Origin of the sequence: Pseudomonas sp. DTU12.1, from assembly GCF_009873475.1 — a bacterium.
Classification (GTDB): Bacteria; Pseudomonadota; Gammaproteobacteria; order Pseudomonadales; family Pseudomonadaceae; genus Aquipseudomonas; species Aquipseudomonas proteolytica.
In genome coordinates, this window is record NZ_CP045254.1 from 3,185,074 (window position 1) to 3,300,416 (window position 115,343).

Annotated in this window: 89 protein-coding genes, 2 pseudogenes and 2 riboswitches (2 of these 93 only partly in view); of the genes and pseudogenes, 49 read left to right on the forward strand and 42 right to left on the reverse strand. The window is 60.9% G+C overall.

All coding sequences use genetic code 11. The annotated features are described in order from the left end of the window. The 7 genes from GDV60_RS13795 to tpx all read right to left on the reverse strand — a co-directional run. On the reverse strand, positions 1 to 447 hold the 5' portion of the coding sequence (locus tag GDV60_RS13795; protein ID WP_029291594.1) for an SDR family oxidoreductase. 300 nt of this gene lie to the left of the window's left edge; only the first 447 of its 747 coding nucleotides appear in the window; it begins with the start codon at positions 445 to 447; its stop codon lies beyond the left edge, outside the window. Positions 448 to 534: 87 nt separating this feature from the next. Further along, on the reverse strand, positions 535 to 2,631 hold the full coding sequence (locus GDV60_RS13800) for a bifunctional diguanylate cyclase/phosphodiesterase (protein ID WP_092236802.1): 2,097 nt from the start codon (positions 2,629 to 2,631) through the stop codon (positions 535 to 537). 769 nt (positions 2,632 to 3,400) lie between these two features. Beyond that, positions 3,401 to 4,927, reverse strand: coding sequence for an efflux transporter outer membrane subunit (locus GDV60_RS13805; RefSeq protein ID WP_224791080.1), 1,527 nt, complete (start codon positions 4,925 to 4,927; stop codon positions 3,401 to 3,403). Beyond that, entirely contained in the window at positions 4,924 to 8,031 is a 3,108-nt protein-coding gene (locus GDV60_RS13810) for an efflux RND transporter permease subunit (protein ID WP_029291587.1), read from the reverse strand. The genes GDV60_RS13805 and GDV60_RS13810 overlap by 4 nt, the downstream gene beginning before the upstream one ends. Next, the gene (locus tag GDV60_RS13815; RefSeq protein ID WP_159907705.1) at positions 8,028 to 11,129 is read right to left on the reverse strand and encodes an MdtB/MuxB family multidrug efflux RND transporter permease subunit; all 3,102 of its coding nucleotides are present in this window, start codon (positions 11,127 to 11,129) and stop codon (positions 8,028 to 8,030) included. Before GDV60_RS13815 ends, GDV60_RS13810 begins: the two co-directional genes overlap by 4 nt. Further along, complete coding sequence (locus GDV60_RS13820) at positions 11,126 to 12,430, reverse strand: MdtA/MuxA family multidrug efflux RND transporter periplasmic adaptor subunit (protein WP_104912416.1); 1,305 nt, start codon at positions 12,428 to 12,430, stop codon at positions 11,126 to 11,128. The genes GDV60_RS13815 and GDV60_RS13820 overlap by 4 nt, the downstream gene beginning before the upstream one ends. Positions 12,431 to 12,663: 233 nt before the next feature. Beyond that, positions 12,664 to 13,164: a thiol peroxidase gene (gene tpx, locus GDV60_RS13825; protein ID WP_159907707.1), complete on the reverse strand. Its 501-nt coding sequence runs from the start codon at positions 13,162 to 13,164 to the stop codon at positions 12,664 to 12,666. Positions 13,165 to 13,332: 168 nt separating this feature from the next. Between tpx and GDV60_RS13830 the strand changes: the two genes are divergently transcribed. The 9 genes from GDV60_RS13830 to GDV60_RS13870 all read left to right on the forward strand — a co-directional run bounded on the left by GDV60_RS13830 (position 13,333) and on the right by GDV60_RS13870 (position 24,198). Then, the gene (locus GDV60_RS13830; protein WP_159907708.1) at positions 13,333 to 14,625 is read left to right on the forward strand and encodes a glycosyltransferase; all 1,293 of its coding nucleotides are present in this window, start codon (positions 13,333 to 13,335) and stop codon (positions 14,623 to 14,625) included. A 66-nt stretch (positions 14,626 to 14,691) separates the two neighbouring features. Beyond that, the gene (locus GDV60_RS13835; RefSeq protein ID WP_092237470.1) at positions 14,692 to 15,597 is read left to right on the forward strand and encodes an AraC family transcriptional regulator; all 906 of its coding nucleotides are present in this window, start codon (positions 14,692 to 14,694) and stop codon (positions 15,595 to 15,597) included. Positions 15,598 to 15,779: 182 nt separating this feature from the next. Next, on the forward strand, positions 15,780 to 17,090 hold the full coding sequence (locus tag GDV60_RS13840) for a sugar ABC transporter substrate-binding protein (RefSeq protein ID WP_092236816.1): 1,311 nt from the start codon (positions 15,780 to 15,782) through the stop codon (positions 17,088 to 17,090). A gap of 153 nt (positions 17,091 to 17,243) precedes the next feature. Beyond that, positions 17,244 to 18,155 carry a carbohydrate ABC transporter permease gene (locus tag GDV60_RS13845; RefSeq protein WP_029291571.1) on the forward strand — a complete coding sequence of 304 codons (912 nt, stop codon included), beginning with the start codon at positions 17,244 to 17,246 and terminating at the stop codon, positions 18,153 to 18,155. Positions 18,156 to 18,165: 10 nt separating this feature from the next. Beyond that, positions 18,166 to 18,996, forward strand: coding sequence for a carbohydrate ABC transporter permease (locus tag GDV60_RS13850; RefSeq protein ID WP_029291568.1), 831 nt, complete (start codon positions 18,166 to 18,168; stop codon positions 18,994 to 18,996). Positions 18,997 to 19,024: 28 nt separating this feature from the next. Then, a complete protein-coding gene (locus GDV60_RS13855) occupies positions 19,025 to 20,128 on the forward strand; it encodes an ABC transporter ATP-binding protein (RefSeq protein ID WP_154905969.1) in 1,104 nt (367 codons plus the stop codon). A gap of 16 nt (positions 20,129 to 20,144) precedes the next feature. Next, positions 20,145 to 21,626, forward strand: a complete 1,482-nt coding sequence (locus GDV60_RS13860; RefSeq protein WP_159907709.1) for a mannitol dehydrogenase family protein — start codon at positions 20,145 to 20,147, stop codon at positions 21,624 to 21,626. Positions 21,627 to 21,762: 136 nt separating this feature from the next. Next, positions 21,763 to 23,244 carry a xylulokinase gene (xylB, locus tag GDV60_RS13865; protein WP_092236827.1) on the forward strand — a complete coding sequence of 494 codons (1,482 nt, stop codon included), beginning with the start codon at positions 21,763 to 21,765 and terminating at the stop codon, positions 23,242 to 23,244. Positions 23,245 to 23,256: 12 nt separating this feature from the next. Continuing rightward, positions 23,257 to 24,198 carry a carbohydrate kinase gene (locus tag GDV60_RS13870; RefSeq protein ID WP_159907711.1) on the forward strand — a complete coding sequence of 314 codons (942 nt, stop codon included), beginning with the start codon at positions 23,257 to 23,259 and terminating at the stop codon, positions 24,196 to 24,198. 13 nt (positions 24,199 to 24,211) lie between these two features. Here GDV60_RS13870 and aqpZ read toward each other — a convergent pair whose 3' ends face one another. Further along, the gene (gene aqpZ / locus GDV60_RS13875) at positions 24,212 to 24,901 is read right to left on the reverse strand and encodes an aquaporin Z (protein ID WP_159907712.1); all 690 of its coding nucleotides are present in this window, start codon (positions 24,899 to 24,901) and stop codon (positions 24,212 to 24,214) included. A gap of 92 nt (positions 24,902 to 24,993) precedes the next feature. Here aqpZ and GDV60_RS13880 point away from each other — a divergent pair. After that, positions 24,994 to 25,176, forward strand: a pseudogene (locus GDV60_RS13880) (hypothetical protein); the annotation flags it as partial. On the opposite strand, the gene GDV60_RS13885 reads toward GDV60_RS13880, so the two are convergent. Beyond that, on the reverse strand, positions 25,177 to 25,434 hold the full coding sequence (locus GDV60_RS13885) for a DUF1652 domain-containing protein (protein WP_029291551.1): 258 nt from the start codon (positions 25,432 to 25,434) through the stop codon (positions 25,177 to 25,179). A 266-nt stretch (positions 25,435 to 25,700) separates the two neighbouring features. Between GDV60_RS13885 and eco the strand changes: the two genes are divergently transcribed. Then, entirely contained in the window at positions 25,701 to 26,183 is a 483-nt protein-coding gene (gene eco / locus GDV60_RS13890) for a serine protease inhibitor ecotin (protein WP_159907714.1), read from the forward strand. A gap of 130 nt (positions 26,184 to 26,313) precedes the next feature. Here the strand turns inward: eco and ilvA are convergent, their stop codons facing one another. Then, positions 26,314 to 27,330, reverse strand: a complete 1,017-nt coding sequence (ilvA, locus tag GDV60_RS13895) for a threonine ammonia-lyase, biosynthetic (RefSeq protein ID WP_159907716.1) — start codon at positions 27,328 to 27,330, stop codon at positions 26,314 to 26,316. A 250-nt stretch (positions 27,331 to 27,580) separates the two neighbouring features. Here ilvA and GDV60_RS13900 point away from each other — a divergent pair, with 250 nt between their 5' ends. Then, complete coding sequence (locus tag GDV60_RS13900) at positions 27,581 to 27,781, forward strand: ParD-like family protein (protein ID WP_029291544.1); 201 nt, start codon at positions 27,581 to 27,583, stop codon at positions 27,779 to 27,781. After that, on the forward strand, positions 27,781 to 28,536 hold the full coding sequence (map, locus tag GDV60_RS13905) for a type I methionyl aminopeptidase (RefSeq protein WP_159907719.1): 756 nt from the start codon (positions 27,781 to 27,783) through the stop codon (positions 28,534 to 28,536). The genes GDV60_RS13900 and map overlap by 1 nt, the downstream gene beginning before the upstream one ends. A gap of 220 nt (positions 28,537 to 28,756) precedes the next feature. Here the strand turns inward: map and GDV60_RS13910 are convergent, their stop codons facing one another. Beyond that, the gene (locus GDV60_RS13910; protein WP_092236837.1) at positions 28,757 to 30,343 is read right to left on the reverse strand and encodes a RimK family protein; all 1,587 of its coding nucleotides are present in this window, start codon (positions 30,341 to 30,343) and stop codon (positions 28,757 to 28,759) included. A gap of 92 nt (positions 30,344 to 30,435) precedes the next feature. Between GDV60_RS13910 and GDV60_RS13915 the strand changes: the two genes are divergently transcribed. Beyond that, positions 30,436 to 31,527 carry a GNAT family N-acetyltransferase/peptidase C39 family protein gene (locus tag GDV60_RS13915; RefSeq protein WP_104912426.1) on the forward strand — a complete coding sequence of 364 codons (1,092 nt, stop codon included), beginning with the start codon at positions 30,436 to 30,438 and terminating at the stop codon, positions 31,525 to 31,527. Here GDV60_RS13915 and sfnG read toward each other — a convergent pair. Next, positions 31,516 to 32,628, reverse strand: a complete 1,113-nt coding sequence (sfnG, locus tag GDV60_RS13920) for a dimethylsulfone monooxygenase SfnG (protein ID WP_159907721.1) — start codon at positions 32,626 to 32,628, stop codon at positions 31,516 to 31,518. The two genes, GDV60_RS13915 and sfnG, sit on opposite strands and share 12 nt — an antisense overlap. A 241-nt stretch (positions 32,629 to 32,869) precedes the next feature. Here sfnG and GDV60_RS13925 point away from each other — a divergent pair, with 241 nt between their 5' ends. Then, on the forward strand, positions 32,870 to 33,649 hold the full coding sequence (locus GDV60_RS13925; RefSeq protein ID WP_029291538.1) for a TSUP family transporter: 780 nt from the start codon (positions 32,870 to 32,872) through the stop codon (positions 33,647 to 33,649). Here GDV60_RS13925 and nudC read toward each other — a convergent pair. The 4 genes from nudC to GDV60_RS13945 all read right to left on the reverse strand — a co-directional run bounded on the left by nudC (position 33,617) and on the right by GDV60_RS13945 (position 37,579). Continuing rightward, entirely contained in the window at positions 33,617 to 34,450 is an 834-nt protein-coding gene (gene nudC / locus GDV60_RS13930; protein WP_104912427.1) for an NAD(+) diphosphatase, read from the reverse strand. The genes GDV60_RS13925 and nudC overlap by 33 nt on opposite strands. A gap of 6 nt (positions 34,451 to 34,456) precedes the next feature. After that, a complete protein-coding gene (locus GDV60_RS13935) occupies positions 34,457 to 35,269 on the reverse strand; it encodes a crotonase/enoyl-CoA hydratase family protein (RefSeq protein WP_159907724.1) in 813 nt (270 codons plus the stop codon). A 308-nt stretch (positions 35,270 to 35,577) separates the two neighbouring features. Further along, positions 35,578 to 36,873 (reverse strand): ATP-binding protein, encoded by a 1,296-nt coding sequence (locus GDV60_RS13940; RefSeq protein ID WP_029291532.1) that lies wholly within the window; start codon positions 36,871 to 36,873, stop codon positions 35,578 to 35,580. 4 nt (positions 36,874 to 36,877) lie between these two features. Beyond that, entirely contained in the window at positions 36,878 to 37,579 is a 702-nt protein-coding gene (locus GDV60_RS13945) for a response regulator transcription factor (RefSeq protein WP_029291530.1), read from the reverse strand. 303 nt (positions 37,580 to 37,882) lie between these two features. Here GDV60_RS13945 and GDV60_RS13950 point away from each other — a divergent pair, with 303 nt between their 5' ends. From GDV60_RS13950 to GDV60_RS13960, 3 genes are all read left to right on the forward strand, one after another. Continuing rightward, positions 37,883 to 39,040, forward strand: coding sequence for an efflux RND transporter periplasmic adaptor subunit (locus tag GDV60_RS13950; protein ID WP_159907727.1), 1,158 nt, complete (start codon positions 37,883 to 37,885; stop codon positions 39,038 to 39,040). Between the two features lie 18 nt (positions 39,041 to 39,058). Beyond that, the gene (locus GDV60_RS13955; RefSeq protein ID WP_154905977.1) at positions 39,059 to 42,151 is read left to right on the forward strand and encodes an efflux RND transporter permease subunit; all 3,093 of its coding nucleotides are present in this window, start codon (positions 39,059 to 39,061) and stop codon (positions 42,149 to 42,151) included. Between the two features lie 155 nt (positions 42,152 to 42,306). Next, positions 42,307 to 42,948: a DUF1345 domain-containing protein gene (locus GDV60_RS13960; RefSeq protein ID WP_070995286.1), complete on the forward strand. Its 642-nt coding sequence runs from the start codon at positions 42,307 to 42,309 to the stop codon at positions 42,946 to 42,948. 60 nt (positions 42,949 to 43,008) lie between these two features. Here GDV60_RS13960 and GDV60_RS13965 read toward each other — a convergent pair whose 3' ends face one another. Next, positions 43,009 to 45,162, reverse strand: a complete 2,154-nt coding sequence (locus tag GDV60_RS13965; RefSeq protein WP_256679301.1) for an autotransporter outer membrane beta-barrel domain-containing protein — start codon at positions 45,160 to 45,162, stop codon at positions 43,009 to 43,011. A 388-nt stretch (positions 45,163 to 45,550) separates the two neighbouring features. Between GDV60_RS13965 and GDV60_RS13970 the strand changes: the two are divergent. Continuing rightward, positions 45,551 to 46,844: pseudogene (locus GDV60_RS13970) on the forward strand (IS4 family transposase). A gap of 47 nt (positions 46,845 to 46,891) precedes the next feature. Here the strand turns inward: GDV60_RS13970 and GDV60_RS13975 are convergent. Together GDV60_RS13975 and GDV60_RS13980 are read right to left on the reverse strand one after the other, a co-directional pair. Then, entirely contained in the window at positions 46,892 to 48,889 is a 1,998-nt protein-coding gene (locus GDV60_RS13975) for a hypothetical protein (protein WP_159907731.1), read from the reverse strand. A 183-nt stretch (positions 48,890 to 49,072) separates the two neighbouring features. After that, the gene (locus tag GDV60_RS13980) at positions 49,073 to 51,058 is read right to left on the reverse strand and encodes a hypothetical protein (RefSeq protein ID WP_159907733.1); all 1,986 of its coding nucleotides are present in this window, start codon (positions 51,056 to 51,058) and stop codon (positions 49,073 to 49,075) included. A gap of 224 nt (positions 51,059 to 51,282) precedes the next feature. On the opposite strand from GDV60_RS13980, the gene GDV60_RS13985 reads away from it, so the two are divergent. From GDV60_RS13985 to GDV60_RS14005, 5 genes are all read left to right on the forward strand, one after another. Further along, positions 51,283 to 52,302, forward strand: a complete 1,020-nt coding sequence (locus GDV60_RS13985) for a LacI family DNA-binding transcriptional regulator (RefSeq protein WP_133715740.1) — start codon at positions 51,283 to 51,285, stop codon at positions 52,300 to 52,302. A 110-nt stretch (positions 52,303 to 52,412) separates the two neighbouring features. After that, positions 52,413 to 53,195, forward strand: coding sequence for a sugar phosphate isomerase/epimerase (locus GDV60_RS13990; protein WP_133715739.1), 783 nt, complete (start codon positions 52,413 to 52,415; stop codon positions 53,193 to 53,195). After that, positions 53,188 to 54,132: a sugar kinase gene (locus GDV60_RS13995; RefSeq protein WP_029291514.1), complete on the forward strand. Its 945-nt coding sequence runs from the start codon at positions 53,188 to 53,190 to the stop codon at positions 54,130 to 54,132. Before GDV60_RS13990 ends, GDV60_RS13995 begins: the two co-directional genes overlap by 8 nt. Positions 54,133 to 54,186: 54 nt before the next feature. Then, positions 54,187 to 55,485 carry an MFS transporter gene (locus GDV60_RS14000; protein ID WP_159907736.1) on the forward strand — a complete coding sequence of 433 codons (1,299 nt, stop codon included), beginning with the start codon at positions 54,187 to 54,189 and terminating at the stop codon, positions 55,483 to 55,485. Continuing rightward, positions 55,485 to 56,462 carry a D-glycerate dehydrogenase gene (locus tag GDV60_RS14005; protein WP_159907739.1) on the forward strand — a complete coding sequence of 326 codons (978 nt, stop codon included), beginning with the start codon at positions 55,485 to 55,487 and terminating at the stop codon, positions 56,460 to 56,462. The genes GDV60_RS14000 and GDV60_RS14005 overlap by 1 nt, the downstream gene beginning before the upstream one ends. Before the next feature lie 177 nt (positions 56,463 to 56,639). Here GDV60_RS14005 and GDV60_RS14010 read toward each other — a convergent pair whose 3' ends face one another. Then, on the reverse strand, positions 56,640 to 58,265 hold the full coding sequence (locus GDV60_RS14010) for a methyl-accepting chemotaxis protein (RefSeq protein ID WP_159907742.1): 1,626 nt from the start codon (positions 58,263 to 58,265) through the stop codon (positions 56,640 to 56,642). Between the two features lie 234 nt (positions 58,266 to 58,499). Here GDV60_RS14010 and GDV60_RS14015 point away from each other — a divergent pair, with 234 nt between their 5' ends. From GDV60_RS14015 to GDV60_RS14025, 3 genes are read left to right on the forward strand one after another with little or no spacing between them, the layout of a single operon-like run. After that, positions 58,500 to 59,927 carry a nucleobase:cation symporter-2 family protein gene (locus tag GDV60_RS14015; RefSeq protein WP_133715737.1) on the forward strand — a complete coding sequence of 476 codons (1,428 nt, stop codon included), beginning with the start codon at positions 58,500 to 58,502 and terminating at the stop codon, positions 59,925 to 59,927. An 8-nt stretch (positions 59,928 to 59,935) separates the two neighbouring features. Next, positions 59,936 to 60,403, forward strand: coding sequence for an LEA type 2 family protein (locus tag GDV60_RS14020; protein WP_029291501.1), 468 nt, complete (start codon positions 59,936 to 59,938; stop codon positions 60,401 to 60,403). Between the two features lie 5 nt (positions 60,404 to 60,408). Continuing rightward, positions 60,409 to 60,957: a GNAT family N-acetyltransferase gene (locus GDV60_RS14025; RefSeq protein WP_159907745.1), complete on the forward strand. Its 549-nt coding sequence runs from the start codon at positions 60,409 to 60,411 to the stop codon at positions 60,955 to 60,957. A 200-nt stretch (positions 60,958 to 61,157) separates the two neighbouring features. Here GDV60_RS14025 and GDV60_RS14030 read toward each other — a convergent pair whose 3' ends face one another. Further along, positions 61,158 to 61,409 (reverse strand): hypothetical protein, encoded by a 252-nt coding sequence (locus GDV60_RS14030; RefSeq protein WP_029291496.1) that lies wholly within the window; start codon positions 61,407 to 61,409, stop codon positions 61,158 to 61,160. Between the two features lie 164 nt (positions 61,410 to 61,573). Here GDV60_RS14030 and GDV60_RS14035 point away from each other — a divergent pair, with 164 nt between their 5' ends. Next, positions 61,574 to 61,894: a YqjD family protein gene (locus GDV60_RS14035; protein WP_070995271.1), complete on the forward strand. Its 321-nt coding sequence runs from the start codon at positions 61,574 to 61,576 to the stop codon at positions 61,892 to 61,894. Between the two features lie 39 nt (positions 61,895 to 61,933). Here GDV60_RS14035 and GDV60_RS14040 read toward each other — a convergent pair whose 3' ends face one another. Next, positions 61,934 to 62,965: an Ldh family oxidoreductase gene (locus GDV60_RS14040; RefSeq protein WP_159907747.1), complete on the reverse strand. Its 1,032-nt coding sequence runs from the start codon at positions 62,963 to 62,965 to the stop codon at positions 61,934 to 61,936. Positions 62,966 to 63,147: 182 nt separating this feature from the next. Between GDV60_RS14040 and GDV60_RS14045 the strand changes: the two genes are divergently transcribed. After that, positions 63,148 to 68,253 carry a dermonecrotic toxin domain-containing protein gene (locus GDV60_RS14045; RefSeq protein ID WP_159907749.1) on the forward strand — a complete coding sequence of 1,702 codons (5,106 nt, stop codon included), beginning with the start codon at positions 63,148 to 63,150 and terminating at the stop codon, positions 68,251 to 68,253. Positions 68,254 to 68,264: 11 nt separating this feature from the next. On the opposite strand, the gene GDV60_RS14050 is transcribed toward GDV60_RS14045, so the two are convergent. Continuing rightward, the gene (locus GDV60_RS14050; RefSeq protein ID WP_133715732.1) at positions 68,265 to 68,534 is read right to left on the reverse strand and encodes a PepSY domain-containing protein; all 270 of its coding nucleotides are present in this window, start codon (positions 68,532 to 68,534) and stop codon (positions 68,265 to 68,267) included. Between the two features lie 151 nt (positions 68,535 to 68,685). On the opposite strand from GDV60_RS14050, the gene GDV60_RS14055 reads away from it, so the two are divergent. From GDV60_RS14055 to GDV60_RS14085, 7 genes are all read left to right on the forward strand, one after another. After that, positions 68,686 to 69,684: a FecR family protein gene (locus GDV60_RS14055; RefSeq protein ID WP_159907752.1), complete on the forward strand. Its 999-nt coding sequence runs from the start codon at positions 68,686 to 68,688 to the stop codon at positions 69,682 to 69,684. 318 nt (positions 69,685 to 70,002) lie between these two features. After that, positions 70,003 to 70,461, forward strand: a complete 459-nt coding sequence (locus tag GDV60_RS14060) for a hypothetical protein (RefSeq protein ID WP_159907754.1) — start codon at positions 70,003 to 70,005, stop codon at positions 70,459 to 70,461. Then, positions 70,458 to 71,006, forward strand: a complete 549-nt coding sequence (locus GDV60_RS14065; protein ID WP_133715730.1) for an adhesin — start codon at positions 70,458 to 70,460, stop codon at positions 71,004 to 71,006. The genes GDV60_RS14060 and GDV60_RS14065 overlap by 4 nt, the downstream gene beginning before the upstream one ends. A gap of 67 nt (positions 71,007 to 71,073) precedes the next feature. After that, positions 71,074 to 71,829 carry a hypothetical protein gene (locus GDV60_RS14070; RefSeq protein WP_159907756.1) on the forward strand — a complete coding sequence of 252 codons (756 nt, stop codon included), beginning with the start codon at positions 71,074 to 71,076 and terminating at the stop codon, positions 71,827 to 71,829. Positions 71,830 to 71,888: 59 nt separating this feature from the next. Beyond that, the gene (locus GDV60_RS14075; RefSeq protein WP_029291480.1) at positions 71,889 to 72,569 is read left to right on the forward strand and encodes a C39 family peptidase; all 681 of its coding nucleotides are present in this window, start codon (positions 71,889 to 71,891) and stop codon (positions 72,567 to 72,569) included. Positions 72,570 to 72,606: 37 nt separating this feature from the next. Then, on the forward strand, positions 72,607 to 73,353 hold the full coding sequence (locus GDV60_RS14080) for a hypothetical protein (RefSeq protein WP_029291478.1): 747 nt from the start codon (positions 72,607 to 72,609) through the stop codon (positions 73,351 to 73,353). Positions 73,354 to 73,402: 49 nt separating this feature from the next. Beyond that, positions 73,403 to 74,695 carry an autotransporter outer membrane beta-barrel domain-containing protein gene (locus GDV60_RS14085; RefSeq protein ID WP_029291476.1) on the forward strand — a complete coding sequence of 431 codons (1,293 nt, stop codon included), beginning with the start codon at positions 73,403 to 73,405 and terminating at the stop codon, positions 74,693 to 74,695. Between the two features lie 75 nt (positions 74,696 to 74,770). On the opposite strand, the gene GDV60_RS14090 is transcribed toward GDV60_RS14085, so the two are convergent. Further along, positions 74,771 to 76,096: a sigma-54 dependent transcriptional regulator gene (locus tag GDV60_RS14090; protein WP_154905987.1), complete on the reverse strand. Its 1,326-nt coding sequence runs from the start codon at positions 76,094 to 76,096 to the stop codon at positions 74,771 to 74,773. A 340-nt stretch (positions 76,097 to 76,436) separates the two neighbouring features. Here GDV60_RS14090 and GDV60_RS14095 point away from each other — a divergent pair, with 340 nt between their 5' ends. Both GDV60_RS14095 and nhaB read left to right on the forward strand, forming a co-directional pair. Then, positions 76,437 to 76,703 carry a hypothetical protein gene (locus tag GDV60_RS14095; RefSeq protein ID WP_032861167.1) on the forward strand — a complete coding sequence of 89 codons (267 nt, stop codon included), beginning with the start codon at positions 76,437 to 76,439 and terminating at the stop codon, positions 76,701 to 76,703. A gap of 216 nt (positions 76,704 to 76,919) precedes the next feature. Beyond that, positions 76,920 to 78,422 carry a sodium/proton antiporter NhaB gene (gene nhaB, locus GDV60_RS14100; RefSeq protein WP_092236911.1) on the forward strand — a complete coding sequence of 501 codons (1,503 nt, stop codon included), beginning with the start codon at positions 76,920 to 76,922 and terminating at the stop codon, positions 78,420 to 78,422. Here nhaB and GDV60_RS14105 read toward each other — a convergent pair. The 3 genes from GDV60_RS14105 to gnd are packed head-to-tail and all read right to left on the reverse strand — an operon-like array spanning position 78,410 to position 81,731. Next, positions 78,410 to 79,234: an HAD family hydrolase gene (locus GDV60_RS14105; RefSeq protein WP_159907758.1), complete on the reverse strand. Its 825-nt coding sequence runs from the start codon at positions 79,232 to 79,234 to the stop codon at positions 78,410 to 78,412. The genes nhaB and GDV60_RS14105 overlap by 13 nt on opposite strands. Beyond that, positions 79,231 to 80,754: a glucose-6-phosphate dehydrogenase gene (gene zwf, locus GDV60_RS14110; protein ID WP_159907761.1), complete on the reverse strand. Its 1,524-nt coding sequence runs from the start codon at positions 80,752 to 80,754 to the stop codon at positions 79,231 to 79,233. Before zwf ends, GDV60_RS14105 begins: the two co-directional genes overlap by 4 nt. Continuing rightward, positions 80,751 to 81,731 (reverse strand): phosphogluconate dehydrogenase (NAD(+)-dependent, decarboxylating), encoded by a 981-nt coding sequence (gnd, locus tag GDV60_RS14115; protein WP_070995262.1) that lies wholly within the window; start codon positions 81,729 to 81,731, stop codon positions 80,751 to 80,753. Before gnd ends, zwf begins: the two co-directional genes overlap by 4 nt. 279 nt (positions 81,732 to 82,010) lie before the next feature. On the opposite strand from gnd, the gene GDV60_RS14120 reads away from it, so the two are divergent. From GDV60_RS14120 to GDV60_RS14130, 3 genes are all read left to right on the forward strand, one after another. Continuing rightward, positions 82,011 to 82,160 (forward strand): DUF6026 family protein, encoded by a 150-nt coding sequence (locus GDV60_RS14120; RefSeq protein WP_222936214.1) that lies wholly within the window; start codon positions 82,011 to 82,013, stop codon positions 82,158 to 82,160. Between the two features lie 155 nt (positions 82,161 to 82,315). After that, positions 82,316 to 84,061 (forward strand): phosphoethanolamine transferase CptA, encoded by a 1,746-nt coding sequence (locus GDV60_RS14125; RefSeq protein ID WP_029291462.1) that lies wholly within the window; start codon positions 82,316 to 82,318, stop codon positions 84,059 to 84,061. Positions 84,062 to 84,210: 149 nt separating this feature from the next. After that, a complete protein-coding gene (locus GDV60_RS14130; protein WP_029291460.1) occupies positions 84,211 to 84,432 on the forward strand; it encodes a hypothetical protein in 222 nt (73 codons plus the stop codon). Between the two features lie 98 nt (positions 84,433 to 84,530). Here the strand turns inward: GDV60_RS14130 and GDV60_RS14135 are convergent, their stop codons facing one another. The 8 genes from GDV60_RS14135 to GDV60_RS14170 form a co-directional block, all read right to left on the reverse strand. Next, complete coding sequence (locus GDV60_RS14135) at positions 84,531 to 85,022, reverse strand: GNAT family N-acetyltransferase (RefSeq protein ID WP_029291458.1); 492 nt, start codon at positions 85,020 to 85,022, stop codon at positions 84,531 to 84,533. A gap of 151 nt (positions 85,023 to 85,173) precedes the next feature. Then, the gene (gene zapE / locus GDV60_RS14140; protein ID WP_159907763.1) at positions 85,174 to 86,280 is read right to left on the reverse strand and encodes a cell division protein ZapE; all 1,107 of its coding nucleotides are present in this window, start codon (positions 86,278 to 86,280) and stop codon (positions 85,174 to 85,176) included. 220 nt (positions 86,281 to 86,500) lie between these two features. Next, positions 86,501 to 89,158, reverse strand: coding sequence for an aminopeptidase N (gene pepN, locus GDV60_RS14145; RefSeq protein ID WP_159907766.1), 2,658 nt, complete (start codon positions 89,156 to 89,158; stop codon positions 86,501 to 86,503). Positions 89,159 to 89,171: 13 nt separating this feature from the next. Beyond that, complete coding sequence (locus GDV60_RS14150; RefSeq protein ID WP_092236931.1) at positions 89,172 to 90,002, reverse strand: DUF2797 domain-containing protein; 831 nt, start codon at positions 90,000 to 90,002, stop codon at positions 89,172 to 89,174. Beyond that, on the reverse strand, positions 89,999 to 90,259 hold the full coding sequence (locus tag GDV60_RS14155; protein WP_029291449.1) for a YeaC family protein: 261 nt from the start codon (positions 90,257 to 90,259) through the stop codon (positions 89,999 to 90,001). Before GDV60_RS14155 ends, GDV60_RS14150 begins: the two co-directional genes overlap by 4 nt. A 30-nt stretch (positions 90,260 to 90,289) precedes the next feature. Beyond that, positions 90,290 to 91,159 (reverse strand): rhomboid family intramembrane serine protease, encoded by an 870-nt coding sequence (locus GDV60_RS14160; RefSeq protein ID WP_070995258.1) that lies wholly within the window; start codon positions 91,157 to 91,159, stop codon positions 90,290 to 90,292. Further along, complete coding sequence (locus GDV60_RS14165; RefSeq protein WP_175581895.1) at positions 91,156 to 92,130, reverse strand: metallophosphoesterase; 975 nt, start codon at positions 92,128 to 92,130, stop codon at positions 91,156 to 91,158. The genes GDV60_RS14160 and GDV60_RS14165 overlap by 4 nt, the downstream gene beginning before the upstream one ends. Continuing rightward, positions 92,127 to 93,017 carry an NAD(+) kinase gene (locus GDV60_RS14170; protein ID WP_010210870.1) on the reverse strand — a complete coding sequence of 297 codons (891 nt, stop codon included), beginning with the start codon at positions 93,015 to 93,017 and terminating at the stop codon, positions 92,127 to 92,129. The genes GDV60_RS14165 and GDV60_RS14170 overlap by 4 nt, the downstream gene beginning before the upstream one ends. A gap of 155 nt (positions 93,018 to 93,172) precedes the next feature. Here GDV60_RS14170 and GDV60_RS14175 point away from each other — a divergent pair, with 155 nt between their 5' ends. Then, positions 93,173 to 94,120: a DUF1853 family protein gene (locus GDV60_RS14175; RefSeq protein ID WP_159907769.1), complete on the forward strand. Its 948-nt coding sequence runs from the start codon at positions 93,173 to 93,175 to the stop codon at positions 94,118 to 94,120. Between the two features lie 280 nt (positions 94,121 to 94,400). On the opposite strand, the gene GDV60_RS14180 is transcribed toward GDV60_RS14175, so the two are convergent. The 4 genes from GDV60_RS14180 to cobW all read right to left on the reverse strand — a co-directional run bounded on the left by GDV60_RS14180 (position 94,401) and on the right by cobW (position 101,061). Beyond that, entirely contained in the window at positions 94,401 to 95,003 is a 603-nt protein-coding gene (locus GDV60_RS14180) for a VWA domain-containing protein (RefSeq protein ID WP_159907771.1), read from the reverse strand. Between the two features lie 53 nt (positions 95,004 to 95,056). Then, complete coding sequence (locus GDV60_RS14185; RefSeq protein WP_104912444.1) at positions 95,057 to 96,055, reverse strand: ATP-binding protein; 999 nt, start codon at positions 96,053 to 96,055, stop codon at positions 95,057 to 95,059. A gap of 179 nt (positions 96,056 to 96,234) precedes the next feature. After that, the gene (gene cobN / locus GDV60_RS14190; RefSeq protein WP_159907774.1) at positions 96,235 to 99,996 is read right to left on the reverse strand and encodes a cobaltochelatase subunit CobN; all 3,762 of its coding nucleotides are present in this window, start codon (positions 99,994 to 99,996) and stop codon (positions 96,235 to 96,237) included. Positions 99,997 to 99,999: 3 nt separating this feature from the next. Beyond that, entirely contained in the window at positions 100,000 to 101,061 is a 1,062-nt protein-coding gene (gene cobW / locus GDV60_RS14195) for a cobalamin biosynthesis protein CobW (RefSeq protein ID WP_029291434.1), read from the reverse strand. 92 nt (positions 101,062 to 101,153) lie between these two features. Next, positions 101,154 to 101,356: riboswitch (cobalamin riboswitch) on the reverse strand. A 221-nt stretch (positions 101,357 to 101,577) separates the two neighbouring features. On the opposite strand from cobW, the gene GDV60_RS26570 reads away from it, so the two are divergent. From GDV60_RS26570 to cobM, 6 genes are all read left to right on the forward strand, one after another. Then, positions 101,578 to 102,042 carry a hypothetical protein gene (locus tag GDV60_RS26570; RefSeq protein ID WP_169870892.1) on the forward strand — a complete coding sequence of 155 codons (465 nt, stop codon included), beginning with the start codon at positions 101,578 to 101,580 and terminating at the stop codon, positions 102,040 to 102,042. A gap of 478 nt (positions 102,043 to 102,520) precedes the next feature. Further along, positions 102,521 to 103,636, forward strand: coding sequence for a hypothetical protein (locus GDV60_RS26575; RefSeq protein WP_178121304.1), 1,116 nt, complete (start codon positions 102,521 to 102,523; stop codon positions 103,634 to 103,636). A gap of 182 nt (positions 103,637 to 103,818) precedes the next feature. Next, a riboswitch (cobalamin riboswitch) is annotated at positions 103,819 to 104,022 on the forward strand. A 96-nt stretch (positions 104,023 to 104,118) separates the two neighbouring features. Further along, positions 104,119 to 104,307: a CbtB-domain containing protein gene (locus GDV60_RS14210; RefSeq protein ID WP_027606475.1), complete on the forward strand. Its 189-nt coding sequence runs from the start codon at positions 104,119 to 104,121 to the stop codon at positions 104,305 to 104,307. 11 nt (positions 104,308 to 104,318) lie between these two features. Continuing rightward, positions 104,319 to 105,020, forward strand: coding sequence for a CbtA family protein (locus GDV60_RS14215; protein WP_104912446.1), 702 nt, complete (start codon positions 104,319 to 104,321; stop codon positions 105,018 to 105,020). Next, entirely contained in the window at positions 105,017 to 105,409 is a 393-nt protein-coding gene (locus tag GDV60_RS14220) for a cobalamin biosynthesis protein (RefSeq protein ID WP_029291422.1), read from the forward strand. The genes GDV60_RS14215 and GDV60_RS14220 overlap by 4 nt, the downstream gene beginning before the upstream one ends. A gap of 69 nt (positions 105,410 to 105,478) precedes the next feature. Further along, positions 105,479 to 106,225, forward strand: a complete 747-nt coding sequence (cobM, locus tag GDV60_RS14225) for a precorrin-4 C(11)-methyltransferase (RefSeq protein ID WP_092236955.1) — start codon at positions 105,479 to 105,481, stop codon at positions 106,223 to 106,225. Between the two features lie 443 nt (positions 106,226 to 106,668). On the opposite strand, the gene nfuA is transcribed toward cobM, so the two are convergent. Together nfuA and GDV60_RS14235 are read right to left on the reverse strand one after the other, a co-directional pair. Then, positions 106,669 to 107,253 (reverse strand): Fe-S biogenesis protein NfuA, encoded by a 585-nt coding sequence (gene nfuA / locus GDV60_RS14230; protein WP_003190728.1) that lies wholly within the window; start codon positions 107,251 to 107,253, stop codon positions 106,669 to 106,671. Between the two features lie 86 nt (positions 107,254 to 107,339). Further along, positions 107,340 to 109,631 (reverse strand): fatty acid cis/trans isomerase, encoded by a 2,292-nt coding sequence (locus GDV60_RS14235; RefSeq protein WP_159907776.1) that lies wholly within the window; start codon positions 109,629 to 109,631, stop codon positions 107,340 to 107,342. 165 nt (positions 109,632 to 109,796) lie between these two features. On the opposite strand from GDV60_RS14235, the gene metH reads away from it, so the two are divergent. Further along, the gene (gene metH, locus GDV60_RS14240) at positions 109,797 to 113,507 is read left to right on the forward strand and encodes a methionine synthase (protein ID WP_159907778.1); all 3,711 of its coding nucleotides are present in this window, start codon (positions 109,797 to 109,799) and stop codon (positions 113,505 to 113,507) included. 1,415 nt (positions 113,508 to 114,922) lie between these two features. Here the strand turns inward: metH and GDV60_RS14245 are convergent. Beyond that, positions 114,923 to 115,343 carry the final stretch of an NEL-type E3 ubiquitin ligase domain-containing protein gene (locus GDV60_RS14245; protein ID WP_159907781.1) on the reverse strand. 6,689 nt of this gene lie beyond the right edge of the window, so only the last 421 of its 7,110 coding nucleotides appear in the window; the start codon falls outside the window, past its right edge — the gene reads right to left on this strand; the stop codon is at positions 114,923 to 114,925.

Sequence of the window (115,343 nt, forward strand, 5' to 3'; positions counted from 1 at the left end):
GCCCAGGCGTGCCGCCACCGAGGACACATTGACGATGCTACCGCCCTGCCCGCCGTGCTTGGGCGACATTCGCAGCAATGCATGCTTGGCGCACAGGATCGGGCCCAGCACGTTGGTCTTGAGGATTTTCAGGATGCGGAACTCGGACATTTCGTCGACCCGCGACTTGTGGCCGACAGTGCCGGCGTTGTTCACCAGCGCGGTGACGCGACCCAATTCGGTGTCGACACGGTTGAACAGGCTGATCACTTCGTCTTCGATGCTCACGTCGGCGCGCACCGCGATGGCCTGGGCGCCGAGTGCGCGGACCTGCTCCAGCACACGCAGGGCGGCTTCTTCGTCAGACTGGAAATTGATGCAGATGCGATAGCCCTGCCGGGCCGCCAGCAAGGCCGTGGCGGCCCCGATCCCACGACTGCCACCGGTAATGATGACGACTTTGTCCATGTGTACTGACTCCCCATTCAACCCAGGCTGTTGGATCCAAGAATACCTGTGCCTGCCAGGTTTTGCATGGACCGGGGTCAATTGATCTCAGGGTTGGGTAAACGGCGGCCGGGTCAGTTGTTCCTTGGCCACGATGGCGCTCATAAATGTATCCGGCGGCAGCGGGTGGCCCAGGTGATAGCCTTGCAACGAGTCACAGCCCAGACGCGTGAGGAAATCCTGCTGCATGTCGGTTTCCACCCCTTCGGCGACGATGCGCAGGCCGAGGGCCTGGCCCAGGGCGACAATCGCCGAGACGATGGCGGCATCGTCACTGTCATGCTCCAGGTCCCGTACAAAACCGCGGTCGATCTTCAGCTCGTTGGCCGGCAGGCGCTTGAGGTACATCAGGCTGGAATAACCGGTGCCAAAGTCGTCGATTGACAGGTCAACGCCCATTTCCGAGAGTTTCTGCAACACCGTCATGCTGGCATCGGCATCGCTCATGGCGGTGGTTTCGGTGATTTCCAGGGTCAGGCTGTTGGCCGGCAACTGGTGACGCTGCAGGGCGTTGGCCACACTGGTGACCAGCCCGGCATGGCAGAACTGCAAGGCCGACAGGTTGACCGCGATGCGCCAGTCCCGATACCCCTGGGCAAACCACACTTGCATTTGCCGGCACGCTTCGTTGAGCACCCAGTCGCCGATGGCAATGATCACCCCAGTCTTTTCCGCCAGCTCGATAAACTTGTCCGGCAGCAACAAGCCATGTTGTGGATGCTCCCAGCGCAACAGCGCCTCGGCGCCGACAGCGCGGCCACTGAGGGCGTCGAACTTGGGTTGGTAGTACAGGCGCAACTGCTGTTGGTCCACCGCATTGCGCAAATCCTGCAACAGTTGCAGTTGCCGGCGCGCGTTGGTGTTCATCGATACATCAAAAAAGCTGTAGCCGTTCTTGCCCATGCTCTTGGCGTGATACATCGCCGCATCGGCATTCATCAACAGTTCCTGGGGCGTTGCTCCGTTGCCGGGGAACAGGGCGATACCGACGCTCGCGGAAATATTCAGGTCATGCTCCGCTACTCGGAATGACTGGTTGATTAGGCCTACCTGGCGCTCGGCCAGGCGCAGGGCATCGTCGGGCTGGCTCAATTGCACCAGCAACACGAACTCATCGCCACCGATCCGGGCCAGGGTGTCCTGGCTGCGCAGATCTTCACGCAGGCGCAGGCCCACTTCGCGTAGCAATTGGTCACCCATATGATGGCCAAAGGCATCGTTGACGGGTTTGAAGCCGTCCAGGTCGATAAACATCAGGGCAAAACAGCCGCCCTGCTCCGCCACCAACTGCATAGCCTGCTGAATGCGATCGGCCAACAGCGTACGGTTTGGCAAGCCGGTGAGCGTGTCGTGCAAGGCCAAGTGGGTGAGTTCCTGGTTGGCCAGGGACAGGGAATCGGCCAGCACGGCGGTACGGGCTTCCAGGCGCGCGTCAAGCAACGAGGTCAACAGCGCAATGGCCAGCACCGCCAGGGTGGTCACCAGTACCAGGTTATCCAGGCCGCTGCCGCTCAGGCCATCCACCGACGCCCCGCAAAAGCTGCCATCGGCAAAACGGGCAGCGGCCATGCCGGTGTAATGCATGCCGACGATGGCCACGCCCATCACCACCGCTGCCCCACCCCGCGCCAGGCGTACATAGGGGGTATTGCGCCGCAGGTTGAAGGCAATCCACAGGGCGGCGGCCGAAGCACCGACGGCGATCAGCAGCGAGGCAGCGAACAAGGTGGGGTCGTAGTCGATCCCCGGGGTCATGCGCATGGCGGCCATGCCGGTGTAGTGCATGGCGCTGATGCCGGCGCCCATGATCAAGGCGCCAAAGCCCAGCTGCCAGGCCGGCAAGCGCGGTTGATTGACCAGCCAGAGGGCAAAGCCGCTGGAGAGCATGGCGATCAGCAGCGACAGCGCGGTAATGCCAATGTCGTACCCCAGGGTGATGGGCAGGCTAAACGCCAACATCCCGATAAAATGCATCGACCATACGCCACAGCCCATGGCCAGTGCCCCGCCGGCCATCCACAGGTACACCGCCCGCCCCTTGGCCGTGGCAATGCGGCCGGTCAAGTCAAGGGCGGTATAGGAAGCGAGGATCGCCACCAGTAGGGAAATCAGGACCAGTGCGGGGGAATAACTGCCGGTAAGCATGGGGCTTCTCTAGGGATGACAGTGCGAGCGGCATCCATGCCGGGAAAGGCCGAGGATTGTAGCGAGAATAATTCTTGTATAGGTGAAATATTGTCACAAGGCCATCACCTGAAATCGCCCTTTGACGAACAGCCTTCCCTGTGGCGAGCGGGCTTGTCGGAACGCCGCATCGCCCGCGCTGGGTGGCGAAGCCGCCCCAATAGCCTCACCCAGCTCCGCCAGATACACCGAGGGGGATGGTTTTGGGGTGGCTTTGCCACCCAACGGGACTAGCCCCCTCGCCACAGGGGGGGTGTGGCCTGGAGTTTGCTGCGCACGCTGAGTTTTTGTGGCGAGCGGGCTTGCCCCGCGCTGGGTGGCGAAGCCGCCCCAATGGCCTCACCCAACTGCTGTCAGATAGACCGAGGGGGATGGTTTTGGGGTGGCTTTGCCACCCAACGGGGGACTAGCCCCCTCGCCACAGGGGGGGGTGGCCTGGAGTTTGCTGCGCACGCTGAGTTTTTGTGGCGAGCGGGCTTGCCCCGCGCTGGGTGGCGAAGCCGCCCCAATGGCCTCACCCAACTGCTGTCAGATAGACCGAGGGGGATGGTTTTGGGGTGGCTTTGCCACCCAACGGGGGACTAGCCCCCTCGCCACAGGGGGGGGTGGCCTGGAGTTTGCTGCGCACGCTGAGTTTTTGTGGCGAGCGGGCTTGTCGGAACGCCGCATCGCCCGCGCTGGGTGGCGAAGCCGCCCCAATGGCCTCGCCAACTGCTGTCAGAGATACCGACTACTCTTCGCGTGGCTGCATCTGACCGTCCCATCCGCCGCCCAATGCGGCGATCAGTTGCACACTGGCGACCAGCCGGGTTTGTAGCAAGGTCAGCACGGTGCGTTCGTTGCTCAATGCCGTGGCCTGCACGTTAACCACGTCCAGGTAGGCGATCAGGCCCGCCTTGTACTGGTTCTGGGTCAGGCGCAGGGATTCGCGGGCAGATGCCAGGGCTTCGTTGCTCACACCCGCCTCGTCTTCCAGGACCTTGAGCTGGACCATGTAGTTTTCCACCTCGCGGAAACCGTCGAGCACAGTCTGGCGGTACTTGGCCACGGTTTCGTCGTAGGACGCTTCGGCGCGGTCAACTTCCGCCGAGCGTTGCCCGCCGTCGAACAGGGTCATCGCCAGTTTCGGCCCCACCGACCAGAAACGGTTGGGCAGGCTGATCCAGTCGGCGTAGGTGCTGCTGGAATAACCACCAGCCAGGCTTAGGGTCAGGTCGGGGTAGTAGGCGGTTTTCGCCACGCCAATATTGGCATTGGCGGCGATCACCGCCCGTTCGGCCGAGGCGATGTCTGGCCGGCGCTCCAGCAATTGTGATGGCAGGTTGGCAGGGATCTGCGGCAAGGCGGGAATATCCTTGCTCACCGCCAGGTTGAAGGTGGCCGGGGCTTCGCCGATCAGTACGGCGATGGCGTTTTCCAGCTGTGCGCGCTGCCAGATCAGGTCGATCATGCTGGCCTGGGTGCTTTTGAGCTGGGTCTGGGCCTGGGCCACGGCGTCTTTGCCGGAGACACCGGCGCGATACTGGTTTTCAGTCATTTGCAGCGAGCGCTGGTAGGTCTCGACGGTGCTTTGCAGCAAGCGTGTCTGTTCGTCCATGACCCGCAGTTGCAGGTAGTTCTGCACCAACTCCGACTGCTGGCTCAAGCGCATGGCGGCCAGGTCTGCGGCGCTGGCTTGCTCGCTGGCGTTGCTGGCTTCCAGGCCACGGCGCAACTTGCCCCAGATATCCGCTTCCCAACTGACACCCAGCTGGGTGTTGAGGGTGTCGCGGATACCGCTGCTGGAGCTGCTCAGGCTTGCATTGCTGCTACCGGTGCCCTGGCTGGCGCGGGTTTTACCGGCGCTCAGGTCGACCGTGGGGAAAAAGGCGCCACGGGAACTGCGCGCAGTGGCCTGGGCCTGACGGTAGCGGGCTTCGGCCTGGGCCACGGTCTGGTTGGCGTTGTTGAGCTTGTCCACCAGGTTGTTGAGTTGCTGGTCGCCATACAACTCCCACCAGGCGCCACGGGCCAAGGCATCGCTGGGCGCCGCCTGGCGCCAGCCCTGGGCTTCTTTGTACTGCGCCGGCTCAGCCACTTGCGGGCGCTGGTAATCGGGGCCGATGGCGCAAGCGCTGAGCAATACGGCGCAAAACACGGTAGGCGCGAGCTTGCTCGCGAAAAACCTGAGGCCCCGGCGGTGAGTCAGGTGCCCCGCGTCATGGTTGGCGTTTTTCGCTGGCAAGCCAGCGCCTACAGGGAGGTGCGTTGCGGTCATAACGGAGTGTCCAGGGCAGCGTCGGTACGCACCCCGCGCCAACCGTTGAAACGGTGGCGCAGGCGGTCGAGATAGAGGTAAACCACCGGGGTGGTGTAAAGGGTCAGGATCTGGCTGAACACCAGCCCGCCGATAATCGTCAGGCCCAGGGGCTGGCGCATTTCCGCGCCTTCGGCGGTACTCAGCAGCAACGGCAAGGCACCGAGGATTGCCGCCAGGGTGGTCATCAGGATCGGTCGCAAGCGCAGCAGGCAGGCGCTGCGAATCGATTCCAGGGGCTGCATGCCTTCCTTGCGCTCCAGTTGCAGCGCCAGGTCGATCATCAGGATCGCGTTTTTCTTCACCACGCCGATCAGCAGGAACAGGCCCAGCAACGAGATCAGGCTGAACTCGCCGCCCAGCACGTAGATCGACAACAGCGCACCAACCCCGGCCGACGGCAAGGTCGAAAGGATGGTCAGCGGGTGGATGTAGCTCTCATACAAAATCCCCAGCACCAGATACACCGCCACCAACGCGCCGAGAATCATGAACGGCTGGCTTTTCTGAGTGGCGGCAAAGGCATCGGCGGTGCCCGCCATCTTGGCGATGACGTCTTCGGGCAAGCCGACCTTGGCAATCGCCCGCTCGATAGCGGCCGTGCCCTGCTCCACCGTGACCCCGGGGGCCATGTCGAAGGCAATGTCTTCGGAAGCGAACTGCCCTTCGTGGCTGACACGGTCGTCGGCCAGGCTGTTTTCGTAGTGGGCGATGGTCGACAGCGGGATCCGCGCGCCATCGGCGGTAATCACTTGCACCTGATTGAGGGTGATCGGGTCCTGGGCGTATTTTGGATTGACCTCCATCACCACCCGGTACTGGTTGAGGCTGTCATAGATGGTGGAAATCTGCCGCTGGCTGTAGGCGTTGTTCAGCACCGAGGTGACCATGTTCATGTCGACGCCCAGGCGCTTGGCCTGATCGCGGTCGACAATCAACGTCACCTGCTGCGCGCCACGGCCTTCGCGGGCGTCGATCGCGGTCAGTTCCGGCAGCTCACGCAGCGCGGCGACCACTTTCGGGTACCACAGGCGCAAGGCGGCCAGGTCGCCACTTTGCAGGATGTAGGAGTACTGCGAGGACGTCTGGTCGCGGCCGCCGCCAAATTGCAGGTCCTGGTCGGCCATCAGCATCAAGCGACCACCCGGTACCAGCGGCACTTCTTTACGCAGGCGCTCGATCACCGCCTGGGCCGACAGCTTGCGTTCCTTGATCGGCTTGAGCCGCACCAGCATCACCGCGTTGTTGGTGCCGTTGCTGCCACCGATAAAGCCGGCCACGCTCTCCACTGCGGGGTCTTGCAACACTGCTTTGCGGAAAATCTCCATCTTCGGCTGCATGACGCTAAATGACAGGCCGTCATCGCCGCGCACAAAACCGATCAGTTGCCCGGTGTCCTGTTGCGGCATAAAGGTTTTGGGGACCACCACATACAGCGCGATATTCACGCCAATGGTCACCAGCAGGCTGAGCAGGGTAAGGCGTTTGTGCCGCAGCACCCAGTCCAGGCTGCGGGCATAACCCGCCACCATATGGTCGTTGACCTTCTGGCTCCAGCGCTGCAAGCCGGTCTGCTGCCCTTTGACATGGGGCTTGAGCCAGCGCGCGCAGAGCATCGGCGTCAGGGTCAGGGAGACCACCAGCGAAACGATGATCGCCGCCGCCAGGGTGATGGAGAATTCACGGAACAGACTGGTGACAATCCCGCCCATAAACAGGATCGACAGGAACACCGCCACCAGCGAAACGTTCATCGACAGCAGGGTAAAGCCGACCTCCTTGGCCCCAAGATACGCCGCCTTCATCGGCGCGATACCGTCGTCGATATGCCGCGAGATGTTCTCCAGCACCACGATGGCATCGTCCACCACCAGGCCAGTGGCCAGGATCAGGGCCATCAGCGACAGGTTGTTCAGGGAAAACCCGTACAGGTACATGATCGCAAAGGTGCCCACCAGCGACACCGGCACCGCCAGGGTCGGGATCAGCGAGGCGCGGAAGTTGCCGAGGAACAGGTACACCACCAGGATCACCAGGGCCACGGCAATCAGCAGGGTCATTTCCGCCTCATGCAGGGTGGCGGTGATCACCGGCGAGCGGTCCATGGCCAGGTTGAGCTTGACGCTGGACGGCAGCACCGCCTGCAGCGCCGGCAACTGCGCCTTGATCTGCTTGACGGTCTCGATGATGTTGGCACCGGACTGGCGGTTGATCACCAGCAACACCGCCGAATCATTGTTGAAGAAACCACTGTTGTAGCGGTCCTCGACGCCATCGCTGATCTTCGCCACATCGCTCAGGCGCAACGCCGCGCCGTCCTGGTAGCGGATCAGCAGCGGCTCATAGTCCTTGGCCTTTTCCAACTGGTCGTTGGCCTGGATCTGCCAGTTACGCTCGCCGTCTTCCACCGAGCCCTTGGGCCGGCGCACGTTGGCATTGGCAATGGTGTCGCGCACTTCATCCAGGGACACGCCGTACTGGTCGAGAGCCTTGGGTTCGAGCTCGATGCGCACCGCCGGCAGGGAACTGCCGCCGATCTGCACTTCACCCACACCCGGTACCTGGGACAGGCTTTGGGAGAGGATGGTCGAGGCCAGGTCATACAACTGGCCCTTGGGCAACACGTCCGAGGTCAGCGACAGCACCATGATCGGCGCCTGGGACGGGTTGATCTTGCGGTAGGTGGGCATGCTGCGCATGCCGCTGGGCAACAGGTTGCGCGAGGCGTTGATCGCCGCCTGCACTTCCCGCGCCGCGCCGTTGATATCGCGGTCGGAGTCAAAGGCCAGGATCACCCGGGTCGAGCCCTGGCTGGACGAACTGCTCAGGGTGGTGACCCCGGCAATCGCGCCGAAGGAGCGCTCCAGGGGCGTAGCCACGGTAGACGCCATCACTTCCGGGCTGGCGCCAGGCAGGCTGGCGGAGACCACAATCACCGGGAAGTCGATCTGTGGCAGCGGCGACACCGGCAACAGGCTGAAACTGACACCGCCCAGCAACATGATCGCCAGGCTCAGCAGCATGGTGGCTACCGGCCGGCGAATAAAAGGTCCGGACAGGTTCATGGCTCAACCGGCTCCAGCGCTTCGGGGGTCTTGCGCCAGCGACGGCCCAGGCGGTCGAAGTACAGGTAGATCACCGGGGTAGTGAACAGCGTAAGGACCTGGCTCAACAGCAAGCCGCCGACCATCACCAGGCCCAGGGGCTGACGCAGTTCGGCGCCGGAGCCGGTGGCCAGCATCAGGGGCACCGCACCGAACAGCGCCGCCAGGGTGGTCATCAGAATTGGCCGGAAGCGCAGCAGCGCCGCCTGGTAGATCGCGGTCTGCGGGTCCAGGCCCTGGTTGCGTTCGGCGTCGAGGGCGAAGTCGATCATCATGATCGCGTTCTTCTTCACGATGCCGATCAGCAAGATGATGCCGATGATCGCGATCATCCCCAGGTCGTTGCCCGTGAGCAGCAGCGCCAACAGGGCCCCCACCGCTGCCGATGGCAGGGTCGAGAGAATGGTGATCGGGTGGATGTAGCTCTCGTACAACACGCCGAGCACGATGTACATGGTGACCACCGCCGCCAGGATCAGCAGCAAGGTGCTCGACAGCGAGGCCTCGAACGCCTGGGCGGCGCCCTGGAACTGGGTCTGCACGCCGACCGGCATGCCAATGTCCTTCTGCACCTGGTTGATCAGCTCCACACCTTTGCCCAGGGCCACGCCGGGTGCCAGGTTGAACGACATCATCACCGCCGGGAACTGGCCGATATGGGTAATCGCCAACTGGGCCTGGCGCTGCTCGATGCGGGCCAGGCTCGATAGGCGCACCTGGCCGCCGTCGGTGGTTTTCACATGGATCTGGTTCAGCGCATCCGGCCCCAGGGTTTCGCCGGACTGGGCCTGCAGCACTACGCGGTACTGGCTGGCCTGGGTGTAGATCGTGGAGATCTGCCGTTGGCCAAAGGCGTCATACAGGGCGTCGGTGATATTGGCCACCGACACGCCCAGGCGCGAGGCGGCATCGCGGTCGATCACCATGTACACCTGCAAGCCCTTGTCCTGCAGGTCGCTGGCGACATCGGTGAGTTCCGGATACTGGCTCAGGGCCTGTACCAGCTTGCCGCTCCACAGTGCCAACAGGTCCGCATCCGGGGAGGACATGCTGAACTGGTACTGGGTGCGACTGACGCGGTCTTCGATGGTCAGGTCCTGCACCGGCTGCATGAATAGGCGGATGCCCACCAGCTTGTCCAGCGTCGGCTGCAGGCGCGCAATCACCTCGACAGCGCTCAAGTCCCGCTCTTTATGGGGCTTGAGGTTGATCAGCAGGCGGCCAATGTTGAGGGTGGCGTTATCGCCATCTACCCCAATGTAGGACGACAGGCTTTCCACCGCCGGATCTTCGAGGATGATCTTCGCCAGTTCTTGCTGGCGCTGGCTCATGGCAGCAAAGGAAATCGACTGCGGCGCCTCGGAAATGCCCTGGATCACCCCGGTGTCCTGCACCGGGAAGAAGCCCTTGGGCACCACCAGGTACAGCACCACCGTCAGGCCCAGGGTGGCGATGGCCACCAGCAGGGTCAGCGGTTGGTGCTTGAGCACCCATTGCAGCTTGCGCCCGTAGGCAGCCACCAGCCAGTCGATCCAGGCGCCGCTGGCCTTGTAGAAACGGCCCTGTTCTTCTTCCTTGGGTTCGCGCTTGAGCAGGCGCGCGCACATCATCGGCGTCAGGGTCAGGGACACCACCAGGGAAATCAGGATCGCCACCGCCAGGGTGATGGCAAATTCGCGGAACAGCCGCCCGACCACATCGGCCATGAACAGCAGCGGGATCAATACCGCGATCAGCGACAGGGTCAGGGAAACCAGGGTGAAGCCGATCTGCTTGGCGCCCTTGAGCGCCGCGGCCATCGGTGTCTCGCCTTCCTCGATGTAACGGGAAATGTTCTCCAGCATCACGATGGCATCGTCCACCACGAACCCGGTGGCGATGGTCAGGGCCATCAGGGTCAGGTTGTTGATGGAGAAACCGGCCAGGTACATCACGCCAAAGGTGCCGATCAGGGACAACGGCACGGCAATCGACGGGATGATGGTGGCGCTGAAGCGACGCAGGAACAGGAACGTCACCATTACCACCAGGGCAATGGCGATCAGCAATTCATGCTGCACATCGGTGACCGAGGCGCGAATGGTCTGGGTGCGGTCGGTGAGCACCGTCACGTCGAGGCCCGCGGGCAGGTTGTCGGTGATGCTGGGCAGCAGCGCCTTGATCCGGTCCACCACCTCGATCACGTTGGCGCCCGGCTGGCGCTGGATATTGAGCAGCACCGCCTGGTTTTCATTGGCCCAGGCAGCAAGGCGTTCGTTCTCGGCGCCATCGACGATCTGCGCGACGTCCTTGAGGCGCAGCGGCGCACCGTTGCTATAGGCCAGGATCAGTTCGGCGTACTGCTCGGGGGATACCAACTGGTCGTTGGCGTCGAGCATCGACACCCGGGTCGGGCCGTCGAAGTTACCCTTGGGCTGGTTGACGTTGGAGGCGGCGATCAGGCTGCGCACGTCCGCCAGGTTCAAGCCGTTGGCGGCCAGGGCCTCGGGGTTGACCTTGATCCGCACCGCCTGGCGCTGACCGCCGGCGATGCTGACCATGCCCACACCGCTGATCTGCGCGATTTTTTGCGCCATGCGCGTATCGACCAGGTCATTGAGCTTGGGCAACAACATGGTCTTGGAAGTGATGGCCAGGGTCAGCACCGGGGTATCGGCCGGGTTGACCTTGTTGTACACCGGGGGCGCCGGCAGGTCCGAAGGCAGCAGGTTGCTGGCCGCGTTGATTGCCGCCTGCACCTGTTGCTCGGCGACGTCCATGTTGACGTCGAGGTTGAAGCGCAGGGTCAACACCGAGGCCCCACCGGAACTGGTCGAGGCCATCTGCGTCAGGCCGGGCATTTGCCCGAACTGGCGCTCCAGGGGCGCAGTGACCGCGCTGGTCATCACGTCCGGGCTGGCGCCGGGGTACAGGGTCATGACGCGGATGGTCGGGTAATCCACCTGGGGCAAGGCTGACACCGGCATCAAGCGATAGGCGATCAGGCCAGCCAGGACAATGGCCAGCATGCTCAGGGTGGTGGCGACGGGCCTGAGGATGAACAGCCGTGACAGGTTCATGCGCCGGCCTTTTGCGCCTTGCCGGCATCCGCCGCCGGGCTGCTTTCGCCTTGTGCCGCGGGCTTGCCCTGCAAATGTTCAGTGGGGGTGGTGGGCACCTGGTTGCTGTCGTTGACCACTTCGACGTCGGTGCCGTCCTTCAAGCGATCGGTGCCTTCGAGTACCACGCGATCGCCGGCAGCCAGGCCTTCCTTGACCACGGTGTTCTGGCCATCGGTATCACCAATGACCAGGGTACGGATCTTGACCTTCTTGTCAGCGTCCAGGGCATAGACAAAGGTGCCGTTGGTGCCGAACTGGATCGCCGCCGATGGCACCAACACCACGTTTTTCAGGGTGTCGGCCAACAGGCGCACGTTGACGAACTGATTGGGGAACAGCACCTGGTCCTGGTTATCGAAACGGGCCTTGAATTTCAGGGTGCCGGTGGCGACATCGATCTGGTTGTCCAGGCTCTGCAATACGCCGGTGGCCTGTAGCTGCAGATCGCCACGGTCCCAGGCCTGCACCGGCAGCTTGTTGCCGGTACGGTAGCGGGCCAGCACGGTTTGCAGGCTGTTCTCCGGCAAGGTGAAGGCCACGCTGATCGGTTGGGTCTGGGTGATGATTGCCAGGGCGGTGGTGTCGTTGGCCGCCACCAGGTTGCCGACGTCCAGTTGGCGCAGGCCGACACGGCCGGAGATCGGCGCGCGGATCTGGGTGAATTCAAGGTTGAGCTTGGCGTCATCCACCGCACCCTGGTTGGTCTTGACCGTACCCTGGTATTGCAGGACCAGCGCGGCGGCGGTGTCCAGGGTCTGCTTGGCGATACTGTCTTGTTCATACAGGCCGCGATAACGCTCAAGGTCAACCTGGGCGTTTTTCAGTTGGGCCTGGTTTTGCAAAAGCGTGCCCTGGGCCTGGAGCAAGGCGTTCTGGTAGCTGCGCGGGTCGATTTGCGCCAGCAGGTCGCCGGCCTTGACCATCTGCCCTTCTTCAAAGGCGATCTTCACCAGCTCTCCCCCAACCCGGCTGCGCACATTGATGGTGTTCAGCGCCGTCACAGTGCCAAGCGCCTTGTAGTACACCGGGAAGTCCCCGGTGACCGCAGGTGCAACACGCACGGGCACCGCAGCGCCGGAGCCGCCGAAGCCGGGACGCATCATCCCCGTCTTGCTGGTCCTGGCTGCCGGGGCCTCTTTCTGGGCGGAGCCTGCCGGCCAGAACTTCCAGCACAGGCCGGCAATCACCAACAGGACAAGCAAGCCAAACAGCCAGCGGCGGGAACTACGGGGAGACGATTGCATGGATTGATCAACCATTGGATGCGAGGGCTTCTTCTTTGGGAGGCTGAAAGATAAGCACTGGGGCGCGTTTAGAAAAGCGCCTTTACCGGCTATTTACCTTCGGGCTTACAAACATTTACTTTTCGAGGTGAAACATCAGCAATTTGGGCTAAACCGCTGAAGCACAAATGAAAACGGCCTGGACTAGGCCAGGCCGCAAGCATGCATCATACGTGTTACTGCAAAGCGACAGTAACGGGCTGGAACAATTACTTCAGTACAGCCAGGGCCGCTTCGTAGTTTGGTTCTTCGGCAATCTCGCCAACCAGTTCGCTGTGCAGCACTTTGTTGTTTTCATCCAGAACCACCACGGCGCGGGCGGTGAGGGCCTTGAGGGCGCCATCGGCAATCGATACACCGTAGTCAACGGCAAAGTCGGCGCTGCGGAAATCCGACAGGCTCTTCACGTTTTCCAGGCCTTCGGCACCGCAGAAGCGAGCCTGGGCGAATGGCAGGTCGGAGGAGATGCACAGTACAACGGTGTTGTTCAGGTCGTTGGCCTGGGCGTTGAACTTGCGCACCGAAGTCGCGCAGGTCGGGGTGTCAACGCTTGGGAAGATGTTCAGTACTTTGCGCTTGCCGGCGAAAGTCGCCAGGGTGACGTCCGACAGATCGCCTGCGGTCAGGGAAAAGTCGAGGGCCTGGGTGCCAACTTGCGGCAACTCGCCTTCAACCTGGACCGGGTTGCCTTTGAGAGTGACTTGAGCCATTAACGGAATCCTTATGCTGGGTTAGATGAAACGAATTCGAGAGGCAGAAGTTAACCACAAAGTGCGATTGACACCTATGGCCGAACACAAAATGTCATGACTGCGCCCGGGCCGGGCGGCTGTGGTTTAATTGCGCCGCTTTTGCCCTGCCCTTGAAGGAATTCATCGTTGAACAATCAGCCTGCCACCCGCGTCCTGGTCATTGGTTATGTCTGGCCGGAGCCCCGTTCCTCAGCTGCGGGCGGGCATATGATGCAGATCCTCGAGAGTTTTCTTGCTCAAGGCTGGGAAATAACCTTCAGCAGCCCGGCGGCCATCGGCGAGCACAAGGCCGACCTTGCCGCCCTGGGCATCCGCGAGTGCGCCATCGAGCTCAATAACAGCAGTTTCGACGAATTTATTCGGGAACTCGCCCCGGATATCGTGCTGTTCGACCGTTTCATGATGGAGGAGCAGTTCGGCTGGCGGGTCGAGAAGCACTGCCCGGACGCCTTGCGCGTACTGGAAACTGCAGATTTGCAGAGCCTGCGCGATGCCCGCCATCAGCGCCTCAAGGACCATCTCAAGAGCCAGCCTGACGCAGATGATTTCAGCCCGCTGTTCGCTCCCGCCCTGGATGAGGAATTCCAGTTGATGGCGCCAACCGACCTGGCCAAGCGCGAAATCGCAGCGATCTACCGCTGTGATATCAGCCTGATGATTTCCGACGTCGAGATCCAACTGCTCACCGAGCACTTCAAGGTGCCCCGCGCCCTGCTCCACTGGTGCCCGTTGATGATCGAGCAGCCCAGCGAAGCATTTGTGCCGTTTGAAGACCGTGCGCACTTCCTGAGTATCGGTAACTTCCGCCACGCCCCCAACTGGGATGCCGTGCTGTGGATGAAGAACAGTCTCTGGCCCCTGATCCGCCAGCAACTGCCGGGCGCCCAGTTGCATATCTACGGCGCCTACACTCCGCCCAAGGCCACCGCGCTGCATAACCCGGCCCAGGGCTTTCATGTGATGAACTGGGCCGAAGACGCACTGCAAGTCATGTCAGCCGCACGCATCTGCCTGGCCCCCTTGCGCTTCGGCGCCGGGATCAAGGGCAAGCTGGCGGACGGCATGCTCTGCGGTACACCCAGCATCACCACCCCAATCGGTGCCGAAGGCATGGCCGACGGGCAGCCTTGGCCCGGAGCGATCGCCCACAGCGCCAGCGCCCTGGCCGCCGCTGCCGTGGCACTGTACACCGACCCGCAAGCCTGGACCGCGGCCCAAGCCGCTGGCCGCGAACTGCTGGCCCGACGCTATGCCCCGCAACTGCACGGCCCGGCGCTGGTCGAGCGCCTGCAACTTTGCCGTGGCGAACTGGCGCAACATCGACGCAACAACTTCACCGGCAGCATGTTGCGCCACCATCTGCATAAAAGTACCCAGTACATGGCGCAGTGGATCGAGGCAAAAAACCGCACGCTCTAAATGCTGGCGAGGTGCTGCGCAACGGGGCATTATCGGTTGCGCGACCATAATAAAAGCGACGCCAGCATGACTCGAGCCGCGCGAATCACCGACCCCTCCTATGAACTGATGGACGACCACAATGGCCTGTCCATCATCTATCGCCAGCATGGTTTCCCCTGCCCGCTGGTGCGCTGGCATTTCCATAAGGAATACGAGCTGCACCTGATTATTGCCAGCTCCGGCAAAGTGTTTATCGGCGACTACATCGGCAACTTCTATCCAGAAAGCCTGTTCCTCACCGGGCCCAACCTGCCCCATAACTGGATCAGCCAGGTGGCCGAAGATGAGGTGGTGCCCAAGCGCGACATGCTGGTGAATTTTACCGACGAGTTGTTTGATAGCGCCGTCCCGGTCTTCAGTGAGCTCAAGGCCCTGGCGCCGTTGCTGGAACGGGCCAAGTACGGCATCGAGTTTCGCTGCAAGCACACCATCGCCCAGGCCATGAAGCTGATGCAGCAGATCGAAGAGGCGCGTGGCGTGGCGCGGCTCGGGCACTTTTTGATCCTGATGGAGGTGTTGAGTGCCTGCGAGGATTACCAGTTACTTTCCGGGGTGACCACCCCGCAGCTGGCCGATGAGCACAGCATCGACCGCACCAACCGCGCGGTGGACTATATCTTCGCCCATTACGGCCGGGAGTTGCCCCTGGAAGAAGTCGCCGACCACCTGGGGATGAAGCCGACGTACTTTTCCAGGGTGTTCAAGCAGGCGACCGGGCGCACTTTTATCGAATTCGTCAACCGGCTGCGCATCAGTAAATCCTGCGAACTGCTGGCCGATGGTGACAAGGCCGTCACCGACGTGTGCTTTGAATCGGGGTTCAACAATATCTCCAACTTCAACCGGCGCTTTCAGCAGCTCAAAGGCATGACCCCCTCCCATTATCGGCGCCTGGCGATGCAGCGCTTGACCGAACAGAACCTGGCCTGAGCCCGGGGCCGGGAAAAGGCCGCGCACATCAGTGCAAAAAAGTATCAGTGCAAGTGCGCTCAAGGATTTGTCACCGCGCCTTTAGAAGGCTGTAATCAACGCACACTCTTCCTGCAGCCATGGAAGACACAACAACAATAACTGTCCTTCTGTAGCCCCTGGGCGCAGAAACGGAGTGCGCGATGAATTTCCCAGCAAAAGCACTGCTTGCCTGTACCTGCATGACCCTCAGCGCCGTCAGCCTGGGCGCACAGACCCTGACCATTGCCACCGTCAACAACAGCGACATGATCCGCATGCAAAAGCTGTCGAAAACCTTCGAGGCCGAGCATCCGCAGATCAAGTTGAACTGGGTGGTACTGGAAGAAAACGTCCTGCGTCAACGCCTGACCACCGATATCGCCACCCAGGGCGGGCAGTTCGATGTGCTGACCATCGGCATGTACGAAGCCGCACTCTGGGGCGCCAAGGGCTGGCTGGAACCGATGAAGGATCTGCCGGCGTCCTACGACCTGGACGATGTGTTCCCTTCAGTGCGCGACGGCCTTTCCGTCAAGGGCACGCTGTACGCCCTGCCGTTCTATGCAGAAAGCTCCATCACTTACTACCGCACCGACCTGTTCAAGCAGGCCGGGTTGACCATGCCTGAGCATCCGACCTGGGTGCAGATTGGCGAGTTTGCCGAAAAACTCACCGACAAGAGCAAGGAACAATACGGCCTGTGCCTGCGCGGCAAGGCCGGCTGGGGCGAGAACATGGCGCTGATCGGCACCCTGGCCAACGGTTATGGCGCACGCTGGTTCGATGAAAAGTGGCAACCACAATTCAACGGGCCCGAGTGGAAGGATGCACTGAACTTCTACGTCGACAACATGAAAAAATCCGGCCCACCGGGTGCGTCCAGCAATGGTTTCAATGAAAACCTCGCGCTGTTCAACAGCGGCAAGTGCGCGATCTGGGTGGATGCCAGCGTCGCCGGCTCGTTTGTCACCGACAAGACCCAGAGCAAGGTCGCCGATCACGTCGGCTTCACCTTTGCCCCTCAGCAGGTCACCGACAAGGGCACCTCGTGGCTGTATTCCTGGTCTCTGGCGATCCCGGCCAGCTCCAAGGCCAAGGACGCGGCCAAGGTCTTCAGTGCCTGGGCCACCTCCAAGGAGTACGGCGCGCTGGTGGCCAAGACCGATGGTATCGCCAACGTGCCGCCAGGTACCCGCGCCTCGACCTACAGCGAGGAATATATGCAGGCCGCCCCTTTTGCCAAGGTGACGCTGGAGTCGTTGAAGGTTGCGGACCCGACCAAACCGACTCTCAAGCCGGTGCCGTATATCGGTATCCAGTTGGTGACCATTCCTGAGTTCCAGGCGATTGGCACCCAGGTGGGCAAGTTCTTTTCCGGCGCCCTGACCGGCCAGCAGACGGTGGACCAGGCCCTGGCTGCCGCGCAAACCACCACCGAGCGGGAAATGAAGCGCGCCGGCTATCCCAAATAACCCAGCCTCCCCCCGTAAATGTAGGAGCTGGCTTGCCTGCGATAGCGGTGTATCAGTCACCAAATATGTCGGCTGAACCACCGTTATCGCGAGCAAGCCCGCTCCCACCCTGACCGCGCTCCGACTCTCGCTCTGCAAACTGGGTTTGATCCTATGAATGTGCAAACCGCTGCTGCGGATAAACCGCGTAAAAACCGCCTGCTCAACCCCGGCTGGTTCCTCGTCAGCCCCTCGGTGGCCCTGTTGCTGCTGTGGATGATCGTGCCCCTGGGCATGACCCTGTACTTTTCGCTGATCCGCTACAACCTGCTTTACCCCGGCGAAAACCAATTCGTGGGCCTGGAGAACTTCACCTACTTCATCACCGATTCCGGCTTCCTGCCCGGCGCCACCAACACCCTGTTGCTTGTGGGCAGCGTGCTGTTGATCAGCGTGGTGCTGGGCGTGTTGATCAGTGCCTTGCTGGAGGCCAGCGAGTTTTTCGGTCGTGGGTTGGTGCGGGTGTTGTTGATCTCGCCGTTCTTCATCATGCCCACGGTGGGTGCGCTGATCTGGAAGAACCTGATTTTCCACCCGGTGTCCGGCGTGCTGGCGGCGGTGTGGAAGCTGTTTGGCGCGCAGCCGGTGGATTGGCTGGCGCACTACCCGCTGCTGTCGATCATCATCATTGTGTCCTGGCAATGGCTGCCCTTCGCCATCCTGATCCTGATGACCGCCATGCAGTCCCTGGACCAGGAACAGAAAGAAGCTGCGCGCCTGGACGGAGCCGGCCCGATTGCGATCTTCTGGCACCTGACCCTGCCGCACCTGGCCCGGCCTATCGCCGTGGTGGTAATGATCGAGACGATTTTCCTGCTCTCGGTGTTCGCCGAAATCTTCACCACCACCAACGGCGGCCCCGGCTACGCCTCGACCAACCTCGCCTACCTGATCTACAACCAGGCGCTGGTGCAGTTCGACGTGGGCATGGCTTCGGCCGGCGGCTTGATTGCCGTGGTCATTGCCAACATCGCGGCGATCATCCTGGTACGGATGCTCGGCAAAAACCTGACTGACAAGCCTTGAGGGCCGCGCCATGACGCTTCAACAATCCCGCCGCCTGCAAAGCCTGTTGCTCGGCACCCTGGCCTGGGCCATCGCGATCGTGATCTTCTTCCCGATCTTCTGGATGGTGCTCACCAGTTTCAAGACCGAAATCGACGCGTTTGCCACGCCGCCGCAGTTCATTTTCACGCCAACCCTTGAGAACTACCTGCACATCAACGAGCGCAGCAATTACGTAAGCTTCGCCTGGAACTCAGTGGTGATTTCCTTCAGCGCCACCGCCTTGTGCCTGCTGATTGCGGTGCCGGCGGCCTACTCCATGGCGTTCTACGAAACCCAGCGCACCAAGGGCACGCTGCTGTGGATGCTGTCGACCAAGATGCTGCCACCCGTGGGTGTGCTGATGCCCATCTACCTGCTGGCCAAGAGCATGGGCCTGCTGGATACGCGCATTGCGCTGATCATCATCTACACCCTGATCAACCTGCCGATTGTGGTGTGGATGGTTTACACCTACTTCAAGGACATTCCCAAGGACATCCTCGAAGCCGCGCGCCTGGATGGCGCCACCCTGTGGCAGGAAATGGTGCGGGTGCTGCTGCCCATCGCCAAGGGCGGCCTGGCTTCCACGGTGTTGCTGTCGCTGATCCTGTGCTGGAACGAAGCGTTCTGGTCGCTGAACCTGACCTCGTCGAATGCCGCGCCGCTGACCGCGTTGATCGCCTCCTACTCCAGCCCCGAAGGTTTGTTCTGGGCCAAATTGTCCGCCGTCTCGACCCTGGCCTGCGCGCCGATCCTGATCTTCGGTTGGATCAGCCAGAAGCAACTGGTGCGCGGCCTGTCCTTTGGCGCCGTGAAATAACGACCCTTATAAAAAATGGAGGCCCATCATGGCCAACCTGAAAATCAAGAATCTGCAAAAAGGCTTCGAAGGCTTCTCCATCATCAAGGGCATCGACCTGGAAGTGAACGACAAGGAATTCGTGGTCTTTGTCGGGCCTTCGGGCTGTGGCAAGTCCACCCTGCTGCGCCTGATTGCCGGCCTTGAGGAAGTCACCGAAGGCACCATCGAACTCGATGGCCGCGACATCACCGAAGTGACCCCGGCCAAGCGCGACCTGGCCATGGTGTTCCAGACCTATGCCCTGTACCCGCATATGAGCGTGCGCAAGAACATGTCGTTTGCCCTGGATCTGGCGGGCGTAGACAAGAAGATCGTCGACAGCAAAGTCAGTGAGGCTGCACGCATCCTGGAGCTGGGCCCGCTGCTGGAGCGCAAGCCCAAGCAGTTGTCTGGCGGCCAGCGTCAGCGGGTGGCCATCGGCCGGGCGATTGTGCGCAACCCGAAGATTTTCCTGTTCGACGAGCCGCTGTCCAACCTCGACGCCGCCCTGCGCGTGCAAATGCGCCTGGAACTGGCGCGCCTGCACAAAGAACTGCAAGCCACCATGATCTACGTGACCCACGATCAGGTCGAGGCCATGACCCTGGCCGACAAGGTGGTGGTGCTTAACAGTGGGCGCATCGAACAGGTCGGCTCCCCCCTGGAGCTGTATCACCAGCCGGCCAACCTGTTTGTCGCGGGTTTTCTGGGGACGCCGAAAATGGGCTTTCTCAAGGGCCAGGTTACGCGGGTCGAAGGCCAGGGCTGCGATGTGCAACTGGACGCTGGCACCCTGATCAGCCTGCCATTGAGCAGCGCCAGCTTGAGCGTGGGCAGCGCCGTGACCCTGGGCATCCGCCCCGAGCACCTGGAACTGGCCGCGCCGGGCGATACCACCCTCACCGTCACCGCCGACGTGGGCGAGCGCCTGGGCAGCGACACGTTCTGCCATGTGCTCACCGCCAGTGGCGAGCCGCTGACCATGCGGATCCGTGGCGATATGGCCAGCCAGTATGGCGAGACGCTGCAATTGCACCTGGACCCGGCGCACTGCCATCTATTCGACGCCGACGGCGTTGCGGTGGCCCGTCCACTGCGCGCTGCCGCCTGATTTCGCGAGAATTTTGATGAAACTCAATCAACACAATCTCACCCAGTTGGCGCCCGAAGTGCGCCTGCCCGCCTATGCCATTGCCGACACACGCCAAGGCATCGCCCATATCGGCGTCGGCGGTTTCCACCGCGCACACCAGGCGTATTACACCGACGCCCTGATGAACACCGGTGTCGGCCTGGACTGGAGCATTTGCGGCATCGGCCTGCGCGCCGAAGACCGCCAGGCGCGGGATGACCTGGCCGGCCAGGACTATCTGTTCACCTTGTATGAGCTGGGCGACACCGACGACACCCAAGTGCGGGTGATCGGCGCCATCAGCGATATGCTCCTGGCGCAGGACGGCGCCCAGGCCCTGATCGACAAACTGGCCAGCCCTGAAATTCGCATCGTGTCGCTGACCATCACCGAGGGCGGCTACTGCATCGACGACAGCAACGGTGAGTTCATGGCCCACTTGCCGCAGATCCAGCATGACCTGGCCCACCCTGCGGCGCCGCAGACCGTATTCGGTTTTATCTGCGCGGCCCTGAGCCAGCGCCGTGCTGCAGGCATTCGGGCCTTTACCGTGATGTCCTGCGATAACCTGCCGCACAACGGCGCCGTGACCCGCAAGGCGTTGCTGGCGTTCGCCGCGTTGCGCGATGCCGAACTGCATGACTGGATCCAGGCCAACGTGAGTTTCCCCAACGCCATGGTCGACCGCATCACGCCCATGACCAGTACCGCCCACCGCCTGCAACTGCATGATGAACACGGCATCGACGATGCCTGGCCGGTGGTGTGCGAACCTTTTGTGCAATGGGTACTGGAAGACAAGTTCGTCAACGGCCGGCCAGCCTGGGAGCAGGTGGGTGTGCAGTTCACCGACGACGTCACGCCCTATGAAGAAATGAAGATCGGCCTGCTCAACGGCAGCCACCTGGCCCTGACCTACCTGGGGTTCCTCAAGGGTTACCGGTTTGTCCACGAAACCATGAACGACCCGCTGTTTGTCGCATATATGCGCGCCTATATGGACCTGGACGTGACCCCCAACCTGGCGCCGGTGCCGGGCATCGATCTGAACCAGTACAAGCAGACCTTGGTGGAGCGCTTCTCCAACAAGGCGATTGCCGATCAACTGGAGCGGGTCTGTTCCGACGGTTCGTCGAAGTTTCCCAAGTTCACGGTACCGACCATCAACCGCCTGATTGCCGAGGGTCGCGACACCGAGCGAGCAGCGCTGGTGGTGGCGGCCTGGGCCTTGTACCTGCGAGGTGTGGACGAGAACGGCGTGCGCTACCGCATCCCCGACCCGCGTGCGGACTTCTGCCGGGCACTGGTGGTGGACGACGCTTGCGTCAGTCAGCGGCTGTTGAGTGTGGAAGAGATTTTTGGCCCGGCGATTCCCAACTCACCTGAGTTTGTGGCAGCGTTTGAGCGGTGTTTTGCCAGTTTGCGTGACAAAGGTGTCGCAGAGACCCTGAAGCACCTGCTCGCCAACCTTCACTGACACAACTTGAGCAAAATAATGTGGGAGCGGGCTTGCTCGCGAAAGCAGTGGGTCAGTTGATAAATGTTTGGCTGATACCCGCTTTCGCGAGCAAGCCCGCTCCCACATTTTGACCGCGTTCCATTGAGCGATAACTATGACCCGGCAATCTCTGTTCCTCGGCATCGACTGCGGTACCCAAGGCACCAAGGCCATCGTCCTCGACGCCGCCAGCGGCAAGGTGCTGGGCCTGGGCGCGGCTGCCCACTCTCTGATCAGCGGCGCCAATGGACGGCGCGAGCAGCACACTCAGGAGTGGCTGGACGCCTTTACCGAAGCCACCCACCGCGCCCTGCAACAAGCCGGCGTGGATGGCCAGGACATCCTCGGCATCGGGGTTTCCGGCCAGCAACACGGCCTGGTGCTGCTCGACGAGCACGGCCAGGTACTGCGCCCGGCCAAGCTGTGGTGTGACACCGAAACCAGCGCCGAAAACGCCCGTTTACTCGAGCACCTGGGCGGTGAAAGCGGCTCCCTGGAGCGGCTGGGCGTCGCGATTGCCCCGGGCTATACCGTGTCCAAGCTGCTATGGACCCTGGAACAACACCCGGATGTTTTCGCACGCATCGCCCATGTGCTGCTGCCCCACGATTACCTCAACTATTGGCTCACTGGCCGCGCCTGCGCCGAGTATGGCGACGCCTCGGGCACCGGTTATTTCAATGTGCGTACCCGCCAATGGGACCTTGCGTTGCTGCGGCACATCGATGCCAGCGGGCGCCTGGAGGCGGCTTTGCCCGCGTTGATCGAGGCCAACCAGCCCGTGGGCAACATTCTGCCGGCCATCGCCGAACGCCTGGGGATCAACCCCGGGGCCATGGTATCCAGTGGTGGCGGCGACAATATGATGGGCGCGATTGGCACCGGCAACATCGTGCCAGGGGTGTTTACCATGAGCCTTGGTTCGTCGGGCACCGTGTATGCGTTTGCCGATCAACCGACGGTCAGCGCCGAAGCTGCGGTGGCGACGTTCTGTTCTTCCAGCGGTGGCTGGCTGCCGCTGATCTGCACCATGAACCTGACCAATGCCACCGGGGTCATCCGCGAATTGTTCGAGCTGGACCTGGTAGCGTTCAACGCCCTGGTGGCCCAGGCCCCGATTGGCGCCGAGGGCGTCAGCATGCTGCCGTTCCTCAATGGCGAGCGCGTGCCCGCCCTGCCCCACGCCACCGGCAGCCTGCATGGCCTGACCATGACCAACCTGACCCGTGGCAACCTGTGCCGCGCAGTGGTCGAAGGCACCACCTTCGGCTTGCGCCAAGGCTTGGACCTGTTGCGCCAGACCGGCCTGCAAAGCCACAGTATCCGCCTGACCGGCGGCGGCTCGAAAAGCCCTGTGTGGCGGCAGATGGTCGCCGATATCATGGACACCGAAGTGGTGTGTACCGAACAAAGCGAAGCGGCGGCCCTGGGCGCGGCGATCCAGGCCGCGTGGTGCCAGTCTGGCGAAAGCCTGCAGGCGCTGTGTGCACGCTGCGTCAGCGTCGACCCGGCCAGCCGCACCCAGCCTGTCGCCGCCAGCGTCAGGGCTTATCAGCAGGCCTATGAACGTTACCAACAGCATGTGGCAACCCTTTAAGAGCGAATAACTATGTATCTGGTGTGTGGCGAAGCGCTGTTTGATTTTTTCAGCCTGGAGGATGCCAGCGCGCAGGCATCCCAAGTCAATTTCAAGGCGATTGCCGGCGGTTCGCCGTTTAACGTCGCCGTGGGCCTGCGCCGCCTGGGGATCGAAGCCGGGTTGTTCGCCGGGCTGTCCAGCGATTACCTGGGCCAGCGCCTGCGCCAGGTCCTCAAGGATGAAGGCGTGCACGCCGATTATTTGGTGGAGTTTGCCGCGCCGACCACCCTGGCGATGGTAGCCCTGGGGGCCAACGGTTCACCGCAGTACAGCTTTCGCGGCGCAGGCTGTGCCGATCGGCAGTTGCAGATCGAACATCTGCCGGTGCTCGATGGGCGCGTACGCGGTCTGCATTTCGGTTCGTTTTCCCTGGTGGTGCAGCCGGTCGCTGACAGCCTGTTGGCCCTGATCCGCCGGGAAAGCGGCAAGCGCTTGATCAGCCTTGATCCGAATGTGCGCCTGAACCCCGAGCCGGATATCGAACTGTGGCGCCGGCGCGTGGCTGAACTGGTGCACTATGCCGACCTGATCAAGGTCAGCGATGAAGACTTGCACCTGCTCTACCCCGGCCAGGCGCCGGAAAGCGTGTTGCAGGGTTGGCTACAGCACCGCTGCCAGTTGATTTTCCTGACCCGTGGCGGCGATGGTGCGAGCGTGTTCAGTCGCCAGCACGGCAACTGGTCGGCCCCGGCGGTCAAGGTGGTGATGGCCGATACGGTGGGCGCTGGCGACACCTTCCAGGCGGCCTTGATCGCCTGGCTCACCGAACAGCAGCTGGATTCGGTGGAAGGTGTGCAGGGCCTGGGACGCGAGCAGATTGACGGCATGCTCAAGTTCGCCATCCGTGCCGCCGCGCTGACCTGTGGCAAGACCGGGCCAGACCTGCCCTATCGCCACCAATTAAACGAATAAACCCCATGCGGTTTCACTTCGCCGTCACTCGTACGCCCCGGGCCACCCAGGCGCCGACGATGCCGCCAGCCAGCGGGGCCAACCAGAACAACCAGAGCTGCATCAGGTAATCGGTGCCGGCAAACAGCGCCGTTCCGGTACTGCGCGCCGGGTTGACCGAGGTGTTGGTGACGGGAATCGATACCAGGTGGATCAGGGTCAGCGTCAGGCCCACGGCAATTGGCGCAAACCCTGGCGCGGCGCCGGGTGTGGTGACCCGCATGACGATAAACACCAGGAAGAACGTTCCCACGCTCTCTACCACCAGGGCGGCCAACAGGCTGTACTGGCCCGGACTCAACGCGCCGTAGCCATTGGCAGCGAACTCACCGAGTTCAAAGCCTGGCCGGCCGCTGGCGATCAGCGCGAGAATCGCCGCCGCGACGGTCGCCCCGGCGATCTGGGCGATGATATAGGGCAACACATCCAGCCCCGGCATTCGTCCTCCCACCCACAGGCCGACTGTAATGGCCGGGTTGAAATGCGCGCCACTGATGCTGCCCACCGCGTAGGACATGGTCAGCACACTCAAGCCAAACGCCAGGGCTACCCCGGCAAAGCCAATGCCCATGCCGGGAAATGCGGCCGACAGAATGGCGCTGCCACAGCCGCCGAAGGTCAACCAGAAAGTGCCGAGAAACTCTGCTGCGATTTTTTGTTGCACGCCCTACCTCAGCCACTGGCGACAGATGTGGCCGGACAGTAGCAGCGCAAGCGGGCGGCGCCGTATCGGATTTGTCTGAGGCTTGCCACACGCCCCCATCCCCCACGCACAGCGCACTGGTTTCAGGGTTTATCGTCGGTTGCCTGGGGTTGGCGGGGCTGGGGATCGGCGAATGGCTCAATGGCCATGCCGGCCCAGGAATTTTGCTGGCCGTGGGCACAGAGTTGGCGTTGGGCCTGGGGTTTATCCAGGCCCGCAATCCTGCCGTACGCTGATCAGTACAGTCTCGCCCCCGCTCTGCGCGGAGCCGGGGCATGGGCATGCTTGAGGTCTTCACGCAACTCGGTGATCAAGTTGCAGATCGCTCGGCTGCTGTTGAGTTCGTGGGCCTGGATGCCAGTGAAGGTGACATCCGTACCGTCGTCATCGTAGATTTTGATGGTCAACGACGCATCCTGAGCCTTGATGCATTCACAACGCCTGGGCAGGAAGCTGCCTTCAATAAGGCCGCGTAATTCCAATTCAGAAAGCATGGCTGAAACTCTCCTTTTTTGAGACCGCCAATGAATTTTTATCGATACCGACAGTCTGACCGCCGCGTCAGGACGGTTGACTTCACGCTTGCCAACCCTGGCAGGCGCTTTAACTGCAAAGCCTACTCCTTGTGTCTGTAGGCGTAGGATCCTTTCCTCATAAGCACCAGCAACCCTTATATAAGTTGCTGCTGGTTTGCACGGCCGGACGTTGGCGTGCATCGTGGCAGCCGCTGTTTTATTGCCCCCAAAGATAAGGAAGTCCCATGACCTCTTCTGCTCTCACCCTCCTTTCGGTACTGGCCATGAGCGCGCTGGCCGCCCAGGCCAATGCCGCCAAACTTGAAGATATCGCGCCCTACCCCAAGGCCGACGCCGGGCATGTTCGCCAGGTCATCCACTTGCCGGCAAAGTCCCAGGAACAGGACTTCAAGGTCGAAATCCTCGCCGGCAAAACCCTGCTGGTGGACTGCAACCAGCAGCGCCTGGGCGGTGTGCTGGAAGAGAAAAACCTCGAAGGCTGGGGCTATCCTTTTTACCGCCTGGAGAAGGTCAGCGGCCCCATGAGCACGATGATGGCCTGCCCCGATGGCAAGACCCGCGAGGACTTTGTGCCGGTGGTCGGCGACGGTTTTGTGCTGCGTTACAACAGCAAGTTGCCCATCGTTGTATATGTTCCAAAAGATGTCGAAGTGCGTTACCGCATCTGGTCGGCATCGACCACGGTCGAGAAGGCTAGCGAGCAGTAACGCCTTCTGTGGCGAGCGGGCTTGCCCCGCGCTGGGCTGCGAAGCAGCCCCAATAAGCCGAATGCGCTCGCCTGGTTTGGGGCTGCTTCGCAGCCCAGCGCGGGGCAAGCCCGCTCGCCACAAGGGGGCGTCAGGCTTGTGCCGCCACCCGCTCTGCCACGTGGCGCAAACTATCGAAGTTGATATTGGCCCCGGAGTTGATCGCCACCAGCGTCTGGCCCTGGGCCCCGGTGCGTTGCACATAGCGGCGGATTCCGGCAACTGCCAGGGCGCCTGAAGGCTCGGTGATGGAGCGGGTATCGTCGTAGATCAGCTTGATCGCGCTGCACAGTTCATCGTTGCTGACGGTGATGACTTCATCGACATGCTGGCGGCAGATTTCAAAGCCGTAGGCGCCGATCTGTGCCACGGCGGTGCCGTCGGCAAAGCTGTCCACGCTGGGCAATATCACCCGCTCGCCGGCACGCAAGGCCGCCAGCAGGCAACTGGAGCCTTCGGGCTCCACGCCAATGACCCGCACCTCGGGGCGCAGATACTTGATGTATGCCGCGATGCCAGCGATCAACCCGCCACCGCCCACCGGTACGAAGATCGCGTCCAGTGCGCCTTGTTGCTGGCGCAGGATTTCCATGGCGACGGTGCCCTGTCCGGCGATGACGTCAGGATCATCAAAGGGCGACACAAAAGTGCCCCTCGACTGTTCGGCCAACTGCAACGCATGGGCCAGGGCGAACGGAAAACTGGCGCCGTGCAGCACCGCGTCGGCGCCCCGTGAGCGCACGCCCAGCACTTTCAATTCGGGGGTGGTACTGGGCATTACAATCGTCGCCTTGATCCCCAGTTCACGCGCCGCCAGGGCCACGCCCTGGGCATGGTTGCCGGCAGAGGCGGTGACTACACCGCAGCTTTTTTGCCCATCAGTAAGCTGCACCAGTTTGTTGTAGGCGCCGCGGATCTTAAAGGAAAACGTCGGCTGCAGGTCTTCGCGCTTGAGCAGGATCTGATTGCCGAGCAACGCCGATAGCGCCGGGGCCGGCTGCAACGGCGTGCGCACCGCCAGGTCGTAGACCGGCGCGGCGAGGATTTTCTTCACGTAATGCTCAAGCAAGCCATCGTCGAGCGTGGACTGCGGCAGTGGGCTACTCATGGGTGTCTCCTGGCGTTTGACAGAGCCCTGGAGACGGAAAAACAAAACCCGCCTCTAGGGCGGGTTTGGGTACAGCCGAACGCTATCCCGCCATATGAGGAATGGCGGTAATAATGCTTGGCTGGGAACGATAGGTTTGAAATGTCATGCAACGAAACTAACCGGCAGCCTATTACAAGTCAACTGCGGGGTTTACTTGCGATATACGAAACATATACGCTTTGTATATCCACCCTACACAGTGAAGCTCATGGGCATCGTCAAGATTACCGACCATTTGCACGAACAAGTCCGCTTGGCCAGCGCCACCATGGACCGCTCCATCAACGCCCAGGCAGAGTTCTGGATCAAGATCGGCCTGTTGGCCGAGCTCAACCCGCACCTGGCCTACAACGACCTGATCAACAAACTGTTGCTCGACAAACCCGACCTGATCCGGGGGCGCAGCTGATGATCAAGACCCCTGCACAGATTGCCGTGATGCGCGAAGCCGGGCGCCTGCTGGGCCAGGTATTCAGCATGCTCGACAGCCGAGTCGGCGCCGGCCAGAGCACCCTGGAACTGGATGCGGCGGTCGAGGCGTTTATCCGCAATGACCTGCGAGCCCGCCCCGCCAGCCTTGGGCAGTACGACTATCCGTTCAGCATCAACACCTCGATCAACGAAGTGGTGTGCCATGGCATGCCCAGTGCCAAGGATGTGTTGAAGGACGGCGACATCGTCAATATCGACATCACCCTGGAAAAAGGCGGGTTTATTGCCGACTCCAGCAAGATGTACATGATCGGCACCGTCGCACCCAAGGCCCGGCGCCTGGTGGAACAGACCTTCGAGGCGATGTGGGCCGGCATCCGCCAAGTCAGGCCCGGCGCCCGCCTGGGGGATATCGGTCATGCGATCCAGAGCCACGCCCAAGCCAATGGCTACAGCGTGGTGCGCGAGTATTGCGGCCACGGAATCGGCCGGGAGATGCACGAAGAACCGCAAATCCTGCACTTCGGCCGACCGGGCACCGGCTTGACCCTGCGCGAAGGCATGGTGTTCACCATCGAACCGATGCTCAACCAGGGCAGCGCCAAGGTGCGCAGCCTCAAGGATGGCTGGACCGTGGTGACTCGCGACAACAGCCTTTCAGCCCAGTGGGAACACACGGTGACCGTCACCGCTGATGGTTTTGAAGTGCTGACCCTGCAGGCGAACGCCTAAACCCCCAGCACTGGCGCCAATGCGGGGCCCTGTCACCCCGCTTTGCCGCAGCCCCTGGCAATCCGCCGCAGCCCCAGCAGCATTCCCAGCGCGTGCTCATCAACGGTGTTGCGTTCGCGAAGTCACTCACGCTCATCGCTGTCAGTGATTGTTGAACAGCAGGATCTCGGGATTTTCGCGCTCGGTGCGGCGCAGCGCGCCTCCCTGAGTTCGAAGCAGGTCACCAGACCTGGCCCTGGCGCTTGAGCTCCAGGCGGCGTACGAACTCTTCCAGCACCAGGGAGTACAGATCGTCCTGCAAGTAGGCGTCTTCAATTCCGGCATCCATATTCGGGTTGTCGTTGACCTCAATCACCACCACCTTGTCGCCGGACTGCTTCAAGTCCACGCCGTACAACCCATCGCCAATCAGGTTGGCGGTCTTGACGGCCAGTTCCACCACGGCCTTGGGGGCCTCGTGCACCGCCAGGGTCCGGCACTCGCCGTTGACGTCCTGACCGATGGCCTTGTGGTTGTAGATCTGCCAATGGCCCTTGGACATGAAGTACTGGCAGGCAAAGATCGGCTTGCGGTTGAGTACGCCAATGCGCCAGTCGTACTCGGTATAGAAAAATTCCTGGGCCAGCAGCAACACCGAATGTTCGAACAGCTCGGCCGTGGCGGCCAGCAACGCCTCCTGGCTTTCCACCTTGATCACTCCCCGGGAAAAACAGCCGTCGGGGATTTTCAGCACCAGGGGGAAGCCCAGTCGCTCGCCAACCCGTTCGAAGTCTTCCGGTCGCTCCTTGTACAGAATCTCGGTGGCGGGCATGCCCAACTGATGGCTCTTGAGCATATCCGTGAGGTAGACCTTATTGGTGCAGCGCAGGATCGATGCCGGATCGTCCATCACCACCAGCCCTTCACTCTCGGCTTTCTTGGCGAAACGATAGGTGTGGTTGTCGACACTGGTGGTCTCGCGGATCAACAACGCATCGTATTCAGCCAGCCGCGCGTAGTCCTTGCGTTCGATCAGCTCCACATCGATGCCCAGGCCCTTGCCCACCCGCACGAAATTTTCCAGGGCCTTGGCATTGGACGGTGGCAACTGCTCCTGGGGATCATGCAGGATCGCCAGGTCATAACGGGCCAGGCGCCGGGAGCGCGGTTGACGCCAGACCCTGCGGCTGAAGTTATCCAAGGCATGGGCGAATTGATCTTCCTGGTCATCACGCAACTTATGTAACACCCCGGACTTGATACCTTCGATATGCCAGCCGTTATTCTTGCGAAACTCAACTAATAAAATCGGACACGGAAAAGCTTCAAACAACTGGCGGGCCAGATCCTGCAACGGCTCAATATTGGTTCGACCAAAATAAAGTGTCAGGGTAAAACCTTCAGTATTACTGTAGAGGTGATGACTCAATGCTTTATCGAGGGTTTTATCCAGGTCATCCAGGGCCAGGCCATACAAGGATTTTTTCGTCAGTTCGCTGATGGTGCGCACCGATGGAATTACCTTGTGCCCCCGCGCCTCGGCCAACAGCGAGCAGTAGTAACCATGCCCCAGGTACTTGTAACTGCGGCACAGATTGATCACCTGCACCCGTTTGCCGGCCTCGTTCTGCCGGGGGTGCTCGAGGTATTCCTGGGCTGTGACAATATCTTCACTGGGGAAGTACGAGGCCCAGTCTTCCTTGCGTTCAACAATAATTACCACTTGGCTTGCACTCTTGGGCGGAGTGGAAAAATATCCGCCGGAGGTGATTGTCGCCGCGACAATTTGCTCGGATACTTCTCGCCAATGACTGTGTACCGCTGACATATTGATTGATCCGCTAGAGAACTTGACCTTTTCTATTAAGCACGATCTTTCAGAGAAGTCTCGTTTAGTTACGCAACTTTTACGGCGGTTATATGACTCTTTCTTTTCGCGTTGCAACCCTCGATGACTTGCCAGCATTGGTAGCCTTGGAACAGCACTGCTTCACCACAGACCGGCTGTCTTCGCGCAGTTTCCAGTGGATGATCAGTCGTGCCCATGCGCAGTTACTGGTGGCCGAAAACGCCGGACAATTGCTGGGCTATGCGCTGGTGCTGTTCCATCGCGGCACCTCGTTGGCGCGTCTGTATTCCCTGGCCATTGCCGCGCCTGCCCGGGGCATGGGCCTGGGCAAGCAATTGCTGGCGCGCATCGAAGCCTGCGCGGTGGCGCACGATTGTGCGTACCTGCGCCTTGAGGTGCGCACTGACAACCCAGGTGCCATCGCGCTGTATGAACGCAGTGGCTACCGACGCTTTGCCTTGATCAATGACTATTACGCCGACCATACCGACGCCCTGCGCCTGGAGAAACGCATCCTCCAGCACGCGGACGCCCGTGCCTTGAGCGTTCCTTACTACCAGCAGACCACCGATTTCACCTGCGGCGCCGCCTGCCTGCTAATGGCCATGGGCGCGCTGTTGCCTGGGCGAGAGTTTCTGCGCCGGGAGGAATTGCAGATCTGGCGTGAGGCAACCACCGTGTTCATGACCGCCGGCCACGGCGGCTGCAGCCCCCAGGGCCTGGCCCTGGCCGCCTGGCGCCGGGGTTTTCGCGTGCGCATGCAGGTCAACATCCGTGGGCCGCTGTTTCTCGATGGGGTGCGCGACCCGCATAAAAAAGAGGTCATGCGCCTGGTGCATGAGGGGTTCGAAGAGGAGTTGATCAACAGTGATGTACAACAGGTGTTTGGCGGCGCGCTGGACCTGGCCCAGGTCCTGGAGGACGGTGGCCAGCCGCTGGTGCTGATCAGCAGCTACCGGCTGACACGATCCAAGTCACCGCACTGGGTGATCGTGACCGACTGCGATAAGGAGTTTGTCTACCTGCATGATCCCGACGTGGATCATAGCCAGCATCGCCAGCCCATGGACTGCCAGCATTTGCCGGTCAGCCACGGGGAGTTCGAGCGGATGTGCCGCTTTGGTAACAACCAGCTACGGGCGGCGGTGGTGTTATACCGGTAACGCCACCGGCCTGGCGCTGCCGGTCGCGGCGGCCTTGGCTTCCAACTCGCGCACCAGGGGCAATACGCGCTGGCCGAAATACTCCACCTCCTCCTGGAAGTGCAGGAAGCCCGCCAGCACCAGGTCCACGCCCACGGCCTTGAGCGCAACGATACGCTCGGCAATCTGGCGGGGCGTGCCGATCAGGTTGGTCTTGAAGCCGTCGTTGTACTGCACCAGATCGGCGAAGCTGGACTTGGCCCAGTTGCCCTCGCCTTCGGGCGATGCCTTGCCTGCTTGTTTGGCGGCGTCACCAAAGGCGTTGACCGCTTCCGGGTCGGCCTTGTCGATGATCTCGGCCAATACTGCCTGGGCTTCTTGCTCGGTGTCGCGGGCGATCACAAACGCATTGACCCCGACTTTGACCGAATGGTTATTGGCCGCCGCCTTGGCGCGGATATCGTCGACCTGGGCCTTGATCCCCTCTGGTGTGTTGCCATTGGTGAAATACCAATCCGACACCCGCGCCGCCATATCCCGGGCCGCGCGGGAGCTGCCGCCCTGGAAAATCTCCGGGTGCGGTTGGCCCAGTGGCTTGGGCTTGAGGCTGTAATTGTTGAAACGGTAGAAATCGCCCTTGAAGGTGAAATCGTCCTGGGTCCAGATGCCTTTCAAGGCGCGGATGAACTCTTCAGAGCGGCGATAGCGCTCGTCGTGCTCCAGCCAGTGCTCGCCAATGGCTTGGAACTCGCCCTTGAACCAGCCGCTGACGATATTCACCGCCACCCGGCCATTGGTCAGTTGGTCGATGGTCGCCAGTTGCTTGGCCGCCAGTGCCGGCTGCCAGGGCCCCGGCAGGATCGCCGCGATCACCTTGAGTTTGCTGGTGGCAGCGAGCAACGCGTGGCTGAACGCTACGGACTCGTGCTGGTACTCGGCACCATAGCCTGCCGTGAAGCGGATTTGCGTCAAGGCGTACTCAAACCCCGCCTCCTCCGCCAGTTGGGCCAATTTGCGGTTGTAGTCGATGCCCCAGTCAGTGCGTTGTTCGACCTTGCTCACCACCAGGCCACCACTGACATTGGGCACCCAATAGGCGAATTTCACGGCTTGCTGAGTCATCGTTCGTTACCTCGCACACAGGGATGGTGCAGGGTCTGGAGCAGCAACCGTGCCAGCGTGGACAAAGCCCCGTGGCAGGCGCCTGCGACCGCTCCGAACCTGGACCGGCGAATGTTGCCCGGGCGGATGGTTTGTTGAATCACTGTTGCTGACACAACAGTCGCCGTAACAATCGGTTGTAGGTAAGCTAGCGGACTTTCGCGCAGCTCTTTCTGCGCCTCGCCGAAAATAAGTCGCCTCCATGCCTTTTGAACTCAGCGTTGACCTCACCACCCTGGCCATTCTCGCCGTGGTTGCCTTTATCGCCGGTTTTATCGATGCCATTGCCGGCGGCGGCGGTTTGCTCACCACCCCGGCCTTGCTCACTGCCGGCATGCCGCCCCATCTGGTGTTGGGCACCAACAAACTGAGTTCGACCTTCGGTTCGGCCACGGCCAGTTTTACCTTCTACCGGCGCAAGCTGTTCCACCCGCGCCAGTGGGTGCATGCCATCGTCGGCACGCTGGTGGGCGCGCTGGTCGGGGCCGTCGTCGCCCATTACCTGCCCGCCGAATGGCTGAACAAGATGCTGCCGGTGATCGTCTTCGCCTGTGGCATCTATCTACTGTTTGGCGGCACGCCCAAGGCGCCGCTGGACGCAGATGCGCCGATCAAGAAGAAATGGCAGTCGACCCAGGGTTTTGGCCTGGGCTTCTATGATGGCGTGGCCGGCCCGGGCACCGGCGCGTTCTGGACCGTCAGCACCCTGCTGATGTACCCCGTCGACCTGGTCAAGGCCAGCGGCGTGGCGCGCAGCATGAACTTCGTCAGTAACGCGGCGGCGCTGTCGGTGTTTATCTTCAATGGCTCGGTAGACTGGATTGTCGGCCTGAGCATGGGCCTGTCGGTGATGGTGGGCGCGTTCTTTGGCGCCCGCAGTGCCATCAGCGGTGGCGCCAAATTCATTCGCCCGGTGTTTATCACCGTGGTCCTCGGCCTGACTGTGCGCCTAGCCTGGCAGCACTGGTTCAGCGTGGCCTAAGCGGCGCGCCACATACAGGTCGATCAGGTAACGGGCAATCGAGCGCGACGCCGGCAGCGGTGGCAACTGGTGGATGTTGAACCACTGCGCATCCTCGATCTCGTCGGCCTGGGGCACGATCTCGCCCCCGGCATACTCGGCGTGGAAGCCCAGCATCATGGAGTGGGGAAACGGCCAGCACTGGCTGCCCACGTACTGAATGTTCTGCACCTCGACCTGCACTTCCTCGCGCACTTCGCGGATCAGGCAGTCTTCGGCAGACTCCCCCGGCTCGGCAAACCCGGCCAGGGTGCTGTAGACCCCGGTGACGAAACGCGGTGAACGGGCCAGCAGAATCTCATCGCCACGGGTGATCAGCACAATCATGCTCGGTGAGATGCGCGGGTAACTGCGCAGGTCGCAGGCCTGGCAGAACATCGCGCGCTCCCGGGGCACCTGCACCATCGCCTGGCCACAACTGCCGCAGAACCGGTGCTCGCGGGCCCAGGTACCGATTTGCGCGGCATAGCCCAGGACTTTGTACAAACGGTGGTCGCCCTGCAGCATAAAGGCCCGCAAGCCTTGCCAGCGGCAACCCGGCACATCGCCAGGGCTGTTCAGTTCCAGCAGATACACGGGCTCACCGTCCAGGTGGCCAATACCATGCTCGGCCAACACCGACAGGTCCTGGCGCTTGAGCCACTCCCTGGGGAACAGCGGCCCGTTGTCATCGAGTAAAAAACCTTCGCGACTACGGGCCACAGCCCAGCCGCCAGGGGCGTCGTTGTCCAGCAGCGTTGTGGTAATCCAGCCTGGGGTCATGTTCAGTCAATCCACGAATTCGGGTTTCTGCTTACTCATATGGGCCGCAATGGCCACGCGCAGGTCGTTGGATTGCAACATAGCAGCGTTCCAGGTGGCAACGTATTCCAGGCCATCGTTGATGCTGTGGTCACGCATGTAGCTGATCATGGCTTTGGTGCCGGTCACGGCAATCGGTGATTTGGCGGCGATTTGCGCAGCCAGCTCCATCACTCCGGCCAACAGGCTTTGGTGATCGGCAAAGGTGCGGTTGACCAGGCCGATGCTGCGCGCCTCTTCGGCGCCGAAGGTGCGACCGGTGTAAGCCAACTCCCGCAACATGCCGTCGCCGATGATGCGCGGCAGACGTTGCAGGGTGCCGACGTCGGCGGCCATGCCGATGTCGATTTCCTTGATCGAGAACTGCGCGTCGTCAGCGGCGTAGCGCATGTCACAGGCGCTGATCAGGTCGATTGCGCCGCCGATGCAGTAGCCCTGGATCGCCGCCAGCACCGGTTTGCGGCAGTTGTCGACGGCATTGAACGAGGCCTGCAGTTGCAGGATCTTGCGCCGCAGCAAGCGCGCATTGCGCCCAACATCCTTGCCAAACTCATTGGCCACCGAGGCCAGCATCATCAGGTCGATGCCCGAGGAAAAATGTTTGCCGGCACCACTCAGGACCACGGCACGCACCGCATCGGTGTCTTCGATCCATTGGAAAATCTCGATGATCTCGCTCCAGAACGCCGCATTCATGGCATTGATTTTTTCTGGGCGATTGATCTGCACATGGGCGACGTTGCCGTGGAGTTCGACGACAAAGGCTTGGTATTCGGACATGGCAGTGATCCTTGGCTGACGGCTGATAAGGGCCGAACTATAGCAAGGGTGCATCAGGGGCGGTAAGGCAGCGCATGTGCCAAAAGCAGGACTGGAGTAGAAGCTTTGAGTGGGCTTTCGTGGCGAGGGGGCTTGTCCCGGTGGGCTGCGTAGCAGCCCCAAAACCAACTACCTCGGTATACCTGGCAGAACGTGGTGAGGCTATTGGGGCGGCTTCGCCACCCAGCGCGGGGCAAGCCCGCTCGCCACAACAAACCCCTCTCCACAACAAGCGACCTTAGCCACAACAAGCCCTCTGGCCACACTATTCAGGTGGGCAGCCAAAGCCGTAGGCGCGCGCCGCCCAAGGGCGAGGCTTGGGCGGTGAGTGTGCCGCCCTGCGCCTCGACGGCCCGGCGGCTGATCGCCAGGCCCAGGCCGAAACCTCCGGTGGCGCGGTCGCGGCTTCGGTCCAGGCGGTAGAAAGGCTCGAAAATCCGCGCGCGCTGTTCTTCGGGGATGCCAATGCCGTCGTCATCCACCCAGATTTCGCAGCCCTTGGCGCAGACCTTGACGCCAATCTGGATCCGCCGTTCGCAATAACGCATGGCATTGCGCAGCAGGTTTTGCAGCGCACGGGCGGTAAGGCGCGGGTCGAGGGCAAAACGCTCCATGGCGCAGTCCAGCACCACATCAATCACGATCTCGGGGTTCTCCAGTTCCTCGTCGATGCTGCCCAGGATGCTGTCGATAAACTCATCCAACACCACGTCCACCCGCTCGGGCAGTTGCGCCGGGTTTTGCAGGCGGCTGTAGGACAGCAGTTCCAGCACCAGCTCATCCAGTTCGCGGATGTGCGCCACCAGGCCTTGCAGGCGTTCGCGGCTGGCGGCCGGCTGGTCCTCGGACAGCGCCAGGGCCAGGCCGAAGTCCAGGCGGGTCAACGGGGTGCGCAGTTCGTGGGAGACGGCATTGAGCAAGTCGCGCTGCTGATTGAGCAGGTGTTCGATGTCGTTGGCCATGGTGTCGAACACCGCCGCCAGGCTGCCGATGTTGGAGCTGGGGGGGATGTGCGTGCGCTCTTCCAGATGGCCGCGGCCCAGTTGCGCGGCGGTGGTCTTGAGGCGTTCCAGGTCGCGCCAATGCGGGCGCAGCCATATCAACAACCCGCCCAGCAACGCCGCGCCGATCAGCACGTTCATGCTCCAGTACAGCAGGTTCATGTCCAGCGGGTCGGGCGGGATGGTCAGTTTGACCGCCAACTGCTCATTGAGCGGCGAACTGATTTCTTCCATCCAGCCCCACTCCCCCAGGCGGATCACCGGTTTGCCCTGCTCCAGCAACCGCTCCTCATCTGGTGTATAGCGGGCGTCTTGGCGATGCATCAACTGCACCTTCAATGGCGCGAAGTCCCGCGACAACTGCTCGGTGACCTCGGACCAGCGCTCCACCGGCCGGCTGTGGTACTGGCGCACGATCAGGCTTTGCAAGCCCCGGGACTGCTCGATGTTGTAGTTCATGTAGCGGTTGTGGAAGACCTCGATGATGCCCATGGGGATCAGGTAGATCGCCGCGCTGTAGGTCACGATGGTCAGCAGGTAGAGACGGATCAGGACGCGGAACATGGTGTCAGCATTCCCACTCGGAACGGCTGAACAGGTAGCCCTTGCCCCACACCGTCTTGATCTTGCGGGCCTCGCCGGCATGGTCATCGAACTTGCGGCGCAGTTTGGAAATGGCCACGTCCACCGAGCGGTCGGTGCCGTTGAACTCGATGCCACGCAGGCGCTGCAGGATCTGGTCGCGGCTGAGTACTTCACCTGCATGCCGGGCCAGTACCACCAGCAGGTTGTATTCGCCGCTGGACAGCTCCACCACCTGGTCGCGCCAGGTCACGGAGCGCTCCGACAGGTCGATGCACAGGTTGCCCATCAGGATCTGGTCATTGGCCGCCTGTGGCTCGCTGAGGCTGCTGCGGCGCAGCAAGGTGCGCACCCGGGCCAGCAACACCCGTGGCTCGCACGGTTTAGTCACGTAGTCATCGGCGCCCATTTCCAGGCCCAGCACCTGGTCATGGCTGTCATCGCGGGCGGTCAGCATCAGGATCGGCAGGCCCGCCGAGTCGGCGCGCAGCAGGCGGCAGACTTGCAGGCCATCAAGGCCAGGCAGCATCAGGTCGAGGATGACCAGGTCCGGTGGATTGAGCCTGGCCCGTTCGCGCACATGGTCGCCACGGCTGAGCACATTGACGTGATAGCCATTGCGTTCAAGGTAACTGGCAATCAGCTCGGACAGCGCGGCGTCGTCTTCGACCAGGAGGATGTTGGGCATGGTGTTTCCAATTAATACGGTTTTTTGTCGTACACAAATCCAATGTGGGAGCGGGCTTGCCCGCGATGGCGGTGCATCAGTCGCGGATGTATCTACCGACACACCACTATCGCGGGCAAGCCCGCTCCCACATTAGATCGTCATTGATCAGAAGAGCTTGTTAGGATCCACAGCCGTGAAGGATATACGCACGTGCCCCGGCGTGCGCCGTACCTTACATTTCTTCACACACCGCCTACATAGCTTCACAGCACCGGGCCGGGGGCGCCCGTAGGATGCGCCAGTCAATATTGGGATAAGAGCATGTCAAAGAATCTGTTTGCGCCGTTTTGCCTGCTGGCACTGACGTTGGCCCTGGGGGCCTGTGGCAATTCTGCGGACGAAGCCCCGCAAATGCCCCTGGCCAAGGTACGGATTGAAACCCTTGAAGCCAAGCCCCTGTCCATCAGCAGTGAACTGAGCGGGCGGATTGCCGCGCCGCGCATTGCCGAGGTGCGCGCACGGGTCGCAGGCGTGGTCTTGCAGCGGGTGTTCAACGAAGGCCATGACGTGAAACAGGGCGACGTGCTGTTCCGTATCGACCCGGCGCCGTTCAAGGCTGACCTCGACAGCGCCCAGGCGAGCCTGCGCAAGGCCGAGGCCAATGCCTTCCAGGCGCGCCTGCAAGAGCAGCGCTATAGCCAGTTGGTCGAAGGCAATGCCATCAGCGCCCAGGACTACGACAACGCCCGCGCCGCCGCCCGGCAGACTGCCGCCGATGTCGCGGCCAACCAGGCCGCGGTGCAGCGCGCCAAGCTCAACCTCGGCTATGCCACGGTGACGGCGCCAATCTCCGGGCGTATCGGCCGCGCGCTGGTGACCGAAGGCGCCCTGGTGGGCCAGAACGAAGCCACGCCCATGGCATTGATCCAGCAATTGGACCCGATCCACGCGGACCTCACCCAGTCCACCCGCGAGCTCAATGACCTGCGCCGGGCTTTTCGCGCCGGGCATTTGAAGCAAGTGGGCCAGGACCAGGCCAAGGCCACGCTGATCCAGGATGACGGCAGCCTGTATCCGCTACCCGGCAAGTTGCTGTTCGCGGAGATTTCCGTGGCCCCCGGTACCGGGCAGATCATCCTGCGCAGCGAGTTCCCCAACCCGGACCTCGACCTGTTACCCGGCAGCTTTATCCGTGTGCGCCTGGAGCAGGCGGTCGACCAGCAAGGCCTGAGCGTGCCGCAGCGCGCAATCACCCGCGACAGCGCCGGTATCCCCATGGTGTTGCTGGTGGATGCCGAACAGAGCGTCAGCCAGCAACCGGTGGAGTTGGGCGCGGCGGTCAACGATCGCTGGGTGGTCAACAGCGGCCTGAAGGCTGGTGACCGCATCATCGTCGAAGGCCTGCAACATGCGCGCCCCGGTGAAAAAGTCGAAGTGGATGCCAGCCCCGAGCCTGTTGCCCAGGCAGCCGGCCAGTAATCAAAGGGATCAGAGACAATGCCGCAGTTCTTTATTGACCGCCCGATTTTCGCCTGGGTGGTCGCCCTGTTTATCCTGCTGGCGGGCGCCCTCGCCATCCCGCAGTTGCCGGTGGCGCAGTACCCCAACGTCGCACCACCGAAGGTGGAAATCTACGCGGTGTACCCGGGCGCTTCGGCCCAGACCCTGGACGAAAGCGTGGTCAGCCTGATCGAGCAGGAGCTCAACGGTGCCGACCACTTATTGTATTTCGAATCCCAGAGCAGCCTCGGCTCGGCCACTATCACCGCGACCTTCCAGCCAGGCACCAACCCGGAAATGGCCCAGGTCGATGTGCAGAACCGCCTCAAGGCCGTGGAGCCGCGCCTGCCGCAAGCCGTAACCCAGCAAGGCCTGCAGGTGGAGAAAGTGTCCGCCGGTTTCCTGCTGCTGGTGACCCTGACCTCCAGCGACGGCAAGCTCGACGACGTAGCGCTCAGCGATTACCTGGCGCGCAACGTGATGAACGAGCTCAAGCGCCTGGACGGCGTGGGCAAGGCCCAGTTGTATGGCGCCGAACGGGCGATGCGGATCTGGATCGACCCGCAGAAACTCATCGGTTTCAACCTGACCCCGGCCGACGTGAATGCCGCGATCACCGCGCAGAACGCCCAGGTTTCGGCGGGCAGCATTGGTGATTTGCCGGGTACCAACACCCAGGAAATCACCGCTTCGATCCTGGTCAAGGGCCAACTCTCCACACCGGCCGAGTTTGCCGACATTGTGCTCAAGGCCAACCCGGACGGCTCCACCGTGCGCATTGGCGATGTGGCGCGCGTCGAAATCGGCAGCCAGGAATACCAGTTCTCCACGCGTTTGAACGGCAAGCCATCTACCGCCGTCAGCGTGCAGCTGTCGCCGGGCGCCAATGCCTTGAGCACGGCGACCCTGGTGCGGGCGAAGATGGATGAGCTGTCGCGCTATTTCCCGGCCAATGTGGAGTACAAGATTCCTTACGACACCTCGCCGTTCGTCAAGGTCTCGATCACCAAAGTGATCTACACCCTGCTCGAGGCGATGGCGCTGGTGTTTGCCGTGATGTTCTTGTTCCTGCAGAACATCCGCTACACCCTGATCCCGACGCTGGTAGTGCCGATTGCCCTGATGGGCACCTTCGCTACCATGCTGTTGCTGGGGTTCTCGATCAACGTACTGACCATGTTTGGCATGGTGTTGGCCATCGGCATCCTGGTGGACGATGCAATCGTGGTGGTGGAGAACGTCGAGCGGATCATGGTGACCGAGGGCCTGTCGCCCAAGGAAGCCACGCGCAAGGCCATGGGCCAGATCACCGGGGCGATCATCGGGATTACCCTGGTGCTGGTGGCGGTATTCCTGCCGATGGCCTTTATGGCCGGCTCGGTGGGGGTGATCTACCAGCAGTTCTCGTTGTCGATGGCCACTTCTATCCTGTTCTCGGCGTTTCTCGCCCTGTCCTTGACCCCGGCCCTGTGCGCCACGTTGCTCAAGCCGATTGCCAAGGGCGAGCATCACACCAAGGGCGGGTTCTTCGGCTGGTTCAACCGCCGCTTCGAGCAACTGACCGACCGTTACGAAGGCTGGGTGGCCTATGCCCTCAAGCGCAGCGGCCGCTATTTGCTGATCTACCTGGTATTGCTGGTGGGCCTGGGCTATTTGTTCAGCCGCCTGCCCGCCTCGTTCCTGCCGGTGGAAGACCAGGGCTACACCATCACCGATATCCAGCTGCCACCGGGCGCGAGCAAGAACCGCACGGTGCAGGTGGCCGAGCAGATCGAGGCGCATAACGCCACCGAGCCAGGCGTCGGTGATACGACGATGATCATGGGCTTCAGCTTTTCCGGCTCGGGGCAGAACGCGGCGCTGGCGTTTACCACGCTCAAGGATTGGTCCGAGCGCAGCAGCGACGATTCGGCGGCCTCGATTGCCGACCGCGCCAACATGGCCTTCACCGAGCTCAAGGATGCGATGGCCTATGCCGTGCTGCCGCCGCCCGTGGACGGCCTGGGCACCTCCAGCGGCTTTGAGTTCCGTTTGCAGGACCGTGGCGGTGTGGGGCATGCGGCGTTGATGGCGGCGCGTACCGAGTTGCTGGCGGCGGCGGAAAAAAGTCCGATCCTGGCTAACGTGCGTGAAAGCGCCCTGGCAGAAGCACCGCAGGTGCAGCTTGAGGTAGACCGCAAACGCGCGAATGCCTTGGGCGTGTCGTTTGCCGATGTGGGCAATATCCTGTCCTCGGCCATTGGCTCGGCCTATATCAATGACTTCCCCAACCAGGGCCGCATGCAGCGGGTGGTGGTACAGGCCGAAGGTGACCAACGCAGCCAGGTCGAAGACCTGATGAAGATCCACGTGCGCAACGAGGCCGGGAAGATGGTGCCGTTGTCGGCGTTTGTCGAAGCTCGTTGGGTCCAGGGCCCGGCGCAATTGACCCGTTACAACGGCTACCCGGCCATCGCCATTTCCGGTGAGGCCTCACCGGGCCACAGCACCGGCGAGGCCATGGAGGAAATCCAGCGCCTGGTCAGCCAACTGCCGGCTGGCCTGGGCCAGGAATGGACCGGCTTGTCGCTGCAGGAACGTTTGTCGGGCTCGCAGGCGCCGCTGCTGCTGATGCTGTCGCTGCTGGTGGTGTTCCTGTGCCTGGCGGCGCTGTATGAAAGCTGGTCGATCCCCACCTCGGTGTTGTTGGTGGTGCCGTTGGGGGTATTGGGCGCGGTCATGGCGGTATCGCTGCGTGGCATGCCTAACGATGTGTTCTTCAAGGTCGGCTTGATCACGATTATCGGGCTGTCGGCGAAAAACGCGATTCTGATCATCGAGTTTGCCAAGGACCTGTATGACCAGGGTGAAGACCTGATCGAGGCGACGTTGAAGGCTGCACGCTTGCGTCTGCGACCGATCATCATGACCTCGCTGGCGTTTATCCTCGGCGTGGTGCCGTTGGCCATCGCCACCGGTGCCAGTTCAGCGAGCCAGCAGGCGATCGGTACCGGGGTGATCGGCGGGATGATCACCGCGACATTGGCGGTCGTGTTTGTGCCGGTGTTCTTCGTGGTGGTGATGAAACTGGTGCGCAAACGCAAAGATTGATAGCGCCACCCTGTAGGAGCCGGCTTGCCGGCGAAAAACCAGAGAGCGCTCCGGGGCATCAGGATAACCGCGTTATCTTTGATGATTTTCGCCGGCAAGCCGGCTCCTACAGGAATAGGCTATGGTTGCTCACCACACCTGCATTTGTGAGCACCATGCCCTTTCTCGCCCGAACCCACCCTCGCCTGTCCGCCGCCGCCGTCCTGGGCCTGGCAATCGGCATCCTCGCGCCCTTCGATTCGATCCTCACCAAAATCCTGATCGGCTGGAACGCCGGGGTCTGGACCTACCTGATACTGATGCTGCGCCTGACCATCAAGGCCAAGGCCGAAGACGTCAAGCGTATCGCTGAAATCGAGGACGAGAACGCCGGCCTGGTGCTGTTCATGGTGTGTATTGCCGCGATTGCCAGCCTGGCGACCATCGCCTTTGGCCTGGCCGGCAGTAAAGACCTGGGCACTGCCGAACGCCTGCTGCACTACGGCTTTACCGGGGTGACGGTGATTGGCTCGTGGTTGCTGATCGGGGTAATTTTCAGCGTGCATTACGCCCGCCTCTATTACACCTGGGAGGGCAAGGAGCCAGCGCTGCGTTTTGCCGAGGGACCGCTGACACCCAACTACTGGGACTTCCTGTACTTTTCTTTCACCATCGGCGTCGCCGTCCAGACCTCGGACGTGGGTGTCGCCACCCGCGCCATGCGCAAGGTGGTACTGGGGCAATCATTGATCGGGTTCCTGTTCAACACGGCGATCCTGGGCTTCTCGATCAATATTGCCGCCGGATTGTTCGGCTGACCCCCAACAACGCCCACAAAAAAAGGAAGCCGGAGCTTCCTTTTTTTGTGGGTGGGGGTCTTAGAAGTCGTAACGAATACCGAAGTTGACACCCCAAGGCTGATCGATCTTCTTGCCTGTGCTGGTTTCAAAGTCCGCGTGCACCTTGACGTTCTGCGACACCGACATGGCAACACCGGCGGCCAATTCAACCCGTGAACCCGACAGGTCATTGTTGAAGCTTTGATCGTTGATAAACACCTTGTTGCTCTGATCAAACTCATGGGCCACCGCAGTACGCAGGTAAGGCTGCAACACACCGCCACTTTCCAGCTGGATGTTCTTGCCCGCAGTCACACCCACTTTGCCGACCACGCTGCTGGAGCGATCACCTTTGGCCTTCAGGCCATTGGACAGCTCATAGCTCTGCGCCTGGGTGATCGTGGCGGACAACTGGCCATACGGTTCAACGAAGAAATCGTTATCCAGCTTGATGTGGCGACCGAACTCGGCCGACGCGCCCACGGCGTTTTGCGTGTAGTTGCCCTTGGCTTTTTTACCATCACTCATGGTCACATCGTTCTCAGTGTGCAAGCGGTTAAGCTTGGCTACACCATCGAAGTACAGACCACTTTCAGCGTCCAGCCAGGTGGCGTAACCACCCACGTAGTAGCTCTTGACCTCGCCACTGCTGCCTCGGGTCAGGCTCAGGTCCGAGGTACTGTGGCCGCCCATCACGCCGGCAATCCACTGACCATCACCACCGGGCAACGGCGCGTCGGCACCGATGGTAAAGCCCTTCTGGACCTGCTTGTAGCCCGCGCCGTTCTTGTTGCTTGCCACGTCGAATTTATTGCCGTAGCTGCGCATCCACAGGCCGTTGCCAGCGCCTTCGCTGAAGCGTAATTCGCCCATGCGCGTACGCAGGATGCTCATCTCGCCGTACAACACAGTCGGCGCGCTGTTGAACAGGGCGAGTACCGAGTGGGCGCTGGTGCTGGTGCCACGACGGGTCGGGTCGAGCAACCAGTCGGTGCCCTCCTGCTTCAAGCCATAGGCATAGGCGCCGACGTCCACGGTGTCACCCACCAGGGAAAAGTGCGCATCGCCGCCTTCGGTGTGCACAACCTTGATCGGCTCGCCACGGGCCATCTCCGAGCCGGTAGCGGCCAGCATCAGGCTGTGCTGCCCCTCAGCCTTGCCCTCGACGTTGAGGAAGTCGGTCTGGTGGGTGGCAAAGTCGGTGTGCATGATGAACGTGCCCTCGCCTTCCAGGCTCTTGACGTTCAATTGGTAGAACTCATCTTCCCCGCCGAAGTGCACGGCGCCGCCGCCCATCTTCAAGGCGTCGACCTGGCTGTCGCCCACCAGGACCCAGTGGGAGGCATCGTTCACGCTCAACTCGGCGACATTTTTCAACTGGCCGGTCAGCCAGGAGCCGTTGTTGAGCTGCACCTTGGCGCTGCTGCCATCCTCGACAACCACGTCGCCCACCAGGACGCTGCGGTCAACGTTCATGTTGGCGGTGGAGCCACCGGTGACTTCCAGGATGTTGCCGTTGCCGCCGGTCAAGGTCGAGCCATTGAGCACCTGAATATCCGCTTCGGTGGCACCGTACTCATCACCCTCGACCAACAGGGCTGCGCCGTTGCGACCTTCGACATGAGACCCGTCCAGCACCAGGTTGCTGGCATTCAATGTTGGCGATTCATACGATAGGCGCACGCCATTTTCGCCACCCGTGATTCGGCTCGCCGAGGCAGTGACATCACCGCCATAAAGCAATACACCGATACCATCTTCGTCAGTGGCAACAACATCTGAACCAACGAAGTTAATCTGGCTGAAAGAGGTGGTACGTGCGCCTTGCGTCGAGCCCTGTACAAGGCTGTTGAAAACGCTGACGCTGGACCCGTCACTGCCCATGAAGTTGCGTGCAGCGAGAATACCAACGCCATTGTTGTTAATAACGCTGCTGGCATTGACCTGCATCTGGCTGCCTTGCAGGTTGATCGCATATTGAGCGGAGCTTCTAGCCTCTACCGTGGCACCGTTCAGGTTGATCTGCGACCCCTGGCTGGCGTAGATATCCTGGGCCTTGGTACCCGCATTCAGCGTCAGGTTGCCAGCCGTTACTCTTGACTGTTTCAACTCGGCCCCGTTGGAGATCAGGTGCGCGTTGCTGTCAATGACCCAGTCGTCGATCCTGCTACCGGATTGAATGGTGCGCTCCATGCCAGGATGAAGGGTGGTAGTTGCGTGAGCCAGAAAGGAGCCCAGCATCAGGAAACTGGCAGTTGGCACCTGAAGAGCAATTACCAGAGGGTGTTTTTTAAAAATAGTGTTGATACTCAATGCATGTATACCCGTAAAGAACCTTCCCCGCAGGGAACGAATTGACCGGCACCACGTGAGATGGGTCCAAGCCATGAGGCGCGCAGGTTAGGTAAGTACGGAGTACAGGTATGTAGGATTTATCTTTAAGCATTGATCGAACAAATATTTGCTAACCGTAGAAAAAAAAGAGGAGCCAAGCTCCTAATGCCGATCAGTTAAGCCTTCTCGCTTGACCTTTGGCCGCAAGAAATCAAAATCCGATGCCTGTACTGGCATCGGATTTTTTATGCGTCTCGCTCGGGCACTGGAACTGACCCACAACATCGCCTCTACCCCCAACGCCATCGAGGGATTGGGTGCTTTGCTCGATCCTTCTCTGGTCGAACAGGCGCTTGAACAAGCTGGTGTGGCGACGCTGCGCAAGCGTCGTTTGCCTCTGGAAATGATGCTCTGGTGCGTGATCTCCATGGCGTTCTTCCGGCGCATGTCGGCCTGGGATGTGGTCAGTCGCATGAATATCATGTTGCCGGGTCAGCGCCCGTTGGTAGCGGCCAGTGCCGTAGCCCAGGCCCGTCAGAGATTGGGCAGCGAAGCTGTACGACAAGTCTTCGATTTGACCCAGAAAAGTTGGCATGAGGCAGCCGGTCACCCGACTTGGGCCGGTCTGCGTTTGTTGGGTGTCGATGGCGTTGTCTGGCGCACGCCCGATACGCCGGAAAATCGGGCGCGCTATGACTCCGCCAGCAACCAGCATGGCGACACCGGTTTTCCTCAGGTGCGCATGGTCTGCCAAATGGAGTTGACCAGCCACTTGCTGATTGGCAGTGCGTTTGAAGGCTACCGCAGCAACCCGATCACTCGCTGACGCTGTTTGATCGTGGTTTTTACTCGTTAGGTTTACTGCATCGGTGGCAGCAGGCAGGCGTCGAACGCCACTGGCTGATGCCGCTGAAAAAAGGCTCGCAGTACGAGGTGATCCAGCGTTTGGGGCGCCAGGATGCGATTGTTTTGCTGAGCACTTCGCCGCAGGCCCGCAAGCAATGGCCTGGGTTGCCGGAGCAGCTGACCGCGCGACTGCTGAGCAAAACCGCCAGGGCAAGGTGTGTCAGATTCTGACCTCAATGGCTGACCCACTGCGTTTTCCTTCCGACGAGATCGTTGATCTGTACAGCCAGCGCTGGGAAATCGAATTAGGCTTTCGGGAAATGAAGCAGACGCTGCTCAACAGCAACTATACGCTGCGCAGCAAGACACCCGAGATGATCGAGCAAGAGTTGTGGGGCGTGTTGTTGGGCTACAACTTGTTGCGCTATCAGATGGTGGAAATGAGTCGCCACTGTCCTGGCATTTACCCGTGCGAAATGAGCTTTACCGCGTGTACCTGGGCGATTCTTGGGTTTATCAACAGCGTCTCGGCCGACCGTTCCGGGAACATCCCCAAGTATTTGGCCGAGCTTCATGCTTCAGCGCCGCACTACGTTCTACCGCATCGACGTGAGGAGCGCGTTTATCCTCGGGCGATTCGGCTGAAATCACCGAAGTATCCGATCAAAAATAAAAATGCCAGTCAGCTTAACTGACTGGCATTAGGAGCCAAGCTCCTCTTTTTCCATTCACGGTCTAACGACTAAGGCCACGGCGAACCATCGCAGTAAGCTGGGCCCGGAATCACACCGCGTACCCAGTAGATCGCCTCCGCAGACGCCACGGGTGTTGGGATCCCAATGATACTGATCCTGTAGGAGATTTTTGCCGACCCCATAGAGAGGTTGTCTTGATTGATTGGTTTTACGTAGGTGCCATAAGGGCCCACCGGCACGTTGAAACCGACCTGCGTTTGCTGGAAGTTCAGCGGCCCGAACGCAAAGGTTCCTGTCGCGCCAGGAATAGGCACAGCACCATCGTCATCGCTGCAACCTACCCAATCCAGATTGACGATCATCCCTGGCTCAAAGTGCTCACTGGGCGGTACGAAGACCTGAAGGATACGGTTGGGTGCCGGTACTGCTCTACACCCGATTTCGCCAGGCACCACGCCGGGGATTTCGGGCAATGCGTCGACCACTTCAGGCGCCCGGAGCGAAATCACATTCGCAGTGACGTTAATCGTCTGGTTGGGCGATGAAGCCCGGTTGTGTGTTGACGCAAGGCGGATGTCATAGCGCAGTGGGATCAGGTTGTTGGAGTGCCTGCGGATGTAAGGCCACGCAAGGACCATAGGTATTTCATCACCAGGCATCGCGCCGACGTTGTTGACCGACACGCTATCGACCAGTTCGTTCATGTAATACAGGTCAATGTCAAATGGCTGCGCCGAGGGTAGCGGCATAGCGCTCCACAGGCGCACAACCACGTCGGCATCCATTTCTGCGTCGAGTTCATTGAGTTCGTTGGTCAACCCCGAACCTCGACCCGTCAATACGGGTAATGGCAAGTTGGGGTTTACCAGGTCCGGCTCCCAGGGATTGATCGGGCCGCCCACTTCCAACTCAAGTTCAATATCGGTCGGGGCTGGCACCCAGTGCAACACGCCGTGGCGGTCGACCGCATACTCCACCCGCAGATTAATCGCGCCGGTGCTGGTCCCGTACAGGGCAACGAGTGTTGGAAAGTCGATATGGACGTTAAAGGGTAACGGCGATCCACCCAGCGGGTAAGGGCCAATCTCGCGGACGCCATGGACACTCGTCAGACGCACACGAAACGCGTCTGCTGCGCGATCTGCATCGTAGCTAGGGATAATGACAAACATCCCTGAGGAGGCGGCGGTATCGGCCCGATCGATCAGGCGGTCACCTACCCCAATCAGCGAGATGGCATCCCTGACACCTGCCAGGCCAAGTGTAGGTGCAGGGTTCAGTGAAACCGTAATGGGCAACTCGAAGGAGGGTTCACTCCGATTGCCCGCAGCGTCCACGAGCCTGTACACCAGCTTTATGAGGCCATCCCCCAAGTCGGCAACGGCTTGGGGGAACCGCACTTGCATATCAGGGAATACGGGGCCTTCGGCGACGGGTTCTGCCGAGTCGCTGTTTTCCTTAAACAGCAACCACCGATCACCCGGCCTTGCACCTTCGGCCACATAGTCGGGTATACCGAACGGAATGCCGCCAGGGTTCGCGTCCAAATAGGGCTGGGTGATAGACCCCGGCCAACCTGCGGGGAGCGTCAACCGGCGCGGGCCGTCTGGAACGCTGTCATAAGGCGCGGTACGGTCGATGACCAGCGGCATTTGAAATGATCCAGAGTCGTTTCCCGAACTTTGAACGATACGGTAGCTGATGTGATGCGCGCCCTCGGTAAGAAATCTTCTAGCGATTCGTGCGGTGTAGTGCGTGGGAAAAGGAGCGGTAAAAAAAACGGGTTCACTGATGATCCGCCCGGACTGGAAATCCCCGACATCGTCCAAGTGAACATCCAAGGTATCCGCCCTGGCAGGTAGGGTGGGAGTGGGTACCCAAAGCGCAATCATTACCTCCAGAAAGTCTTGGTCAGCTACCGCTCTACTTATCAACCCAGGGTACGCTACAGGGTCTACCAGACCTGTAACTTCTGGAGCAGGCAAAACAATAGGAATGGCGGAAACACCCACGGATGTATTACTTGCTGCTGGATTTTTTTTCATGATTTTTACTCTTCAGTTAAGTGCCATGACATTTCATCAAGCGTGTTTGCGTCTGTAACAATTATTCCTTCGCATTCGAATTACTTACAAACTTAATACGGCAATTAGAGACAGTTTTTTCCCCGGCAGGTACTTGCCATAGCGCCTACTTTTGCACCGACTATGTTAAGTGCCGAAACCAGATCAACTATTGTCGTTGCATCCCTCTAGAGAACCATCACAAAAACCCGCATCGCCAGGCTGGCAAATCTTCCCGCTACCGGGAGACACCCGATCAATGCGCACCCGACCGACCACAGAGTCACCAATCAGCGCCCCACCGCGCCGGACAAAAAACTCAGCGGTGGCCGACGCAAAGTTACGCATAGGTTCTATCTTTGTTTCCCATGGCCAAACTCTGATACTCAAACCACTGGCTATATCATCGGCACTCAGTAAAACGGTTGAGTTAAAATCCGTGCCATCTATAGGATTTTCCCAAGCGTTACTTAAAAACCCTTGCCAGAAAAATTCAATTTCATCCCCAGGCAGATAACGTGAATCCGCAAGGATGAACCAATAGACACCATGACAGATCGAAGGCTTTGACTCACAAGTAAGGTAGCGTGCAGGGCCATGCAAAGTGTGCTCGATCAATGGCGCGTCAAACTTTACAAGTGGCGCAACATGAACATTAACTAGCGTTTCCGGCGAATGTTGTTCGTTGACGCCATTACTGGTGGTGTAATAAACCGGAATCCCAGGATCGTTGCCACCGCCGACAATCACGCTGCCTGAAACATCCGTGAATTGAACAGGCTGATCGGTTACATCACCCGCTTGCACAACATAATGAGCAACCGGGCCCACACCGTTCCAGTACAACTCAAGGCGCTCGCCGGGTTGTGGGTCTTGATACAACCTGACCCACACTTCAGCGCCCAATTCCCGATCACGAAAATCAAGTTCGTTATGTAAGCCCGATCCTTTGCCAAAGACATCGACCAAGGGCAATGTATCGTTGCGCAATGCTGGCGCATTGACATGGTCTTGTCCGGCGATCGTCAAGTTGACCCAAATAAATCTCAATGGCGATGGAAAAGGTGGCCGGCCTGGGCGATGTATTTCGTACTGGACCGGCACTTCCATAAGTGCCAATGGCGCGGTACCGCGTAGAACATCCCAAGGGATTTCCACTGCAAACGGAAAATGCGTGATTGGCTGGGGTGGGAGTACTCGGCGGCCATCCCAGATCATCACCACGCTGTCGCCCGGTGCAAAGCCGGTGTACTGGTTTTGAATCACGGCGGCAACACTCGCCCTGGCATCATCGCGTTTGATCAGAAAGTCGTTGTAAGCCGGGGGGCGAATTTCCGGTGGTAGCAAATTGACCGGGGAAGGCATCAGGTTGACCTGAAAGTTCATCGGCGCACTGAGAACAGTGAAATTTCCGGCTCGATCATAGAGGCGGTATTGCAGGTAGGCCGTACCGTTGGGCAACGTGCGGAAATCATCCGCAGGAATTCTGAGGATCAGCGGCTCACTGATCGTGGGAAACTCCTGAGTGCCTTTCTGAATCGAAGGAAACGGCGGGGTGTCATCATCCAGGTACCACCCTGCTAGGTCACCTTCAGCACGACCGATGTAGTTCGTTAATAGCACTTCGATAAAAGGGTGAGTCGCCAGTACCGCCTCGGTAATACCCGTCAGTTCTATCGACGGATCCACGAACTGTGCCTTGTCATCCGGGTGCTGAAACCTCGGTGGGTTATTGTCGACAGTGAGGGTGCGTGGCGCAGAAAAAATGCGAGTTCCATCTTCGGCTAGCACCTCGTAATACACCTCCACCACCGCGTCAATTTCTCGCATGAAATCCACTGGGATATACAGCGAATAAGGGAAATCGGCTGGATTCAAGGGGCCGGTAAATGACTGCGAACTCGCTTCGACATCAATGCCTTGAATTCTCCACCATAGTTTGAGGATATGGGTCCTTGTTGGTGACGGTCCTGGAACCCACTGAGGAATACGACACTCCAGGGGTTGCAGCGACACAGCCAGTGGAATCAAGCCTTGGGGATCGCTTGGGTCGACACCGACGATTTCGTCAAAATCGTCGAGCATCGTAATTTTTTTTACGGTGCGGGCCGTTGCAGTCGGTGCCAAGCCTGGTGTTTTCAGTCTGGACATGTGGCCTTCCCTCAGGGTGGTTTTGAAGGAATTAAACGCCGGAATCCCCCCTTCGGATACTGTCAGAACTAACAGGTAAGGCACTCCACTCGTCGGATTTCATCCTATGGCGCCTCTGCGATTTGCCTTCGCGGCCCTTGACTATCGAGCATGGCTAGTGTTTTCTGAAACCGGTTTCAGATAGATGCATGAACCGTTATCCAAAATAAGAAAGGCCCGCTACCGTGACTTCATTCTCTGCCGCCCAGCGCAACCGCGTGACCATGCTTGATGTAGCCAACCGTGCCGGTGTGTCCAAGGCCAGCGTGTCGCGTTTTATCGGCGATGACCGCGCCCTGCTCTCCGACACGATCGCCCTGCGTATCGAGCAGGCCATCGAGGAGTTGGGTTACCGCCCCAACCAGATGGCCCGCGGCCTCAAGCGTGGGCGCACGCGCCTGATCGGCATGCTGGTGGCCGATATCCGCAACCCCTATTCCATTGCCGTGATGCATGGTGTGGAAACCGCCTGCCGGCAACACGGCTACAGCCTGGTGGTGTGCAACACCGACCGCGATGACGAGCAGGAGCGCCAGCATCTGGAGGCCCTGCGGGCGTACAACATCGAAGGTTTGATCGTGAACACCCTGGGCCATCACCTTGAGCAACTGCTGGAGTTGCAGCGGGAAATGCCGCTGGTGCTGGTCGATCGCAAGGTCGAGGCCTTGCACAGCGATCTGGTGGGCCTGGACAACCCGCTGGCCGTGCGCATGGCCCTGGAGCACCTGGAACAACAGGGCTACCGGGATATTCTGCTGGTCAGCGAAGCCGCTGATGGCACCAGTTCGCGGGTTGAGCGCATGGAAAGCTTCCATGCCCAGATCAGTCGCCGCAACAGCCTGCATGCCGCCGTGCTGGAAATTAGCGATGATTTGACCAGCCGTTTGCAGGCATTCGTTGCCACCTGCGACACCGGCCCCAAAGCCCTGTTTTGTGCCAACGGCGTCGCCGCACTCGCCTGCACCAAAGCCCTTCGCCAATTGGGTTGCCGGTTGTTCGAGGACGTCGGGCTGATTGCCTTGGATGACCTGGACTGGTACCCGTTGGTAGGCAGCGGCATCACTGCCCTGGCCCAGCCCACCGAAGCGATTGGCGCCAGCGCGTTCGACTGTTTGCTCAAGCGTTTGCGCGGCGATACCTCGCCGCCCCGTGCCCTGGATTTTGCTCCGCAACTGATTCTTCGAGGCTCCACCCAACCCGTGTAGGAGTTGCTTGCCGATGAGGTGCCCGGCGTAAGGGCCTTATCGCCGGCAAGCCGGCTCCTGAAGGGTGTTTTTTTATTTACAAATGAAACCGGTTTCAGAGATCAATAACAATGCACAGATATCCCGTTTCCATCAGCCTCTCCAGCTACGGCGCCGACCTGGTTCGCCAGCGCGGCCAATTGAGTTTCGTCCAGGTGCTGGCCGCTGCCGGCGCCACGCGCATTGAATGGCGCGAAGAACTGCTCACCAGCGAACACCCCGGCGAGCTGGCCCAAGCCGCCGCTGAACAGGGCCTGGAGTGCGTGTTTTCCTCGCCCCTGGAGCTGTGGGTGGCCGGCCGCGCGCAAGCTAATGCACAGTTGTCCGCCACCCTCGACCGGGCCCAGGCCTTCGGTGCGCGCTGGTTGAAGGTTTCGCTCGGCTACTTCACCGACACCAACGACCTGCACAGCCTCAGCGCCCTGCTCCGCCGCCACCCGGTGCGCTTGCTGGTAGAGAACGACCAGACCCTGCACGGTGGGCGCATCGAGCCGATGCAACGCTTCTTCGATCAAGCCGAACGCTTGAGCGTCCCGGTGAAGATGACTTTCGATATCGGCAACTGGCACTGGCAGGACCAGTCCCCCCAGACCGCCGCGCGCCTGTTGGGGCGGTATGTCGATTACCTGCACTGCAAGGCGGTGGCACGTCGCGCCGACGGCAAGCTGGTGGCCCTGCCGCCGGGCGCCCCCGACCTGCATCTGTGGGAACAATTGCTGGGGCTGATGCCTCAAGGAATCAGCCGGGCAGTGGAATTCCCACTGCAAGGCGACGACCTGCTGGAGGTCACTGCCCAGCAAGTGGCCACCCTCAGCGTCCTTGGCCAACCGCGTGTGGAGAATGCCCATGTCTGAGATCGATATCCTGTCGTTTGGCGAGACCATGGCGATGTTCGTCGCCGAGCAAACCGGCGACCTGGCCCAGGTCGGCCAGTTTCACAAACGGATCGCCGGCGCCGACAGCAACGTCGCAATTGGCCTGTCGCGCCTGGGTTTCAATGTGGCCTGGTTGAGTCGGGTCGGTGATGACTCATTGGGGCGTTTCGTGGTGCAGACCCTCGAGCGCGAAGGCCTGGACTGCCGACATGTGACGGTCGACCCCGCGCACCCCACCGGTTTTCAGCTCAAGTCTCGGGAAGAGACCGGCGCCGATCCGCAGGTCGAGTACTTTCGCCGTGGTTCGGCGGCCAGCCACTTGTCCAGTGCCGTGATCACGCCTGCGCTGCTGCAAGCGCGGCACCTGCACGCCACCGGCATTGTGCCGGCGTTGTCGGACACCGCCGCCGAGCTGTCGCGCCAGTTGATGAGCCAGATGCGCGCCGCAGGCCGCAGCGTGTCCTTCGACCCCAACCTGCGCCCCTCGCTATGGCCCAGCGAGCAAAAAATGATCCGCGAAATCAACGCTCTGGCCCGCCTGGCCCATTGGGTGCTGCCGGGGTTGAGCGAAGGTCGTCTGCTGACCGGTTTCGAAGACCCTGCGGACATCGCCGCCTTCTACCTCGACCAGGGGGCCGAAGCCGTGGCGATCAAGCTCGGCGCCCACGGCGCCTACTACCGTAGCCATCTGGACCAGGGGTTTATCGCCGCCGTGCCGGTGACCAAGGTCGTGGATACCGTGGGGGCCGGTGATGGCTTTGCCGTGGGCATGATCAGCGCGCTCCTTGAAAACCTCAGCTTTGCCCAGGCAGTGCAGCGCGCCAACTGGATCGGCAGCCGCGCGGTTCAGAGCCGTGGCGATATGGAAGGCTTGCCCCTGCGCGCCGACCTGCCCGCCCTGCAAAAAGCCGGCTGACCCGAATACACCGTTACCTGTTGCCACAACTACAACAAGCTCAGGAGCAACCCCATGAATAACCTGAAACTCGCCACCCGCCGTTGGTGGTACATCATGCCCATCGTCTTCATTACCTACAGCCTGGCGTACCTGGACCGCGCCAACTACGGCTTTGCCGCCGCCTCCGGCATGGCCGAAGACTTGATGATTACCCCGGGCATGTCTTCACTGCTCGGTGCACTGTTTTTCCTTGGCTACTTTTTCTTCCAGGTGCCGGGCGCGATCTACGCCCAGCGGCGCAGCGTGAAGAAGCTGATCTTCGTCAGCCTGATCCTCTGGGGCGGCCTGGCCACGCTGACCGGCGTGGTGTCCAACGCCTATATGCTGATCGCCATCCGCTTTTTGCTCGGGGTGGTCGAGGCCGCGGTGATGCCGGCGATGCTGGTGTACCTGTGCCACTGGTTCACCCGTGCCGAACGCTCGCGCGCCAATACCTTCCTGATCCTTGGCAACCCGGTGACCATGTTGTGGATGTCGGTCGTGTCGGGTTACCTGGTTCAGCATTACAGCTGGCGCTGGATGTTTATCATCGAAGGCTTGCCGGCGGTGTTCTGGGCCTTTATCTGGTGGCGCCTGGCCGATGAGCGCCCAGCGGATGCCAAATGGCTGAGTGCCGGTGAGAAACACGACCTGGAAACCGCCCTGGCCGCCGAGCAGGTGGGTCTCAAGGCGGTGAAAAACTATGCCGAAGCCTTCCGCTCGCCCAAGGTCATCATCCTGGCGTTGCAGTTCTTTTGCTGGAGCATCGGCGTCTACGGCTTTGTGCTGTGGCTGCCTTCGATCCTCAAGGCGGGCCTGCAGATGGATATGGTCGAAGCCGGCTGGTTATCGGCGCTGCCTTACCTCGCGGCGGTGATTGCCATGCTGCTGGTGTCCTGGGGCTCGGACAAGCTGCAAAAACGTAAACGCTTTGTGTGGCCGCCGCTGCTGATCGCCTCCATCGCGTTCTACGGTTCCTACCTGCTGGGGGCCGAACACTTCTGGTGGTCGTACACCCTGCTGGTGATCGCCGGCGCGTGCATGTATGCGCCCTATGGGCCGTTTTTTGCCATCGTCCCGGAAATCCTCCCGGCCAACGTCGCCGGTGGGGCCATGGCCTTGATCAACAGCATGGGCGCGCTGGGCTCGTTTGGCGGCTCGTACCTGGTGGGCTACCTCAACAGCAGCACCGGCTCGCCGGGCGCGTCGTACCTGCTGATGAGCGGTGCGTTGCTGCTGTCGGTGGTGCTGACGATTTTCCTCAAGACCGGTGCACGTGAACCCTCCCCGACAGCACCGTTGCATTCCCTGGATTTGAAGGTAAGAACCTGATGAAAAAGCATGTCGTGTTGTACAAGAAACTCTCCGCGCCGCTGATGGCCCGCCTGCACGAAGCGGCCCAGGTCACGCTGATTGAAAACCTCGGCCCCACCGGCCTGGCACAATTGCGTGATGCCTTGCCCAGCGCCCACGGCTTGCTGGGCGCCAGCCTGCGCCTGGATGCGAACCTGCTGGACCTGGCACCGCAGCTGGAGGCGGTGGCCAGTGTTTCCGTGGGCGTTGATAACTACGACATCGACTACTTGACCCAGCGCGGCATCCTGCTCAGCAACACCCCTGATGTGCTCACCGAAACCACCGCCGACACCGGTTTTGCGCTGATCCTGGCCACCGCCCGACGCGTGGTGGAGTTGGCGAATATGGTGCGCGCCGGCAACTGGAACCAGAACATCGGCCCCCTGCACTTTGGCAGCGATGTGCACGGCAAGACCCTGGGCATCATTGGCATGGGGCGTATTGGCGAAGCGCTGGCACAGCGTGGGCACTTTGGCTTTGGCATGCCGGTGATCTACCATAGCCACTCGCCCAAGCCTGCGGTAGATCAGCGGTTTGACGCGCAATACCGCAGCTTGCCGGATCTGCTGCAGCAAGCCGATTTTGTTTGCCTGACATTACCGCTGACTGCCGAGACTCAGGGGTTGATCGGCGCCAAGGAGTTCGCGCTTATGGGGCCGGAGACGATTTTCATCAATATCTCCCGGGGCAAAGTGGTGGACGAAGCGGCACTGGTCGAAGCCCTGCAACAGCGTACGATTCGCGCTGCGGGTCTGGATGTGTTCGAGCGTGAGCCGTTGAATCACGACTCGCCGTTGCTGCGTTTGAGCAACGTGGTGGCGACCCCCCATATCGGCTCTGCGACTCACGAAACCCGCGAAGCCATGGCCAAATGTGCGGTGGACAACCTGCTGGCAGCACTGGCCGGCGAACGCCCGAAAAACCTGGTGAACACCAGCGCCTGGAACCAATGAGCCTGGCCTGATTGCTCAGAAGACTTGCCTGTGGTGAGAGGACTTGTCTGTGGCGAGCGGGCTTGCCCCGCGCTGGGCGGCAAAGCCGCCCCAATAGCCTCACCCTGTTCTGCCAGGTACACCAAGGTGGCTGGTTTTGGGGCAGCAGCCGCAGCCCCCCCCTTTCCACACCAATAGTTAGATCACGAAGCGTGCCACCATGGCATTCAAGTCCACCGCCAGGCGCGACAGTTCGTGGCTGGCGGCGCTGGTCTGGTTGGCACCGGCCGCCGATTGGGTGGCCAGGTCGCGGATGTTCACCAGGTTGCGGTCCACTTCCCGTGATACCTGGGCCTGCTCTTCAGAGGCGCTGGCGATCACCAGGTTGCGCTCGTTGATCAGGCTGATGGACTGGGTGATCTGCTCCAGTGCCACACCCGCCGCGCGGGCCATTTCCAAAGTGCTTTGGGTACGCTGGTTGCTCTGCTGCATGGATTGCACCGCTTCCCCCGTACCGTTCTGGATCCCGGCCACCATCTTCTCGATCTCTTGAGTCGACTGCTGGGTGCGATGGGCCAGGGCGCGCACTTCATCGGCCACTACGGCAAACCCACGCCCGGCTTCACCGGCGCGTGCGGCTTCGATGGCCGCGTTGAGGGCCAGCAGGTTGGTTTGCTCGGCAATCGCGCGAATCACGTCCAGTACCTTGCCAATATCACGGCCCTGGGTCGCCAGGCCTTCGATCAACACCGAGGTGTTCTGCACGTCCTGGGTCATGGTCTGGATCGCGCCCACGGTTTCCACCACACGGTCGCGCCCTTCCCGCGCGGCCTGGTTCGACTGGGTCGAGGCCTCGGAGGTCGACACCGCGTTGCGCGCCACTTCCTCTACGGCGGCGGTCATTTCATTGACCGCCGTGGCGGCCTGGTCGATTTCATTGTTCTGCTGCTGCAAGCCCTTGGAGGCTTCCTCGGTAACTGCGCTCAGCTCTTCGGCGGCCGAGGCCAATTGCGTAGCTGAGCCGGCGATGTGCTGGATGGTCTGGCGCAGGTTGTTCTGCATGGTCGCCAGGGCACCGATCAGGCGGGCCGGCTCGTCCTGGCCGTCGTCCTCGATGGCTTTGCTCAGGTCGCCACTGGAGATGGTCTCGGCGGCCGCCACGGCCTTGCGCAGGGGCGTTACGATGCTGCGGGTCAGCAGCCAGGCAAGCAATACGGTCATCAGCGCCGCGACCACCGACACCACGATGATCCCGCTGATCGCATCGCTATAGCTGCGCCCGGCGTCTTCGCCGGCCTGTTTGGCATCGGCGGCATTGATCGCAATCAACTGGTTCAGCTGTTCACCCATCCGATCGGTGCCGTCCTTGATCTGGCTGTTGATCAGGGCGCGCATCTCCTCGACTTTGTTCTGCTGGGACAGCGCAAGCATTTCGGCCTGGGCTTTGAGGTAGTTGTCGAGCGTGGCCGCAAAGGTCTTGTACAGCGCGGCTTCTTCGGCGCCGGCCGGCATCGCGGCATAACCTGCCTGGGCTTGGCGTGCCTTGTCGACCAGCACCCCGATGCGCGTTTGGGCATCTTGCAGGGCTGCCGGCTCACGATTGACCAAGATACGGAAGGACAGAATGCGCAGGCGCAACACGTTCTCGGTCATATTGGCCAGGTAGCCGACACTCGGCAGTTGGTTGGCGCCCATGTCCAACGCGGCCTGGCGAATCAGCGTCATGCGGTTGACGGCAAACACCCCTAGAACAATCACAAGCAACGCAATAAACGCAAAACCGAGAAACGCCCGAGGTGCGATATTCAAATTACGGAGGGACATAGGAAAGCTCTCAAGAAGGGATGGCTGCGAGCGTCCTTGCCGCGACACGGTCACTGTGCGTCAACGCACACAGGTGACTGTTCGGCGCCACTGTTGTAAGGGTTATGTGGGCCTATAAGGGATATCGGCAGGCTTGAGGCTTTTTGCACGGATCCGAGAAATATATTTTCACACTTTTGACAGCGGGCGCTTTCTGGCATCCTGCGCGTCCATTTTCTGACCCGAGCACGTATTTTGTCTGACGCTCAAGCCACCCGCCCCCGCTATAAATCGGACCTGATCTATGGTCTGGAAGACCGTCCGCACTTCACCGCGGCAATTTTTGCCGCCCTGCAGCACGTGCTCGCCAGCTTTGTTGGGATCATTACCCCGACCCTGATCGTCGGCGGCGTGCTGGGCCTGGAAAGCGAAGTGCCCTACCTGGTCAGCATGGCCCTGTTCGTCTCGGGCCTGGGCACGTTTGTCCAGGCGCGGCGCTTTGGTCCGGTGGGCTCGGGTTTGTTGTGCCTGCAAGGCACCAGCTTTTCGTTTATCAGCGTGATTCTAAGTGCCGGGTTCATGGTCAAGGCCCGGGGCGGCGGCACCGATGAGATCCTGTCGACGATCTTTGGCATCTGCTTCTTCGCAGCTTTTATCGAAGTGGTGCTCAGCCAGTTCATCGGAAAATTGCGCAAACTGATCACCCCGGTGGTTACCGGCACCATCATCACCTTGATGGGCCTGTCGTTGATCAAGGTCGCCGTCACTGACATGGCCGGCGGCTACGGCGCCGCCGACCTGGGTGCCGCCAGCAATATGGGGTTGGCCGCCCTGGTGTTGGTAACCATCGTGGTGCTCAACCGCTTCAATAACCCGTTCCTGCGTCTGGGCTCGATTGTCATCGGCCTGACCCTGGGGTTTGTCGTGGCCTGGTGGCTGGGCCGGGTTGACCTGGCGGCATTGCCCCAAGTGCCGCTGGTCAGCGTGCCGGTGCCGTTCAAGTACGGCTTTTCGTTTGATTGGGTGGCGTTTATCCCGGTAGCCGTGATCTTCCTGATTTCCCCGCTGGAGGCGGCCGGAGATCTGACAGCCAACTCGATGATTTCCCAGCAACCGGTCAAAGGCCCGCTGTACATCAAGCGCATCAAGTCTGGCCTGCTGGCTGATGGCCTGAACTCGGTAATGGCCGCCACCTTCAATAGCCTGCCGATGGTGACCTTCGCCCAGAACAACGGCGTGATCCAGTTGACCGGCGTGGCCAGCCGCTATGTGGCGTATTTCATTGCCGGCCTGCTGGTGCTGCTCGGTCTGTTCCCGATGATTGGCGCGGTCTTGCAATTGATGCCCAAGCCGGTGCTGGGTGGCGCGACCCTGATCATGTTCGGTACCGTGGCCGTGGCCGGGATCAAGATCCTCGCCGAGGCCGGGCTGCATCGACGCAATGTGCTGATCGTGGCCATTTCCCTGGGGATGGGCCTGGGTGTGGCGGCGGTGCCAGAAGTGCTGCGCGAGTTGCCCAAGGCCCTGCATAACATCTTCGAGTCGCCGATTACCGTCGGTGCATTCTGTGCGATCCTGCTGAACATCTTCCTGCCTGAAGAGTTCATAGAGTTGCAGGAAGATGAATTTGATCCGGAAGCCTCGACCCTCAAAGTGATGCAGGACCCGGCCCCGACGAAATAGGAACCCTTATGCGCAGATTGATCGGCCTGACCCTATCCCTGGTATTGCTCAGCCTGAGCGCCTGCGCCCTGTTCCCCGACCGTGACGCGCTGCATATCAATGTGGTGGGCATCGAACCGTTGCAAAGCCAGGACCTGGAAGTGCGGTTTGCGGTCAAGCTGCGGGTGCAGAACCCCAACGAAACAGCGATCGACTACAACGGCGTGGCCCTGGACCTGGAGGTCAATGGTCGGCCACTGGCGGCCGGGGTCAGCGATCAGCAGGGATCGATCCCGCGCTTTTCCGAGACGGTGCTGACAGTCCCGGTCAGCGTTTCGGCATTTTCCGTGCTGCGCCAGACCCTTGGCCTGAGCCAGACCCAGAGTTTGAACAACCTGCCCTATGTCCTGCGCGGCAAGCTGGCCGGTGGCTTGTTTGGCACCGTGCGCTTTGTTGATCGCGGGACGCTGGACCTGCCCACCACAGTGACGTGGTAAACAACATGGACACCTTGCCCACCCTGCACACCGAACGCCTGATCCTGCAACCGCTGACCCTGGACGACGCCGAGGGTATCCAGCAACAGTTTCCCCACTGGGAGGTGGTGCGTTACCTCAATGCGTTGGTGCCCTGGCCCTACCCGGCCGATGGCGCCCGCAGCTTCCTGGAGCAAATAGCCTTGCCGGCCATGGTCGAGGGGCGCGAGTGGCACTGGTCGATCCGCCTGCGCGAAGAGCCCGGGCAGTTGATCGGCAATGTGAGCCTGATGGATGAGCTGGATAACAACCGGGGCTTCTGGCTGGCCCCGCACTGGCAAGGTCAGGGGCTAATGAGCGAAGCCAGTGCGGCGGTGACCGAGTATTGGTTCAAGGTGCTCGAACGCCCACTGCTGCGGGTGCCCAAGGCCGCGCCGAACCTGGGGTCGCGCAGGATTTCGGAAAAAACCCGGATGCGCTTGATCCGCACGGAAGAAGGACGCTTCGTGGCGGGGGTATTTCCCAAGGAAATTTGGGAAATCACCCGCGAAGAATGGATGAAACAATCCCTGTAGGAGCGGGCTTGCCCGCGAGAGCCATAGGTATCTACACAACTTTGCCGCAACGCCTAGATCCAGGCAGATAGCGCAGTTGTGGCGAGCGGGCTTGCCACAGGAGAGTTCGTCAGTTTCTGAAAATTGTGTAGATACCTATGCCGCGATAGCGGTATACCAGCCAGCACATGTAGTGACTGAACTACCGCAATCGCCGGCCCCTACTTGGCCGCCATCAGTCGGTTGACTTCACTGCGCACCATGTTGGCAAACTCCGGTGGCGACATACCGTCCAACTCCGAGCGGACCCATTCAGCCCATTTGCCCTTGCGTTTGGAGCGCTCGCCAAACAGTCGGGCGCCCTCGCCTTTGGCCTTGCCCAGGTTGCTTTGCCACAAGTCGTACAGGCGCGACTTTTCATCTTCAAGCGCAGCGCGCTCGGCAAGGGGCTTGTTGGCCAGATTGAAGCTCATGTGGAATTACCTGCTGCACAAATAGGTGACATCTTACACTGTAGGTCGAAAGGTCCGAATTCGGATTTTATCCCGTGCTGAGAGTCAGCGAAAAAAACTGCAACTTTTAGCCCACTGCAAGACTCCATTGTTCACTGCCCACTTACCCCGCAAGGAGCTACTCAATGGCCCGTAAAACCGCCGCCCAAGCAGTCGAAGAGCAAATCAAGGACCAGGCGTTCAGCGAACTCCAGGCCCTGATCGAAGAATCGGACAAACTGCTCAAAAGCAGCGCGTCGCTGGTGGGAGAAGAAGGTGAAACCCTGCGCGAGCAGGTCGCGATCAAGCTCAAGCAGGCCCTGGACTCGGTGTCCAACGTGCGTGAGCGCAGCAAGCCGGTGGTCGATGCTACCGAAACCTACATCGGTGGCCACCCGTGGCAGACGGTGGCAATCTCGGCCGGTTTCGGCCTGGTCGTCGGCCTGTTGCTGGGCCGTCGCCACTGATAACGGTCATCACTGGCGCGGCGTCGTCCGCGCCAGTGTTCAGGCCTGGGCCAACGCCCGCAAGCGCTCCAACTCTTCACCGTCGATGATAATCCCCTCCTCCTCAGACCTGGCCCGCGCCCGATGACGGCGGTCGCCCGGCAAACGTCGTAACCCTGCTGCATGCATCTGGCGCACCAGTTCCTGGCTGCGTTCGGCAAAGCTCTGGACAGCGTTTTTGCTCGGGTCGATGACGATCAGCAACTGGCCGGTCCAGGGCGTCTTGGCGCCGGGGTGGTTGGACCAGTCGAACTCAAAGGAGAAATTGCCTCCCGTCAACGCGGCCGCCAGCAGTTCAACCATCATCGACAAGGCCGAGCCCTTGTGCCCGCCGAACGGCAGCAACGCGCCCCCTTCAAGGATGGCCCGAGGGTCCTGGGTTGGCTGGCCCAGGCTGTCGACACCGGTGCCAGGTGGCACGCGCTCGCCCTTGCGCGCGGCGATCTGCACGTCGCCATGGGCAATGGCGCTGGTGGCCAGGTCAAACACAATCGGCGGCCCATCGGCGCGGGGCGCGGCGAACGCGATGGGATTGGTGCCGAACAAGGGGCGATCTGCGCCGTGAGGCACCACACACGTCATGCTGTTGACCACGCTGAGGGCCACCAGCCCTTCTTCGGCGAAAGGCTCGACATCGGGCCAGAGCGCCGCAAAGTGATGGGAGTTGCGAATGGCCAATACCGCGATCCCGGCGCTGCGGGCCTTTTGCACTAACAGCGGGCGCGCTGCTGCCAGGGCCGGCTGCGCAAAACCATTGTCGGCATCGACCCGGACAAAGCCTGACGCGACATCTTCAACCTGCGGCACGGCCATGCCATTGACCCAGCCGCTGTTCAGCGTCGAGACGTAGCCAGGTATACGAAAGACCCCATGGCTGTGCGCGCCGTCCCGTTCGGCACGGGCGCAGTTATCGGCCAGGACAGCGGCCACATCGGGCGAGGTACCATGACGAATGAAGATGCGTGTAAGCAGGGCCACCAGTTCGCTGAAGGCCATGGATGTGTTCACTGCAGTAACGGGCGTGGCTGACATCTGAAGCTCCGGAATTGTTATTGGAGGGGGCTACAGCCTGCTGGACTCAACGCCCTGATTAAACAACGCCCGGCAACCCGCCTGTCAACACCTGTGCGGGCTCGCAGCCTATTTATTTAGCGCCGCTGCGCCCATCGGTACTCGTAGGCTTTGCCCTTCCTCAAGCCAGTGCACAAGCGATCATGGACGACCAGCCTCTACCCTATTTTTTCCCCGAAGCGTTACGGGTGATCAAGCGTTTGAACGAGCGTGAGCGACAGCGCGGCATTACCGAAAAGGATCGGGAATTCCTGCGCAACCTGTTTTTTGTCGATGCCGATGCACGCAAGGCGCAAACCCCGCCAATGATTGCCGAACGGTTGTTGATCAACTTGCCGGGGCACGAGCCGGTCGAATTGGCCGGCGCCTTCATGATGAGTTCCGAAGACGCCTACACCCCTGTGTTTTTCTACGGCCCGCAAACCGGGCTGGAGAAATTCAGTGATGCCAGGCAACTGCTAGACACCCTGGAAAAACGCCTGCTGGACGATGCACAACGGGGCGAACTCCTGCACTTCCTGGCCCTGGACGCTCGCATAGGCCTGGACTTCAAGCCCGGCGCCAGCCTCACCCGGCAGTTGATCACGGGCAACGTATTTGATGAACAGCGAGCCTGTATCGAACGTGGCCAGAACCGCACCGTGCAGACCCTGCTCAATGAATTGAGCAAGCTGCCATTGGTGGCAACCCTGCTCGACCAGTTGTTGGACAGCACCTTGCGCAAGCCCTTCCCGAGCGTGGACCAGCGCAAGACCCATGTGTTTTTTTACGCGCAGGTTTCATCATCCACCGACCAGGAAAAATGGGTAAATGCCTTGTTGTTGCGTGATGCCCTACTGCTGTTCCACCGCCAGCATGCCTGGCCCGTGGGGCTGCGCCGGGTCTACACCAACCCCGAGATATTGTCGGCCTCAGGCACCAGCCCCCAGGCGCACGACCTCAGTCGCTGGGACGATGGCATCCAGCAAGCGTCCGATCAACTGCGCCTGTATCTGAACAACTCACTGCTCACTTACTGGAACACCGATGTTTACGCCGGGTGGTCCAGGCGCGAATACTTTGCCCAGGCCATGAGCGATAAATCCAGGGTCGACTTGCTGCTCAAGCGTCAGCAGGAGATCTTCACTCCCGAACAGTGGCAGCAACTGAACGCGCTCTACCAGCCCGTCGAACGCGAGCACGGGCCGTTGACTGAAAAAGTCCGCCTGTGGGAGCACACCTCTTACTATGTCGAGCTGGCCAGCACGCTGGTGGTCACTCATCCCGACGCCTACCTCTACACCCAGTCCAGAGGTTGGCAAGTGCTCAAGGACGAGCACGACTTGCAGGCCACGCTCAAGGCAATGGCCGTTGCGCAGGGGCATGAGGATGATTTCTTCGGGTTTTTGTCACTGGAAGAGCGGGCACGGTTTGTCGGATTTGAAAACCCGCAGTTCAGCTCGGTACCGTTCACTGGGCCGGTATTCAGCACCTTGTTGGAAACGGTCATCGGCAAACAGCAGCAAAACCTCGAATACTGCCTGGACCTGTACCGACGCAACCAGGGTACGGTCAACGCCTACGCCATGCTGGATTACGGCCTGGATATCCGCGCGATGCTCGACCACCGGTTACAGGCACTGGACGCCGAGGGACGCTGGAGCACCCATCCTTGCGCGCCGTCGGTGCCAGCGGAAAAGGCCCGCCTGACCCACCGGCGATTGCACAGCGTCAGCCATGCGCTGGACACCCTGATAGCGCAGGTTCCCAGCCTGGAGCGCGTCATCAGCGAGCAGTTGCATGCCACATTCCCGGCCTCTGAGGTGGCCGCGCTCAACCCACAAGACCTTTTTATCAATCGCTATGCTGGCAATGCCGACGCCCAGGAGCGGCGCACGCCACAATCCAGCCAGAGCCTGTTGGTGCACTGTGTCGCCCGCCTGCTGAACCAGGCACAGGCCATCCCTGACACTGCGCAATACGGGGTATATGGACCACGGACTCGCGGCCAGGCCACGAAAAGACCGGACCTGGACATTGTCCGCCTCAATAGTATGGTCACCCAGTGGCTAGCCGGTCTGAGCCGCCAGCCCGTCGCGCAAATCCCCCGTGCGGGCCTGGAGGCCTTGATCCCCAAGCTGGCGCACAGCATGTCCGTGGGAATTCTTGAGGAGGCACGGCTCAGAGGGCTGGACAAGACCCTTGATGAGCGCGATATCCAGATCCTGCAAACGATGCTCGATCCGGAAAACACAGTGCGCGGACAGGATCCTGTGTTGAAAGGCTTCACCCCACAAGCATTCACAGTGTCAGTGTTGCCCGCAGGCCAGACCAGCCTGCTGCGACTGACCAACTGTTTTGTGCTCACTGAGCGCGGCGGCCTCGATCATTACCACTCCGGGCATGCGCTGCTGTGGACGCCGGCGGCAGGCGTGGAAGCCTTCGCTTCGATCAGCGACTTGCGCGAGGTCTTGGCTCAACGGCTACGCAGCCCGACCCAGCGCCTGGGCCTGCTGGAAAACCTCTCGGCCTTGCAGCGCATCCCCCATCGACGTTATGAGTTGGGGCCGTTGCAGTTGATGACCAAGCCCGCATTGCAGCAATGCCAGCAATCCTGGATCGAGCATTACCTTGCCCAACGCCAACATACCCTGACGCTCAAGGCCCAAGCCTCGTCGCTGGTCCAGGCTCTGGGACAACTGCACGGCGAAGTCCCCGCCAATAACCTGCAGCGCGCGATGGACATCGCACGCCTGGCAGAGCTGCGGCACTCACTGCACAACCGGCTGGGCGCAGCGCCGCCCAGGGAGCAACGGCGCCAGGCCGAGATATTGGAGCAATATCGAATCCATACCTTGCACGGCCGGGACTATCTCTACGAGCTTGATTCTTTGCGTCAACATGTGGAGAACCGCCTGAACGACATGCTCGTCGATTACTCAACCTATGCCACGGGCGTCGAGATTGTGCCCAGGCTGGCGCTGGCAGGACGGCGCCAAAGCCTGCTGGATTTCGCCATGGGCCCCACCAGTGCGCAAGCGCCTGAATTTGACGTGGTGTCCCTGGCCACAGGCCTGACGCAAACCGTGGTGCGTCAGATGCTGACGCAATTGAATATCCAGAGCGACTATCACACGTACCTGAATCAAAAACTGTCGGCGGGCGCAGCCGGTGTCGAACAGCGCTTGCAGGATTTCAGCCAGCAGTTGCCCTGGCAACTGTTGCAACACGCCCATGCCCTCAAGTTGCAAGAGCGCCTGTCAGATGTAGGTTTCGAGCTGCTGCAACAGGCATTCGACATGCCCGACGCGGTGGCCCGTGCGCTGGTGCCAGGCACCACGGCCAAGGTCAGGCCACTGGAATTGCTCGCTACCGCGGGAGCTTCCCTGGCCCCGGCCCTGGGGCTGTACCTGATCAGCGCCGGGCGCGAGGGGCCTCAGGTGTTGTACGCGCCCTATCACCCAACCTTGAGCTTGCGCGAGTTCGAAAGCGAGGCGCAGTTCGTGCAAGCCCTGATCACTCCAGGCGCCCTGCAAGACTGGGTGCTCAGGCGCCTGGCCGCGCCCCAGGACGCCACCTATCGAAACCTGTTGGCCAGTTCCCAAGGCGCTACCTCGGAGATCACCCTGGGATTCAATCCGATCCAGGGCAACCTGCTGGGCCGTCTGTTTGACGATAACCGTCAGTTAATCCTCAATCTGCTGGGTGCCCAATTGATCCAGGGCGCCGAGGCCGAGTGGCAAACCCTCACCCAGGTGCTCGATGGCACTGCGGGCCGGATGCTCGGCTTGCTGCCCGGCAAGCTGGCACTGCCGTGGGCCATCTGGCAAAGCATTTCACTGTTCACTGAGTCCGCAGAGGCCTTGCAGGACCAGCACTGGGGCCAGGCCTTGCAGACGTTCATCAACGGGCTGGGGCAAATGGCCGCGCTCGGCCAGGCATTGCAGGACACCAAGGCTTTGATCTTCGACCCGGCGCAGCAACCCCCTGTCGCGCCGACGCAGCCCTCGGCCAATTGGTCGACACTGGACATCACCGCCCCGCAGCGCACCCTGCTGTCGCCCAGCGAAGTGCACGATGTGGCATTGACGGATATGACGCTCAATACATTCAACGGGACTTACCAGCGTAAAGGCGCGCCGTACATCGCGCTGGCGGGCAAGGTCTACCGGGTAGAGAGCCTCGGTACGTTCTGGCGGATCAAGACGGCCGCTAACCATGGCCCGTTTGTCTATCGCGACAGCGCGGGCCAATGGCGCCTCGACACCCGGCAAAAGATCGCGCGCTATGGCCAGGCCTTGGGCCGCCTGCAGGACCGGGCAGATGTCAGCGCCTCAGCCCGTTCCACCATGAATATCGAGGCGATCGGCATGAAGGCGATTCGCCGGTTATATCCCCAGCGGGCCAGGATGATCGTGGAGGCCATGGACCTGGCAACGTTTTATGTGCAGAACTGCAAGCTGAACCTGGCGTTACTGGCGCCAGGCATCGCGCCGGTGACCCGTATACATCGCTTCGTCAACAGCTTCTTCGGGATCGATATCAACCCGGACCAGGGGCCTCAAGAGATTGCCCCGGCCCTGGTGCAAAAGCTGCATCGCGTCGTCGACCAGATTCTCGCCGGCCTGCTGGACCCCAGCCTGTATGCACACGATTCGAAACGATTCGTGGTGGGGTCTCATCGAATCGACCCACAAAACAACTGGGGTTTTACCATCGACAATGATCCGGACCGGCGGATCTTTTTGACTGAGCACTTTTTTGCCCCGCCCTTCAGCGACTACGACAACCGCCTGATCGACTACTTCGACCGGGAGGCCCATGCGCGGGCCACGCTGTTGATTCACGAGTTGAGCCATCTGGTGGCCACGACAGCAGATGCAGCGTACCTGGACTCGGTGATGCCGTTTTCCGATCTGATCGAGACACTGACCCAGGTCGGGCGCGAGCTGGCCGCTTACCAGAAGAACCGGCAAACCACGAGTTACTCGCGCAAGACACCCGTCAGCCAATTGTTCAAGTACGTGGACGTCGCGGGCAACGTCTGGAGAGACTTCGGCTCGACACCTGAAACCGAATACATCAGGGATCAGATCCTGCGTACCACCGGCGGTGTGGACCTGAGTGATGCGAGGGGGATATTCATGACCAATCTCGGCAAGCGAGTCGACACTATTCTGGATAATGCCGACTCGGCGGCGTTCCTGATCAGTAACCTGGGACGCCAATTGGACCCGGTGCCTTTCGATCGAAAGGCGTCCGCGCACTGATCGGTTTGCGATCAGTCTTTCTGGTCGCGTGTCACATTGCCCGAGGCGCCATCGACACGGAACTCATAGACGCTGCCGTCAGCTTTGCGCCCTTTGCCTTCCCAATAACCGTCGTTATCGGCTTCGATACTGTAGATCTCGATGTAGCCGGCCTTGGTCTTGGCAGTCTCGATGGCTTTTTCGATGGTGATCCAGCCTGCGCCTGGCTTATCGGCCAGGGCGGCGCCAGCGCCGAGCAAGGTGGCTGTGGCAAGCATGGCGGTGAGGGTTTTCTTCAGCATTTTCTTACTCCGTTATAGAGAATGACTTACAGATCCAGATTTTTAGGGTGTTTGCAGGCCCAATTAGTTCCACATTGATGCTCATTCGCCATGATGGCTGTTCTCGGCACCCTACCGGGAAGGTTAGAATGTAGGAAATCAGGAAGCACCAATGACCCAACAGCCTTTTTCAGAAGCCGAATATGATGCCGTCACCGATGCCGCCGCGCATTGGTGCATGCGCCTGCACGCTTTTGATTGCACAGAGGCCGAGCGGCAGGCTTTCGAACAGTGGCACGATGCGCATCCCCTGCATGCCTTCGAATATGCCGCCATGCTGGAAATCTGGGATGTGGCCGACCATTTGCCACGCACAGGCCAACCGTCTCCACCCATTGCACTGGCGCCGCCGCCCAGCCGCTGGCGCAACTACGCCGTAGCTGCGGCCATCTCGTTGGTGGCCCTGCCCCTGGCCGCCTTCACTGGCTGGGAAGCGGGTTGGCTGCCCAGTTCCTATGAACATTACGATGCCGAAGACGGCCTGCGCCAAGTGACGCTGGCCGATGGCAGTGTGGTGGAGCTGAACCTGGGTACCGAACTGGTCTACAGCAACTATAAAAACGAACGCCGGGCCACCCTGAAAAAGGGCGAAGCGTTCTTCAAGATCAGCCATGACCGCCAACACCCGTTTGTGGTGCGCGCCGGCGCCGGGCAGATCCGCGTGACAGGCACCCAGTTCAACGTCTGGAAGTATGACGATCAGGTGCGGGTCATGCTGCTCGAAGGCTCGGTGAAGATCACCAGCGATGCCAGCCACAGCGGGCTGAACCTGACGCCCGGGATGCAAGCCAGTTACAACCGCGGTGACGCGCAGCCACAGCTCCAGGCGTTCTCTCCCCATGATCCGGCACTGGCCTGGCGCACGGGCAAGTTGATCCTCGACAACCTGGCACTGGCGGATGCCTTGCCCCTGATCAACCGCTACCTGAACAAACCGGTGATGCTGGCCGATACCAGTACCGGCAATATCCGTATTGGCGGGATCTACGATATCCATGAAGTCACCCATCTGGTGTCCTCCCTGCCCAAGGTGCTGCCGGTCTATCTGACCCAGAACCAGGATGGCAACACCGTGCTCAACTCCATACCGCGCAAAGCACCGAAGATCTGAGCTGCACACTCTGCCCAGGGTGTTGCTCGCGCCGCTGTGTCCACTTTTGAAACACTCAACGCCGCGCAACCGCCCTGTGGCTGCGGATTCATCGATTCGTCATCGATAGTGTTGCTTTGCTGAAACACCCCCTTCCCCCTGCAAGGCGCTGGTCATCCGCCGGCATCCTGTTTCATGCCTGATACACCCCACGCCACTTCCACCCCACCATAAATCCCAAGCCATTGAAAAGCTGGAACATATAAAAAGCGGCACAGCTTCTGCTCTATTCCTTGCAGCGCTGTTTAGGGTCAGCGTCACAAAACAAGGAATGATGCCGTGGCAACTCTCAATCAAGGCTCCATAGGCCTGCTGCTGATCAGCTGTGTACTCAGCGCCAGCGTGAGCCTGCACGCCTGCGCCGAGGACGGCATCATCGTGACGGGCCGCAATGTGCAAGGGTTTATGGTCGGCCGGCCCGCCTTTGGCAAAGACCCGTACCCATCCACCGCCAACGCCAACCCCAGCCAACAGATCCTGCGCGCTACCGGCGGCGAACTCAGCGACAACGATTTTGCGGGGGTCAGCAGCGGCTCGAGCATCACCCGCGCCATCCTGCCTAACGGCGACCTTCCCGGCTTGAGCAATACCCTGGGCAGCAACTCCGCTGGCCTGGGCGCCGGGGCGGCGGCCGGACATGCCAGCGGCAACACGCTGGGCGGGCAGATCAGCGGCTCGATCGAGCGCGGCCTGGCGCCGCTGAACAATATCGGCGCGATGATGGGGGTCCAGCAATGAACCGTTCGTGGCTGTTCCTCACCGTAATCGGCTGTTCGGCGGCCATGGCCGATAGCAGCCACCAGGCGCTGATCGACAACGCCGGCAAGCAATACACCGGTGTGCTGTCAGTCAACCAGGCCGCCGGCAATCAACAACAGCAGATCAACAGCCGCGCGATCAGCCTCAGTGGCCAGGCCAGCGACGCGCTTATCCAGAAACTCGACGGCAAGGTTGATCCCGCCCTGAACGCCAGCGCGGCGATCCAGGGCAACTCATTCAGCAATGGCAACGGCATCCTGGGTGTCAACCAGTCGGCCGGGGCCAATAACCAGATGATCAATGCGGTGCGGATCAGCACAGGTCCGCAGAGCATCGATGACAGCGTCCTGTCGCAACAGAACATGACGCTGTTACCAGACTCACGATCCCCCTCTACCACTGGCAGCCGCCAGGTCGTTACCAGCGACCAGGCCTTCACCGGCAGCCGTGGAGTGGTACAGGTGAATCAGAGTGCAGGGGTGGGGAACCGGATGGCTAACACCCTCGGTGTGACTATCAAGTAACAGCTTGATAGGTGTTTGTTAGACCGTACCAACACTTAACCAACTAATAGAAGCAAGGAGATACACCATGAAACCTACAATGGCTCTCAAACCACTGGTTTTCGCTCTGGCTGCGCTCATGGCTGTTGCTGCACAGGCAAGTCCTGCCGAAAAATGGAAACCAACCCCAGTTCCAAGCGGCACCGTGGCTGCCGTTGTGACTGACACGCAAGTGAGCAAGGACAACAAGTTCGACGATACCAAGACCCTCAATAATGCAGGGGCCAACGGCTCGCTGAACAGCAGCAAAGGTAACCTGGGCGCCAACATCGCTGGGGGCACCGGCAACCAACAAGACGCTGCTGTTGCCATCACCAGTAGCGCTAGTAAAGACGCGGCCACCGTTTTCGCCGTTGCAGACGTCTATCAAGAAAGCAAAGACAACAAGTTCATTAACAAAGGCACGCAGAACAACGCTTCGCTGGTCAACTCGGCCAACAACAGCTCCGGTAACGTGGGCGTGAACGTGGCAGCCGGTCAAGGCAACCAGCAGAAAAACAACCTGGCAATCGTGACAGCTGACGGCAAAAACGTCGCGTCTGCCTCGAACACCGAACAAGTGTCCCTGGATAACCACTTCCTCAACGAAGCGTCCTCCAAACACAGCTACCAACCTCAGTACGTGGTCAACAACGCTGGCCTGCTCAACTCCGCCAACAATGCGTCCGGCAACATCGGCGTGAACGTGGCGGCAGGTTCAGGCAACCAACAAAGCAACACCCTCACCCTGGGCAGCGGCTGCACCGTCTGCGCATCGGGCTCTGGCAGCAAACTGGCGTTCTGATGCAACGGGGCCTTGGCAACAAGGCCCTTTTTATTTCCAGTGTCCACCAGGTCATGATCATGCGCCTCGCGACCCTCTGCCTCTTGTTTTTACTCACCGGCCCGTCCTGGGCAGGGCAAATGGCGATTTCCGCCATGCCCGGCGGTGCAGTGATCTTCAAGAAGGTCGAGAGCATCCGGGAACGCCGGTTCGCCAACCTGGTGGAACAGAAAACCGATTTCAGCTGCGGTGCCGCGGCACTCGCCACCATCCTGCGCCAGGCCTATTGGCTGGACGTCGATGAAGCACACATCATCAAGGGCATGCTGATCAACGCTGACCAGGATCTGGTGCGCACCCAGGGCTTTTCCATGCTGGACATGAAGCGCTACCTGGAAAGCATCGGCATGCGGGCCAGGGGCTACAAAATCGGCCCCGACACCCTGCTGACGGTAAAGATTCCGGTAGTGGTGCTGTTGGAGATCCGTGGCTACAAGCACTTCGTGGTGATGCAGCGAGCCGAAAAAGACTGGGTCTATATCGGCGATCCGGTCCTGGGCAACAAGCGCTATTCGCGGGATGACTTCGTCGCAGGCTGGAATGGCATCGTGTTCGCAGTACTGGGTGAAGGCTATGACAAGACCAACGCCCTGCTCGATCCGCCTACGCCGTTGACCGCCAAGACCAAAATGAACGAGTTCCGGCCCGTGGGCGACGCCGAGCTGATGGACTTCGGTTTCATCCAGAGCGACTTCTTCTAGAAGCGCCATAAGGGGAAGGACGCCCCAGGAGCAGATGATGAACACTTCCCGTTGGCTCACGGCCCTATGCCTGGCAGCCTCGATGCCTGCTTATGCGTCCTCGGCGTTCAAGCCCATTGAAATGAACGACGCGGAACTGGCTGAACTGCGCGGCCGCTTCGTGATGCCGGGGCGCATTATCAGTTTCGGCATTGTCATGAGCACCACCTGGACCAATGCTGCGGGCGACACCAGTACGGTGAGCGCCAACATGCATATCGACTCAGCCACGATCACTCCGCAATTCTATGTGCAATCCAGCGGGTCGGTGGGTAACGGCACCCAACGCGACCCGGGCACCGGCACCGTGGTCGGTGGCGCCGGGCTGGGCAGCGGCCAGGGTGTGACCCAGACCGTACGTGCCGCCGGCGATGGCAACACGGCGTACAACAACGTCGGGATCAATGTCAGCGAAAACGGCCTGTCACCGGCCAACGTGGCGCAATCAGGGCAGGCGTTGATGGCGGGCGGCTCCTTTACAACAGACAGTGCAGCCGGGCGGGTCAGTGTGTCGGCCAACAATGGCGGCGTGCAGATGGCCATCGCGGCCCACAACAACCAGGGCAACGCGCTGCAGCAGATCGGCGGCGGCAACGTACTGCAAGGCACGGTGTTGCAAGGCAACAGCAACTTCGTCAACAACATGACCCAGCTCAACGTCGCGCTTGGCAGCAATGGCCTGAGCGCCGGGGCTCTGAACTGCAATCTGGATCAACTCAAGGGCCTACGCACACTCGGTTATTGAACTACGCTGACCCTCGACACTTACGCATTAGAAAAGGACGGCTTATTTCATGCACCGATCGTTATCACTACGTGCCGTTGTCTGTTTAAGTACGCTCTTGCCCGCGAGTATGTTGTACGCAGCGCCAGACGCGGATATCGAAACCCTCAAACAAGAACTGCTGGAGCTCAAGCAGCGCTACGAAGTCCAACAAAAAGCCCTGGCAGTCCTCGAACAACGGGTACGCCAGGTGGAAGACCAGCCGGCTGTACCGGCACCCAAGCGCCTGGCCAAGTCGCCGGCAGACTTCAAGCAAAGCGGCAGCACCGTGGCCGCCAGCGGCGGTACGGGGGGGGCCACGGGTGGCAGCTCCTACGGGCAATCACTCAAGGATGATTCGGCGCCGGCGCAAAGTGTCAGTAACTTGTATAACGAAGCCAGCGGCTTCTTCGGCAACGGCAAGTTCAGTTTTGAAACCGGCATTACTTACGCGCGTTACGACGCCCGCCAGTTGACCCTCAATGGTTTCCTCGCACTGGATTCGATCTTTCTCGGCAATATCAACCTCGACCGGATCAAGGCCGATAACTGGACCCTGGACTTGACCGGCCGCTACAACCTCGACAACCGTTGGCAGTTTGATGTGAACGTCCCGGTGGTGTACCGCGAGTCCACCTATCAATCGGGCGGCGCCAGCGGCGGCGACCCGCAGGCCACTTCCGAAGAGTCCGTGAGCCGGGACCCGACCATCGGCGACGTCAACTTCGGGATCGCCTACAAGTTCCTCGACGAGTCGCCAACCATGCCCGATGCCGTGGTATCGGTGCGGGTCAAGGCGCCAACCGGCAAGGAGCCGTTCGGGATCAAGTTGGTGCGTTCTACCGCCAACGACAACCTGTACGTGCCGGAGAACCTGCCCACCGGCAACGGTGTGTGGTCGATCACCCCAGGGATTTCCTTGGTCAAGACCTTCGATCCGGCTGTGCTGTTTGGTTCGGTGTCCTACACCCACAACCTCGAAGACTCATTTGATGACATCAGCAGCGACGTCAACCAGAAGGTCGGGGGTAAGGTCCGCCTGGGCGACAGCTTCCAGTTCGGCGTGGGTGTGGCATTTGCCTTGAACGAGCGCATGAGTATGTCGTTCTCGGTGTCCGACCTGATCCAGCGCAAGAGCAAGCTCAAGCCTGATGGGGGGGACTGGCAGTCGATTGTTTCAAGTGATGCCAACGCCGGCTATTTCAACGTCGGCATGACCATCGCCGCCAGTGAGAACCTGACCATCGTGCCCAACCTGGCCATTGGTATGACCGATGACGCACCGGACTTTACCTTCAGCCTGAAATTCCCGTACTACTTCTAAAACCGCCGCTCCTACAAAGTAGAAAAGGAAAAGCCCCGTCGCGATAAGGGTCGCGACGGGGCTTTTTTACCCGCCCTAGCGGATCTGGTGTTTGTGCAGCAACCGGTAGAACGTCGGCCGGGAAACCCCCAGCACACGGGCGGCGACACTCAGGTTGTCACTGTGCCGGTTCAACACATCACACAGCGCCTGGCGTTCAGCGCGGTGCTTGTAGTCCTCAAGCGTAGCCATGGGCAGCGCGATTGCCTGCTGGCTTTGCAAGCCCAGGTCAGCTGCTTCGATTTGGCGCCCTTCGGCCAGTACCAGGCCACGCCGCACCCGGTTGGCCAACTCACGCACATTGCCCGGCCAACCATGCTTGCCCATGGCGATCAGGGCATCTTCGCTGAAGCTGCGTGGACGGCGCCCGGTTTCCTGGCTGTAGAACCTGGAGAAATGGTTGGCCAGCATGCCGACATCGCCATGCCGCTCACGTAACGGCGCGGTGATCACTTGCAAGACATTGAGCCGGTAGTACAAGTCCTCGCGAAAAGTCCCCCTCTCGATGGCGGCCTCAAGGTCGACGTGAGTCGCGGCCAGCACCCGCACATCTACCGGGATCGGTTGGCTACCCCCTACGCGCTCAATGTGTTTTTCCTGGAGAAAGCGCAACAGGTTGGCCTGCAACTCCATGGGCAGGTCGCCGATTTCATCGAGGAACAAGGTGCCGCCGTTGGCTGCTTCGATACGCCCTATCTTGCGTTGATGGGCGCCGGTGAATGCGCCCTTTTCATGGCCAAACAGTTCGGATTGGATCAAGTGCTCTGGGATCGCGCCACAATTGATCGCCACAAACGGCTTGGCGTGGCGCTGGGATTGGCGGTGCAAGGTCTTGGCCACCAGTTCCTTGCCGGTGCCGCTGTCGCCACGGATCAGAATCGGCGACTCGGTGGGGGCCAGCTTGGCCAATAGTTTGCGCAGCTCCCGGATTGGCCGGCTGTCGCCCAACAATTCATGTTCCAGTTCATTCACATGAGCGGCGCCTTTACCCCGCAGGCGTGCCATGCCAAAGGCGCGGCCCAGGGTCACTTGGACCCGTGACACATCGAAGGGCAAGGTGTGGAAGTCAAAAAACCATTCGCAGACAAAGTCGCCGACGTTCTGCAGGCGCAGCATTTCTGGGCTAAGCACGGCGATCCATTCGGTACCGCTGCGGCTGATCAGCTCCTTGACCGCCTCGGGTCGCTCCAAGTGCATGGGCTGGAGCCGCAACAACCCCACATCACAGGTACGATCCCCCAATGCATCCAGGGCGCAACTGTCTACATCCCAGCCAGCCGCCCGCAAACCAGGCAATAACTGGTGGCAGTCGTCACAGGGATCGACCACGAGCAAGCGACGCAGGGCTGGTGTAACAACCATGACTATTCCTTGGCGTCAAAATCATTAAAGTTATTTAGAAACAATAGTTTGGGTAGGCTGCTCATAACCCTAGCAAGATCTTGACGCTAGCCTTGTATCGTTTCGCGATAAAACCATCACCGATACAGCGTTTAGCGATCAGGCCCTCGGCGAGCGCTACTTCAATCTTTCATTCACCTTTCAAAATCGCGCCTTACATGACGTTAATCACGAAAAGTTGAATTTTCTTGTTCTAACATGTGACCCGTACCCCGTCATCGTGCATCAGTACAGGTACTAGCCGAACGGTAAGCCCAACCGACGGCACATCTTCTGATTGGGCACTTAGAGAGAAGACCCCATGAACGCCCCGCTCCGTATCAACGAAGCTCTTTTGATCGCAGACCGTGCTTTCCAACCCTTTCACTGCGTGGCCTGGGCCCCACAAGACGGCACTGGCGAACTGAGCCTGACCGTGATCGACCGCACCGAGAACCGCATCGGGCGCAAACAGATTCCGTGCAGCACTTATTCCGATCCAAAACAATTGGAAACCCTGCTGCTACAAGCCCGCGCCGAACTCAATGGCGAAGGTTATCAACTACAGTCCTGGGCAATGCCCAAGTAAGTTAAGGCAGCCACTGCGACATGCCGTCGCTTCTTATATTGGCTGCAACTTGTTAAGACTATTAAACCCGTGGCGCGTGAGTTCGACTCCCGCCACGGGTTTTGCGTGCCTGACATTTAAGTATCTCCCTTCTTTATATGGCTGCCATGCCATGACCGCTTGATCTTCCTGCGAGCATCGGGCACTTTGCGCGCTTCTCGCCCCCAGGAGCACCCCATGTCCGGTTCAATGGCCCAGGCCTTCGCCCATAACTTCCTGGGGCACTCGCCCCGTTGGTACAAGGCCAGCATCCTCGCTTTCCTCATCATCAACCCACTGGTGCTCTGGGCTTTTGGCCCGGTTGCGGCTGGCTGGCTGCTGGTGGCCGAGTTCATTTTCACCCTGGCCATGGCGCTGCACTGTTATCCGTTGATGCCCGGCGGGCTGTTGATGGTCGAGGCACTGTTGCTGCGCATGACCACACCCCAGGCGCTATACGACGAACTGCTGCATAACTTCCCGGTGATCCTGCTGCTGATGTTTATGGTGGCCGGCATTTACTTTATGAAGGATTTGCTGCTGTTCCTGTTTTCGCGCCTGCTGCTGGGCGTGCGCTCAAAAGCGCTGCTGGGGCTGATGTTCTGCTTTTTGTCGGCCTTTCTTTCAGCCTTTCTTGATGCCTTGACGGTCACTGCGGTCATTATCAGTGCGGCCGTGGGCTTCTATTCGGTGTATCACCGCGTAGCCTCAGGCAATGATCCACGCCAGGACAGCGAGTACAGCGACGACCGCCACCTGCCCACCTTGCACCACGCCGACCTTGAGCAATTTCGCGCTTTCCTGCGCAGCCTGTTGATGCACGGCGCCGTCGGCACCGCCCTGGGTGGCGTCTGTACACTAGTGGGGGAACCCCAGAACCTGTTGATCGGCCATGAGATGGGCTGGAATTTCACTGAGTTCTTCCAACGAATTGCCCCGGTATCGCTGCCGGTGCTGGTCGCCGGCCTGATGACCTGCGTGCTGCTGGAAAAGCTGCGCTGGTTTGGCTACGGCACCCTGCTGCCGGACAACGTGCGCCAAGTGCTGGCCAACTACGCCCGTGAAGACAACGCCGAACGCACCCCGCGCCAACGTGCGGCGCTGATTGTCCAAGGCCTGGCAGCGCTGATCCTGATCGCCGGCCTGGCGTTTCATATCGCCGAAGTGGGCCTGGTCGGTTTGCTGGTGATCGTACTGATCACTGCCTTTACCGGGATTACCGAAGAACACCGCATCGGCAATGCCTTCAAGGACGCCCTGCCCTTTACCGCGTTGCTGGTGGTGTTTTTCGCCGTGGTCGCAGTGATTCATGATCAGCAACTGTTCACCCCATTGATCCAATGGGTGCTGGCACTGCCCGCCGAACAACAGCCGGGCATGCTGTTTATTGCCAACGGCCTGTTATCCGCCATCAGCGATAACGTGTTTGTGGCGACGATCTACATCACCGAAGTCAAGCAGGCGTTTGTGTCCGGCCATATGAGCCGCGAGCATTTCGAGACCCTGGCCATTGCGATCAATACCGGCACCAACCTGCCCAGCGTAGCGACCCCCAACGGCCAGGCAGCTTTCCTGTTTTTGCTGACCTCTGCGATTGCGCCGCTGATCCGCCTGTCCTACGGGCGGATGGTGTGGATGGCGCTACCGTACACCGTGGTGATGGGCGTGCTGGGCTGGTACGCGGTCAGCTATTGGCTGTGAAGGATAAACCGTTCAATAGCCTGGGCTGCGCCGTCCTCGAGATTGCTGCCGGTGACGACATCGGCCTGGCGCTTGACGGCCTCTTCGGCCTGGCCCATGGCAATCGATAACCCGGCCACCTGAAACATCGCCGGGTCATTGCCGCCGTCGCCGATGGCCGCTGTCTGCTCCAGCGCCACGCCAAGATGAGCGGCCAGGGTTTTCAGGGCATCCCCCTTGTTGGCCTGCATGGCCGTGATATCGAGGTACACCGGTTGCGAACGCGATACCTGGGCCAGGCCTGCGAACTTGGGCTGCAACTGCGCCTCCAGGTCAATCAACAACTGGGCGTTGGCGCTGGCGGCGACGATCTTGTCGATCCGCCCCAGGACCGGCTCGAAACTCTCCACCACCACCGGCGCATATCCCAGGCCCTGCTGCTCCCGAGGCACCATTGGGCCGGTAGGGTCGCGCAGCAGCCAGTCGCCTTCGGCAAACACCCAGACTTCCACCTCTGGCTGCTCGCACAGCAGCGCCAGGGTGATCAGCGCCGCCTCAGCCGGCAAATGGTGGGCAACCAGGATGCTGCCATCCGGGTTGACCAGGGTGCCACCGTTGAACCCCGCGGTGGGCACGTCGACGCCCAGCGCTTCGATCTGCTGCAACATGGCCCTGGGCGGCCGCCCGGTGGCGAGGCTGAAAAACACCCCAGCCTCGCGCAGCGCCCTTACGGCTTCGATGGTGCGTTGGCTCAGGCTGTGATCGGGCAACAACAAAGTGCCGTCCATATCACTCAGCAAAAAACGGATGGGTTGAATCGCGTCTGCACTCATCCGAGGCTATGCCAAGCGCGGCCATCACGGGCCAGCAACGCATCTGCCGCCGCCGGGCCATCTTCGCCAGCCTTGTAGGCCTGGATCCCGTCGTCTTCTTTCCACGCATCGAGAAACGGCTGTACCGCACGCCAGCCGTTTTCGATGTTGTCCGCGCGCTGGAACAGCGTCTGGTCACCGGTCAGGCAGTCGTAGATCAGGGTTTCGTAGCCGGTGGACGGCTGCATCTCGAAGAAGTCCTTGTAGGCAAAGCCCAGTTGGATGTTGGCCATGTCCAGGGTCGGCCCGGGCTTTTTCGCCAGCAGGTCGAACCACATGCCTTCATTGGGCTGGATCTGGATCTTCAGGTACGTCGGCTTGAGTTCGTCGACTTCGGTGTCGCGGAACTGCGCATACGGCGCCGGCTTGAAGCAGATGACAATCTCGGTGTCGCGCACACTCATGCGCTTGCCGGTGCGCAGGTAGAACGGCACGCCAACCCAACGCCAGTTATCGATCATCACCTTCAGTGCCACAAAGGTCTCGGTGCTGCTGTCCGGGGCCACATTGGCCTCCTGCCGATAGCCCGGCAGCGCCTTGCCACCGATCTCGCCGGCGGTGTATTGGCCGCGCACCGAGTTGGCCCGCGCATCTTCCAGCGACCAGGGGCGCACAGCGCCAATCACCTTGGCCTTCTCGCCACGTACCGCGTCGGCACCAAACGCCGCCGGCGGTTCCATGGCAATCATCGCCAGCAGCTGGAACAGGTGGTTGGGCACCATATCGCGCAGGGTGCCCGTGTTTTCGAAGAAACTGCCCCGGGTTTCGACCCCGACGGTTTCCGCGGCGGTAATCTGCACGTGGTCAATGTAGTGGTTGTTCCAGAACGCTTCGAACAGCACGTTGGAGAAACGGCTGATCAGGATGTTCTGTACCGTTTCCTTGCCCAGGTAATGGTCGATGCGGTAGATCTGCTTTTCGCTCATGACCTTGAGCAGGCAGGCGTTCAACGCCTCGGCGGTGGCCAGGTCGGAGCCGAACGGCTTTTCGATCACCACGCGGCGGAAAGCCTCGGGGCTCTCCTCCAGCAGGTTGGCCCGGCCCAGGCGCTGCACCACTTCACTGAAGAAGCGCGGCGCGGTGGCCAGGTAGAACACCGCGTTGCCAGTGCCGCTGTCAGCGATTTTGCTGGCGATGTCGGCATAGGTGCCATCATCGAGGAAATCGCCCTGCACGTAGCTGATGCCCTTGGCCAACTGGGCCCACAACTGTGGGTCCAGTGCCTGTTCGGCATTGCCCTTGACCTTGCTCGCGGCTTCGGTGCGGATGAAGTCTTCGAGTTTCTTGGCGAAGTCGACATCGCTGATAGCGTTGTGATCCACCCCGACAATCCGCAGGCCCTCACCCAGCAGACCATCGCGACTGAGGTTGTACAGCGCCGGCATGAGCAGGCGCTTGACCAGGTCGCCATGGGCGCCAAACAGGAACAAGGTAGTGGGTGGAGCGGGTTCGGCCTTGGGTTTCTTGCCGTTGGCCGTCATTTTTTGGAAGTCTCCACATGGCCGCCGAAGCCGAAGCGCATAGCCGACAGCAGCTTGTCACCGTAAGTGCTTTGCTGGCGCGAGCGGAACCGGGCGAACAGCGAGTTGGACAGCACCGGCACCGGCACCGATTGCTCCATGGCCGCTTCGATGGTCCAGCGCCCTTCGCCGCTGTCGGCCACGGAACCGGAATAACCGTCGAGCTTGGGGTCGGTCGCCAGGGCATCGGCGGTCAGGTCCAGCAGCCAGGAAGATACGACGCTGCCGCGACGCCAGACTTCGGCGATGTCGGCCACGTTCAGGTCGAAGCGCTGTTCTGGCGGCAGGTTTTCCGAGTTCTTGGTCTTGAGGATGTCAAACCCTTCGGCAAACGCCTGCATCATCCCGTACTCGATGCCGTTGTGGATCATCTTCACAAAGTGCCCGGAACCGGCAGGGCCAGCATGGATGTAACCACGTTCGGCACGGTCATCGGTGGCGGTACGGTCCTTGGTCCGCGGGATATCGCCCAGGCCTGGCGCCAGGGTGGCGAAGATCGGGTCCAGGTGCTTGACGGTCTCGGCGTCGCCGCCAATCATCATGCAGTAGCCACGCTCCAGGCCCCAGACGCCACCGGAAGTGCCGACGTCGATGTAGTGCAGGCCTTTTTCCGCCAGAGCCTTGCCGCGACGCACGTCATCCTTATAGAAAGTGTTGCCGCCGTCGATGATCACATCGCCGGGTTCCATCAGTTGGCTCAGGTCGTTGATCGTGGTTTCGGTGGGTTCGCCCGCCGGCAGCATGACCCAGACAGCCCGCGGTTTTTGCAGGCCCGCGACCAGGGCGGCGAGATCGGCAACGCCAGTGGCGCCCTCTTCACTCAAGCCTTTGACGAATGCTTCATTGCGGTCGTAGACCACGGTGGTATGCCCATTGAGCATCAAGCGGCGCGCAATATTCCCGCCCATGCGGCCTAGTCCGATAATCCCCAGTTGCATGTATTGATGCTCCCAACTACAAATAAAAAATGTGTGACACAGTTTATAGCGCAATGACGAATTAGTCCGGCGCCAATCGCACTAGTTTCATCACAAAAACAGGCCATCGTTTCACCATCACTGGCTGAAAAGTCACAGCGACCCCAAAAAATAAAAAAGTTCCCTTGAGCCAAAAAAGAAATCAGAATCGCCCCTGACTCCTGCCGAGGGCCTCGACTCAAGCCCCCTGGCACCGCGATACACCGGCTATTTGCGAGGTAAGCAATGCGCACTGCACAGATCACACGCCCGCCACAAACCCTTTACGTCACCGTCCGCCGCGACGAGTTGCGCCAGTTGAAAGACGAACGTGAACAGTTGCAGCAGGAAGTGATCCGCCTGCGTGCGCAATTGCAGGCCCAGCTCACGAATCAAGCCATCACCTGCTGACCTTTTGTAGGGGCCGACTTGCCGGCAAGCCGGTTCCTACAGGGGTCGCCATCTCGGATCAAACTCACGAAGTTTTCACCCGCCCTTCCCGATAATCCTCCACCAGAACGCCGCCTCACCCATGGGCGGTGGCAATTATCGGGTTGGAGCGCTGCATGGCGATGTTCAAACGCAGCACAAAGTCTGCGACAGGGTTTGATTGGGCCGGCCTTGGCTGGATGTTCCTGTTTTTCTGGTATTTCTCGGGCATTACCCAGCTGCTGATCCAATTGACCGGTACTTCCGGCTTCAGTGGTTTCCGCCAGGCGTTCTTCATGAGTGCACTGTGGTTGGCGCCGATGCTGCTGTTCCCGCGTCGCGCCAGGCTGCTGGCGGCGCTGATCGGCGTGGTGTTGTGGGCCTGCTCCATGGCCAGCCTGGGCTATTTCTTTATTTACCAGCAGGAATTTTCCCAGAGCGTCATCTTCATCATGTTCGAGTCGAACATCTCTGAAGCGGGCGAGTACGCAACCCAATATTTTGCCTGGTGGATCGTGCTGGCCTTTATTGCCCACACGGCCTTGGCCATCTTCCTCTGGACCCGCGTGCGCCCGGTCTATCTACCCAAGGCACGGGCGATGGTCGCGGCCACCGCCATTGTGCTGGCGATTGTCGGTTATCCGCTGATCAAGCAGATAGCCACCAACGACACCCTGGAACGAGCCATCGATGGTTTCGAAACCCGTGTCGAACCTGCGGTGCCGTGGCAGATGATCGTCGCCTATCGTCGCTATACCCAGCAGTTGAACAACATGCAGGGCATGCTCGACAACGTCAGCAAGATCCCGCCCCTGAGCAACTTCAAAGACAGCATGGCCGGCCAGCCATCGACCCTGGTGCTGGTGATCGGCGAGTCCACCAACCGCCAGCGCATGAGCCTCTACGGCTACCCACGCAAGACCACCCCGGAACTGGACAAGCTGCGTGACCAACTGGACGTGTTCGACAACGTCATCACCCCGCGCCCCTACACCATCGAGGCGCTGCAACAGGTGTTGACCTTTGCCGACGAAGACCACCCGGACCTGTACCTCAAGACCCCATCGATCGTCAGCATGATGAAGCAGGCCGGCTACAAGACCTTCTGGATCACCAACCAGCAGACCATGACCAAGCGCAACACCATGCTCACCACGTTCTCGGAACAGGCCGACGAGCAGGTATACCTCAATAACAACCGCAACCAGAACGCCCGCCAGTACGATGGCGACGTGCTGGAACCGTTCTCCAAGGCCCTCGCCGACAAGGCCGAGCGCAAGCTGATCGTGGTGCACCTGCTGGGTACCCACATGAGCTATCAGTACCGCTACCCGCCGAGCTTCGACACCTTTACCGACCGCCAGGGCGTCCCGGATGGCGTGCGCGACGACCAGTTGCCGACCTACAACAGCTACGACAACGCGGTGCGCTACAACGACTTCGTGGTGTCGAGCCTGATCAAGGATTACGCCAAGACCGATCCCAACGGCTTCCTGCTGTACCTCTCCGACCACGGCGAGGATGTGTTCGACTCGGCGGGCCACGACACCCTGGGCCGCAACGAGGGCAAGCCGACGGCGCCGATGTACACCATCCCTTTCATGACCTGGGCCTCGCCGAAATGGCGCGCCAGCCACGACTGGAATATGCGAGGCGATTTACAACGGCCGTACAGCAGCTCGCAGTTGATTCATACCTGGGCCGACCTTGCCGGCTTGAGCTTCGACGAACTGGACCGCAGCCGCAGCTTGGTCAGTGATAGCTTCACGCCACGCCCCTTGCTGATTGGCGATCCCTACCAGCGTTCGCAGAAGGCCTTGATCGACTTCAGCCTGATCAAGCCCAAGGTCAGCGCCGACCCCAGGAATGTGGTGCTGAAGTAAACGCCCCCGCCCCGTCCAAAGTTAACCGGGTGATTAACTTTGGACGTTCTTGACGTTAATTCTCATTTAATAAGCTTCCTACAGACTATTCCCATAAATCTGATCAGGGACGGTGCAGATACCGATCACTCTTAATGGGAATACATGCAATGAAACTTTCAACCTTGATGCTCGCCGGCGTACTGGGCTTGACCTCGGCCGGAGCCTTCGCCGAAGGTGGCGCGGAACGCGTGAAGGAGCACTTCGACAACTTCAGCTTCACCCAGAAACAAATCCACAGCGATGCTGAGCAGACTGCCGCGACCGATGCCAAGGGCGCTGAAGGCGGCTCTGCCGAGCAGGCGCGGGATAGTGAGCAACCCAAGAGCTGACGCGCCACTTACGCTCTGATGGAGACGTTCATCAAGGCTGTCTGTGGTGAGGGGCATTCGCAACCCGACGGGATAAGCCCCTTACCACCGACGCGGCCTTAAAGCACCTTGCTCCAGAACAGCATGCGGCCATGGGCGGGGTCAAACACCGAGTCATCAAACCCAAACTTGCGGTACGACGCCTGAGCCACCGGATTGCCTTCCAGCACTTCGAGGGTGATCTTGCAGCAGCCGCGCTGACGGGCGATTTCCTCGACCTTTTGCAGCATTTTCTGGCTCAGGCCCAGGCCACGGAACTGCTCCATGACGACCACGTCATGCACGTTGACCAGCGGGCGACAGGCGAAGGTCGAAAACCCCTCAAAGCAGTTCACCAGCCCGGCCGGCTCGCCACCCACAAAGGCCAGCACGCTGAATGCGTGGGCACGCTTGGCCAATTCAGCCGGCAGTTGCTCCAGCAGATCGGCGGACAGGGCTTTGCCTCCGCCCATCGGGTCTTGCGCGTAGTGATTGAGCAGCAGGCCAATGGCCTCGGCCTGTACAGGATTGCTGTAGCTGGCTTGCAACACCAGTATTTCTGCGGCTTCCATTTCCTTCCTCGATAACAGTTAGGCAGGGATCACCTCCCCGCAAAACCTCGATTGTAAGCGGGCTGTCGGCCATAGATGAAGGAGATTAACTACAGGTTTGTGCAGGAAAGCGCTGTCACGACTCCTGCCGAATAAAAGTGGCTCAAGGCCATTATCGGCCGAAGCGCTGTAGCTGCATTTCTTGCAAGCGACTGAACGTTCGTCGGAACGCAAATTCCAGGTAACCCTCTGTGTAAAGCGACACCAGGGACACTTTGGCTTCGATGTATAACGGCACCTTGCGGTCGTAACACTCATCGACCAGGGCAATAAAGCGTCGCACGCCGTCGTCATGCACAGACAATTGCGGCAACTCACGATCCCCCGCCTCCACACGCTGGGCGCCGTCCTCGGTACCACGGGCAATCCGTCCGGGACGCTGCTGAGCACTCAAGCAGGGGACCTCGCCGAGCAATATGGCGCTGTAACGATCGCACAGTTGCATGAAATCCATGGCCGCCAACGGTTGCTCGCACAAGTCGGCATAACGGCACCACAGCACCGTTGCACAGGATTTCACCGTGGCAATGCTGCGCGAGCCCACGACCACCGGCGCATCGCTGCAGGCTTGTCCCGCGCTCAACCGCTCAAATACCTGTGCCAGTGCCTGTGGCTCATCGACCCAGTAACGCTGCTCAGCGGTGCCGGGATGCAGGCGGTGATCTTCACTGCCCGCTACCGCCACCACCTGCATATGGGCCTTGATAGCCTCGATGGCCGGCATGAAGCGGTCCCGGTTGAAACCGTCGGCGTAGAGCTGCTCTGGCGGTTGATTGGAGGTGCAGACCATCACCACCCCTTCGTCAAACATCACCTGGAACAAACGCCCGAGGATGATCGCATCGCCGATGTCATTGACGAACAGTTCGTCAAAACACAGCACCCGCACCTCCCCCGCCAATTCACGGGCCAGAGCCTGCAAAGGGTCGGGCGTGCCGGTCAACTGGAACGAGCGCTGGTGGACCCAGCCCATGAAGTGATGAAAATGCTGGCGCCGCGCAGGCACCCGCAGGCTCTGGTAGAACTGATCCATCAGCCAGGTTTTGCCGCGGCCCACCGGGCCCCAGAGATAAACCCCGGCCACGGGACCATGGGTGCCCTGATGCAAGGCCTCATGGCAATCCTGCAAGATTTGCACGGCATGACGCTGGGCATCGTCGGCGACAAAACCCTCATGCAGGGCCTGCTGGTACGCGGCCAAGGGTGAATCAAAAATCATACCGATCCATAGCCAGAATGGCTCACCTGTGGCGAGGGGGCTTGTCCCCCGTTGGGCTGCGAAGCAGCCCCAGTAGGCTCCTGAGCTCTATCTGACACACCGAAGCAGCAGGTTTTGGGGCTGCTTTGCAGCCCAGCGGGGGCGATACGGCGTTCCGGCAAGCCCCCTCGCCACAGACAAGCATCTTTACTACAGACAAGCACCTTCACTACAGAAAACCCTATGCAAGGCTTTTGCTGACCACCTCGAACACATCGCTGGACAGCTCGCCCGAACCGCGGATGCGCTCCAGTTCAGCCTTCATCAGCGCTTGGCGGGCGCTGTCGTATTTACGCCAGCGGGTCAGCGGCGCCAACTGCCGCGAGGCGATCTGCGGGTTGAAGGCATTCAGCTCGATGACCAGGTCCGCCAGGAAGCGATAGCCCGAACCATCGGCCGCGTGGAAGTTGATCAGGTTTTGCCCGGCAAAGGCGCCAACCAGCGCGCGTACCTTGTTCGGGTTCTTGATATTGAACGCCGGGTGCTGCATCAAGGCCTTGACCCGCGCAAGCCCGCCCGGCAATACGCTGGCGGCCTGGACACTGAACCATTGGTCCATGACCAGTGGGTTGTCCTTGAAGTTCTCGGCAAACACTTGCAGGGCCTTGGCCTTCTCGGCCTCGAACGGCGAGTTGACCAGTACCGCCAATGCAGTCAGGCGTTCGGTCATGTTGTCGCATGCGTCGAACTGTTCCAGGGTCGCGGCCAGCACTTCGGGCTTGCCGCTGAGCATCAGGTACGACAGCGCGATGTTCTGCAGGGCGCGGCGGGCGAAGTGCTCGGCCGACGCCACGTAAGGCGTGTTGCGCGAAAGATCGCGGTTGGCCTGGTAGCGCAGCCACAGGCCTTCGAACAGTTGGTCGGCCAACTGCTTGCGCGCAAATTCGCGGGCGGCGTGGATCGCGTCGACGTCTGCCACTTCGCTGATTTCGGTGAGGTAGGCTTCACCGGGCAACGACAACATTTCCGCGACCATGGCCTGGTCCAGGCTGTCGTCGCTCAATACGCTACGCAGTGCATTGACCAGCCGCTGATCCAGCACCAGGGCCTGGCCCTGCTGGTGTTGGCCGATCAGGTCCTGCAATACCTGCACTGCCAGTTGCTGGCCCGCCTCCCAGCGATTGAACCCGTCGCTGTCGTGTTGCATCAGGAACATCAACTGGTCACGGCTGTAGGGGAAGCTCAACTTCACCGGCGCGGAGAAACCACGCAGCAGCGACGGCAGTGGCTGTGCGGCGATATCGACGAAGGTGAACGTCTGCTCGGCCTCAGTCACCGACAACACCCGCGAGGTGCCCTGCGCGGCGGCTTCACCGGCCAGGCGCAGCGGCAAATCAGCCCCATCGGCGTCCAGCAGGCCCAGGGCCACGGGAATCACGAATGGCAGCTTTTCCACGTTGTCCGGGGTTTGCGGGCAGCTCTGGCGCACGGTCAGGCTGTAGGTCTTGGCTGCGGCGTCGTAGGACTCGCTCACCGCCAAGCGTGGCGTACCAGCCTGGCTGTACCAGCGCTTGAACTGGGTCAGGTCGGTGCCGTTGGCGTCTTCCATGGCCTTGATAAAGTCGTCGCAGGTCACGGCCTGGCCGTCGTGGCGCTCAAAGTACAGGTCGCTGCCTTTGCGGAACCCTTCGGCGCCGAGCAAGGTGTGGATCATGCCGACCACTTCCGAACCCTTTTCGTACACGGTCAGGGTGTAGAAGTTGGAAATCTCGATAAAGCTGTCCGGGCGCACGGCGTGGGCCATTGGCCCTGCATCTTCAGCGAATTGGTGAGTGCGCAGGTAGGCCACATCCTGGATCCGCTTGACGGTGGCCGAATTCATGTCGGCAGAGAAGCCCGAGTCGCGGAATACCGTGAAGCCTTCCTTGAGCGACAACTGGAACCAGTCGCGGCAGGTCACGCGGTTGCCCGACCAGTTGTGGAAATACTCGTGGGCGACGATTGCTTCGACCCGCTGATGCGCGGCGTCGGTCGCGGTCTCGGCGCGGGCCAGCACCGCACTGGAGTTAAAGATATTCAGGCCCTTGTTTTCCATGGCGCCCATATTGAAGTCGTTCACGGCCACGATCATGAAAATATCCAGGTCGTATTCGCGACCGTAGACCTCTTCATCCCAGCGCATGGACTTCTTCAGGCTGTTCATGGCGTGCTGGCACTTGTCGATGTTTTCTGGCTCGACATAGATGCGCAGCGCGACGGTGCGCTGGCTCATGGTGGTGAAGGTGTCTTCGACACACCACAGGTCACCGGCCACCAGGGCAAACAGGTAGGCCGGTTTCTTGAACGGGTCTTCCCAGGTTGCCCAGTGCCGGCCGTCTTCGCCGGGGCCGCTGGCAATCGGATTGCCGTTGGACAGCAGCACCGGATAGCTGTGCTGCTCGGCGATCACGGTGGTGGTGAACGTGCTCATCACGTCCGGGCGATCCAGGTAGTAGGTGATCTTGCGAAAACCTTCGGCCTCGCATTGGGTGCAGAACATGCCGCTGGACTTGTACAGGCCTTCCAGGGCGGTGTTGGTTTCAGGGTGGATCCGCACGCTGGTGTCGACAGTGAAGCTGTCGCTGAGCGGCTGCAATGTCAGGTGGCTGTCGCTCAACTGGTAGTCGGCAGCGCTCAGTTCCCGGTCGCCCAGGTTCACGCTCAACAGCTCCAACTGCTGACCGTCCAACACCAGCGGCGGCAGGCCGGCACCGCGCTCGGGATTGCGGCGCATCACCAGCTGCGCGTGGACCAGGCTATGGTCCTCGAACAACTCGAAGGTCAGGTGGGTCTCGTCGATCAGGTACTCGGGCGCCTGATAGTCCTTCAGGTAGATCATCTTCGGTTGTTCGGTGCGCATGCGTGAAATCCTTCTACTGATGCACGGCGAGCTGGTAAGCCGTGTATTTACGAATATTGATAACGCCGGTATCGAAGATCAGGTATTGGCCCTTGACCCCCAGCAGCGTGCCTTCGGCAATCGGGTTCTTGTCCAGGTTGAAGCTGACGATCTTGGTCGGATATTGCTCCACCGGGTAGCGGATTTCGAGGGGCTCGATATCAGTCACCGGTTGGATAGCCTGCAGGCCAAAGCGTTCCTGCAATTGCAGCAGGCCGTCAGCGCAGGAGACGAACAGCTCATCGCGCACCTGCTTGAGGTCCACCGTGCTCGCGTCGCCCTTGAGCAAGGCGCGCCAGTTGGTCTTGTCGGCGACCTGGCTGCGCAGTACATCCTCGACAAAACCTGATTGCTGGCGTGTGGCCACGCGCATGATCGGCAGCGCCTGGCTTGCCCCCTGGTCCAGCCAGCGCGTGGGCAACTGGGTGGCGCGGGTGATGCCGACCTTGATCCCCGACGAATTCGCCAGATACACCACATGGTCGGTCATGCAGAATTTTTCGCCCCAGGCCGGATCGCGGCAAGTGCCGGCATCGAAATGGCAGCGCTCAGGGCTCATGATGCACAGGTCGCACTGGGCCAGCTTGGTCATGCATGGGTAGCAATAGCCCTGGCTGAAACTGGTCTTGGTCTTGCGTCCGCAATGGGTGCAGTGGATCGCACCGAGGTATTCCAGGCGTATATGAGTGCCAATCAACGGGTTGACCGGCACCTCGGTGTCACCCAGGCGAAAAGCGTATTGAACGGTCGGCGAACCCAGTTGCGCCGACATCTTGCTGACTGCACCACGGCCAATCTCAATCAATGGATGGCATCCGACTTGAACAGGATGTTTTCCACCGGGGTCGATTTGGACTGGCATTCCTGCGGGCCCATATAGCCGGTGCGCTGGTCTTCCGGCAGGTTTTGCAGCTCCCAGGCGATCATCGCCTGCAGGGACAGTTCACGCTGTTCGGCGGTGAGCTTGCGGCCGTCGGACCATTTACCGATTTCCACCGCGAGCTTGAGGCTCTGGTAGATATCCGGAGTGATGTTTTCGATCATTTCAGCAAAAGAGGACATAAGACTCTTCCTTAAAGAATGGGCAGAGATTCAAGCGTTACGTTTATGGCGGCTGTACAACCCGCCGAGCAAACCGGTGATGCAACCCACCACCAGGCCGCCGACATGGGCCGCATTGGCGATTTCGCCGAAACCGATCATCGACACCAGGCCCGACAAACACAGCACCAGCCACACCAGCATCATCACCAGCACGCCACGGGGCAGGCGATACGCGGGGTTGGGCGCGAGCAACTGATAGATCCAGCAATGGCCCAACAGGCCGTACAGCACGCCGGACAAACCGCCAAACAGGCCGGGGCCGCCAAAGGTGTATTGCGCGTAGTTGGAGGCCAGGCTGAACAGCAACGTCAGGCCCAGCAGGTTGATACTGCCCTGGCGCGACTCGATCCGCCGACCCAGCTCCCAGTACCACATGCCGTTCATCGCCAGGTGGAGGATGCCGAAGTGGATCAGCATCGGCGTCACCAACCGCCACCACTGCCCCGCCGCCAGGCTGTCGGCCAAGGGGGTGAAGTACAGGTATTCGCCGGCCACGTGGAAATTGAGGAACGTCAACCAGCTCATTGCTTGCAGATTGTCACCCAGCATCGTGACAGCGCCGACGATCAGGCTCAGCAGCAGCACCGTGGCGGTCAGTGGGCTGTGGCGCAATTGCAGGAGGAAACCGGGACGCTTGCCCACCTGCTCCGGGGGAAGGTCCAATTGCTGGTCCGGGTCGCCAGCAGGAAAGCGTTGATACAGGCTGCGTACGTCCTCGCTGATCGCGTCCGGCACCCAGAGCACCTGCTCGCCGGCCTCTTCGCTGACGCGATGGGGCACTTGCATGCGCTGCAGCAGTTTGACGAAGCCACCCAGGTCCACGCTCAGGGGCAAGCGCAATACCGCAACGGTACTCATGAAATCACCTCAGGGCGCTCGACATCGACCCAGACAAATTTGTTCGGGTCGAGGCGGGTTTCTTGATCCAGTCGATAGGCCACCAGCTTGCCGTAGAGCACCGCGCTGTAGTCCAGGCAGGCCAGGTTCGAGCGGATCGGCGCCGGTTTGCCGCTGCGCCAGTAGTGCCCCACGAACAACAACGGCTCATCGACGCCATAACGCAGCAGGGAGTTTTTCTCAGTCGAGGACAACGGTGTACGCGCCACCGGGTCAGGCAAGGCGTCAGGCTGGAAAACAATATCGCCATAGGTCTTCGGGTCGTCCTCCCAGAACTTGGTGCGGAAGAACGAACGGGTCAGGCCGTCGCCACCGGTCAGCGTCAGGCCGTCCGGCAGGCGCATATCGGTGCCGCGCAGCAGGCGGTCGAACGCGTTGCAGGCAAAACTGCCAGGCACCGCCGCCGCCTGCAGGAAGTGCTCGTCAATACAGCCATCGGGGAATTGCCTGCGCAGCGGCTCGATCAACCCCGAATCCCAGCAGGCGTGCACCACGCGAAAGCGCCCGGCGTCGACAAACAACGGCATGTCGTAGAACCAGGCCAGGAAGTCATGCCAGTCGCCAGGATGGTGTTCAAACTGGGTCAGGGTCTCGTGGATCAGCCGCGCGTGGCGTGGCGAATGTTCGCGCACGTACTGCTTGCCACTGCCGGGAGGCGCCAGGGTGCTCCAGCCCAGGGCGTTGAACTCATGGTTGCCCATGATGCACAGCGCCTGGCCGGCTTCGGTCATGTCATGGACGATATGCAATGCCTCGCGGATCCGTGGCCCACGGTCGATGATATCGCCGAGGAACACCGCCATGCGTGAGGGATGGCGCCAGGTGCCGCCCTGCTTGTGGTAACCCATCTGGTCGAGCAGGTGCTCAAGGGTATGAGCGCAACCGTGCACGTCACCAATCAGGTCGTAGCTACGCGCGGGATCGAGCATCAGTCGCCTCCACCCCCCAAGCGGCTGCCCCAGCCCAGCTTGGTGCGACACACTTCGTAGTAGTTGTGATCCAGCGGATGGATCAATCGCAGCTTCTGCGCCTTTTTGCTCACGGTGATGGTGTCACCGGGGGCGCAGGTGAAGTGGTTCTGCCCGTCACAGGAGACTTGCGGGTAGATCTGCATGTCTTTGGAAACCACGATTTTCAGCTCACTGTTGCCATCGACCACAATCGGCCGGCTCGACAACATATGGGGGTACATCGGCACGATCACAATGGCATCGAGCTTGGGATGCATGATCGGCCCGCCCGCCGACAGCGCATAGGCCGTGGAACCGGTGGGCGTGGCGACGATCAGGCCGTCGGCTTTCTGACTGCAGACGAACTGGCCGTCGATGTACAACTCGAACTCGATCATCCGCGTCGATTTGCCAGGGTGCAGCACCACGTCATTGAGGGCATCGCCCTGGCCGATGGCTTCGCCGTGGCGACGCACTTCGGCTTGCAGCAGGAAGCGGTTTTCTACCAGGTAATGACCGTCCAGCACCTTGGCCACTTCGACTTCCAGGTCATCGGGGCGGATATCGGTAAGGAACCCCAGGCTGCCGCGGTTGATCCCCAGCACCGGCACGTTGTGCCGCGCCAGGGCGCGAGCGGCGCCCAGCAGGCTGCCGTCGCCGCCGACCACGATCACCATGTCGCAGACTTCACCCAGCATTTTGCGCGACGAGGTCTGCAGGCCGTGGCCCGGCAGAATCTCGGCGATGGTGTCTTCGAGGATCACATGCAGGTGGCGCTCAAGCAGAAACTTTTTCAGCCGGCGGACGGTGTCCAGAACCTGGGTACTGCCCAGGCGACCGATAATGCCGATATTGCGAAATTGCTCCATGGGGCTCCTGCAGGGTTTGGGTGTGGCGAAAAACAACGATTATGGGCGAAAGGCCGCATTAGACAAAATCCTTTGTCGCCGCAGGGCCCAGACGACAACGGTTCTCAACACCCGACACGATCACCCCGGCAGTAGGAAACAGCTATGCTCGGACCATGAATCCGTTCCCAGACTTGCAGGACTTGCCCCGTCAATTACACCATCCCGAGGTGCGGGACCTGGCGTGGGTGATCCTCGCCCCGCCGATGCTGGAACAGACCCCCTGGCCGCAACGCCACCCCCTGGCCGGCAGCGAGTGGGTGCAGCGGCCTGCGGCTCTGGAGCAATGGCTAAGGCACCTGGACCAGGACAGCAGCGCCCTGCAGCATTGGCTGAGCCTGGCCCGCACCCGGCGCCTGGGCCTGTATTACGAGCGTCTGTGGCAATTTGCCGTGCAGCACGCCCCAGGCGTGGAGTTGCTGGCGGCCAACCTACCGATCCGCCAGGCCGGGCATACCTTGGGTGAGTTGGATATGCTGCTGCGCGACCGTGACGGCGTGCATCACCTGGAACTGGCGATCAAACTCTACCTAGGGCCTCAAAACGGCAGCGGCCAGGACACGGCACAGTGGCTGGGCCCTGGCTGCCATGACCGACTGGATCGCAAGCTGGCCCACCTTGCCGACCATCAGTTGCCGATCTCGGCCAGAGCCGAAAGCCGGGAGGTGCTGGCAGCGCTGGATATCCAACAGTTCGATGCCCATCTGTGGCTGGGAGGTTACTTGTTGTACCCCTGGCCCGGCGAGGCTGAGCCACCCCTTGGCGCCCATCCCAAGCACTTGCGCGGGCGCTGGTTGCATCAGCGTGATTGGCGGGATTTTATCCGCAACAGCCCGTCGGGGCGCTGGCAACCCCTGCCCCGCCACGCCTGGCTCGCGCCGGCGCATTACCCGACAGAGGACGTGTGGACGGCAGAACAGATGCAATGCTGGCTCGCCGACCTTGACCCGATGGCGCCGGCGCAGTTGTTGGTGCGGATGAATCAGAACGGCGAGGAGTGGGAGGAAGCTGAGCGGCTGTTTCTGGTGGCGGATCTTTGGCCGAATGTGCCGGGGGCGGGCTGATATTCCGATGGTGGATTTGAGGGCCTCATGGCAGCATCGGTATCTACACAATTTTCAGACACTGACGACCTCCCCTGTGGCGAGCGGGCTTGTCGGAACGCCGCATCGCCCGCGCTGGGCTGCGAAGCAGCCCCAGTAAGCAGAGTGCGGTGTATCTGATACTCCGTAGCGGCTGGTTTTGGGACTGCTTCGCAGCCCAGCGCGGGCAAGCCCGCTCGCCACAGGGGAGGTCGTCAGCTTGTCGGAACGCCGCACCGCCGCGAGAGCGCTAGCCGCAGCGCTACAAACCATCAATATGCCGATAATCCACCTGCAACCCGGCGGCCAGCTCACGGGCCCGACCCAACCTGATCGGGCCGCGTTCAATATCCACCAACAGCCCGGGGCACTCCAACCCGGGCAACTGGCCGATATCTTTCAACCGGCCATCGGTAATCACCAGTAATCGCTGCTGTTCAGCCGGATACCGCTTGCGCCGTGCTACCAGCCAATGCCCGACCTCGGTCAATGCCGCCAGCAACGGCGTCCCGCCGCCCGCGCCCAGCCCATCCAACCATCGGCCCAAGCCCTTCGCGGCCTTCAAGCCTTGGACCTGCCAGCTCGGTACCTGCCCGCTGGCCGTCAGCAATGCCAACCGCGCCCGTTGCCGATAGGCATCGTCAAACACCTGCGCCAGCAAGCCCTTGGCATCGCTCAACGCCTGATGGCGCCGCGTGGACGCCGAGGCATCGACAATCACCAGCCACAACTCAGGAGCCGAGCGGCTGCGCAGGTGGTAGCGCAGGTCTTCACGAGATTGCGGCCGCCCCACCAGCAAGGTGCCCGGCCAGTTGACCAGGCCCTGCTGCGCGCTGCGCGCCTTACCCTGCCGCCCGCTGCTCAATCGCCCAGCCTTGGGGCGGGCATCCACTCCCGTGTCAGGTCGGGGGCGGATGCCTAGGGCTTTTTTGGCCAGGCCGGCACCTCTCGGCGAGCGCCCATGGGCAACGCAGGCGCGGGCATATCGCCCCACTGACCTTGGCCTGGCGCGTTATCTGAAGGCTGGGGCGCCTGGCCCTGCTCGGGCGTGCTCGCAGGCGAAGAGCTTTCCTGGCGACGGTGACGCAGGGCAAATTCGGCCACAGCCTCTATATCTTCTTCAGCGATAGCCACGGCACCACGCCACGCGGCATGGGCCCGCGCCCCGCGCAACCACACCAGATCGGCACGCAGGCCATCGACCCCGGCGGCAAAACAGCGCTCGCTAATCTGCGCCAGGGCCTGGTCATCCAGGGCGATGCTGGCCAGGCGCGCACGAGCCTGGGTACAGCGTTCGCGCAGCGCCCCTTGCTGATCGGCCCACTGCGCACAGAAGGCCGCAGGGTCGCTGTCGAAATCCAGGCGGCGGCGGATGATCTGCCCACGCTCGGCCGGCAGGGTCTGCCCGCTCAGTGCCACATTGAAACCAAAACGATCCAGCAGTTGCGGGCGCAACTCGCCCTCTTCCGGGTTCATCGTACCGATCAGCACAAAACGCGCCGAGTGCCGGTGGGAAATGCCGTCGCGCTCGATCAGGTTGGTGCCGCTGGCAGCGACGTCGAGCAGCAGGTCCACCAGGTGATCGGGCAGCAGGTTGACTTCATCCACATACAACACGCCGCCGTCAGCCTTGGCCAGCACGCCGGGGGAGAACTGCGCACGGCCTTCGGCCAACGCAGCATCGAGGTCCAGGGTACCCACCAGGCGCTCTTCAGTGGCGCCCAAGGGCAAGGTGACAAACTGCCCGCTGGCCAACAGATCGGCCAAGCCGCGGGCCAGGGTGGACTTGGCCATGCCGCGCGGGCCTTCGATCAGTACGCCGCCGATCTTCGGATCGATGGCGGCCAGGCACAGCGCAAGCTTCAGGTCGTCGGCGCCGACTACAGCCGACAATGGAAAATGTGGGGTGTCAGTCATACTGATATCTCGATGAATTCTGTAGCGCCCCTGTAGGAGCGAGCTTGCTCGCGAAAATAGTCAACGTTGACGCGAGCCTTGATGAGCGCGTTGCCCTTGGGTTTTTCGCGAGCAAGCTCGCTCCTACAGTGAGGCGTGCGCTCTTTTGGCACTGAGCTTCACGGCAAGCACGATCAGCATCAGGTGTCTTCTTCTATGTCCAGCAACAGGTTTTCCAATGCCTCGCGGTACGCCCCAGGCTCCTGCCACATGCCGCGCTGCTGGGCTTCGAGCATGCGCTCGGTCATGTCACGCAGGGCATCGGGGTTGTGCTGTTGCACAAACGCCCGGGTGTCGGGGTCGAGCAGGTAGGCATCGGCCAGCAATGCATACTGATGATCGTCGATCAGTGCGGTGGTTGCGTCGAAGGCGAACAGGTTGTCCACCGTTGCAGCCATCTCGAACGCACCTTTATAGCCGTGGCGCTTGACCCCCTCGATCCACTTTGGATTGGCCGCGCGGGAACGGATCACCCGGTTCAGCTCTTCCTTGAGCGTGCGGATTTTCGGCAGGTCCGGCTGGCTATGGTCGCCATGGTAACTCGCGGCCTTGGCCCCACTGAGGGTTTCTACCGCGGCGAGCATGCCACCCTGAAATTGATAGTAGTCATTGGAGTCGAGCAGGTCGTGCTCGCGGTTATCCTGGTTCTGCAGCACTGCCTGAACCTGGCTCAGGCGCTGGGCGAACTGTTCACGAGCGGCGGTGCCTTCATCGGCACCGCCATAGGCGTAGCCACCCCAATTGAGGTAGACCTCGGCCAGGTCTTCGCGGCTTTGCCATAGGCGGCCGTCAATTGCGCCCTGCACACCCGCACCATACGCGCCGGGCTTGGCGCCGAAAATGCGCCAGCCGGCCTGCCTGGCCGCGGCCTCCTCATCCAGGCCAGACTTGAGCAGCGCCTCACGCTCGCTGCGCACTTTGGCTGCCAGCGGGTTCATATCGTCCGGCTCATCCAGCGCCGCAACCGCTTGCACGGCAGCATCGAACAGCCGGATCAGGTTGGCGAACGCATCCCGGAAGAAACCGGACACCCGCAGGGTCACGTCCACTCGCGGGCGATCGAGCAAGCTGATAGGCAGGATTTCAAAGTCATCGACACGCTGGCTGCCCGTGGCCCACACCGGACGCACGCCCATCAGCGCCATGGCCTGGGCGATATCGTCACCACCCGTACGCATGGTTGCGGTGCCCCACACAGAAAGCCCGAGTAGGCGCAAATGGTCGCCGTGGTCCTGCAGGTGTCGCTCGAGCATCAGGTTCGCGGACTGGAAACCGATCCGCCAGGCGGTGGTGGTCGGCAGGTTGCGTACATCGACGGTGAAAAAGTTCCGCCCGGTCGGCAGTACATCAAGGCGCCCCCGGCTCGGCGCACCGCTGGGGCCGGCCGGTACGAAACGACCGCCCAGGGCATCCAGCAAGCCGCGCATTTCCGCCGGGCCGCAGGCATCCAGGCGCGGCGCGACGACGATGCGCAGGCTTTCGATTACCGATTTCACGTCTTCCCAACCCGGCTCCTCAAGCTGTTCGAGCGGCCCTTCCAACGCCTGTTCGATCAGCCGCGCCGCGTACAACTCCAGGCGCTCGCGGGTATCACCAGCGGTGCGCCACAACTGGCCGTCGATTTGCTGCAACACTTCGGGGCGGCGCCCGGTCCAGGGCTCTGCCAAGGCACAGTCCAGTGGGTCAAAGCCCAGTTCGAAGGCCTTGGCCAACACGCGCAGCAGGCTCGATTGCGGGCCGCGCCCGTCGCCACGCGGGATGCGCAGCAGGGCCAGCAAGGTGTCGATACGCAGCCGACCTTCGGGTGATTCACCAAAGATATGCAGGCCGTCGCGGATCTGCGATTCCTTCAAATCGCACAGGTAGGTATCCAGGCGCGGCAACCAGACCGCAGCGTCGGCATCGTTATCCAGCTCAAGCTCTTGGTCGATACGGGTTTCGCGCACCAGCTTGAGGATGTCCTTTTGCAGCTCCAGGGCGCGTCGTGGGTCGAGCAATTGCGCTTCGTAATACTCGTCTGCCAGCAGCTCCAGGTTGCGCAGCGGGCCATAGGTCTCGGCGCGGGTCAGCGGCGGCATCAAATGGTCGATGATCACGGCCTGGGTGCGCCGCTTGGCCTGGGCCCCCTCGCCCGGGTCGTTGACGATAAACGGGTAGATATTGGGCAACGGCCCCAGCAGCGCATCCGGCCAGCAGTGCTCGGACAGCCCGACGCCTTTGCCCGGCAGCCATTCCAGGTTGCCATGCTTGCCGACGTGGATCACGCCATGGGCGCCGTAGGTGTGGCGCAGCCAGAAATAGAACGCCAGGTAAGCATGGGGCGGCACCAGGTCCGGGTCGTGGTACACCGCACTGGCATCCACCTGGTAACCCCGCGCCGGCTGGATGCCGACAAAGGTCAGGCCCAGGCGCAGGCCGGCGATCATCATGCGCCCGTCGCGACACATCGGATCGTTATGGGGCGTACCCCAACGCTCCAGCACAGCCTGGCGGTTGGCCTCGGGCAAGCGATTGAACATCGCCTGGTAATCGTCCAGGCCCAGGCTTTGGTGGCAGGGTCGCAGGTCGAGACTGTCGAGATCGTTGGTCACGCCGCCGAGCAGCTCATGGATCAAGGCCGTGCCGCTGTCCGGCAAGGTGGATGGCAGCGGATAACCTTCGGTTTGCAGGGCCCGCAGGATATTCAAGGCAGCAGCCGGGGTGTCCAGGCCAACGCCGTTGCCGATGCGCCCGTCGCGGGTCGGGTAATTGGCCAGAATCAGGGCGATGCGCTTATCTGCATTCGGCACCCGCGCCAGTTCGACCCAGCGCCGCGCCAGTTCGGCCACAAAATCCATGCGCTCGGGCGCCGCGCGATAGCACACTACGTCCGACTGACTGCGCTCGCTGCGCCAGGCCAGATCCTTGAAGCTGATCGGGCGGCTGATGATGCGCCCGTCCAGCTCCGGCAAGGCGATGTGCATGGCCAGGTCGCGTGGGCCAAGGCCTTGCTCGCTGGCTTCCCAACCGGGTTGGTTGTCCTGGGCGCAGATGGCTTGTATCACCGGGATATTGCGGCGAAACGGTCGCAGATGGGGTGCTTCGGGGCTGGACTGGGCAAAGCCGGTGGTGTTGAGAATCACCGCCGCCTGCACCTCATCAAGCAGATCCTCGACCACCGCCAGGCAGCCCGGCTCTTTCAAGCTGGCCACCGCCATTGGCAACGGGTTGAGGCCCGCAGCCTGCAAGCGCTGGCAGAACACATCGATAAAAGCGGTATTGGCCGCCTGCAAGTGCGAGCGGTAGAACAGCACCGCCGCCACCGGCCATGCAGCGTTCCAGTCTGCCTGCCAGTCATTGAGGCAAGCATTGGCTTTGTGTGGGTGATAAATCGCGGTGCGCGGCAGGGTTTGCGGCTCGTCCCAGGGGTAATTGCGCCCCAGGTAGCTGCTGGCCAGGCAGCGATAGAAATCCAGCGCATTCCCCAGCCCACCCTGGCGCAAAAAGTGCCACAGGCGGTCACGCGCCGGCGCATCCACGGTGCTCAGGCCGCTGAGTTCGGGGTCGGGACGATCATCCCCTGGCACCAGGATCAGCTGCACGCCCTGCTCGGCCAACTCCACCAGGCGCTGGATACCGTAGCGCCAATAGCCAATGCCACCATGCAGGGATATCAGGATGACCTTGGCGTGACGCAGCACCTCGTCCACATACAGGTCCACCGACGCGTGGTTCTGCACCTGCATCGGGTTGGCCAGGCGCAGGCTCGGATAGTCATCGGGCAGTTGCTGGGCCGCTTCGGCCAGCAGCGCCAGGCTGGAATCACCGCTGCACAGGATCACCAACTCGGCGGGAGTCTGTCCAAGGTCGGCGATGTTGTCATCGGAGACGAAACCGCCGGGCTGGGTCCTGAGCAGATGCATGGGTTAAACGCTGAGGGCGGCGCGCAATTGCGCTTCGAGGCCCGCTGCATCCAGGTCCTGGCCGATCAGCACCAGGCGCGTGATGCGCGCTTCGTCAGCGCTCCAGGCACGGTCGAAGTGTTTGTCGAAACGCGTGCCCACGCCCTGGATCAGCAATCGCATCGGCTTGTTTGGAATCGCTGCGAAGCCTTTGACACGCAGGATGCCGTGCTGCACCACCAATTGGGTCAAGGCATCGAGCAGCAGTGCTTCGTCAGCCTGTGGCAGGTCGATGGAGATGGAATCAAAAGCATCGTGATCGTGATCGTCTTCACCTTCGTGGTGATGATCGTGATGGCTGTGGCGCCCGTCGATATGCTCCTCGGAGCCGGCACCCAAGCCGATCAACACGTCCAGGGGCAGGCGACCACTGCTGGCTTCGACGATTTTCACCGCTGGAGGCAGCTCTTCGGCCACTTCCAGGCGCACGCGGGCCAGGTCTTCGGCGCTGATCAGGTCGGTTTTGTTGAGGATCACCAGGTCGGCGCTGGCCAGTTGATCGGCAAACAGTTCGTGCAGCGGCGATTCGTGGTCCAGGTTGGGATCCAGTTTGCGCTGGGCGTCGACCTGATCCGGGAAGGCGGCGAAGGTGCCAGCCGCCACGGCTGGGCTGTCGACCACGGTAATCACCGCGTCAACCGTGCAGGCGCTGCGAATTTCCGGCCACTGAAAAGCCTGCACCAGCGGCTTTGGCAGGGCCAGGCCGGATGTTTCGATGAGGATATGGTCCAGATCGCCACGACGCGCGACCAGTTCACGCATCACCGGGAAGAACTCTTCCTGGACGGTGCAGCACAGGCAGCCGTTAGCCAGCTCATACACACGGCCGTTGGCCTCTTCTTCGGTGCAACCAATGGAACACTGCTTGAGGATCTCGCCGTCGATACCCAGCTCACCGAACTCGTTGACGATCACGGCGATACGGCGGCCCTGGGCGTTATCCAGCATATGACGCAGCAAGGTGGTTTTGCCCGAGCCGAGAAAGCCAGTGACGATAGTAACGGGGAGTTTGGCCAGTGTTTTCATTGGATGCCCTTTGGGGCGGGCATACGGGACGACTGGCCCTGCGGCGACGCGCAGGCGCTGGATTCGTCACCGGATCACCCCGCCCGGTTGAAATGGAAAATCGGTTGCGAGGCAGGTCTCCTGGCTTGGGGCTTGCCGGCCTGGAGGCTGGCGCTGGCTGCGCCTTCCCGCCGGATACAGGCAGTGGCGTGGCAGTCAGATAAACCCTTTACAGTTGCGGGGGCAGCCGCGGCATCGACCGCGTTCCCTTCTTAGCTTCGGCCTGGGCCGAAGAACCTCGAAGGTGCAAGGCTACGCAGTGCGAGAGGACGGGTCAATGTCGGCAAACCCAGATCAATTTTTACCCCACGGCACTCTGAGAAAAAACCTGTATCACTCTGCAGGCCTCGGCGGGGAACAAGTTTGAATGGGGCGCCACACATTTACCGATTCATGCATTTGCAGCCCTGTTGGCATTGCTCACAGGAGTCCATCTGCGGTGAACGCCCTATACAGCAGTGAATTCGAGGATCTGTCATGACACTTTCAATATCTCAGCCCCACAATCTCTACTCTCCGCCGATCGCACCGGGCAACAACCAAGGGGCGGCTGAAGCCAGCGGTAACAGTCGCACAACCCGTGCAACGCCAGAGGAATCACGCCCAACACGTTCTCCCTCGTCCTATAACAACAAGCGTCTGCTGCAAGAGGTAAAGAAACACTTTAGGGAGTACGCAGCGGGGGCCGATGACAAATACGTCAACTTTAATGAGCTAAAAGAAGCTGCCGGCCACCGTCCAAGCACTAGAACATTTTCTGCCCAAGCATCAGCAGTTGCGGATGAGCTGCTCAAACGCAGTCGCCTACTTAACGAGTTGGATATTGGCGTTGGGTTTACTTGGGATGGACGGGGCTTGAAAGATCAAAGGTTTGATCATGACAACCTTGATCACATGATCGGACGGTTGCCTGACAGGGTCAAATTCAAGTGGCGATCCTAAGGATAAACCTGTTGAAACAAGCACCTATACTCACCAACCATCGGTACGTCTGACGGTACTGCGATCAAAACCTCAGCCAGCGTTCAAGGTGTTTGAGGCACATCCCTCACACATGCTCTCCAGCGCCTTGTTTCGGGTGCCCTTGATTGGGTGAAACGGGAAACCGGTAAGCCGTAGTTGCGGGGGCAGCCACGGCATCGACCGCGTTCCCTTCTTAGCTTCGACCGGGGCCTAAGAACCTCGAGGGTGCAAGGCTACGCGTGCGAGAGGACGGGTCAATGTCGGCAAACCCAGATCAATTTTTACCCCACGGCACTCTGGGAAAAAACCTGTATCACTCTGCAGGCCTCGGCGGGGAACAAGTTTGAATGGGGCGCCACACAGTCACCGATTCATGCATTTGCAGCCCTGTTGGCATTGCTCACAGGAGTCCATCTGCGGTGAGCGCCCAATACAGCAACAAACTCGAGGTTCTGTCATGACTATTTCAATGTTTCAGCCCAACAGCCTTCACTCGCTGCCAATCACGCAGGGCAAAGACAGCAATCAACCCCCGCCCTCCAAAACTGACACTGCTCAGAACCAATGGGCAGACGACACCAGTGGCGCCAGCCGAACAACGCGAGCGACGCCGGGGGCATCATCTCAAGCAGACTATCCATCGTCCTACAGCGACAGGCGCCTACTCAAGGAGGTGAAGAAGCATTTTAGACAGTACGCAGCGGGAGATGGTGACAGGTACGTTAACTTTAATGAATTGAAGGAAGCCGCCGGCCAGCAGCCGACCAGTAGAACCTTTACTACGCACGCGTCAGCAGTGGCCAAGGAACTTCTCAACCGTCCTAGCCTGCTTGACGAACTGGATATAGGGGTTGGCTCTACTTGGAGGGAGCCAGGGTTGAAAGACCAAAGGTTCGATCATGACAACCTGGACTACATGATAAACAAGTATCGCGAAACAACTTCTTTGGAGAGCTACAGCGACAAGGTGCTGGCCAAGAAATTACTGTCTACGTTGGACGAGCTAGAAATCTCCACAACCTTCCCATACGCTAGTTTTACCTTGGTCGACCTAAAAAATATGGCAGCCGGAAAACTACACGACGGCCGAGACGCGACACAAGAGCAAATGAAACTTGCAAAGGAAATACTCAGCCGTCCAAAGTTACTTGAAGCACTCGACAAAGATATATATGGATGGACCAACACCGCCCTAAACTGGAACGATATCGCTCTTGTGGCTGAAGACTTCGAAAGTCTCAGCGATGAATACTTGCTATTTCAAATGAGCATTTACTATGAGGAGTTAGCCGCCGCACCTGACACCGACCATCTAAGTTTTAGCGAATTGAAAGAGGCGGCAGGCGAACTACCAAGCACCCGTAAATTTTCCTCAAAAGCAACAGCGGTTGCCCGAGCACTCCTTAAAAGACCTGACCTGCTTCACAAGTTGGATACAGGTCCTAACAATAAAGGTGAAGCGGGGAAACAAGACGAAAAGATTGAAGGGGGAACCGTCGACCAAGTGCGCCTTACTAGTTCGAGGTTACCGCGTCGCCCTACCGGGCCAGCGCAAAAAGGACGTTTGTCTTAAGACGGGGGGCAGTTCGTTTGCCGCGTTTTTTGGCTTGAGCCCTGCGGCCTGGTGCGGGCGGTAGCATAAGCGGGCAAAGCACGCGCCCCTTTGTTCTCTGCCACGCCTGCTCAAAATTTCAATCCGTGAGTTGTTCGGCGTGCGCACTCACTCAATTGACGGGATCCCCCTGACCATGCTCTCCTACACATCTTGTTTCAGGTGCCCTTCACAGGGTGAAACGGGAAACCGGTGACCCATGCGTGCATGACAGTCCGGTGCTGCCCCCGCAACGGTAGGCGAGCGAAGTGTCAGATCCACTGTGCCTGTACGGCATGGGAAGGTGATGCTTTTAGGCCCAGAGCCCCTCGCAAGCCCGGAGACCGGCCCGAACCAATCAGATAACAAACCCGCGGTGGGCGGGCGCTGTTCAGAACCCTGCGTGCCCGGCTCGCGGGGTTTTCATGCGCTCGTATCACCCTGCCACTCGAAAGGGACGTGCCATGTCGATCATCAGCAGCACCTCACACACCGCCAGCAGCTCCGCCACCTTGAGCCAGCGCCTGACCGCCGCCATTGGCGCGTCGATCCTGGGGGCGTGCCTGGTGTATTTCGCCGGGTTCTCCCATATCGAGGCCGTACACAACGCCGCCCACGATACGCGCCACAGCGCTGCCTTCCCGTGCCATTGAGACCTGCCGCCATGATCAAGCGAATTGCGCAAACCGCAGGTTTCAGCGGCCTGCTGGCCGCCCTGCTGCTGACGCTGCTGCAAAGTTTCTGGGTAGCCCCGCTGATTCTGCAGGCGGAAACCTTCGAAAACGCCCCGGCCGCAACCGAGGTACATGAACACGCCTCAGGTGCCGCAGCCCACAGTCACGACGCCGAGGCCTGGGAACCGGAAGACGGCTGGCAACGCGTGCTGTCCACCACCGGCGGCAACCTGGTGGTCGCTGTCGGTTTTGCGCTGATGCTCGCGGGCCTCTATACCCTGCGCGCTCCGACCCGTACTGCCCAGGGCTTGCTCTGGGGCCTGGCCGGCTATGCCACCTTTGTATTGGCGCCGACCCTGGGCCTGCCACCGGAACTGCCCGGCACCGCAGCGGCAGACCTGGCGCAACGGCAGATCTGGTGGATTGGTACCGCAGCCTCCACGGCTGCCGGCATTGCGCTGATCGTGTTTGGCCGCAATTGGCTGTTGAAGATCCTCGGCGTAGCGATCCTGGCGGTGCCCCATGTGGTTGGCGCGCCACAGCCGGAAGTTCACTCGATGCTGGCTCCCGAGGCATTGGAAGCACAATTCAAGATCGCCTCGCAGCTGACCAACGTCGCGTTCTGGCTGGCGCTGGGGCTGATCAGCGCCTGGTTGTTTCGCCGCAATCGTGACGATCAATACGCCGCATGATTTTGACGGTTGGCCTGGGTTGCCAGCGTGGCTGTGAGGTTGAAGCCTTGCTGGAACTGTTCAACAGTGCGCTGGCCGAGGCCGGTATCGACCCCGGCCAAATCAGCGCATTGGCAAGTATTGCTCACAAGTGCGATGAGCCAGGCATAGTCGCCCTGGCCAACGCGTTGAACCTGCCATTGCAGTGCTTTGATGCACAACAACTGCAGGTCTACGAAGGACGATTGAGCCATAAGTCGGATGTGGTTTTCGCCCATACGGGGTGCTACGGCATCGCCGAAAGTGCCGCTTTGGCATTGGCAGAACAGCTTGCCAAGGCCCCTGCCCGACTGCTGATCACCCGCAAAAAAGCCCCCAGGGCCACGTTTGCATTGGCCTGCGCCGGCTAAAGTCCGATAATTGCCCTTCTCGATCATGAGCCGTACTCATGCGCGCCCGCTTTTGCACAGGATTTTTCCATGACCGTCTTCTTCATCGGCGCTGGCCCCGGCGACCCGGAACTGATTACCGTCAAAGGCCAGCGGCTGATCCGCGATTGCCCGGTAATCATCTACGCTGGCTCCCTGGTGCCGGCTGCCGTGCTTGAGGGGCATCGGGCCGAACAGGTGGTCAATAGCGCCGAACTGAACCTGGAGCAGATCATTGGCTTGATCAAGGCCGCCCATGAAAAAGGCCAGGATGTGGCGCGGGTACACTCTGGTGATCCGAGCCTGTATGGAGCGATTGGCGAGCAGATCCGCCATTTGCGCGAGCTGGGCATCCCCTTCCAGATCATCCCCGGTGTTACCGCAGTCGCCGCTTGTGCCGCGCTGCTGGAGACCGAGTTGACCCTGCCGGATATCGCCCAGAGCGTGATCCTGACTCGCTATGCCGATAAAACCACGATGCCGGCCGGTGAAGCCTTCGCCAGCCTGGCCAGCCATGGCACGACCATGGCGGTGCATTTGGGGGTCAATCATCTGCAGAAAATCGTCGCCGAGCTACTGCCCCATTATGGTGCAGACTGTCCGATTGCCGTGGTTCATCGGGCGACGTGGCCGGATCAGGATTGGGCCATGGGCACCTTGGCGGATATTGTCGAAAAGGTTGCTGCGAAGGGGTTCAGGCGGACTGCGCTGATTGTGGTGGGCAGGGTGTTGGCCAGTGACAGCTTTAGCGAATCCTCGCTGTATCGTGCGGGCCATGCCCACCTCTATCGCCCCTGACACCGCGCAAGACACTGGGTGGGAGCTGGCTTGCCTCCGATATCCATAAGTATCTACCCAACTTTGCCGCAACGCCTAAATTCAGGCAGATAGCGCAGTTGTGGCGAGCGGGCTTGCCCCGCGCTGGGCTGCGAAGCAGCCCTAAAACCAGCCGCTACGGAGTATCTGATACACCGCATACGGCTTACTGGGGCTGCTTCGCAGCCCAGCGCGGGGCAAGCCCGCTCGCCACAGGAGAGTTCGTCAGTTTCTGAAAGTTGTGTAGATACCGATGCTGCGATAGCGGTGAAACAGTCGATAGATAAGTCGCCTGGCGCACCGTCATCGCAGGCAAGCCAGCTCCCACAGTTGATTTTCTTTGTTAGATAGCTCGTGTAACTCATTAATTTAAATCAATAAAAAACGGCGCTCACGGGCGCCGTTTTTTGTTTGCAGCGAACGCCTTAGTAGTAGGCGTTTTCTTTCTGCGTATGGTCGGTCACATCACGTACGCCCTTGAGCTCGGGGATGCGCTCGAGCAACGTGCGCTCGATACCTTCACGCAAGGTCACGTCAGCCTGGCCACAGCCCTGGCAGCCGCCACCGAACTTGAGCACGGCGATGCCGTCATCCACCACGTCGATCAGGCTGACCTGGCCGCCATGGCTGGCCAGGCCCGGGTTGATCTCGGTTTGCAGGTAATAATTGATGCGCTCGTTGACCGGGCTGTCGGCATTGACGTTCGGCACCTTGGCGTTGGGGGCCTTGATGGTCAGTTGGCCGCCCATGCGATCAGTGGCGTAGTCGACCACGGCATCGTCAAGGAACGCTTCGCTGAAGGCATCGATGTACGCAGTGAAGCTCTTGAGCCCCAGCGCGGTGTCTTCAGGCTTCTCTTCGCCCGGCTTGCAGTAGGCAATGCACGTCTCTGCGTACTGGGTGCCCGGCTGGGTGATGAAGACGCGGATGCCGATGCCCGGGGTGTTCTGCTTGGACAGCAGATCGGCCAGGTAATCGTGGGCGGCGTCGGTAATGGTTATGGCAGTCATGGGAACTCCTCACAGGCTTGCCGGCAGTTTACGCCAATCGCCTCGGCGGCACAAAGTCCTAGTATTTTTGTCGGGCAAATCCACCTCTACAGGTTCTCGTAGCGGTTCATATCCAGCACACCCTCTTCCACCGGCGTGGTTTCGTGGAGGTACTGCGACAGATCGTGGAAGTACTCCCAGAACTGCGGGTGACTGCGGCGGATGCCCCAGCGCTCGACAATCCGCTCAAAACGCTTGGTATCCCTGGCCAACTCCATGTCCTCGACGAACTCAGGCACATCCTCGGCCGGCACGTTGAAGATGAAGTTGGGGTAGCTGCTGAGTACGCCTGGGTAGATCGTCAGGGTATCCAGGCCCGGCTGGTAGCGATAGGCCTCGCCCAGCATAAACGCCACGTTGCTGTGGGCACGGTTGCGCAGCAGGCTGTAGACCTCGCGCTTGCCACTGCGGGTTTGGATGCGCAGCAAGGTGGCTTCCGGCAATTGCTCGATCACCTTGAGCCCGGCCGCCGGCCTGGAAGTCAGGCGGCTGAGGGTCTGTTCGGCATCGCGCAGTTGCGGATCGATACCGGGACGCGAGCAATAGGCGCTGATACAGCGGTTGATCGGGTCGGGGCTGGCGTTCAAATTGCCATAACGGGCGAGCAACTGGTTGGCAAAGTCGCGTTTCGGGTCCTTTTCATCCAGCTTCAGGCCCGTTGGTTTGTCGTTGTCGATGGCTTCATAGTCCAGCCACAGCTTGACCTTGCCGCTGTTCTGGTACCAGTCATCCAGGTATCCATCGCGCGAATCCGCCGGCATCAAGCGCAGGAAGTTCTGTTCGGCGCCATTGCGGATCAGGTCGAAATACAGGCGGGTCTGGGCCTGGTGCGAGACGTTGCCGAATACGTCGAAGTTGACCGCCAACTGGTAATAGGTGCGCTCCAGCAACGGGAAATCGAACAACCACATCGTCTGCGGCACATCGCCAATCAAGCCCTTGGTCACCGAGGCGCTATCAAAATGGCGGAAGATGCTCAGCAAGGCGTTGTCATTGCCTGTCCACAGGCTCGGCCAGCCAGGCGCCGGTAAGTCAGCGTAGTTGTCGCGGCGCAGGGCTTCGTATTGATTGCGTTTGTCGCGGTAGGCCAGCCACAGGCTCAGCACACTGCCCACGTCATCGTTCTGCCCCGGCATCGCCAGCAAAGGCGTGGCCTGGCCGCGATAACGGGCATCGGTGATGTACAGGTCGTGGTCCGGATCCTGGAACAGGGTCCAGAAGTTGTCGCGGATCACATCCGTGGCAATCTGCCCCCGGCACACCGGCCCACGGATAAAGGTGCGCACAAAGTATTCGGCGTTATCGAGCATGAACTGGTAGCGCGCCTTGGCCGGGATCGCCTCGAAGGTTTCGAACGGGTTGGCCCGGCGGCCAGGGCCGTAGCCCGGCAGCGCCATGGCCTGCCAGTCGCCGCTGTAGAACAGCGACTTGATCCGCGCCATCTTCGCCGCGCTGAACGGGTAGGTAATGTGGGTCTTGTGCACGATCACCCCTTGTACCGGCCACAGGCGGTAGTACACCTGGGTGCCCGGGTCGTCATTGGGGCGACGGGTGTTGATCAGGTCGATCGGCTGGCCGCTGGGCGTACGCGAGCGCACCCATTGGAAGTAATGCCCCGGCTCACCGCCTTCGAAATAGATGTGGGCAAGGAACAAATGCTCGAACAACCAGCGCGCCACCAGGCTTTCGCGGGCACCGGGCTGGTTCAGCAGGTTTTCCCATTGCTGCACCTGCAAGGCTTCCTGGGCATTGGGCGCCAGGCCTTGCTCATCAATCGGCGCGCCGGACGCGAGCCAGCGTTGCAGGGTCTGGTATTGCTGGTCGGTCAGCCCAGTGACGGCCAGGGGCATGCCTTCCTTGGGATGCGCGCCTGCGTAGGCGTCGAACTCCCCCGGCAGCGGGCACATGTTCTGGCGGTTCAGGCCCAGCACAATGTCATCGGGCAACTTGGCATTGGGTGCCAGGGAGGTGTTATGGCCCAGCTCCAGCATGCGCGCCATCATCGCAGCCTGGGTGCCCTGGGCATCCAGTACCGAGGCAAAGCCCTGGCGTTGCCAGGCGGCCTTGCCAAAGGCGTCATAAAACAACCGGGTCGGCTGCGACGCCTGGCTGCGCTCGCCGTCATACACCGGCGCCTTGCTTGCGCCGCGTGCCGCGCCTTCGCCACTGCCCAGGTTGAGCTGGCAGGCAGAGTCATAGCAGGCATGGCAAGCCACGCATTTCTCGGTGAAGATCGGTTGAATGTCGCGGGTATAGGAAATCGCCGGGGCGGGTCCGTTGGCCTGTGCGATACAGGCGACCAGCGCCAAGGCGGCGCTGGTAATGAGGCGAAGTGACATCTATCCGGTCCCGATTCAATGCGTGCGCTGAAAAATTGCCGCGATTCTACCGATGTCGGCACCCCATCAACATGAGCGATATTCATGCAAAACCAGGGCATGCTCTAAAAGCGCACAGGTTTGCTATGATCCACGCCCTCCGTAATGCCTGATTAGAGTAGTCCCATGTCCGATCGTAGCACTCGCCTGCAAGCCCTCCAGCAAGCCCTCAAGGAACGCATCCTGATCCTCGATGGCGGCATGGGCACGATGATCCAGAGCTACAAGCTGGAGGAAGAGGACTACCGCGGCAAACGCTTTGCCGACTGGCCAAGTGACGTCAAGGGCAATAACGACCTGTTGATCCTGACCCGCCCGGACGTGATCGGCGGGATCGAGAAGGCGTACCTGGATGCCGGCGCCGATATCCTCGAAACCAACACCTTCAACGCCACCCAGGTGTCCCAGGCCGACTACGGCATGGAGGCGCTGGCCTATGAGCTGAACCTGGAAGGCGCGCGCCTGGCGCGTAAAGTCGCCGACGCCAAGACCCTCGAGACCCCGGACAAACCGCGCTTTGTCGCCGGCGTGCTCGGCCCGACCAGCCGTACCTGCTCGCTGTCGCCCGACGTGAACAACCCCGGCTACCGCAACGTCACCTTCGATGAACTGGTGGAGAACTACACCGAGGCCACCAAAGGCCTGATCGAAGGCGGTGCGGACATGATCCTCATCGAAACCATCTTCGACACCCTCAACGCCAAGGCTGCAATCTTCGCCGTACAAGGCGTATATGAAGAGCTTGGCGTCGAGCTGCCGATCATGATTTCCGGGACCATCACCGACGCCTCCGGGCGCACCCTGTCGGGCCAGACCACCGAGGCGTTCTGGAACTCCATCGCACACGCCAAACCGATTTCCGTGGGTTTGAACTGCGCCCTGGGCGCCAGTGAGTTGCGGCCGTACCTCGAAGAGCTGTCGAACAAGGCCGACACCTACGTGTCCGCCCACCCCAACGCCGGCCTGCCCAACGAATTCGGCGAGTACGACGAGTTGCCCTCGGAAACCGCCAAGGTCATCGAAGAGTTTGCCCAGAGTGGCTTCCTCAATATCGTCGGCGGCTGCTGCGGCACCACGCCGGGGCATATCGAAGCCATCGCCAAGGCCGTGGCCGGCTACGCGCCGCGCCCGATCCCGGACATTCCCAAGGCTTGCCGCCTGTCGGGCCTGGAGCCGTTTACCATCGATCGCCAGTCGTTGTTCGTCAACGTCGGCGAGCGTACCAACATCACCGGCTCGGCCAAGTTCGCCCGGCTGATCCGCGAAGACAACTACACCGAAGCCCTGGAAGTTGCCCTGCAGCAGGTGGAAGCCGGCGCTCAGGTGATCGATATCAACATGGACGAGGGCATGCTCGATTCGAAGAAGGCCATGGTGACCTTCCTCAATCTGATTGCTGGCGAACCGGATATCTCGCGGGTACCGATCATGATCGACTCCTCCAAGTGGGAAGTGATCGAGGCCGGCCTCAAATGCATCCAGGGCAAGGGCATCGTCAACTCCATCAGCATGAAGGAAGGCGTCGAGCAGTTCATCCATCACGCCAAGCTGTGCAAGCGCTACGGCGCGGCGGTGGTGGTGATGGCGTTCGACGAAGCCGGCCAGGCCGACACCGAGGCGCGCAAGAAAGAAATCTGCAAGCGCTCCTACGACATCCTGGTCAATGAGGTGGGCTTCCCGCCGCAAGACATTATCTTCGACCCGAACATCTTCGCCGTGGCCACCGGTATCGAAGAGCACAACAACTACGCCGTGGACTTTATCAACGCCTGTGCCTATATCCGCGATGAGCTGCCCTACGCGCTGACCTCGGGCGGCGTGTCCAACGTGTCGTTCTCGTTCCGTGGCAACAACCCGGTGCGCGAGGCGATCCACTCGGTGTTCCTGCTGTATGCGATCCGCAACGGCTTGACCATGGGCATCGTCAACGCCGGCCAGTTGGAGATCTACGACCAGATCCCCGCCGAGTTGCGCGACGCTGTCGAAGACGTGGTACTCAACCGCACGCCGGAAGGCACCGATGCCCTCCTCGCTATCGCCGACAAGTACAAGGGTGATGGCAGCGTCAAGGAAGCCGAGACCGAGGAATGGCGTGTCTGGGACGTCAACAAGCGCCTGGAACACGCACTGGTCAAGGGCATCACTACCCATATCGTCGAAGACACTGAAGAGTCGCGGCTGTCCTTCGCGCGCCCGATCGAGGTGATCGAGGGCCCGCTGATGTCCGGCATGAACATCGTCGGCGACCTGTTCGGCGCCGGCAAAATGTTCCTGCCCCAGGTGGTCAAGTCCGCCCGGGTGATGAAGCAGGCCGTGGCTCACCTGATCCCGTTCATTGAACTTGAAAAGGGCGACAAGCCGGAAGCCAAGGGCAAGATCCTCATGGCCACGGTCAAGGGTGACGTGCACGATATCGGCAAGAACATTGTCGGTGTGGTACTCGGTTGCAACGGCTACGACATCGTCGACCTGGGCGTGATGGTACCGGCGGAAAAAATCCTGCAGGTGGCCAAGGAGCAGAAGTGCGACATCATCGGCCTGTCGGGGCTGATCACGCCGTCCCTGGATGAGATGGTGCACGTGGCCCGCGAAATGCAGCGCCAGGACTTCCACCTGCCATTGATGATCGGCGGCGCCACCACCTCCAAGGCGCATACGGCGGTGAAGATCGAACCCAAGTACAGCAACGATGCGGTGATCTACGTGACCGACGCCTCGCGTGCGGTGGGCGTGGCCACACAGTTGCTGTCCAAGGAACTCAAGGCCGGCTTTGTCGAGAAGACCCGCCTGGAATACATCGACGTGCGTGAGCGCACTTCGAACCGCAGCGCCCGCACCGAGCGCCTGAGCTACGCGGCGGCCATCGCGAAGAAGCCCCAGTTCGACTGGGGCACCTACACCCCGGTCAAGCCGACGTTTACCGGGGCCAAGGTGCTGGACAATATCGACCTCAAGGTCCTGGCCGAATACATCGACTGGACGCCGTTCTTTATTTCCTGGGATCTGGCCGGCAAATTCCCGCGCATCCTCACCGATGAAGTCGTGGGTGAAGCCGCCACCGCGCTGTACGCCGACGCCCAGGAGATGCTCAAGAAGCTGATCGACGAAAAACTCATCAGCGCCCGCGCGGTGTTCGGCTTCTGGCCGACCAACCAGGTGCAGGACGATGACCTGGAAGTGTACGGCGATGATGGCCAGCCGATTGCCAAGTTGCACCACCTGCGCCAGCAGATCATCAAGACCGACGGCAAGCCGAACTTCTCCCTGGCCGACTTTGTGGCGCCCAAGGACAGCGGCGTGACCGACTACATCGGCGGGTTTATCACCACCGCCGGCATCGGCGCCGAAGAGGTGGCCAAGGCCTACCAGGATGCGGGCGACGACTACAACTCGATCATGGTCAAGGCCCTGGCCGACCGCCTGGCCGAGGCCTGCGCCGAGTGGCTGCACCAGCAGGTGCGTAAGGACTACTGGGGTTACGCCAAGGACGAAGCGCTGGATAACGAGGCTCTGATCAAAGAGCAGTACAGCGGCATCCGCCCTGCCCCAGGCTACCCGGCGTGCCCGGATCACACCGAGAAGGCCCAATTGTTCCAGTTGCTGGACCCTGAGGCCCGCGAAATGCACGCTGGGCGCAGCGGTGTGTTCCTCACCGAGCACTACGCGATGTTCCCGGCAGCGGCGGTCAGCGGCTGGTACTTCGCCCACCCGCAGGCGCAGTACTTCGCCGTGGGCAAGATCGACAAGGACCAGGTGACGAGCTACACCGCACGCAAAGCGCAAGACCTGAGCGTGACCGAACGCTGGCTGGCGCCGAACCTGGGATACGACAACTAAGGGCTGCATGGGTCCCTCTGGCTAGAGGGACAAGCCCCCTCGGTGTATCTGGCAGGACTTGGTGAGGCTATTGGGGCGGCTTTGCCGCCCAGCGCGGGGCAAGCCCGCTCGCCACAAAAAAGCCAGTGGTGGGCAGCAGGTTGCAGGCTGCTGCAAAGCCCTCTGTGGCAAGGGGGCTTGTCCCCCGCTGGGCTGCGTAGCAGACCCAAAACCAGCCCCCTCGGTGTATCTGGTAGAACGTGGTGAGGGTGTTGGGGCGGCGTTGCCGCCCAGCGCGGGGCAAGCCCGCTCGCCACAAGAAAAGCCAGTGGTGGGCAGCGAGTTCCAGGCTGCTGCATAGCCCTCTGTGGCAAGGGGGCTTGTCCCCCGCTGGGCTGCGCAGCAGACCCAAAACCAGCCCCCTCGGTGTATCTGGCTGAACGTGGTGAGGCTATTGGGGCGGCTTTGCCGCCCAGCGCGGGGCAAGCCCGCTCGCCACAAGAAAAGCCAGTGTTGGCAGCGAGTTCCAGGGTGCTGCCCCCCCTGTGGCAAGGGGGCTTGTCCCCCGCTGGGCTGCGTAGCAGACCCAAAACCAGCCCCCTCGGTGTATCTGGTAGAACGTGGTGAGGGTGTTGGGGCGGCTTTGCCGCCCAGCGCGGGGCAAGCCCGCTCGCCACAAGAAAACCCAGTGGTGGCAGCGAGTTCCAGGGTGCTGCATAGACCTCTGTGGCAAGGGGGCTTGTCCCCCGCTGGGCTGCGCAGCAGACCCAAAACCAGCCCCCTCGGTGTATCTGGTAGAACGTGGTGAGGGTGTTGGGGCGGCTTTGCCGCCCAGCGCGGGGCAAGCCCGCTCGCCACAAAAAAGCCAGTGTTGGCAGCGAGTTCCAGGGTGCTGCATAGACCTCTGTGGCAAGGGGGCTTGTGCCCTGTTGGGCTGCGCAGCAGACCCAAAACCATTCCCCTCGGTGTATCTGGTAGAACTTGGTGAGGGTGTTGGGGGCGGCTTTGCCGCCCAGCGCGGGGCAAGCCCGCTCGCCACAAAAAAACCAGTGTTGGCAGCGAGTTCCAGGGTGCTGCATAGACCTCTGTGGCAAGGGGGCTTGTCCCCCGCTGGGCTGCGCAGCAGGCCCAAAACCATTCCCCTCGGTGTATCTGGTAGAACTTGGTGAGGCTGTTGGGACGGCTTTGCCGCCCAGCGCGGGGCAAGCCCGCTCGCCACAAAAAAGCCAGTGTTGGCAGCGAGTTCCAGGGTGCTGCATAGACCTCTGTGGCAAGGGGGCTTGTCCCCCGCTGGGCTGCGCAGCAGACCCAAAACCATTCCCCTCGGTGTATCTGGTAGAACGTGGTGAGGGTGTTGGGGCGGCTTCGCCACCCAGCGCGGGGCAAGCCCGCTCGCCACAAAAAACCAGTGCCGGGTCACGGCTTTCCTTGGCCGCTTAGAGGTTCAGCGCCTGTCGCTCCTGCCGGGTCAGGCGGATCGCCAGGGCCGTGCGCTGCTCTTTGCTCCAGGTTCCCAACGCAGCATAGTCGCGCAAGTAGTCCGAACCATTGTCGGGATAGCGCTCTTCCAAGGCTTCGGCCTTTTGCTCCACCTCCTGGGCCAACGCCGAAAAATCAGCGGCGTACTTCTGCTTCAGGTAATTGAGCCAATACTCCAGCCCCACCAGCTTTTCCTCGAACGTCGAGGTGCACTCACGTTCCAGCACCGCGGCAAAGGCGCTGTCCAGATCGGCCGTGGTCACTTCCGATAACTCGCTGTACAGCATGCTCAACGGTTGCCGCGGCAGCTCCAGACGCTGGGCAAGACCGATGCGCAAGGCCAGGCGAATCTCTGCTGGGTCAATGTCCTCGCGGCTT

Excerpts from the sequence above, each read along its gene's own strand:
- GDV60_RS13800 (WP_092236802.1), bottom strand. The coding sequence starts at position 2,631 with ATGCTTACCGGCAGTTATTCCCCCGCACTGGTCCTGATTTCCCTACTG.
- GDV60_RS13805 (WP_224791080.1), bottom strand. The coding sequence starts at position 4,927 with ATGACCGCAACGCACCTCCCTGTAGGCGCTGGCTTGCCAGCGAAAAAC.
- GDV60_RS13810 (WP_029291587.1), bottom strand. The coding sequence starts at position 8,031 with ATGAACCTGTCCGGACCTTTTATTCGCCGGCCGGTAGCCACCATGCTG.
- GDV60_RS13815 (WP_159907705.1), bottom strand. The coding sequence starts at position 11,129 with ATGAACCTGTCACGGCTGTTCATCCTCAGGCCCGTCGCCACCACCCTG.
- GDV60_RS13820 (WP_104912416.1), bottom strand. The coding sequence starts at position 12,430 with ATGGTTGATCAATCCATGCAATCGTCTCCCCGTAGTTCCCGCCGCTGG.
- tpx (WP_159907707.1), bottom strand. The coding sequence starts at position 13,164 with ATGGCTCAAGTCACTCTCAAAGGCAACCCGGTCCAGGTTGAAGGCGAG.
- GDV60_RS13835 (WP_092237470.1), top strand. The coding sequence starts at position 14,692 with ATGACTCGAGCCGCGCGAATCACCGACCCCTCCTATGAACTGATGGAC.
- GDV60_RS13840 (WP_092236816.1), top strand. The coding sequence starts at position 15,780 with ATGAATTTCCCAGCAAAAGCACTGCTTGCCTGTACCTGCATGACCCTC.
- GDV60_RS13845 (WP_029291571.1), top strand. The coding sequence starts at position 17,244 with ATGAATGTGCAAACCGCTGCTGCGGATAAACCGCGTAAAAACCGCCTG.
- GDV60_RS13850 (WP_029291568.1), top strand. The coding sequence starts at position 18,166 with ATGACGCTTCAACAATCCCGCCGCCTGCAAAGCCTGTTGCTCGGCACC.
- GDV60_RS13855 (WP_154905969.1), top strand. The coding sequence starts at position 19,025 with ATGGCCAACCTGAAAATCAAGAATCTGCAAAAAGGCTTCGAAGGCTTC.
- GDV60_RS13860 (WP_159907709.1), top strand. The coding sequence starts at position 20,145 with ATGAAACTCAATCAACACAATCTCACCCAGTTGGCGCCCGAAGTGCGC.
- xylB (WP_092236827.1), top strand. The coding sequence starts at position 21,763 with ATGACCCGGCAATCTCTGTTCCTCGGCATCGACTGCGGTACCCAAGGC.
- GDV60_RS13870 (WP_159907711.1), top strand. The coding sequence starts at position 23,257 with ATGTATCTGGTGTGTGGCGAAGCGCTGTTTGATTTTTTCAGCCTGGAG.
- GDV60_RS13885 (WP_029291551.1), bottom strand. The coding sequence starts at position 25,434 with ATGCTTTCTGAATTGGAATTACGCGGCCTTATTGAAGGCAGCTTCCTG.
- eco (WP_159907714.1), top strand. The coding sequence starts at position 25,701 with ATGACCTCTTCTGCTCTCACCCTCCTTTCGGTACTGGCCATGAGCGCG.
- ilvA (WP_159907716.1), bottom strand. The coding sequence starts at position 27,330 with ATGAGTAGCCCACTGCCGCAGTCCACGCTCGACGATGGCTTGCTTGAG.
- GDV60_RS13900 (WP_029291544.1), top strand. The coding sequence starts at position 27,581 with ATGGGCATCGTCAAGATTACCGACCATTTGCACGAACAAGTCCGCTTG.
- map (WP_159907719.1), top strand. The coding sequence starts at position 27,781 with ATGATCAAGACCCCTGCACAGATTGCCGTGATGCGCGAAGCCGGGCGC.
- GDV60_RS13910 (WP_092236837.1), bottom strand. The coding sequence starts at position 30,343 with ATGTCAGCGGTACACAGTCATTGGCGAGAAGTATCCGAGCAAATTGTC.
- GDV60_RS13915 (WP_104912426.1), top strand. The coding sequence starts at position 30,436 with ATGACTCTTTCTTTTCGCGTTGCAACCCTCGATGACTTGCCAGCATTG.
- sfnG (WP_159907721.1), bottom strand. The coding sequence starts at position 32,628 with ATGACTCAGCAAGCCGTGAAATTCGCCTATTGGGTGCCCAATGTCAGT.
- GDV60_RS13925 (WP_029291538.1), top strand. The coding sequence starts at position 32,870 with ATGCCTTTTGAACTCAGCGTTGACCTCACCACCCTGGCCATTCTCGCC.
- nudC (WP_104912427.1), bottom strand. The coding sequence starts at position 34,450 with ATGACCCCAGGCTGGATTACCACAACGCTGCTGGACAACGACGCCCCT.
- GDV60_RS13935 (WP_159907724.1), bottom strand. The coding sequence starts at position 35,269 with ATGTCCGAATACCAAGCCTTTGTCGTCGAACTCCACGGCAACGTCGCC.
- GDV60_RS13940 (WP_029291532.1), bottom strand. The coding sequence starts at position 36,873 with ATGTTCCGCGTCCTGATCCGTCTCTACCTGCTGACCATCGTGACCTAC.
- GDV60_RS13945 (WP_029291530.1), bottom strand. The coding sequence starts at position 37,579 with ATGCCCAACATCCTCCTGGTCGAAGACGACGCCGCGCTGTCCGAGCTG.
- GDV60_RS13950 (WP_159907727.1), top strand. The coding sequence starts at position 37,883 with ATGTCAAAGAATCTGTTTGCGCCGTTTTGCCTGCTGGCACTGACGTTG.
- GDV60_RS13955 (WP_154905977.1), top strand. The coding sequence starts at position 39,059 with ATGCCGCAGTTCTTTATTGACCGCCCGATTTTCGCCTGGGTGGTCGCC.
- GDV60_RS13960 (WP_070995286.1), top strand. The coding sequence starts at position 42,307 with ATGCCCTTTCTCGCCCGAACCCACCCTCGCCTGTCCGCCGCCGCCGTC.
- GDV60_RS13965 (WP_256679301.1), bottom strand. The coding sequence starts at position 45,162 with ATGGAGCGCACCATTCAATCCGGTAGCAGGATCGACGACTGGGTCATT.
- GDV60_RS13975 (WP_159907731.1), bottom strand. The coding sequence starts at position 48,889 with ATGAAAAAAAATCCAGCAGCAAGTAATACATCCGTGGGTGTTTCCGCC.
- GDV60_RS13980 (WP_159907733.1), bottom strand. The coding sequence starts at position 51,058 with ATGTCCAGACTGAAAACACCAGGCTTGGCACCGACTGCAACGGCCCGC.
- GDV60_RS13990 (WP_133715739.1), top strand. The coding sequence starts at position 52,413 with ATGCACAGATATCCCGTTTCCATCAGCCTCTCCAGCTACGGCGCCGAC.
- GDV60_RS13995 (WP_029291514.1), top strand. The coding sequence starts at position 53,188 with ATGTCTGAGATCGATATCCTGTCGTTTGGCGAGACCATGGCGATGTTC.
- GDV60_RS14000 (WP_159907736.1), top strand. The coding sequence starts at position 54,187 with ATGAATAACCTGAAACTCGCCACCCGCCGTTGGTGGTACATCATGCCC.
- GDV60_RS14005 (WP_159907739.1), top strand. The coding sequence starts at position 55,485 with ATGAAAAAGCATGTCGTGTTGTACAAGAAACTCTCCGCGCCGCTGATG.
- GDV60_RS14010 (WP_159907742.1), bottom strand. The coding sequence starts at position 58,265 with ATGTCCCTCCGTAATTTGAATATCGCACCTCGGGCGTTTCTCGGTTTT.
- GDV60_RS14020 (WP_029291501.1), top strand. The coding sequence starts at position 59,936 with ATGCGCAGATTGATCGGCCTGACCCTATCCCTGGTATTGCTCAGCCTG.
- GDV60_RS14025 (WP_159907745.1), top strand. The coding sequence starts at position 60,409 with ATGGACACCTTGCCCACCCTGCACACCGAACGCCTGATCCTGCAACCG.
- GDV60_RS14030 (WP_029291496.1), bottom strand. The coding sequence starts at position 61,409 with ATGAGCTTCAATCTGGCCAACAAGCCCCTTGCCGAGCGCGCTGCGCTT.
- GDV60_RS14035 (WP_070995271.1), top strand. The coding sequence starts at position 61,574 with ATGGCCCGTAAAACCGCCGCCCAAGCAGTCGAAGAGCAAATCAAGGAC.
- GDV60_RS14040 (WP_159907747.1), bottom strand. The coding sequence starts at position 62,965 with ATGTCAGCCACGCCCGTTACTGCAGTGAACACATCCATGGCCTTCAGC.
- GDV60_RS14045 (WP_159907749.1), top strand. The coding sequence starts at position 63,148 with ATGGACGACCAGCCTCTACCCTATTTTTTCCCCGAAGCGTTACGGGTG.
- GDV60_RS14050 (WP_133715732.1), bottom strand. The coding sequence starts at position 68,534 with ATGCTGAAGAAAACCCTCACCGCCATGCTTGCCACAGCCACCTTGCTC.
- GDV60_RS14055 (WP_159907752.1), top strand. The coding sequence starts at position 68,686 with ATGACCCAACAGCCTTTTTCAGAAGCCGAATATGATGCCGTCACCGAT.
- GDV60_RS14065 (WP_133715730.1), top strand. The coding sequence starts at position 70,458 with ATGAACCGTTCGTGGCTGTTCCTCACCGTAATCGGCTGTTCGGCGGCC.
- GDV60_RS14070 (WP_159907756.1), top strand. The coding sequence starts at position 71,074 with ATGAAACCTACAATGGCTCTCAAACCACTGGTTTTCGCTCTGGCTGCG.
- GDV60_RS14075 (WP_029291480.1), top strand. The coding sequence starts at position 71,889 with ATGCGCCTCGCGACCCTCTGCCTCTTGTTTTTACTCACCGGCCCGTCC.
- GDV60_RS14080 (WP_029291478.1), top strand. The coding sequence starts at position 72,607 with ATGAACACTTCCCGTTGGCTCACGGCCCTATGCCTGGCAGCCTCGATG.
- GDV60_RS14085 (WP_029291476.1), top strand. The coding sequence starts at position 73,403 with ATGCACCGATCGTTATCACTACGTGCCGTTGTCTGTTTAAGTACGCTC.
- GDV60_RS14090 (WP_154905987.1), bottom strand. The coding sequence starts at position 76,096 with ATGGTTGTTACACCAGCCCTGCGTCGCTTGCTCGTGGTCGATCCCTGT.
- GDV60_RS14095 (WP_032861167.1), top strand. The coding sequence starts at position 76,437 with ATGAACGCCCCGCTCCGTATCAACGAAGCTCTTTTGATCGCAGACCGT.
- nhaB (WP_092236911.1), top strand. The coding sequence starts at position 76,920 with ATGTCCGGTTCAATGGCCCAGGCCTTCGCCCATAACTTCCTGGGGCAC.
- GDV60_RS14105 (WP_159907758.1), bottom strand. The coding sequence starts at position 79,234 with ATGAGTGCAGACGCGATTCAACCCATCCGTTTTTTGCTGAGTGATATG.
- zwf (WP_159907761.1), bottom strand. The coding sequence starts at position 80,754 with ATGACGGCCAACGGCAAGAAACCCAAGGCCGAACCCGCTCCACCCACT.
- gnd (WP_070995262.1), bottom strand. The coding sequence starts at position 81,731 with ATGCAACTGGGGATTATCGGACTAGGCCGCATGGGCGGGAATATTGCG.
- GDV60_RS14125 (WP_029291462.1), top strand. The coding sequence starts at position 82,316 with ATGGCGATGTTCAAACGCAGCACAAAGTCTGCGACAGGGTTTGATTGG.
- GDV60_RS14130 (WP_029291460.1), top strand. The coding sequence starts at position 84,211 with ATGAAACTTTCAACCTTGATGCTCGCCGGCGTACTGGGCTTGACCTCG.
- GDV60_RS14135 (WP_029291458.1), bottom strand. The coding sequence starts at position 85,022 with ATGGAAGCCGCAGAAATACTGGTGTTGCAAGCCAGCTACAGCAATCCT.
- zapE (WP_159907763.1), bottom strand. The coding sequence starts at position 86,280 with ATGATTTTTGATTCACCCTTGGCCGCGTACCAGCAGGCCCTGCATGAG.
- pepN (WP_159907766.1), bottom strand. The coding sequence starts at position 89,158 with ATGCGCACCGAACAACCGAAGATGATCTACCTGAAGGACTATCAGGCG.
- GDV60_RS14155 (WP_029291449.1), bottom strand. The coding sequence starts at position 90,259 with ATGTCCTCTTTTGCTGAAATGATCGAAAACATCACTCCGGATATCTAC.
- GDV60_RS14160 (WP_070995258.1), bottom strand. The coding sequence starts at position 91,159 with ATGAGTACCGTTGCGGTATTGCGCTTGCCCCTGAGCGTGGACCTGGGT.
- GDV60_RS14170 (WP_010210870.1), bottom strand. The coding sequence starts at position 93,017 with ATGGAGCAATTTCGCAATATCGGCATTATCGGTCGCCTGGGCAGTACC.
- GDV60_RS14175 (WP_159907769.1), top strand. The coding sequence starts at position 93,173 with ATGAATCCGTTCCCAGACTTGCAGGACTTGCCCCGTCAATTACACCAT.
- GDV60_RS14185 (WP_104912444.1), bottom strand. The coding sequence starts at position 96,055 with ATGACTGACACCCCACATTTTCCATTGTCGGCTGTAGTCGGCGCCGAC.
- cobN (WP_159907774.1), bottom strand. The coding sequence starts at position 99,996 with ATGCATCTGCTCAGGACCCAGCCCGGCGGTTTCGTCTCCGATGACAAC.
- cobW (WP_029291434.1), bottom strand. The coding sequence starts at position 101,061 with ATGAAAACACTGGCCAAACTCCCCGTTACTATCGTCACTGGCTTTCTC.
- GDV60_RS26570 (WP_169870892.1), top strand. The coding sequence starts at position 101,578 with ATGACACTTTCAATATCTCAGCCCCACAATCTCTACTCTCCGCCGATC.
- GDV60_RS26575 (WP_178121304.1), top strand. The coding sequence starts at position 102,521 with ATGACTATTTCAATGTTTCAGCCCAACAGCCTTCACTCGCTGCCAATC.
- GDV60_RS14210 (WP_027606475.1), top strand. The coding sequence starts at position 104,119 with ATGTCGATCATCAGCAGCACCTCACACACCGCCAGCAGCTCCGCCACC.
- GDV60_RS14215 (WP_104912446.1), top strand. The coding sequence starts at position 104,319 with ATGATCAAGCGAATTGCGCAAACCGCAGGTTTCAGCGGCCTGCTGGCC.
- GDV60_RS14220 (WP_029291422.1), top strand. The coding sequence starts at position 105,017 with ATGATTTTGACGGTTGGCCTGGGTTGCCAGCGTGGCTGTGAGGTTGAA.
- cobM (WP_092236955.1), top strand. The coding sequence starts at position 105,479 with ATGACCGTCTTCTTCATCGGCGCTGGCCCCGGCGACCCGGAACTGATT.
- nfuA (WP_003190728.1), bottom strand. The coding sequence starts at position 107,253 with ATGACTGCCATAACCATTACCGACGCCGCCCACGATTACCTGGCCGAT.
- GDV60_RS14235 (WP_159907776.1), bottom strand. The coding sequence starts at position 109,631 with ATGTCACTTCGCCTCATTACCAGCGCCGCCTTGGCGCTGGTCGCCTGT.
- metH (WP_159907778.1), top strand. The coding sequence starts at position 109,797 with ATGTCCGATCGTAGCACTCGCCTGCAAGCCCTCCAGCAAGCCCTCAAG.